Source organism: Pseudorhodoplanes sp. (assembly GCF_035565795.1).
Lineage (GTDB): Bacteria > Pseudomonadota > Alphaproteobacteria > Rhizobiales > Xanthobacteraceae > Pseudorhodoplanes.
In genome coordinates this window covers 1-112232 of the sequence record NZ_DATMRV010000252.1, presented here as the reverse complement: position 1 = coordinate 112232, position 112232 = coordinate 1, and the positions used below count along the sequence as shown (strand labels likewise).

At 62.1% G+C, this 112232-nt stretch carries 108 protein-coding genes, 3 tRNA genes, 1 pseudogene and 1 riboswitch (1 of these 113 running past the window's edge); of the genes and pseudogenes, 59 read left to right on the top strand and 53 right to left on the bottom strand.

Translation table 11 applies throughout. The annotated features are described in order from the left end of the window. Positions 1-859, bottom strand: the 5' portion of a protein-coding gene (locus VNZ93_RS22860; RefSeq protein ID WP_325710848.1) for an SDR family oxidoreductase. Its footprint begins 191 nt before the window's first position; 859 of the gene's 1050 nt are visible here — the first part of the coding sequence; it begins with the start codon at positions 857-859; the stop codon falls past the left edge of the window. Between the two features lie 548 nt (positions 860-1407). On the opposite strand from VNZ93_RS22860, the gene VNZ93_RS22855 reads away from it, so the two are divergent. Together VNZ93_RS22855 and VNZ93_RS22850 are read left to right on the top strand one after the other, a co-directional pair. Next, positions 1408-2379, top strand: a complete 972-nt coding sequence (locus VNZ93_RS22855; RefSeq protein WP_325710845.1) for a tripartite tricarboxylate transporter substrate binding protein — start codon at positions 1408-1410, stop codon at positions 2377-2379. Further along, on the top strand, positions 2367-3053 hold the full coding sequence (locus VNZ93_RS22850; RefSeq protein ID WP_325710842.1) for a hypothetical protein: 687 nt from the start codon (positions 2367-2369) through the stop codon (positions 3051-3053). The genes VNZ93_RS22855 and VNZ93_RS22850 overlap by 13 nt, the downstream gene beginning before the upstream one ends. A 17-nt stretch (positions 3054-3070) precedes the next feature. Here the strand turns inward: VNZ93_RS22850 and VNZ93_RS22845 are convergent, their stop codons facing one another. Next, complete coding sequence (locus VNZ93_RS22845) at positions 3071-4690, bottom strand: sigma-54 interaction domain-containing protein (protein WP_325710839.1); 1620 nt, start codon at positions 4688-4690, stop codon at positions 3071-3073. 225 nt (positions 4691-4915) lie between these two features. On the opposite strand from VNZ93_RS22845, the gene VNZ93_RS22840 reads away from it, so the two are divergent. Genes VNZ93_RS22840 through VNZ93_RS22785 form a run of 12 tightly spaced genes read left to right on the top strand, consistent with a single transcriptional unit; the run spans position 4916 to position 17079 of the window. After that, on the top strand, positions 4916-6181 hold the full coding sequence (locus tag VNZ93_RS22840; protein ID WP_325710836.1) for a CoA transferase: 1266 nt from the start codon (positions 4916-4918) through the stop codon (positions 6179-6181). Between the two features lie 12 nt (positions 6182-6193). Continuing rightward, positions 6194-6973 (top strand): enoyl-CoA hydratase-related protein, encoded by a 780-nt coding sequence (locus VNZ93_RS22835; protein ID WP_325710833.1) that lies wholly within the window; start codon positions 6194-6196, stop codon positions 6971-6973. 2 nt (positions 6974-6975) lie between these two features. Beyond that, positions 6976-8604, top strand: a complete 1629-nt coding sequence (locus tag VNZ93_RS22830; protein ID WP_325710831.1) for a class I adenylate-forming enzyme family protein — start codon at positions 6976-6978, stop codon at positions 8602-8604. Continuing rightward, positions 8604-9371, top strand: coding sequence for an enoyl-CoA hydratase/isomerase family protein (locus tag VNZ93_RS22825; protein WP_325710828.1), 768 nt, complete (start codon positions 8604-8606; stop codon positions 9369-9371). Before VNZ93_RS22830 ends, VNZ93_RS22825 begins: the two co-directional genes overlap by 1 nt. Then, positions 9364-10086: an SDR family oxidoreductase gene (locus tag VNZ93_RS22820; protein ID WP_325710825.1), complete on the top strand. Its 723-nt coding sequence runs from the start codon at positions 9364-9366 to the stop codon at positions 10084-10086. The genes VNZ93_RS22825 and VNZ93_RS22820 overlap by 8 nt, the downstream gene beginning before the upstream one ends. After that, the gene (locus VNZ93_RS22815; RefSeq protein ID WP_325710822.1) at positions 10086-11252 is read left to right on the top strand and encodes an acyl-CoA dehydrogenase family protein; all 1167 of its coding nucleotides are present in this window, start codon (positions 10086-10088) and stop codon (positions 11250-11252) included. Before VNZ93_RS22820 ends, VNZ93_RS22815 begins: the two co-directional genes overlap by 1 nt. After that, positions 11192-12130, top strand: coding sequence for a 3-hydroxyacyl-CoA dehydrogenase family protein (locus VNZ93_RS22810; protein ID WP_325710819.1), 939 nt, complete (start codon positions 11192-11194; stop codon positions 12128-12130). Before VNZ93_RS22815 ends, VNZ93_RS22810 begins: the two co-directional genes overlap by 61 nt. Before the next feature lie 4 nt (positions 12131-12134). After that, positions 12135-12758: a 3-hydroxyacyl-CoA dehydrogenase family protein gene (locus tag VNZ93_RS22805; protein WP_325710816.1), complete on the top strand. Its 624-nt coding sequence runs from the start codon at positions 12135-12137 to the stop codon at positions 12756-12758. Beyond that, positions 12758-13876, top strand: a complete 1119-nt coding sequence (locus tag VNZ93_RS22800) for a CaiB/BaiF CoA-transferase family protein (RefSeq protein WP_325710813.1) — start codon at positions 12758-12760, stop codon at positions 13874-13876. Before VNZ93_RS22805 ends, VNZ93_RS22800 begins: the two co-directional genes overlap by 1 nt. After that, on the top strand, positions 13873-14865 hold the full coding sequence (locus VNZ93_RS22795) for an NADPH:quinone oxidoreductase family protein (RefSeq protein ID WP_325710810.1): 993 nt from the start codon (positions 13873-13875) through the stop codon (positions 14863-14865). Before VNZ93_RS22800 ends, VNZ93_RS22795 begins: the two co-directional genes overlap by 4 nt. Continuing rightward, a complete protein-coding gene (locus tag VNZ93_RS22790) occupies positions 14865-16298 on the top strand; it encodes a 3-hydroxyacyl-CoA dehydrogenase (RefSeq protein WP_325710807.1) in 1434 nt (477 codons plus the stop codon). Before VNZ93_RS22795 ends, VNZ93_RS22790 begins: the two co-directional genes overlap by 1 nt. A 37-nt stretch (positions 16299-16335) precedes the next feature. After that, complete coding sequence (locus tag VNZ93_RS22785; protein WP_325710804.1) at positions 16336-17079, top strand: SDR family NAD(P)-dependent oxidoreductase; 744 nt, start codon at positions 16336-16338, stop codon at positions 17077-17079. A gap of 106 nt (positions 17080-17185) precedes the next feature. Here the strand turns inward: VNZ93_RS22785 and VNZ93_RS22780 are convergent, their stop codons facing one another. After that, positions 17186-18025, bottom strand: a complete 840-nt coding sequence (locus VNZ93_RS22780) for an amidohydrolase family protein (RefSeq protein WP_325710801.1) — start codon at positions 18023-18025, stop codon at positions 17186-17188. 552 nt (positions 18026-18577) lie between these two features. Between VNZ93_RS22780 and VNZ93_RS22775 the strand changes: the two genes are divergently transcribed. The 3 genes from VNZ93_RS22775 (at position 18578) to VNZ93_RS22765 (ending at position 21283) form a co-directional block, all read left to right on the top strand. Continuing rightward, a complete protein-coding gene (locus tag VNZ93_RS22775; RefSeq protein ID WP_325710798.1) occupies positions 18578-18916 on the top strand; it encodes a hypothetical protein in 339 nt (112 codons plus the stop codon). Positions 18917-19082: 166 nt separating this feature from the next. After that, positions 19083-20192: an NADH:flavin oxidoreductase/NADH oxidase gene (locus VNZ93_RS22770; protein ID WP_325710796.1), complete on the top strand. Its 1110-nt coding sequence runs from the start codon at positions 19083-19085 to the stop codon at positions 20190-20192. Positions 20193-20326: 134 nt separating this feature from the next. Then, positions 20327-21283, top strand: a complete 957-nt coding sequence (locus tag VNZ93_RS22765) for a tripartite tricarboxylate transporter substrate binding protein (protein ID WP_325710793.1) — start codon at positions 20327-20329, stop codon at positions 21281-21283. Positions 21284-21387: 104 nt separating this feature from the next. Here VNZ93_RS22765 and VNZ93_RS22760 read toward each other — a convergent pair whose 3' ends face one another. Beyond that, positions 21388-22440, bottom strand: coding sequence for a tripartite tricarboxylate transporter substrate binding protein (locus VNZ93_RS22760; protein WP_325710791.1), 1053 nt, complete (start codon positions 22438-22440; stop codon positions 21388-21390). Positions 22441-22518: 78 nt separating this feature from the next. On the opposite strand from VNZ93_RS22760, the gene VNZ93_RS22755 reads away from it, so the two are divergent. After that, positions 22519-23670 (top strand): SDR family oxidoreductase, encoded by a 1152-nt coding sequence (locus tag VNZ93_RS22755; RefSeq protein WP_325710788.1) that lies wholly within the window; start codon positions 22519-22521, stop codon positions 23668-23670. Between the two features lie 138 nt (positions 23671-23808). Here the strand turns inward: VNZ93_RS22755 and VNZ93_RS22750 are convergent, their stop codons facing one another. The 4 genes from VNZ93_RS22750 to VNZ93_RS22735 all read right to left on the bottom strand — a co-directional run bounded on the left by VNZ93_RS22750 (position 23809) and on the right by VNZ93_RS22735 (position 27722). Further along, positions 23809-24432, bottom strand: coding sequence for a glutathione S-transferase family protein (locus VNZ93_RS22750; protein WP_325710784.1), 624 nt, complete (start codon positions 24430-24432; stop codon positions 23809-23811). Between the two features lie 100 nt (positions 24433-24532). Beyond that, positions 24533-25495 (bottom strand): tripartite tricarboxylate transporter substrate binding protein, encoded by a 963-nt coding sequence (locus VNZ93_RS22745; protein ID WP_325710782.1) that lies wholly within the window; start codon positions 25493-25495, stop codon positions 24533-24535. Positions 25496-25551: 56 nt separating this feature from the next. After that, entirely contained in the window at positions 25552-27066 is a 1515-nt protein-coding gene (locus tag VNZ93_RS22740; protein WP_325710780.1) for a tripartite tricarboxylate transporter permease, read from the bottom strand. 11 nt (positions 27067-27077) lie between these two features. Further along, positions 27078-27722 (bottom strand): hypothetical protein, encoded by a 645-nt coding sequence (locus VNZ93_RS22735; RefSeq protein ID WP_325710777.1) that lies wholly within the window; start codon positions 27720-27722, stop codon positions 27078-27080. Positions 27723-28006: 284 nt separating this feature from the next. Here VNZ93_RS22735 and VNZ93_RS22730 point away from each other — a divergent pair, with 284 nt between their 5' ends. From VNZ93_RS22730 to VNZ93_RS22715, 4 genes are all read left to right on the top strand, one after another. Then, positions 28007-28474: a tripartite tricarboxylate transporter TctB family protein gene (locus tag VNZ93_RS22730; protein WP_325710774.1), complete on the top strand. Its 468-nt coding sequence runs from the start codon at positions 28007-28009 to the stop codon at positions 28472-28474. After that, on the top strand, positions 28369-29913 hold the full coding sequence (locus VNZ93_RS22725; protein WP_325710771.1) for an MmgE/PrpD family protein: 1545 nt from the start codon (positions 28369-28371) through the stop codon (positions 29911-29913). Before VNZ93_RS22730 ends, VNZ93_RS22725 begins: the two co-directional genes overlap by 106 nt. Positions 29914-30045: 132 nt before the next feature. After that, positions 30046-31479 carry an FAD-dependent oxidoreductase gene (locus VNZ93_RS22720; protein ID WP_325710768.1) on the top strand — a complete coding sequence of 478 codons (1434 nt, stop codon included), beginning with the start codon at positions 30046-30048 and terminating at the stop codon, positions 31477-31479. A 28-nt stretch (positions 31480-31507) separates the two neighbouring features. After that, positions 31508-31738 (top strand): hypothetical protein, encoded by a 231-nt coding sequence (locus tag VNZ93_RS22715; protein ID WP_325710765.1) that lies wholly within the window; start codon positions 31508-31510, stop codon positions 31736-31738. Positions 31739-31888: 150 nt separating this feature from the next. Here the strand turns inward: VNZ93_RS22715 and VNZ93_RS22710 are convergent, their stop codons facing one another. Beyond that, entirely contained in the window at positions 31889-32557 is a 669-nt protein-coding gene (locus VNZ93_RS22710) for a GntR family transcriptional regulator (protein WP_325710763.1), read from the bottom strand. Positions 32558-32925: 368 nt separating this feature from the next. Between VNZ93_RS22710 and VNZ93_RS22705 the strand changes: the two genes are divergently transcribed. The 8 genes from VNZ93_RS22705 (at position 32926) to VNZ93_RS22670 (ending at position 39665) form a co-directional block, all read left to right on the top strand. Next, positions 32926-33768 (top strand): alpha/beta hydrolase, encoded by an 843-nt coding sequence (locus VNZ93_RS22705; protein ID WP_325710760.1) that lies wholly within the window; start codon positions 32926-32928, stop codon positions 33766-33768. Positions 33769-33909: 141 nt separating this feature from the next. Further along, complete coding sequence (locus tag VNZ93_RS22700; RefSeq protein WP_325710757.1) at positions 33910-34686, top strand: ABC transporter permease; 777 nt, start codon at positions 33910-33912, stop codon at positions 34684-34686. Continuing rightward, on the top strand, positions 34676-35470 hold the full coding sequence (locus VNZ93_RS22695; protein WP_325710753.1) for an ABC transporter permease: 795 nt from the start codon (positions 34676-34678) through the stop codon (positions 35468-35470). The genes VNZ93_RS22700 and VNZ93_RS22695 overlap by 11 nt, the downstream gene beginning before the upstream one ends. A 14-nt stretch (positions 35471-35484) precedes the next feature. Continuing rightward, positions 35485-36261, top strand: coding sequence for an ABC transporter ATP-binding protein (locus VNZ93_RS22690; protein ID WP_325710750.1), 777 nt, complete (start codon positions 35485-35487; stop codon positions 36259-36261). Between the two features lie 123 nt (positions 36262-36384). After that, positions 36385-37242: an ABC transporter substrate-binding protein gene (locus VNZ93_RS22685; RefSeq protein WP_325710747.1), complete on the top strand. Its 858-nt coding sequence runs from the start codon at positions 36385-36387 to the stop codon at positions 37240-37242. A 72-nt stretch (positions 37243-37314) separates the two neighbouring features. After that, entirely contained in the window at positions 37315-38448 is a 1134-nt protein-coding gene (locus VNZ93_RS22680) for an NAD(P)/FAD-dependent oxidoreductase (protein ID WP_325710744.1), read from the top strand. 117 nt (positions 38449-38565) lie between these two features. Then, positions 38566-39162 carry an amino acid synthesis family protein gene (locus tag VNZ93_RS22675; protein WP_325710742.1) on the top strand — a complete coding sequence of 199 codons (597 nt, stop codon included), beginning with the start codon at positions 38566-38568 and terminating at the stop codon, positions 39160-39162. Between the two features lie 47 nt (positions 39163-39209). Next, positions 39210-39665: a YbhB/YbcL family Raf kinase inhibitor-like protein gene (locus VNZ93_RS22670; RefSeq protein WP_325710739.1), complete on the top strand. Its 456-nt coding sequence runs from the start codon at positions 39210-39212 to the stop codon at positions 39663-39665. A 172-nt stretch (positions 39666-39837) separates the two neighbouring features. Here VNZ93_RS22670 and VNZ93_RS22665 read toward each other — a convergent pair whose 3' ends face one another. The 7 genes from VNZ93_RS22665 to VNZ93_RS22635 all read right to left on the bottom strand — a co-directional run bounded on the left by VNZ93_RS22665 (position 39838) and on the right by VNZ93_RS22635 (position 46503). After that, positions 39838-40665, bottom strand: a complete 828-nt coding sequence (locus VNZ93_RS22665) for a sugar phosphate isomerase/epimerase family protein (RefSeq protein ID WP_325710737.1) — start codon at positions 40663-40665, stop codon at positions 39838-39840. A 7-nt stretch (positions 40666-40672) separates the two neighbouring features. After that, a complete protein-coding gene (locus tag VNZ93_RS22660) occupies positions 40673-41686 on the bottom strand; it encodes an amidohydrolase family protein (RefSeq protein WP_325710734.1) in 1014 nt (337 codons plus the stop codon). Then, a complete protein-coding gene (locus VNZ93_RS22655; RefSeq protein ID WP_325710731.1) occupies positions 41683-42771 on the bottom strand; it encodes an oligogalacturonate lyase family protein in 1089 nt (362 codons plus the stop codon). Before VNZ93_RS22655 ends, VNZ93_RS22660 begins: the two co-directional genes overlap by 4 nt. A gap of 14 nt (positions 42772-42785) precedes the next feature. Next, entirely contained in the window at positions 42786-43874 is a 1089-nt protein-coding gene (locus tag VNZ93_RS22650) for an ABC transporter substrate-binding protein (protein WP_325710728.1), read from the bottom strand. Between the two features lie 91 nt (positions 43875-43965). Further along, positions 43966-44820 (bottom strand): ABC transporter permease, encoded by an 855-nt coding sequence (locus VNZ93_RS22645; protein ID WP_325710726.1) that lies wholly within the window; start codon positions 44818-44820, stop codon positions 43966-43968. 2 nt (positions 44821-44822) lie between these two features. Further along, positions 44823-45656, bottom strand: coding sequence for an ABC transporter ATP-binding protein (locus VNZ93_RS22640; RefSeq protein ID WP_325710723.1), 834 nt, complete (start codon positions 45654-45656; stop codon positions 44823-44825). Between the two features lie 34 nt (positions 45657-45690). Next, positions 45691-46503: an IclR family transcriptional regulator gene (locus tag VNZ93_RS22635; RefSeq protein ID WP_325710720.1), complete on the bottom strand. Its 813-nt coding sequence runs from the start codon at positions 46501-46503 to the stop codon at positions 45691-45693. A 130-nt stretch (positions 46504-46633) separates the two neighbouring features. On the opposite strand from VNZ93_RS22635, the gene VNZ93_RS22630 reads away from it, so the two are divergent. Together VNZ93_RS22630 and VNZ93_RS22625 are read left to right on the top strand one after the other, a co-directional pair. Further along, positions 46634-48718: a hydantoinase/oxoprolinase family protein gene (locus VNZ93_RS22630; protein WP_325710717.1), complete on the top strand. Its 2085-nt coding sequence runs from the start codon at positions 46634-46636 to the stop codon at positions 48716-48718. Between the two features lie 3 nt (positions 48719-48721). Continuing rightward, entirely contained in the window at positions 48722-50629 is a 1908-nt protein-coding gene (locus VNZ93_RS22625) for a hydantoinase B/oxoprolinase family protein (RefSeq protein ID WP_325710714.1), read from the top strand. A 27-nt stretch (positions 50630-50656) separates the two neighbouring features. Here VNZ93_RS22625 and VNZ93_RS22620 read toward each other — a convergent pair whose 3' ends face one another. The 10 genes from VNZ93_RS22620 to VNZ93_RS22575 form a co-directional block, all read right to left on the bottom strand. Next, positions 50657-51097, bottom strand: a complete 441-nt coding sequence (locus tag VNZ93_RS22620; protein ID WP_325710711.1) for a hypothetical protein — start codon at positions 51095-51097, stop codon at positions 50657-50659. Positions 51098-51289: 192 nt separating this feature from the next. Then, the gene (locus tag VNZ93_RS22615; RefSeq protein WP_325710709.1) at positions 51290-52156 is read right to left on the bottom strand and encodes an aspartate dehydrogenase; all 867 of its coding nucleotides are present in this window, start codon (positions 52154-52156) and stop codon (positions 51290-51292) included. A gap of 84 nt (positions 52157-52240) precedes the next feature. Further along, on the bottom strand, positions 52241-52642 hold the full coding sequence (gene mnhG, locus VNZ93_RS22610) for a monovalent cation/H(+) antiporter subunit G (protein ID WP_325710706.1): 402 nt from the start codon (positions 52640-52642) through the stop codon (positions 52241-52243). Continuing rightward, entirely contained in the window at positions 52639-52920 is a 282-nt protein-coding gene (locus tag VNZ93_RS22605) for a K+/H+ antiporter subunit F (protein ID WP_325710703.1), read from the bottom strand. Before VNZ93_RS22605 ends, mnhG begins: the two co-directional genes overlap by 4 nt. Beyond that, positions 52917-53405, bottom strand: coding sequence for a Na+/H+ antiporter subunit E (locus VNZ93_RS22600; protein ID WP_325710935.1), 489 nt, complete (start codon positions 53403-53405; stop codon positions 52917-52919). Before VNZ93_RS22600 ends, VNZ93_RS22605 begins: the two co-directional genes overlap by 4 nt. Beyond that, complete coding sequence (locus VNZ93_RS22595) at positions 53405-55015, bottom strand: monovalent cation/H+ antiporter subunit D (RefSeq protein WP_325710701.1); 1611 nt, start codon at positions 55013-55015, stop codon at positions 53405-53407. The genes VNZ93_RS22600 and VNZ93_RS22595 overlap by 1 nt, the downstream gene beginning before the upstream one ends. Continuing rightward, positions 55012-55356 carry a Na+/H+ antiporter subunit C gene (locus VNZ93_RS22590; protein WP_325710699.1) on the bottom strand — a complete coding sequence of 115 codons (345 nt, stop codon included), beginning with the start codon at positions 55354-55356 and terminating at the stop codon, positions 55012-55014. The genes VNZ93_RS22595 and VNZ93_RS22590 overlap by 4 nt, the downstream gene beginning before the upstream one ends. Further along, positions 55356-58286 carry a monovalent cation/H+ antiporter subunit A gene (locus VNZ93_RS22585; protein ID WP_325710696.1) on the bottom strand — a complete coding sequence of 977 codons (2931 nt, stop codon included), beginning with the start codon at positions 58284-58286 and terminating at the stop codon, positions 55356-55358. The genes VNZ93_RS22590 and VNZ93_RS22585 overlap by 1 nt, the downstream gene beginning before the upstream one ends. Before the next feature lie 300 nt (positions 58287-58586). After that, positions 58587-59774 carry an MFS transporter gene (locus VNZ93_RS22580; RefSeq protein WP_325710692.1) on the bottom strand — a complete coding sequence of 396 codons (1188 nt, stop codon included), beginning with the start codon at positions 59772-59774 and terminating at the stop codon, positions 58587-58589. A gap of 125 nt (positions 59775-59899) precedes the next feature. Then, entirely contained in the window at positions 59900-60952 is a 1053-nt protein-coding gene (locus VNZ93_RS22575; RefSeq protein ID WP_325710689.1) for a LacI family DNA-binding transcriptional regulator, read from the bottom strand. A 276-nt stretch (positions 60953-61228) separates the two neighbouring features. Here VNZ93_RS22575 and VNZ93_RS22570 point away from each other — a divergent pair, with 276 nt between their 5' ends. After that, positions 61229-62572, top strand: a complete 1344-nt coding sequence (locus VNZ93_RS22570) for a (Fe-S)-binding protein (protein WP_325710686.1) — start codon at positions 61229-61231, stop codon at positions 62570-62572. Positions 62573-62652: 80 nt separating this feature from the next. On the opposite strand, the gene VNZ93_RS22565 is transcribed toward VNZ93_RS22570, so the two are convergent. Next, positions 62653-63603 carry a D-2-hydroxyacid dehydrogenase family protein gene (locus VNZ93_RS22565; RefSeq protein WP_325710683.1) on the bottom strand — a complete coding sequence of 317 codons (951 nt, stop codon included), beginning with the start codon at positions 63601-63603 and terminating at the stop codon, positions 62653-62655. Positions 63604-64382: 779 nt separating this feature from the next. On the opposite strand from VNZ93_RS22565, the gene ettA reads away from it, so the two are divergent. The 3 genes from ettA (at position 64383) to VNZ93_RS22550 (ending at position 69003) form a co-directional block, all read left to right on the top strand. After that, on the top strand, positions 64383-66035 hold the full coding sequence (gene ettA, locus VNZ93_RS22560; RefSeq protein ID WP_325710680.1) for an energy-dependent translational throttle protein EttA: 1653 nt from the start codon (positions 64383-64385) through the stop codon (positions 66033-66035). Positions 66036-66117: 82 nt separating this feature from the next. Beyond that, positions 66118-67740 (top strand): ABC-F family ATP-binding cassette domain-containing protein, encoded by a 1623-nt coding sequence (locus VNZ93_RS22555; protein ID WP_325710677.1) that lies wholly within the window; start codon positions 66118-66120, stop codon positions 67738-67740. Positions 67741-67860: 120 nt separating this feature from the next. Beyond that, entirely contained in the window at positions 67861-69003 is a 1143-nt protein-coding gene (locus VNZ93_RS22550; RefSeq protein ID WP_325710674.1) for a GGDEF domain-containing protein, read from the top strand. 116 nt (positions 69004-69119) lie between these two features. Here the strand turns inward: VNZ93_RS22550 and VNZ93_RS22545 are convergent. The 3 genes and pseudogenes from VNZ93_RS22545 to mbfA all read right to left on the bottom strand — a co-directional run. Next, positions 69120-69296 (bottom strand): annotated as a pseudogene (locus tag VNZ93_RS22545) (Rdx family protein); the annotation flags it as partial. 166 nt (positions 69297-69462) lie between these two features. Continuing rightward, the gene (locus VNZ93_RS22540; protein WP_325710672.1) at positions 69463-70350 is read right to left on the bottom strand and encodes a metallophosphoesterase; all 888 of its coding nucleotides are present in this window, start codon (positions 70348-70350) and stop codon (positions 69463-69465) included. Further along, positions 70350-71306 (bottom strand): iron exporter MbfA, encoded by a 957-nt coding sequence (mbfA, locus tag VNZ93_RS22535; RefSeq protein WP_325710670.1) that lies wholly within the window; start codon positions 71304-71306, stop codon positions 70350-70352. Before mbfA ends, VNZ93_RS22540 begins: the two co-directional genes overlap by 1 nt. A 140-nt stretch (positions 71307-71446) precedes the next feature. Between mbfA and VNZ93_RS22530 the strand changes: the two genes are divergently transcribed. Further along, complete coding sequence (locus VNZ93_RS22530; protein ID WP_325710667.1) at positions 71447-71929, top strand: NUDIX domain-containing protein; 483 nt, start codon at positions 71447-71449, stop codon at positions 71927-71929. Between the two features lie 100 nt (positions 71930-72029). Here VNZ93_RS22530 and VNZ93_RS22525 read toward each other — a convergent pair whose 3' ends face one another. From VNZ93_RS22525 to VNZ93_RS22515, 3 genes are all read right to left on the bottom strand, one after another. Further along, the gene (locus VNZ93_RS22525; protein ID WP_325710664.1) at positions 72030-72332 is read right to left on the bottom strand and encodes a hypothetical protein; all 303 of its coding nucleotides are present in this window, start codon (positions 72330-72332) and stop codon (positions 72030-72032) included. A 303-nt stretch (positions 72333-72635) separates the two neighbouring features. Continuing rightward, entirely contained in the window at positions 72636-72941 is a 306-nt protein-coding gene (locus VNZ93_RS22520) for a hypothetical protein (RefSeq protein ID WP_325710933.1), read from the bottom strand. 218 nt (positions 72942-73159) lie between these two features. After that, positions 73160-73933 carry a hypothetical protein gene (locus tag VNZ93_RS22515; RefSeq protein WP_325710661.1) on the bottom strand — a complete coding sequence of 258 codons (774 nt, stop codon included), beginning with the start codon at positions 73931-73933 and terminating at the stop codon, positions 73160-73162. Positions 73934-74123: 190 nt separating this feature from the next. On the opposite strand from VNZ93_RS22515, the gene VNZ93_RS22510 reads away from it, so the two are divergent. Continuing rightward, positions 74124-74519 carry a VOC family protein gene (locus VNZ93_RS22510; RefSeq protein ID WP_325710930.1) on the top strand — a complete coding sequence of 132 codons (396 nt, stop codon included), beginning with the start codon at positions 74124-74126 and terminating at the stop codon, positions 74517-74519. 27 nt (positions 74520-74546) lie between these two features. Here the strand turns inward: VNZ93_RS22510 and VNZ93_RS22505 are convergent, their stop codons facing one another. After that, positions 74547-75236 (bottom strand): YoaK family protein, encoded by a 690-nt coding sequence (locus VNZ93_RS22505; protein ID WP_325710658.1) that lies wholly within the window; start codon positions 75234-75236, stop codon positions 74547-74549. 155 nt (positions 75237-75391) lie between these two features. On the opposite strand from VNZ93_RS22505, the gene VNZ93_RS22500 reads away from it, so the two are divergent. Beyond that, positions 75392-75889 (top strand): YbhB/YbcL family Raf kinase inhibitor-like protein, encoded by a 498-nt coding sequence (locus tag VNZ93_RS22500; RefSeq protein WP_325710655.1) that lies wholly within the window; start codon positions 75392-75394, stop codon positions 75887-75889. A gap of 77 nt (positions 75890-75966) precedes the next feature. On the opposite strand, the gene VNZ93_RS22495 is transcribed toward VNZ93_RS22500, so the two are convergent. Both VNZ93_RS22495 and VNZ93_RS22490 read right to left on the bottom strand, forming a co-directional pair. Next, positions 75967-76182 carry a DUF1059 domain-containing protein gene (locus VNZ93_RS22495; protein ID WP_325710652.1) on the bottom strand — a complete coding sequence of 72 codons (216 nt, stop codon included), beginning with the start codon at positions 76180-76182 and terminating at the stop codon, positions 75967-75969. Positions 76183-76318: 136 nt separating this feature from the next. Further along, positions 76319-76801: a cupin domain-containing protein gene (locus VNZ93_RS22490; protein WP_325710649.1), complete on the bottom strand. Its 483-nt coding sequence runs from the start codon at positions 76799-76801 to the stop codon at positions 76319-76321. 216 nt (positions 76802-77017) lie between these two features. Here VNZ93_RS22490 and VNZ93_RS22485 point away from each other — a divergent pair, with 216 nt between their 5' ends. Beyond that, on the top strand, positions 77018-77467 hold the full coding sequence (locus tag VNZ93_RS22485; RefSeq protein ID WP_325710928.1) for a hypothetical protein: 450 nt from the start codon (positions 77018-77020) through the stop codon (positions 77465-77467). A 118-nt stretch (positions 77468-77585) separates the two neighbouring features. Here VNZ93_RS22485 and thiC read toward each other — a convergent pair whose 3' ends face one another. From thiC to VNZ93_RS22465, 4 genes are all read right to left on the bottom strand, one after another. Beyond that, positions 77586-79487 carry a phosphomethylpyrimidine synthase ThiC gene (gene thiC / locus VNZ93_RS22480; RefSeq protein WP_325710646.1) on the bottom strand — a complete coding sequence of 634 codons (1902 nt, stop codon included), beginning with the start codon at positions 79485-79487 and terminating at the stop codon, positions 77586-77588. A 2-nt stretch (positions 79488-79489) separates the two neighbouring features. Beyond that, positions 79490-79903: a hypothetical protein gene (locus VNZ93_RS22475; RefSeq protein ID WP_325710643.1), complete on the bottom strand. Its 414-nt coding sequence runs from the start codon at positions 79901-79903 to the stop codon at positions 79490-79492. After that, positions 79895-79985: riboswitch (TPP riboswitch) on the bottom strand. Its footprint overlaps the gene before it by 9 nt. A 74-nt stretch (positions 79986-80059) precedes the next feature. Beyond that, positions 80060-81703: a DUF4403 family protein gene (locus tag VNZ93_RS22470; RefSeq protein WP_325710640.1), complete on the bottom strand. Its 1644-nt coding sequence runs from the start codon at positions 81701-81703 to the stop codon at positions 80060-80062. Between the two features lie 58 nt (positions 81704-81761). Beyond that, positions 81762-82685, bottom strand: a complete 924-nt coding sequence (locus tag VNZ93_RS22465; protein WP_325710638.1) for a 2-dehydropantoate 2-reductase — start codon at positions 82683-82685, stop codon at positions 81762-81764. A 192-nt stretch (positions 82686-82877) separates the two neighbouring features. On the opposite strand from VNZ93_RS22465, the gene petA reads away from it, so the two are divergent. Continuing rightward, a complete protein-coding gene (gene petA, locus VNZ93_RS22460; protein ID WP_325710636.1) occupies positions 82878-83528 on the top strand; it encodes a ubiquinol-cytochrome c reductase iron-sulfur subunit in 651 nt (216 codons plus the stop codon). Positions 83529-83636: 108 nt separating this feature from the next. On the opposite strand, the gene VNZ93_RS22455 is transcribed toward petA, so the two are convergent. Both VNZ93_RS22455 and tsaA read right to left on the bottom strand, forming a co-directional pair. Beyond that, positions 83637-84452: a L,D-transpeptidase gene (locus tag VNZ93_RS22455; protein WP_325710633.1), complete on the bottom strand. Its 816-nt coding sequence runs from the start codon at positions 84450-84452 to the stop codon at positions 83637-83639. 127 nt (positions 84453-84579) lie between these two features. After that, positions 84580-85149: a tRNA (N6-threonylcarbamoyladenosine(37)-N6)-methyltransferase TrmO gene (tsaA, locus tag VNZ93_RS22450; protein ID WP_325710630.1), complete on the bottom strand. Its 570-nt coding sequence runs from the start codon at positions 85147-85149 to the stop codon at positions 84580-84582. A 196-nt stretch (positions 85150-85345) separates the two neighbouring features. Here tsaA and VNZ93_RS22445 point away from each other — a divergent pair, with 196 nt between their 5' ends. Next, positions 85346-86635 carry a hypothetical protein gene (locus tag VNZ93_RS22445; protein WP_325710627.1) on the top strand — a complete coding sequence of 430 codons (1290 nt, stop codon included), beginning with the start codon at positions 85346-85348 and terminating at the stop codon, positions 86633-86635. A 24-nt stretch (positions 86636-86659) separates the two neighbouring features. Here VNZ93_RS22445 and VNZ93_RS22440 read toward each other — a convergent pair whose 3' ends face one another. Then, positions 86660-87163 carry a hypothetical protein gene (locus tag VNZ93_RS22440; protein WP_325710624.1) on the bottom strand — a complete coding sequence of 168 codons (504 nt, stop codon included), beginning with the start codon at positions 87161-87163 and terminating at the stop codon, positions 86660-86662. Between the two features lie 341 nt (positions 87164-87504). Between VNZ93_RS22440 and metF the strand changes: the two genes are divergently transcribed. From metF to VNZ93_RS22420, 4 genes are all read left to right on the top strand, one after another. Further along, positions 87505-88371, top strand: a complete 867-nt coding sequence (gene metF / locus VNZ93_RS22435) for a methylenetetrahydrofolate reductase [NAD(P)H] (RefSeq protein ID WP_325710622.1) — start codon at positions 87505-87507, stop codon at positions 88369-88371. Continuing rightward, on the top strand, positions 88371-92105 hold the full coding sequence (gene metH / locus VNZ93_RS22430; RefSeq protein WP_325710925.1) for a methionine synthase: 3735 nt from the start codon (positions 88371-88373) through the stop codon (positions 92103-92105). Before metF ends, metH begins: the two co-directional genes overlap by 1 nt. Positions 92106-92234: 129 nt before the next feature. After that, on the top strand, positions 92235-92576 hold the full coding sequence (locus VNZ93_RS22425; RefSeq protein ID WP_325710619.1) for a cupredoxin domain-containing protein: 342 nt from the start codon (positions 92235-92237) through the stop codon (positions 92574-92576). A gap of 15 nt (positions 92577-92591) precedes the next feature. Then, positions 92592-93419, top strand: a complete 828-nt coding sequence (locus VNZ93_RS22420; RefSeq protein WP_325710616.1) for an FTR1 family iron permease — start codon at positions 92592-92594, stop codon at positions 93417-93419. A 53-nt stretch (positions 93420-93472) separates the two neighbouring features. Here the strand turns inward: VNZ93_RS22420 and VNZ93_RS22415 are convergent, their stop codons facing one another. Next, positions 93473-94465, bottom strand: coding sequence for an MBL fold metallo-hydrolase (locus VNZ93_RS22415; protein ID WP_325710613.1), 993 nt, complete (start codon positions 94463-94465; stop codon positions 93473-93475). Positions 94466-94696: 231 nt separating this feature from the next. Here VNZ93_RS22415 and VNZ93_RS22410 point away from each other — a divergent pair, with 231 nt between their 5' ends. Then, positions 94697-95314, top strand: a complete 618-nt coding sequence (locus tag VNZ93_RS22410; RefSeq protein WP_325710611.1) for a DUF1236 domain-containing protein — start codon at positions 94697-94699, stop codon at positions 95312-95314. Positions 95315-95460: 146 nt separating this feature from the next. Next, the gene (locus tag VNZ93_RS22405; protein WP_325710608.1) at positions 95461-97719 is read left to right on the top strand and encodes a fused MFS/spermidine synthase; all 2259 of its coding nucleotides are present in this window, start codon (positions 95461-95463) and stop codon (positions 97717-97719) included. A 6-nt stretch (positions 97720-97725) separates the two neighbouring features. Here VNZ93_RS22405 and VNZ93_RS22400 read toward each other — a convergent pair whose 3' ends face one another. Then, a complete protein-coding gene (locus VNZ93_RS22400; RefSeq protein ID WP_325710605.1) occupies positions 97726-98439 on the bottom strand; it encodes a GntR family transcriptional regulator in 714 nt (237 codons plus the stop codon). A 150-nt stretch (positions 98440-98589) separates the two neighbouring features. Here VNZ93_RS22400 and VNZ93_RS22395 point away from each other — a divergent pair, with 150 nt between their 5' ends. The 7 genes from VNZ93_RS22395 to VNZ93_RS22365 all read left to right on the top strand — a co-directional run bounded on the left by VNZ93_RS22395 (position 98590) and on the right by VNZ93_RS22365 (position 105423). After that, positions 98590-99594, top strand: coding sequence for an ABC transporter substrate-binding protein (locus VNZ93_RS22395; protein ID WP_325710602.1), 1005 nt, complete (start codon positions 98590-98592; stop codon positions 99592-99594). Positions 99595-99613: 19 nt separating this feature from the next. Beyond that, entirely contained in the window at positions 99614-100432 is an 819-nt protein-coding gene (locus VNZ93_RS22390; protein ID WP_325710600.1) for an ABC transporter ATP-binding protein, read from the top strand. Further along, positions 100425-101306, top strand: a complete 882-nt coding sequence (locus VNZ93_RS22385) for an ABC transporter permease (RefSeq protein WP_325710597.1) — start codon at positions 100425-100427, stop codon at positions 101304-101306. Before VNZ93_RS22390 ends, VNZ93_RS22385 begins: the two co-directional genes overlap by 8 nt. Positions 101307-101329: 23 nt before the next feature. Continuing rightward, entirely contained in the window at positions 101330-102406 is a 1077-nt protein-coding gene (locus tag VNZ93_RS22380) for a tartrate dehydrogenase (protein WP_325710594.1), read from the top strand. Positions 102407-102684: 278 nt separating this feature from the next. Then, entirely contained in the window at positions 102685-103827 is a 1143-nt protein-coding gene (locus VNZ93_RS22375; RefSeq protein ID WP_325710591.1) for an MlaE family lipid ABC transporter permease subunit, read from the top strand. Positions 103828-103829: 2 nt separating this feature from the next. Continuing rightward, positions 103830-104606 (top strand): ABC transporter ATP-binding protein, encoded by a 777-nt coding sequence (locus VNZ93_RS22370; protein ID WP_325710588.1) that lies wholly within the window; start codon positions 103830-103832, stop codon positions 104604-104606. A gap of 13 nt (positions 104607-104619) precedes the next feature. After that, complete coding sequence (locus tag VNZ93_RS22365; protein WP_325710585.1) at positions 104620-105423, top strand: MlaD family protein; 804 nt, start codon at positions 104620-104622, stop codon at positions 105421-105423. A 141-nt stretch (positions 105424-105564) separates the two neighbouring features. Here VNZ93_RS22365 and VNZ93_RS22360 read toward each other — a convergent pair whose 3' ends face one another. From VNZ93_RS22360 to acdA, 4 genes are all read right to left on the bottom strand, one after another. Next, on the bottom strand, positions 105565-105762 hold the full coding sequence (locus VNZ93_RS22360; RefSeq protein WP_325710582.1) for a hypothetical protein: 198 nt from the start codon (positions 105760-105762) through the stop codon (positions 105565-105567). 59 nt (positions 105763-105821) lie between these two features. Continuing rightward, positions 105822-105896 (bottom strand) — tRNA-Thr (locus VNZ93_RS22355). 80 nt (positions 105897-105976) lie between these two features. Then, positions 105977-106864 carry a LysR substrate-binding domain-containing protein gene (locus VNZ93_RS22350; RefSeq protein ID WP_325710580.1) on the bottom strand — a complete coding sequence of 296 codons (888 nt, stop codon included), beginning with the start codon at positions 106862-106864 and terminating at the stop codon, positions 105977-105979. Positions 106865-106868: 4 nt separating this feature from the next. Next, the gene (gene acdA / locus VNZ93_RS22345; protein ID WP_325710576.1) at positions 106869-108095 is read right to left on the bottom strand and encodes a 3-sulfinopropanoyl-CoA desulfinase; all 1227 of its coding nucleotides are present in this window, start codon (positions 108093-108095) and stop codon (positions 106869-106871) included. Positions 108096-108279: 184 nt separating this feature from the next. On the opposite strand from acdA, the gene VNZ93_RS22340 reads away from it, so the two are divergent. After that, positions 108280-108750, top strand: a complete 471-nt coding sequence (locus VNZ93_RS22340) for a hypothetical protein (protein ID WP_325710573.1) — start codon at positions 108280-108282, stop codon at positions 108748-108750. A 15-nt stretch (positions 108751-108765) separates the two neighbouring features. On the opposite strand, the gene VNZ93_RS22335 is transcribed toward VNZ93_RS22340, so the two are convergent. The 3 genes from VNZ93_RS22335 to VNZ93_RS22325 all read right to left on the bottom strand — a co-directional run bounded on the left by VNZ93_RS22335 (position 108766) and on the right by VNZ93_RS22325 (position 110177). Then, positions 108766-108978 (bottom strand): hypothetical protein, encoded by a 213-nt coding sequence (locus tag VNZ93_RS22335; RefSeq protein WP_325710571.1) that lies wholly within the window; start codon positions 108976-108978, stop codon positions 108766-108768. Positions 108979-109143: 165 nt separating this feature from the next. Continuing rightward, on the bottom strand, positions 109144-109986 hold the full coding sequence (gene rlmB, locus VNZ93_RS22330) for a 23S rRNA (guanosine(2251)-2'-O)-methyltransferase RlmB (protein WP_325710568.1): 843 nt from the start codon (positions 109984-109986) through the stop codon (positions 109144-109146). A gap of 106 nt (positions 109987-110092) precedes the next feature. Then, positions 110093-110177: transfer RNA gene (locus VNZ93_RS22325), tRNA-Tyr, on the bottom strand. A 209-nt stretch (positions 110178-110386) separates the two neighbouring features. On the opposite strand from VNZ93_RS22325, the gene VNZ93_RS22320 reads away from it, so the two are divergent. Continuing rightward, positions 110387-110460, top strand: a tRNA-Gly gene (locus VNZ93_RS22320). Positions 110461-110506: 46 nt separating this feature from the next. Beyond that, on the top strand, positions 110507-111235 hold the full coding sequence (locus VNZ93_RS22315) for a hypothetical protein (RefSeq protein WP_325710565.1): 729 nt from the start codon (positions 110507-110509) through the stop codon (positions 111233-111235). A gap of 156 nt (positions 111236-111391) precedes the next feature. Here the strand turns inward: VNZ93_RS22315 and VNZ93_RS22310 are convergent, their stop codons facing one another. Then, positions 111392-111952, bottom strand: a complete 561-nt coding sequence (locus VNZ93_RS22310; RefSeq protein WP_325710562.1) for a class I SAM-dependent methyltransferase — start codon at positions 111950-111952, stop codon at positions 111392-111394. Between the two features lie 140 nt (positions 111953-112092). Here VNZ93_RS22310 and VNZ93_RS22305 point away from each other — a divergent pair. Continuing rightward, positions 112093-112232: GTP-binding protein (locus VNZ93_RS22305; protein ID WP_325710922.1), on the top strand; the 140-nt coding region annotated here is incomplete at its 3' end.

The following is a 112232-nucleotide window of genomic DNA, read 5'->3' as shown; positions in this document are numbered from 1 at the left end:
GTTTCCTGACAATAGTGTCCCAGACGGGGCCCTTGTCGGCCATCGCCTCGGCGAGCCGGACAGTACGAACTGGGCCGATATCCATGTTGAAGTAGCGTGCGAAAGCCGGCCAGAGATTTTCCCAGCGGATGTAATTGCCATTGGTGATGTTGAAGGCCTGGTTGGCGCAGCGCGGTTCGTTTGTCATCCAGCGGATAGCATCGACCAGAAAATCCGCCGAAGTGCACTGGTAAAGCGCGTGGTAGTTCTCCGGCGTGCCGGGGAAACACAGCGGCAGTCCCATTTCACGGCAGATCGTTGCGTAGGCAGCGATTACTAGGACGAGGTTGCGCGGCGAATCGGGAACCAGATGGCAGATTCCGTGCGGTCGTGTTGTGGACCACGTCCAGCCGCGCCCGCGTTGCCGCGCTTCAATGTAATCCTGTTGCGCATAGTAGAAATTGTTCACGAGGACGCGAGGATCATCCTCTTTCGCTGGCGTGCGAAATGGGCCGAGATTTGATCCGTACCATTTCGTTCCGTGCACCAGATGAATGTGCTGCAGTCGCGGCGCGATCGGCTCCACCGCTTCCACTAGATTTTGCAACATGGCCAGGTTGGTGTCGACTGGCTCCGGCGTGCCGGTCGCGTGGTCGTAGCGGCCGGAGTACAGAATGTGCGTGGCGTCAGTGAAGCCGCTCAGCTTTGCGCGGCAGTCGGCTGTGTTGGTCAAGTCGACAGGGATGAATTGTACGCCGGGGATGTTCAGCGGCTTGCGCGCGAGCGCGACGACATCCCATCCATCGGCGGCAAGGGATTCGGTCAACCCCCGCCCGATGACGCCGGTGGCGCCGGCGATGATTGCTAGGTTTTTTGACATGACCCTGCTGTTTGTCGGTTTCGCTTTGGTGGAAAATTAGTCCAGCCTTCGAATTCTCTGCGGATAGAGTCGCAGAACGACGCCGGTGTTTCCTTCTTCGGCTCGAAGTGGAGGTGTCCGGTGTTGTGCCGGCCACTGGGCTCGCCACCCCTCGACGCCTACCCTTCGGGCTCCTGCTGTTTCCGTTTTGCTCTTGCATAGCAGGGAGTGTGCCAGTCGCGTGGTGCGTGGTTTGCGTGGCCAGCCAATGCCGCGGAGCAAGTAACCTGCATGTCTCATCGACACATTGTCCGCTGTAAAGACACATATTGCGGCGCATCTGGTGGAGTAGCCTCGCATAGCGAGCACCCTACGCGGAAATTATCCTAGCTACACCTGTGGCATGGAGCTTGCTGGAAACCTTGCTCGATGTGGCTGCATTACGTCACGTCGTGCGATCTGAGGTTATAGCGGGCCCATCTGCCGCCTTGATCGCTTGCTGCAAGGCGATGTGCGACGCATTGGTCGAGATACGCAGGAAGTAACCCAATTCCTTCGGAGGATCGAAAATGAACCGGCACTGCAGTCGAGCCGTCGCGATATTAGGGGCGTGTCTGGCCATCTTGGTCGTGCCACCGGCGGCTGCGCAAAACAAATATCCGAGCCGCGCCATTGATCTCATCGTGCCGTTTGCGCCCGGCGGCTCCACCGGACTGACTGCGCGCGCACTTGCGCAGGCGCTGGAGGAGCGTTGGAAAGTCCCTGTACGCGTCGTCAGCAAGCCGGGTGGAAATACAGTGCCGGCGGTCGAAGAGGTGATGCGCGCCAAGCCGGACGGCTATACGGTACTGGCCGAATCGCCTGCGTCGAGCTCGATGTTGGAGGTTGTTGTCAAGAATCTACCCATGAAAGTAATGGATCGCACCTTCATGGGTCTGCTGGCGCAGACACCGATGATCTTTATCGTATCGCCGGAATCGCCGTTGAAGACACTGCAGGATGTGGTGGCGCGCGCAAGACAGGACTCAAGCACTCTGACCTGGACTTCGCTTGGTGGCGCGGGTGCGCAGGACTACACTTTCAGACAGTTCTTCAAAGCGCTCGATATCGACGTGACTAAGACTCGGTCGGTGGCACTGAAGGGGGGTGCGGAAGCTCCCACCATCGTTGCCAGTGGTCATGTCATGGTCGGCGCCGGCTCGTGGAGCGCGATCTCTCCGCTTGTCGGAAGCGGTAAGCTGCGCGCCATCGCGGTTGCTTCGCCGGAGCGTTTCCCGGCGACACCCGATGTTCCGACGACGGCAGAGGCCGGACTGCCGTCGGTCAAGATCCTGTTCTGGTTCGGTGTTTCGGGTCCGCCAAACCTGCCGCAAGATGTCATAGACGCCTGGGATGATGCGCTGAAGGATATTGCCCAGGACCCGAAATTCCACCAGAGGATCGCGACGCTCGGCATGGTCCCGTATTTTCATCCCGCCGCCGGAGTCGCGAAGATGGTGGAGGCCGAAAAGAAGGTCGTCGAGGATCTGTGGTCGAAGTGACGAATATGAATCAAGATCACGCTGTGCTTCTTGCCTGGACGGATATTCCAGAAGAAGAAGAGGAAGCATTCAACGAATGGTATAACCGCGAGCATGTGCGAGATCGTGTGCTCGCAGTGCCCGGCTTCATCAACGGCCGGCGTTTTGTCGCCGTCAAGGGAGCGCCGAAATATCTGGCGTTCTATGAAACGGAGAACAATGCGGTGTTGCGATCAGACGCCTATGTGAGTCTGATCGCGAACCCTGACGAGCGCAGCCGCCATTTCATCATGCGGTTTCGTAACCCGATCCGCACATTGGCGCGGCTCACGGCTTCGCTGGGGGAGGGCGAGGGCGGTATGCTCGGGGTGCTGGCGCTTGCGCCGGTCGAGGGCGACCCGTCGCGGCTGCGTAGAGCCTTGATCAACGAAATCATGCCGGCGCTGCTGCGATTTCGCGGGGGCATCGCGGTGCGGTTGCTGGAGAGTATTCCTTCGCAGGAGGCCGTATCGACGGCACGCCATGTACGGAAGGGAGATCGGTCGCTCAACTGGGCGCTGTTGATCGAGGCGGACAGGGAGCGGACGCTGGAAGAGGCCGCGGCATTCCTCAATGCGGATACCCTGCGCAATATTGGTGCGCGTATCGAGATGGAGATGGCGACCTTCCGTATGGCTTATCGTGTCTCGCGATAGCAGCGGCGGAACCTCACTCAGGAGACGCCGAGTTTTTTGTAGAGATATGACCGCGAGATGCCGAGCTCTTCGGCGACCTTCTTCTTGTTGCCCTTGTGGCGAGCCAGAGCGTCGCGGATAATGTCGCCTTCGACACGATCAAGTGCGCCTTGCAGGTTACCAACCTGCATCTGCTCGGGCGCGGCGGTCGGCGCCGCCTGCATCAATGCCGGCGATTGGAAATCGGCAATGCGTAGCCGGTTATCACTGCAGAAAATGACTGCTCGTTCCACGACATGGCGCAATTGGCGAATATTGCCTGGCCACTCCTGCCTTGCAAGGTAACCGTAGACGTCGTCGTCGATCTCCGGGATTGCCAACTGGTGACGCGATCCGAACTCCGTGAGGAACTTCTCGATCAGTACCGGAATGTCGTCCAGCCGTTCGCGTAGCGGTGGAACGGTCAGCACGATCGGGCTGATGCGATAATAGAAGTCCAGCCTGAAGTTCTCGTTGGAGACGAGGTTGCGGAGATCGCGGTTGGTCGCTGCGATGAGTCGGAAGTCGACTTCTTGGGTGCCTTCTCCACCAACGCGCTGGATCACGCGATCCTGAAGGACACGCAACAACTTTGCCTGGATGTCGAGCGGCATGTCACCGATCTCGTCGAGAAACAGTGACGAGCCGTGGGCCTGCTCGAATTTTCCGCGGCGGCCTTTCCGGTCGGCGCCGGTGAACGAGCCCGGCTCGTAGCCGAATAATTCGCTCTCGACGAGATTGCTCGGTAGCGCGGCTGAATTAACGATCACCATCTTCTGTTTCTGCCGCGGACTCAGCCGATGGATGGCGTGGGCAACGAGTTCCTTGCCGGTACCGCTCTCGCCAAGGACGAGCACCGAAATGTCGAGCGGAGCGATGCGGACGATGTCCTCTTTCAGACGCTGGATCGCCTTGCTCCTGCCGACGATTGTATCGAGATCGAAGGCTTCGCGTCGAAGCACATGCGCTTCACGACGGTAAAATTCGAGTTCTTTCTCAAGCGCGTTGACGCGCTGGTTGAGTGCCTGGACCTGCTCCGGATTCTTGAACATGACGCGGCCGATGGCTCCGACGAGCTTGCCCTCGCGGAAGATCGGGCTCCGGTTTACGACACGGTCCTGACCGCGCATGCGCTGGACATCGCCGACCTCGGCCTTGCCGGTTCTGGCTACGTGGTCGAGCCGGGTATTCTCGATGACGTCGCGCACCGGACGTCCAATGGCGGCGCCATGGTCGAGACCGAAGAAACCTTCGTGGACCGGTGACAGGAAGGCGACCTTTCCGTCTGCGTCGACGACAGTCATCGCATTGAACGGGTCGGTCAGCAGATGGTGGATGATGTCCCAAGCAAAGTCGACTGCTGCAGCGAATTCGAAAACGGAATCCATCAGACCGTCGACAATCGCGGCAAAATGATAGGTGTTGACCTGCGACCAGAGAAATACGCTTTTTGTTTCGGTCTGGATCGGGACCATGCGCCGGCGGATGGCATCCTCACGCCAGGTCTTGTCTTCAACGAGCGCCACGATACGCGGATCAGTGCCGCGACCGACGGAAAAGACGACCTTGCCGGCGGCATCGACGACGATCAGACCGGCGATATTGCGCGTATCAGTCAAGAGCGTCCTCCAGGTAGCACCGCCGTGAGATTTGTTGTTGCGGTGCGATATTTTTATGTTTCCTTGGCAGACACTCCATCCCGGCCTGTCCGAGCCAAGAACACCGTGCAGGGTTTGTAACGGCACAAATGAATGCGTTCAACGGTTCTGGCGTTGTGGCACGGTCATTGCTTTTCCCGAGGTACCCCCGAGAGGCCGCCATGCGGTACCGATGTAGGAAAGGTTATGGAATCCTCAGCCACTCAGCGTTCGCATGCCGCCGATGCGGAACCGGTTCAACTGCCGCTCACGCGCATCGGCGCCGGCTTCAGCTTCCTCTCGGGAATGCGGGTTCTCGATCTGAGCACCTCGGTCGCAGGGCCCTATGCGACGATGCTGCTCGGCGATATGGGGGCCGACGTCATCAAGATCGAGCGGCCGGGTATCGGCGACGATGCGCGTGCCTGGGGCCCGCCGTTCCTGGACGGAGAGTCGCTCTGGTACGTTGCCGTCAATCGTAACAAGCGGAGTGTCACTCTTGACATCGTCGCACCACGCGGGCGCGAAATCCTCGACGCCCTGATAAAGGCGAGCGATGTGGTCCTGCTGAATCAACCGCTGCGTGTCCAGAAGAAGCTTGGCGTCGACGCCGTTGCCTGCCGCGCCATCCGGCCGGACATCGTTCATGTGTCGATCACTGGTTTCGGGCTACAGGGCATGCGCGCCGATTGGCCTTGCTATGACCTGATCGCCGAAGGCTATTCCGGTATCATGGATATCACCGGTGAAGCGGATGGCCCTGCGCAGAAGATTGGCGCGCCGGCTGCCGACATGTTGGCTGGTCAGGATGCAGCCTTTGCTACGGTGAGTGCTTTGTTTGAGCGTACGCGGACCGGCGCGGGACGGTCTATCGACGTATCGCTCGTAGATAGCATGACGCGTTTTCTGTCCTGTCGTATGGTTCCGTATCTTGGTTCGCAGGAGATGCCGCGCCGTTCGGGCGGGAAAGACAGTGTCATAGCCATTTATCAGGCATTCGAGACGGCCGATCTGCCACTGACGCTAGGTCTTGGTAACGATACGATCTGGAAGCGGTTCTGGAGGGCCCTGGATCGATCGGATATCGGCGATCGTGAATGTTACAACACCAACGTCAAACGGCGCGAACATCGCGTGGAAATCGTGTCGATTATTCAGGACCTGTTGCGTCAGCATCCACGTGATCACTGGCTCGGTCTATTCAGCCGTAACCGTGTTCCGGCCGGCCCGATCTATCGCCTGGACGAGGTTGCGCAGGATAGCGGCTTGCTCCAGCGGGGCCTGTTCTACACGCTGGATGACAATGGTCGGCTGCTGCCGCAGGTGGGTACCGGCTTTCATGTCGACGGTAAGGCTAATGTTCCGCGCAGGGCGCCGCAGCGACTTGGCGCCTCGACCGTCGAGGTTTTGTGCGATTTGGCAAAGCTGGGCGACGGCGATATCGAATCGCTCAGGCGCGACGGCGTGATCTGAAGGAGCTCGGCTGTGACCTACAAAACGATACTCTATGAGGAAGACGGTCCGATCGGGACAATTACGCTCAACCGCCCGGATGATGGCAACATGTTCAATGTGGTCATGTGCCATGAGATTCGTGACTGCATCGAGCAGATCCGCCGCGAGACACGCACGCGCGTTGTCGTCATCACTGGTGCCGGCGATCGGTTCTTCTGTATCGGTGGCCGCAAGGACGGTATGGAAGATAGTACTCTCTATGCAGGTACGCTGCCGACACTGGAGATGTACGATGCCATCGACAAATTGCAGAAGCCGGTGATTGCATCGGTTAATGGATTCGCGGTCGGTGGCGGAAACGTACTGCAGATGGTCTGTGACATGACCATCGCCAAGGAAAGTGCAATGTTTCGACAGGTTGGACCGATGGTCGGTTCGTTCGATGCCGGCTATGGCACCTGGTATCTGGAAGATCTGGTCGGAAAGAAGAAGGCCAAGGAAATCTGGTTCAACAATCCGAAGATCAAGGCGCGTGAAGCGCTGGAACTGGGTTTGATCAATCGCGTGGTGCCGGATGATCGGCTCAGGGAGGAGACCCGCGCCTTCGCGCTTGAGACCGCCGAGCGGGGCTCGTTTGCACTCGCTGCAGTGAAGGCGGCTTTCAATGCCCGCCATGGCGGCGTCACCGGGCTGGCACGTATGGCGCATGACCTGTTGCTACGTGCCTATCTCGAAAGCGAGGAAAGCCACGAAATGGCGGCATCGTTTGGCGAGAAACGGAAGCCGGATTCGTCCAAGTTCGGTAAGTGATCATGCGGCCGTTTTTGACTCTGCATCATCCGGCGGCGGCGTCCCGCTATTACTCCGAGGGGGCGTGGCTGAAGGACACGTTCTATTCGCTTATGTGCGGCCACGCCGAGCAGCGGCCGGATGCGCTAGCGTTGAACGATGGCCGCCATCGCCTTACCTGGCGGCAACTTGCCGATTGGGTCGACGGTGTCGCTGCTGATTTTCATCGGCAGGGCATCCATAGCGGCGACCGGGTTTCGCTCTGGCTTGGCAATCGGGCAGAAGCGGTGGTTGCGTTTCTCGCATGTGCCCGCAACGGCGTCGCCTGCAATCCTTCGCTGCACCGAACCTACACGTCGACGGATATCGTCCAGCTGCTTGACCGCTTACAGGCGAAGGCCCTTCTGACGGAGACTGGCTGGGGCGCGGATACGCCCGCTACCGACACGATGAGTGCGCTGAAAGGCGCATCATCGCTGCTGTGTATCTATACGCCGGAGGATTTTCCGCAGCCTGGTCCGGCGGATCTGCCTCCGGTCGAGGATCCGGACAAAGTCGTCTATCTTGCCTTCACGTCCGGCACGACTGGTCTGCCGAAATGCGTGATGCATTCCGATAACACTCTGCTTGCCAATGCGCGCGATCTGGTGCGCGATTGGCAGCACGGGCCAGATACGAAACTGCTGTCTCTCAGCCCTTTGTCGCATCATATCGCCTGGGTGGCGGTGGCGCAGTGGCTGATTGCCGGCTGCGTGCTGATTACCGACAATCCGCCTGCAGGCAAAAGCCGTCTTGACTGGATCATCGAGACCGGTGCGACCTATGTGATGGGGGTTCCGACCCATGCGATGGATATTCTCGCGGAGCAGCAACGCCGCGGCATCGAAAGGCTCGGGGCAGTAAATCTTTTTTATATGGCGGGTTCACCTATCCCGCCATCGGTATGCGAGGCGTTCGTGCGGCAAGGGATCAAACCGCAGAATATCTATGGCATGACCGAGAACTCATCTCACCAGTACACTCATCCGGCTGATCATAACGAAGTCATCATCTCGACCTGCGGCCGTGGCGGCAAAGCCTATGAAATTCGGCTGTTCGATCCTGCCGATGCCGATCGTGAAGTGCCTGTCGGCACGGTCGGCCAGATTGCCGGTCGCGGGGCCGCGTTGATGCTTGGCTATTTCGCCAATCAGACGGCGACAGAAGGAAGCTTCAATCGCGATGGCTGGTTTCTGTCGGGGGATCTCGGCGTGATCGACGAGATGGGAAATCTGCGGATCGAGGGACGGCTGAAAGACCTCATCATTCGCGGCGGCCACAACATCTATCCCGTGCATATCGAGGCTCTGGCGTTGCGTCACCCGTCGGTAGAGCGCGTTGCCTGCTATCCGATTGCCGACGAGCGGCTCGGTGAGCGAGTGTGCATTGCCGTTATTGGCGACATCGAGGCCTATGATCTGTTGCGTCACCTCGCGGAGCAGGGATTGTCGAAATACGATATGCCGGAGTTTTTTCTGCGAGTTTCGCAATTTCCTCTGACGCCGAGCGGCAAGATTCTCAAACGCGATCTCATCGAGATGACGAAACGTGGCGAACTGGTGCCGACGGCAGTGCGCTGGACCGATCCTGGCTCTCAGGCGAGGACGGGCTGATGCCGGTTAATCTGGAACGTCGCGACGATATTGCGCTTCTGACGCTCGACCGGCAGGATGCGCTGAACGCATTATCCTTCGCGATCATCGACGAAATCGGAGCGGTAATTGATCGCGTCGCCAGCATGAATGTGCGCGCATTGCTGATCACCGGTGCTGGTACAAAGTCATTCTGTGCCGGTGCCGATATTAAGGAACTTCGTAATCGTTCGTTCGCCGCGCAGCGTGCTGGCATCGAGCGCGGGCAGGCGATCTTTGCCAAGCTCGACACATTGCCGGTTGCATCGGTGGCGTTGATAAACGGCTATGCATTTGGCGGCGGCCTGGAACTGGCACTTGCCTGCACGTTCCGGCTGGCGACGCGGAATGCCAAAATGGGATTGCCGGAAATCAAGCTCGGCCTGACGCCCGGTTACGGCGGTACGCAGCGACTGCCGCGCGTCGTCGGTGAAGCCCGGGCGTTGGAGATGATCCTCACGGGCAGGACTGTCGACGCCGAAGAGGCAGAACGTATAGGCCTCGTCAATCGTCTTATCGACGGCGATCCCGTGGAGGCGGGGATCGTCTTCACACGCGAATTCACCGGTTACGGCTTGCCGGCATTAAATTTTGCCCGCGCCGCCGTACAGCGCGCACTCGATGTGCCGCTCGTCGAAGGCCTGAAAATCGAGGCCGATCTCGGCACGCTCGCCTACCGCACCGGTGATGCTGAGGAAGGGATGGCAGCCTTCAGCGAAAAGCGGAAGCCGGAGTTTCGCGATGGCTGAACAGACGGCGGCTGCGGGAACGATTGTCGTCACTGGTGCTAGCCGCGGCATCGGCGCGGTGATCGCAGCCGATCTCCGGCATCGAGGATTCTCCGTCGCGGCGCTCTCGCGAAGCGGCGAGGCCGCATCGGGCACCGGCTATCGTTGCGACGTAACAGACGAAGCGTCTCTGAAGGATGTCATCGCGCGTGTCGCCAGGGATGGACGCATTGTCGGCTTGGTGAACAATGCGGGTGCGCACCGCGCTACGCCAAGTGCCGATCTCAGTGTTCGTGAGCTTGAGGAGACGATGCGCCTGAACTTCACGGCGGCGATGGTGGCTAGCCGCGAGGCTTATCCGTATCTGAAGCAGGCAGGCGGTGGCACCATCGTCAATATCGGCTCGTTCTTCGACAAACTCGGCGTAGCCGAGAATATCGCTTATTGCGCGTCGAAGGCAGCCGTCGGCGCGCTAAGCCGCTGCCTCGCGGTCGAATGGGCGAAGGACAGCATCAGGGTGCTGAACGTGGCACCCGGATATATCGAAACCGACCTGAATCGCGATTTTCTTGCAAAAGACAAAGTAAAAACCTGGTTAGGCCGCCGCGTGCCTGTTGGTCGTGCTGGCGCGGCCGAGGAGGTGGCGCGCTTTGTTGGTACGCTCTTCTCGGACAACATAATGTTTCTTACCGGCGAGACGATCTATCTCGACGGCGGTCAAGGCATAAATCACTGATGAAGATTTTCGAGAGGCTGCAGCGCCAACGGCGGTGGACGGAAGAGGAACAACTTGTTCTCGATCAGTTCCGGCGTCTGTGCGCGGAGACGATCGACCCGAATGCGGAACGCTATGATCGTAGCGGCGAGTTTCCGTGGGAGAACATCAAGGCGCTGAATGCGCTGGGTGCTAATATGATGTTCGTGCCGGAAGCCTACGGCGGTGCACCGGTGCCGTTTCGTCTTTATCTTGAGGTGGTGAAGACCATTTCGGCATCTTGTGCGTCGACTGGCATCATCTATGCGACGACGTTCCATGGGATGAAGCCATTGATCGATATGGGTAACGACGAGCAACGCGCTCGTTTCCTGCCCCGCATTGCCGAGGGCGCGCTCGGTGCGCTGGCGATCACCGAGCCGAATGCCGGCTCGGACGCGACTGGCATGCGGACGACCTTCACGCCGGACGGCGATGACATCATCGTGCAGGGCGGCAAGACCTTCATCACCAGTGGTGACGTCGCCGACCTGATGCTGTTGTTCGGAAAGTGGTCGGAGATCGATGACCCCAAGAAGTCGATCTCGGTGCTGGTGTTCGAGAAGGGAACACCGGGCTTCGAGGTCATTCGCCTTGAGCAGAAGATGGGGCATCGGGCCTCGTCGACGGCGTCGATCGCTTTCAACGGCTGCCGTGTGCCGCGCACCAATCTTATCGGGAATCCTGGCGACGGCCTGCGGATCCTGCTTGCATCGCTGAACAGGTCCCGCCCTAGCGTCGCCGCGCATGCGCTCGGTATCGCCGGCGCCGCTTTCGGGGACATGGTTGCCTACATGAATGACCGCGTGCAGTCGGGACGGCGTATCGCGGAGTTTCAAGGCAATCAGTTCATGCTGGCCGACCTCGCAACCGATCTGGCAATGGCGGAGTCCTGGCTTGATTATGTCGCGTCGCTAATCGAGGCAGGCGAAAGGGACTTCGGGCTTGAGGCATCGATGGCGAAGATGCGGGCTTCCGATCTTGCGATGCGGATTTCGACCGAAGCTGTACAGATGCATGGCGGCTACGGCTATTGCAGCGACTATCGTGTTGAGCGCCTAATGCGCGATGCGAAGATCACCCAGATATGGGAGGGAACCAACCAGATCCATCGCCAGCTTATCGGACGGAGCTTTGTGAAGAAATGAGCGCAGCGATCAGAACAGTCGGTATCTGCGGCGCAGGTGGGACCATGGGTGCCGGTATCGCCATCGTCGCGGCGCGAGCCGGTTTCGATGTCATTTGCTACGACGCCGTCGATGCATCGTTGCTCAGGGCCGCCAAGCAGAGCCAGGCGTTTTTTCAGAAGTCGGTGGAACGCGGAAAGATGTCGGAGGTGGAGCGCGATACGGTGTTGGGTCGTTTCACGTGCACGACCGATATCGGTGCGATGGCTGCCTGCGATCTGGTGATCGAAGCCGTGTTTGAGGAACTCGGCGTCAAGCAGAAGCTGCTCGGCGCCCTCGATAGCGTGTGCTCGGATCATGCGATCTTCGGATCCAATACGTCGACGCTGTCGATCACCGAGATCGCGGCGGGTTGTAAACGGCCGGACCGCGTTGTTGGTATGCATTTTTGCCTGCCGGCGCAATTGATGAAGCTCGTGGAGATGTCACCTGGCCTGCTGACGTCTCACACGACATTCAAGACGGCATGGGACTGGACCGTGCAGTGCGGGCAGATTTCTGTGAAGACCCAGGACAAGCCGGGATTCATTCTCAATGCGCTGCTGGTGCCGTTCAACAATGATGCGATACGCGCCGTGGAAGCCGGTGTCGCTGATGCTGAAAGCATCGATATCGCCGTCAAGGCCGGCCTCGGTTATAAAATGGGGCCGCTCGAACTCATCGATCTGATCGGTCTCGATACGCAGATTCGTCTATCGGAAGCATTCTATCCCGTGACGCTCGATCCGCGCGCCGCATGCCCGCCGCTGCTGCGCCGGATGGTTGCAGCAGGCCTTCTTGGGCGAAAATCGGGACGCGGCTTCTTCAATTATACTGGCAATACCATGTTCGGGGCATGAAGTGATGGCTTATATGATCTTGCAACATGGCGAGAGCCGTTCATTTCCTCCCGATGATCCATTCCTGGCTGCCGCGGCGGTGCAGGCCGACATTGTTTTGCATCTCGGCACGCCGGTTGCCCCGGACCCCGGCAAGGTGGCAGTGGTGGTTGAACTCGGCGTCGAATGTCTGGCCGATCACGCCGAGGACGATAATCCGGTGTATACGAATGTCGTCGGCTTCTCGCGGTTCCGGAACGGTGTCGATTCACCGTCGAAACTTGTCGAACTGGTGCGCATGCGCGTTACCGCGGACAATGCGGTGGCTGCCGCGAAAGCAATGTTTGAGACGGCTGGCTTCACGGTTGTTATCTGCACCGATCAGGCAGGGCGCATTCTCGATCGTCTGTTGCGGCCGAAATACAATGCGGCGCTGCGCTTTCTTGACGAGGGGCTGGCGAGCGCCGCCGATATGGATACGACCTGTAAGCTCGGTCTTGGCTATCCTGATGGGCCGATCGAGCGTCTTGTCCGAGGCGGGTTGGCGCATCACTGTGATGTGACGAGTGCATTGTTCGCGACCTACGGCACCGCTGCTTATGCGCCGCCACGTATGGCGCTCGCAGCCAGACGCCGTGGAGCACGCTGATGCGTCCACTCGAAGGTGTCACTGTTCTTGATTTCTCGACGTTGCTACCCGGGCCGATGGCGACACTGCTTTTGGCGGAAGCGGGAGCCGAGGTCGTCAAGGTCGAGCGTCCCGGCACCGGCGAGGAAATGCGACACTACAGGCCGAGCTGGGGGCGGGACAGTGTCAATTTCGCATTGCTCAATCGCGGGAAGAAAAGCCTTGCACTCGACCTGAAGAACGCGGCCGACCGTTCCGTTCTCGATCCGCTGATCGCACGGGCCGATGTCCTGGTGGAACAGTTCCGACCAGGCGTTATGGCCCGGCTCGGACTCGACTATCAGACGTTGTCCGTCAGCAATCCGCGTCTGGTCTATTGTTCGATCACCGGTTACGGACAGACGGGTCCCAAACGCAACGTTGCGGGACACGATCTCAATTACATCGGCGACGCCGGCTTGCTCGCATTGTCGATGGGCGATCCGGAACGACCGGTGGTTCCGCCGGCGCTGATTGCGGACATTGCCGGTGGCGCCTATCCGGCAGTAATGAACATCATGATGGCATTGGCTCAGCGCCAGCGCACCGGCCGCGGCTGCTATCTCGATATCGCGATGGCGGACAACCTATTTCCCTTTATGTATTGGGCGATGGGTGAAGGTCTGGGGCAAGGGCAATGGCCTGGGAGCGGCACCGGGCTCGTTTGCGGCGGCACGCCCCGATATCGGCTTTATGAGACTGCGGACAGCAAGGCGGTGGCGGCGGCGCCCATCGAGCAAAAGTTCTGGAACGAGTTCTGTGAGCTGATCGGGCTTGATCACGACCTGCGGGATGATACGCGCGATATGCAGGCGACGACGCGACGCATTGTCGACATCATCAGATCGAAGCCTGCCGAGCACTGGCGAGCGTGCTTTTCCGGCCGCGATTGCTGCTGCACGATCGTCGTTTCCCTCAAGGAGGCGATGGACGATCCGCATTTCCGCGCGCGTGGCCTGTTCGACCACATGCTGGAGAACGAATCGGGACTGTGCATGCCGGCACTGCCTGTGCCTATCGCGGCTGCGTTCCGCGGTAGCCCCGATATTCCCGTTGCCGCGCCGCAGCTTGGTGGCCACAACTCAGAGCTAAAGATATGAGAGCGGTCGTCGTCGAGGAGTTCGCCCCGTTCGATGAGGTTTCGGTGGGTGATCTGCCGGATCCCGTACCTGGAAAGGGCGAAGTCGTCATCGATGTGAAGGCGGCGGAGCTGAACTACCCCGACATTCTGGTCATCGCCGGCCAGTATCAGATCAAACCGCAGCGCCCGTTTTCTCCTGGCAAGGCAGCCGCGGGCGTGATCTCGGCCTTGGGTGAAGGCGTCACCGGTTTTTCGATCGGTGACCGGGTGAGCGTGCAGGTTGAATATGGCGCCTATGCCCAGAAGCTCAGGGCGCCGGCCACCAGCGTCTTCCGTATGCCGAGCGAGGTCGGCTTCATCAAGGGGGCTGCGCTTGGCCTCGTTTATCAGACAGCGCATTTCGCATTGGTGGAGCGTGCGCGCATGCAGACGGGCGATGCGGTGCTCGTCCTTGGCGCTTCCGGCGGCATTGGCGTCGCCAGTGTGCAGTTGGCCACGGCGTTCGGCGCATCGACGATCATTGCCGGCGTGCTCGGCGAGGAAAATGCGGCGGTGGCACGCAAATGCGGCGCGGACGTAGTTGTCGACCTCGGTATAGCGGATCTGCGCGATGGTTTGCGAGATGCGGTGCGTGCCGCGACCGGCGGGCGTGGCGCTGATGTGGTGATTGACCCGGTCGGCGGTGCTGCCAACGGGGCGGCGTTGCGGGCGATGGCTTGGCGCGGCCGCATGGTGATCATCGGCTTTGCCGCCGGTGAAATTCCGATAATCAAGGCGAATTATCTGCTGGTGAAGAATATCGAGGTTTCCGGCCTGCAATGGTCGGACTATCGTGACCGTGACCCGGAATGGGTCCGACGAGTACAGGACGAAATTTTTGCGCTACATGTAGCTGGCAAGGTCGATCCGTTTGTTAGTCGGACTTTTCCGCTCTCGGATTTCCGCGAGCCGCTGGCGCTGCTTCGTGACGGCCGGGCGCAGGGCAAACTGATTCTCGAGGTGGCTTGATGCCGCAACTTGCAACGAGCGAAGCCGTGGCCGTTATCGGCGCCGGTACCATGGGCGCCGGTATCGCGCAGGTGGCGGCGCAGGCCGGACATCGTGTGTTTCTGTATGACGTCGCGGCTGGCGCGGCGCGGCGCGCGATTGCGCAACTCGGCGCCGGCCTGGCGAAACGGGTCGCAGCCAAGAAGCTCGATCAGAAAGCTTGCGATGACATCATCGCCCGTCTGCTGCCGGTTGAAACGCTGGCCGAAACGGCTTCCGCAACCCTCTTCGTAGAGGCGGTCGCCGAGGAGATGGGCATCAAGCGTTCCCTCTTTGCGAAGCTGGAGGCATTGGCGCGGCCGGATGCAATCCTCGCCACCAACACCTCGACGCTGTCCGTCACGGCAATGGCCGCCGGCCTGGCGCGGCCGGAGCGCGTTGTCGGCATGCACTTTTTCAATCCGGCGCAGGTCATGCGCCTGGTCGAGGTGATCCGTGGTCTGGCCACCGCACCCGAGGTGGTGGAGACCATCGACGCTACGGCGCAGGCCTGGGGCAAGGTGACGGCGGTTGCGCGATCGACGCCCGGTTTCATCGTCAATCGCGTCGCTCGCCCGTTCTACGGCGAGGCGCTGCGGCTGAGGGAGGAGGGTGTTGCCGATCCGGCCACGCTCGATGCCATCGTTACCGAAGGCGGCGGCTTCCGGATGGGGCCGTTCGCGTTGATGGATTTGATCGGCAACGACATTAATTACCGTTCGACCTGCTCGGTGTTCGAGGCCTATGGCAGCGAGCCGCGATTCCGTCCGTCGCTGCTGCAGGAGGAGATGGTCGAGGCGGGATGGCTTGGCCGCAAGTCCGGCCGTGGTTTCTATTCGTATGCGCCCGGCAGCGCCATGCCTGAATCGCAGACGGAAGCGGCGTCATCCGGTCGTGCCGCTCCGCTGATCTCCGGATGGGAGAAACAACCGGTTACGCTCGGCGGTGTCTCGCTGCTGCCGACCGACGGCCGTCGCGCCGAGGACATCGCGCGCGAGCACGGACATCCGGTGGCGGTGCACGACCTGCGCCTGGATGATGGCACTCCCGGACGCCGCATCGCGGTAGCGCTGTCGCCTATGTCTGCCGGTGAGCGACAAACGGTGATCGCGAGCCTGCAGGCGGCAGGGTCGGTGACGATACTGCCGGACTGGCCGGCCCTGGTGGTGATGCGCATCGTCGCGATGCTGGTCAACGAGGCTTATGAAGCGATGCTGCACGGTATTGCAGATGGCGCCGCCATCGACCGCGCCATGCAAAACGGCGTCAACTATCCGCGCGGACCGGTGGCGTGGGGTGCCGCGATCGGTCTACCCCGCATCGTCGCGGTTCTCGATGCCCTGCATGCACAGACTGGCGATCCGCGCTATCGCGCGGCGATGAATCTGCGCATTGCTGCGCGCAGCGATGGTTGATCCGCCGATCATTTGTGATCGGCCCGGGAGACATGCAATGGAAATTGGCGGCAGGAGTGTGATGATCACCGGCGGGTGCGGCGGTATCGGTCTTGAGATGGGACGGAAATTTGCTGCAGCTGGCAAAGAGGTGCTGTTGGTCGATGCGAAGATCGACGCCGGCATGGCATTGGCGCAGGAGAATCCTGCTATCTCCTGCATTCAATGCGATCTGTCGTCAGCGCAGGACATCGAGCACAAGCTCGCTGGTAAAAGCATCGATATTCTCATTAATAATGTCGGCATCTCGCCGAAGTTCGATGCCGCTGGTCAACGGGTGAAAACCTGGACGATGACTCTTGATCAGTGGAATGCTGTGATGGCGACCAATGTTACGTCGTTCTTCCTGTGCACCCGGCTATGCCTGCCGGGAATGATGGCGCGAAAGTTCGGTCGTATCGTCAACATTGCTTCCTATGCAGCGCGCATCGGCGGGTATCAGGCTGCGGTGCACTACACAACCTCGAAAGCCGCGGTTCTTGGTTTCACCAAGTCGCTGGCGCGCGAAGTCGCGCCTTATGGTATTCTTGTCAATGCCATTAATCCAGGCCGTATCGAAACGCCGATGACGCGCGACGTTCCGAAAGAAGTGAGCGAGGGTCTGATCCCGCAGATTTCGTGCGGTCGTCTTGGTGTGCCGAAGGATATCGCTAACGTCGCGCTATTCCTGTGTTCGGATCTGGCCGACTATATGACCGGAACCGCGATTGAGGTGAACGGCGGTCTTTACGTTGGTCCGTGACGCTGCCTGAGCTAACCGACCGAGCCACTTCAACGGAGTGGCTCGTGCCGGCTGTCATCTCAGTGCGAGGCGTATGCTACACGAACATATTGTGGCCCGAAATATTCTAGGCCAAGCCCAGAAGGTTCATTGCGTTGCGGTAGGCGACCTTCTCCATGGCTTCGGGACGGATCGGCAGTCGTGAGAACCATTCTGCGTAATCCTTGACCGGGCAGAACGGAAACGAACTTGCATAGAGGAAGCGGTCGGCAAGGAAACCGTCGGCCGCTTTCACGAAATCATCCATGCCTGGCATATTCGGCAGATACATATCCGGAGATATATAGAGATTGCTGCGGCGGAACGCGACGTGGAGGATCTCGGTCACCCACGGCCAGTTGCCGTGCGAGGTCACGATCTTCAACGTCGGAAAGTCTGCCAGCACGCGATCGATAAGCGCGGGATGGGTATAGTTGAGATCAGGTCCGGCATTGCCGCCGGTCATGAGGATGACCGGAATTTTACGGTCTTCGCAATGCGCGTAGATGGGATAGAGGCGCCGGTCGTCGGTGAACATCGGCTGCGCATAGGCACCCGGTTCGATATTGATGGCGCGGAATCCGTTCTTGATCGCCTCGTCGATCTGGACAACCGCAATCTTACGGTTGGTAGCGTCGATCGATGCGGCGCCAACAAAGCGGTCCGGATGTTTGGCAACGAACTCCGAGACCTCAGCATTGTCGATCGAGCCCAACGCGCCGGAATTCCGCCCGACGACAAGGGCCTTCTCGATGTTGCCCTGCTTCATTTCCTCGATCATCATCTCGACCGATTGCTTTTCGGCAGCAGGCGATGGTTCGAATTTGAGATTGCGGGTGAAGCCGTTTCGTCTGTCCGGCTGCGCATACATGACCATGCTAAGAAAGCCTTTGTAGGGCGGCCGCACGCGAAAATCGAAAAAGCGCATCGTGTCTCTCTCTCCACTCGACGTCACTATCGGATCAAGGTCGCAACGACGATTATTTGGTTAGTCCATGTAATCATGTAGCAGAATCTTAGATAGCAATGTTTGTGCCAGCGATGCTGGTTCCGTCGGGTCCGGGGGTGACGATATTGCGTTGGCGTCGCTAGACTGCTGATACGACGATCAACGGCTTCGTGAGCAGCGCCATGGTGAGGGGTGTATTCCCCGTTGAATTCTGGACGCTCCTCAACCGATCATTCCTAGGTCAATGTGCTCAAACTTATTCATCAGGCCAGCGGCAGAGGGCGAGGAGTGGTCGTTCTCATTATGTCGCCTGGAGGGACATATGCGTGCGACGAGGACAGGCCGCGCCTGAAATAGAATCGGATCGGCTAGGCGCAGCATCGGAGTTGCGCCCACCTGTCCGGAACAGCCTCTGATCAAGACCCCGATCAAGGCCTTGATCGTGTTGCAGGTGATGTCTGCTTGCCTGAGCTCTTGGTACGGTCCTTGCTATCGAGGACTTTAGCAAAAATGATAACTTCGTGGGACGCCATGCCGGATCAGGTCACGCGATTTTTGTATATCGCGCAGCTTTCTATCCCAAAGGAATTGGAGGAACGCTTTGCCGAGCTTTACGATAGGGAGCACATCCCCTCGTTGATGAAAGTGCCGGGCGTGCATTCTTGTGTTCGTCACAGACTCGTCTGGAGCGATAGCGAGCAGATGCCGGAATACCTCGCGGTCTACGAGGTCGACCATGCTGACGTTCCGAAGTCGGATGCCTGGCAAACGGCATCGAATCACGGTGATTGGGTGACAGAAATCCGGCCACATCTGACGGTTCGTCGGCACGGCGTGTTTGAAAAAATCAGGGAATTCGTCCCGCGGTGAATTGATTAGATAATAATTTTTGACCCAGCCGTACGGTGCTTTTGAATCAGATGCCAGTTCGTGTGAAGCAATGCGCCTGCGCAGGCAGCTTTAGCTCCACTTCTGATTCCATCGGGAGTGAAATGGCTCAAGAGGGAAGCTGAATGCTCTCATATGGAGAATAGCGTTGAGCGAGGATGAAAGACGAATCCTGAAGCGAGATCGGCACCCGCATATCCTCAAGCCAATCAGGTTTCGTGGGGTTGAAGCGAAAAATCGTATCATGCTGTCGCCGATGTGCCAGTATTGTGCGACGGACGGAATGCCGGATGACTGGCATTTGGTCCATTTAGGTTCTCGCGCTGTAGGCGGTGTTGGTATCGTTTTCACCGAAGCCGTTCATACGGAGCCGCGTGGACGCATCACCAAATATTGCCTGGGTTTATGGAACGAGCGGCAGCGTGACGGATTCGCACGCATCGCCGCTTTCGTTAAGGGGCAGGGCGCTGTAGCTGGCATCCAGCTCGGGCATGCTGGTCGAAAAGCGTCGACTATGCGGCCGTGGGAAGGTTCAAAGCCGCTGTCGGCCGAAGATGGTGGATGGTCCGTCATCGGCCCGAGTGCGCTTGCTTTTGCCAAGGGATTCCCGACACCGGCAGTGATGAGCAGGTCGGATATTGATGAATCCGTCGCGGCAATGGCTCGATCGGTGCGATATGCGCGCGAGGCTGGCTTTCAGGTTGTCGAAGTTCATGCGGCGCATGGTTATCTGATGCACCAGTTTCTCTCGCCTCTGAGCAATCGTCGTAGCGATGAGTATGGCGGCTCATTCGAGAATCGAATTCGTCTGCTGATGGAAACCATCGACGCTGTCCGAGCCGAGTGGCCAGATGACTTGCCGCTCTTCGTGCGTATTTCGGTAAGCGATCACGTCGAAGGCGGCTGGGATCTGGAGCAGAGTATTGCATTGTCTCGCCGTTTGAGGGCGCGTGGCGATGTCGATCTGATCGACTGCTCAAGCGGTGGTAACGACCCACGCCAGACGATTGCGATTCATCCGGGCTATCAGGTTCCGTTCTCGGAAATGATACGGCGCGAGTCCGGCATGCCCACGGGTGCGGTGGGCCTGATCAATGGCGCGGATATGGCCGAGCAGATTGTTGCCAACGGGCAGGCAGATCTCGTGGTGCTGGGTCGCTCGTTGATGGCGGAGCCTTATTGGCCATTGAAGGCAGCACGCGCATTGCGCGCCGATATTCAATGGCCGACTCAATATGAACGCTCGAATATCTACTGAAACATCGATGCTTCAGCGGGGAGTTTGTCTACGTCGCAGCCTACCGAAAGGAGAGGGTTTCTGTTCCGACAGGCAGAGAGATCGTGCGCTCATTCAAATTGAACAATACTCATGTCTATCGTGGAGGAATGCTTATGAGGACGACTCTAACGGCAGTCGCGGTCCTGCTGCTCGCGGGAATAGGTAGCGCGACAGCACAGGATGCCTATCCGACAAAAGCGGTCGAGATCATCGTGCCGTTTGCGGCAGGCGGTTCGACCGATCTGGGCGGCCGCGTGCTCGCTCAGAAGCTCGAGGCGAAATGGGGCGTTCCGGTTCGCATCGTCAATAAACCCGGCGGCAATACAGTTCCAGCGGTCAGTGAGCTGATGCGGGCAAAACCTGACGGCTACACTCTGCTGATGGACGGCCCTCCGGCCAGTTCGATGTTGGAAACCGTGGTGAAGGACCTGCCGTTCAAGGTTCTCGACCGAACGTTTCTCGGCGTCACGGCCTATACGCCGATGAAGTTCATCGTGCCGTATGATTCGCCGTTCAAGACCCTCAAGGATGTCGCGGCGGCGGTCAAAAGCGATCCTTCGTCTTTCACCTGGACGTCGCTTGGCGGCGCTGGTGCGCAGGACATGACTTTCCGGCAGTTCTTCCAGGCCATCGGCGTTGAGGCGGGCAAGACGCGCGCAATTCAGCTCAAGGGCGGGTCCGAAGCGATCACGATGACGGCTGGAGGCCATGTGAAGCTGGGGGTCGGTTCGTACAGCTCGATAGCGGCGCCACTAAACGCCAAGCGTATTCGTCTGCTTGCAGTCGCTGCGCCACAGCGCTGGCCAAACTTGCCGGACGTTCCGACCACGGCGGAAGCCGGCTTTCCGTCGGTGGAAGTTCTGTATTGGATCGGCGTATCCGGTCCACCGAACCTGCCGCCGCATATCGCGAAGATCTGGGATGAGGCTCTCAGCGAGATCGACAAGACCGATGCTTATCGCGAGGGTCTCCTGCGGATAGGCCTGTTGCCGCTGCATGAGAATGCCAAGGCCATGGTGGAGCGTGTCAAGCGCGAAGCGGTGGAAACCAAGAAACTGTATGGTGGCTGATAGCTCCACATTTCTTTTGTGGAATTCGTCAGGACCCGCTGTCCGCCGCGATACGGACAGCGGGTTCGCGTACGGGAGGAGGAAAGCAGCGGCGGATTCCGCGGTTAGTTAGCCCAGAGCTTCTTCACGACTTCTCGTTCCTTGAGAACATAGTCTTGCATTTCTGCGGAAGTGCTCGGAAACGCTATGAGGCCGATATGGGTCAGCCCGCTGACCACTTGTGGGTCCTTGCTCACCTCGGCGATCGCCTTTTCCCATTCCTCGACCAGCAGCGGATCCATCTTCGGCGGACCGGAGAAGCCGATCCATTGCAGGATGACGAGGTCTGGATATCCCGCCTCCGCTGTTGTCGGCACGTCGGGGATCGCTGCGAAGCGTCTGGGACCGGCCACTGCCAGCACACGCAGGCGTTTCGCCGAAACCAGTGTCCCGATACTTCCCCAAAAGCCGACGCCGATCCCGACATGACCTCCGGCGGTCATGTTGATCGCCTCGGAGCCGCCGCGTAGCACGACCGCGCGTGTCTTGTGATGATCGACGCCGATCAGGTTGAAAAGCTTCCGAAAGGTGAGGTCCGTTGTGCCTGGTCCTGAAGTCCATGAGAAGCTCGACGGATCGGCTTTGGCAGCCGCGACCGCATCGGCAAGCGTCTTGAACGGCGAATCCTGGGCGACGACCAGCATCAACGGGGTCTGAGCGGCGAGGCCGAGATAGGTTCGATCGTCCACCTTGAACGGAATATTCCTTGCGGTGATCTCAAGCATCGAGCTCGACCCGGGCCCATCCATCAGCACCGAATAGCCAGTCGGCGAGGCGCCCATGATCGAATTCACCGCGGGAACGGTATTTCCGCCAGGGTTATTAACCACCCGCACCGGGTTGTTCCAGCGTCGCTGCAATGCGTCAGCGAAGACGCGCGCGCCAAGGTCCGTAGAACCACCAGCGGTGAACGGAACGATGATTTCGACCACTTTGGACGGATATTTGTTCTGTGCGTCAGCTGACGTGGCCGTGAGAAGACCCAGCATGATGGCGGCGGGGGCAAGCCGGCAGAGTAATCGATAGTCAGATGGTTTCATGTCGTTTCCTTCCGTTGAACGAATCAATGCTGTCGCTCTTGCTGGCGTTGGGTAATTTGCGCGAGGTCGTTGACGCAAGTGTCGTGCCACCGCCGATCGGTATTTGATTGTTGCGGCGATGGACGGACTGCTTCCTGGAGAAACAACTCGTCGTTTGTGCTGGAAGGAAAATTGCAGTCGCTACGATACGGAGTGTGGCATGAGGCTTGCTACGCCGCAGATCGAGTTATGTCGTGTCGAGGGTCATTGATGGAACGGAATCGAGCTCTTGTGCTAGGCGCAACCGGGGTGGTTGGCCGCAACCTGCTGCAGCATCTCATGACGCTTGGCGATTGGGACGTCATCGCGGCTTCCAGGCGAAGGCCGGATATCGAGGGAGCGTATCGCCATCTTCCGGTCGATCTGCTCGACAAGCGGCAGACCCGTGCGGTGCTCGGCGACAAGCTAGACCTCACGCATGTCTTCTATTCCGCCTATGTCGAGCGGCCGACCCATGCGGAGATGGTGGCCCCGAATATGGCGATGCTTGAGAACGTGGTGGAAGCGGTCGAAGCTACGTCACCGCGGTTGCAGCACATCAATCTGATGCATGGCACCAAGTTTTACGGCAATCATCTCGGTCCCTTCCCAACGCCGGCACGGGAAGACGATGCCCGCCACATGCCGCCGAATTTCTACCACAGCCAGCAGGATTGGGTCGTGGAGCGGCAGAAGGGGAAGACGTGGACCTGGTCATCGGCACGCCCGCATGCCGTGTGTGGCTTCGCGACCGGTAATCCGATGAACCTGGTCATGGTTATTGCTGTCTATGCAGCAATTTCCAAAGCGTTGGGTTTGCCGCTGCGTTTCCCCGGAACGGATGCGAGCTATCGCGCGCTCTATCAATGCACGGATAGTGGCCTTCTCGCCAAGGGTCTGCTCTGGATGGCGCAAGATCCGAAATGCGCTAATCAACCGTTCAACATCATAAACGGTGATCTCATCCGGTGGGAGCGAACCTGGCCGCGTTTTGCCGATTACTTCGGGATGAAACTCGGCGATCGTCAGCATATCAATCTTGTCCAGATGATGAAGGACAAGGGGCCTCTGTGGGATCACATGGTCGCAGAATATGGGCTGCAGCCCGTTCCTTACGAACAGATCGTGCTCTGGAATTACGGAGACTACGTCTTTTCGACCGGATACGATGTCATTTCCAGCACGATGAAAGCCAGGACATACGGTTTCACCGAGTTCTGCGATACCGAGGAAATGTTCATCCGTTATTTTGATGAGCTGCAGGCGAACAGAATCATACCGAAATTCTGAGTGCAGGGCGATGCGGGGCCGCATGAATGATTGTGCGGCACGGAGGGGTGATAATACCGATCCAGCCGTGCGGTCGCCGCAGATCAATGCCGGTAATGGTCTTTACATTCGACGATGAATTACCGGCCATTAAACGGGTCAGGCAGGGGGCGTAAATCCCGGCGGTAGGGTTGTCTTGAACGACGGCTTTTCGGTCATGGGGACGAACCAGGCGGCGAGACGCGGTGCCGTCTTGCGCCAGTCCGCCGTATAGCGAAAATCGAGGTATTGGAGCGCGACGCCGAGCACGAGGTCGGCGCTGCTGAGGCGGCCGCCGACAAGTTTGTGGCTGGGGTCGACGAGACGTTCGAAGGTGGTCAGGATTCTGTCAATCCGTTTCGTCTCGCGATCGAGCACGGTTTTCATTTGCGCGACATCCGGTTTGCGCAGTTCGACCGTGCGGGTCGCCGTCGCGTCGATCATGCCGTTCGCCAGCGCTTGCAGACGCAGGACCTGCCAGCGCCATTCGCCGCTGCTGGGGATCAGCCGCTGCGCATCCGGTAGTAAGCTATCCAGATATTCGATGCACAGATTGGATTCGAATAGCGGCGGGCCCTGGTCAAGCACCAATACCGGCACTTTGCCGACCGGAGCAAGGTCAAGAAGCGAGGGCTCAGGATTCCAGGCGTCGACTGTCGTGAACTCGTAGTCGTGGCCGGTTTCTTCAAGATAAACACGGACCTTGCGTACGTAAGGGGATGTGGTGGAGCCGATCAGTCGCATGATCACCTGCGGGAGTGACAATAACGCGTGAGCGCGAAGAGAAACGGACGATCATACAGAAAGAGCCGGACGCTGCATGTGCAGCGGCCGATATTACGATTTACTGCACAAAATAGAGCTTCTGAGTTTCGGCGCGCTCCTTGGCGACACGTGCGGCCATATCCTTGGCGTTGAAGTATGAGGCGAGCAGGCCGGCATGCAGCAGCTTTTCCTGAACGGCCTTGTCGGCTACGACGTCTCGCAGTGCTTCGTCCCAGGTTTTGACGATGTGCGGCGGCAGATTCGGTGGGCCCGAAATGCCGATCCAGTAAAGCACCTCGACGCTCGGAAACCCGGCTTCTGCCGCGGTCGGCACCTCCGTCATGTTCGGCCATCGTTCCGGCGCAGCAGTAGCGACGACACGCAGCTTTTTTGCCGAGAGCGGCGCGGCGATGGCACTGTAGGAGCCGACGCCGAGCTTGACGTGGCCACCGGCGGTCATCGTGACTGCTTCAGAGCCGCCCTTGAGCGCAACCGATCGCGTTTTTTTCACGTCGACATTGGCGGCAGCGAAAAGTTGACGGAACGCCATGTCCTGTGCGCCGGCTCCGCCGAGTGATGTCCAGGTGAAGTCTCCCGGGTTCTTTTGCAGTTCAGTGGCGATATCTCTCAGCGTCTGCAGTGGTGAGTCATAGGGGACGATAAAGTTCATCGGCGTGTAGGCCATGATTGCTACGAAGGTGCGATCTGTCACCTTGAAGGCGAGATTCTTGACGACCGTGTCGAGCATCGAGCTCTGTGGCGGGCCGTCGACCAGCAGGATGCTGCCGTCAGGCCGTGCCGTCATCACATCGTTGACTGCGGGAACGGTATTGCCGCCCGGCTTGTTGACGACCTTGATCGGCACTTTCCAGCGTGCTTCGAGCGCCTGGGCGATGACACGCGCGCCGGAATCGGTCGATGCGCCGGCTGCGAACGGCACGATAAGTTCGACCGGCTTTGTTGGATACTTCTCTTGTGCAGACGTCGGCAGAGTCGTCAATAACCCTACTGCAGCTGCGACGGTCCAGGTAATCGCTTTCACCGTCTTTCTCCTCCAAAATCGGGATTTCCTGACAAGATATTCTGGTATGAGGACGCTCAGGCTTCGTTGGTGCTTTCCCGGATCAGATTGGCAACGGCCCGTGATCGCCGCTTGAGATAAGTGGTGACGATCAGGACCAGTGCTGTGGCGATAACCAGCGCCAATGGGATCGGTCGCTCGATAAAGACCATCGGCGTCCCGGTCATGGCGATGGACTGGCGGAGTGCCTGTTCGAACATCGGCCCGAGCAGGAAACCGAGCACCAGCGTCGAGACCGGCATGGAGAGCCGCCGCATGATGTAACCGATGATGCCGAACAGAACTGCGACCCACACGTCAAATAGGGTATTGCGCGGTGCATATGCGCCGAGCACACAGATGATCAGAACGACGGGCCCCAGGATGCTGTAGGGAATGAGGCAGATACGGGCCCAGAGACCGACCAGAGGCAGGTTGAGCACGATGAGTGCCGTATTGGCGATAAGCATGCTGCCGATCACCGTCCAGATCAGCAGCGGCTGCTGTTCGAAGAGCATCGGACCAGGCGTCACGCCACTGATCAGCAACGTGCCGAGCAGGATTGCCAGTGCGGGGCTGGTTGGAATGCCGAGCGCCAGCAGCGGAATAAAGCCGGCCATCGCCGTGGCATTGTTGGCGGATTCCGGGCTAGCCACGCCCTCGATCATACCGGTGCCGAATTTTTCCGGCGTCTTGGAGATCTGCTTCTCGACGTCATAGGCAAGATAAGCTGTGAGCGCGGGCAGCATGCCGGGCAGCAAGCCAAGCACGAAGCCGATCACCGTGCCACGAATGGCTGCGAACATGCCGCGAACGAGTTGCGCGCCACGTGGGATCATCGACCACCACGATCCCAGCTTTCCGGTGAAGATTTTTGTGATCTTCTCGTCGACGCTGGTGAGAACCTCGGCAATGCCGAATAGGCCGACCAGCACTGGAATGATGTCGAAGCCCTTCATCAGCTCGATGGTGCCGAAATTCAGCCGCTGTGTGCCGGTCAGGGGATCTGTTCCAACAGTTGCGAGCCACATGCCGAAAACACCGAGCGCAAGGCCGCTGAGCAACGATGAGCCGGCAAAACTGATCAGCGCCGTCATGCTGAACAGGACCAGGCCGAAATATTCCGGAGGCCCGAACTGTAACGCCAAGCCGGCAATCTGCGGCCCGATGAGTGCGATCGCCAGCGTGCCGACGATGCCGGCAAGGAACGAGCCGATTGCAGCTATAGCGAGAGCTTGCCCTGCCTGCCCGTTCTTTGTCATGGGGAACCCGTCCTGCGCAGTAACAATGGACGAGACTTCGCCAGGAATGTTCATCAGGATCGCGGTAGTCGATCCGCCATACATCGCGCCGTAATAGATGCCTGCCATGATGATGACCGCACCATCGGTCGGTAGATACAGTGCGACAGGCAGCAGGATTGCCATTGCCGAGGCCGGCCCGAGACCCGGCAGGACGCCGACCAGCGTCCCGAGCAGGCAGCCGATCATGGCGAAGCCGATATTGGCGAACGTCAGCGCGTTGAGGAGGCCGTCAATGATCCCGACATTCATTATACAGGTCCTTAGAGCGCCTTGTGGAAGTCGGATGCGCGATGGAAGTCCGAGATCGGCAGATAGAGTGCTTCCTGCGCGCCCGTGGCGGCGTTGCTTGGGCGCCACGATTGCGGCAGTTCGCTCACCGGCAGCAGGCCGATCATCTCGGTATGTTTGTCCAGGCCGGTGATGGCGAGCCACGCCATGTTCGGATGGATGAAGGCAAATGCTTTTTGCGCCGCCGCGGTCTCTTCTTTACCCATTCCGTCGAAGGAGACGACGTGCAGCGCGCCTTGTGGAGAAACGGAGAAGCTGTCTTCGACAATTTTTGCTCCGTCGAACAGGTCGCGACTCCAGTCGACGATGTAGGGTTTCCATTCGAAGAAGCCCCAATCGGACGTGTATTCTTTTGTCGTGAATGCCTCGGGCGACTCGATGATCCAAAGCGCAAGATAATTGCGGCCGGTGCCGTCAGAGCGTCGGAAGCGCTGGGTGGAGCGAAAATACGGCTTGGACAGCATCTGACCGATCTTTGGGCCGCTGTACCAGTCGTTCCAGAATTGCTCCTTGGCGGGTTCTGAGAAGTTGCAGCGCACAATATAAGCGAACATCGTTGGGATTTCCGTCACTGAGTGGATTGTTCGAGGCAGCGCTTTTTGAACTTGTCGTGGCAAGTCCTATGCCACGGGGAAAATCCGGTGACTTCCGACGGGGTGCGACCGTCAACTGTGCATGGTGACGACATCCCGTTCCGGGGTCCTGTTCGTAACGGAGACAGGTCGTCGTGTCGTGCAAAAAAACATTGGGTATTCTCACCTGATCGAGCACGCTTATCGCGTTGGCACGGCGCTTGCGATGTGTTCGATTGCGTGATTGGAGGGACGATTTATGTGCATCGCAGCATCGTAGACGATGTTGCTGCGGCGCACGGTAAGGTCGTCGCGAAGCCAGAGGGTGTATGATGACGCTTACGCGTATCCAGGGCCTGCTCTTCATCCTGTTGGGTGTCGTGTCGTCCTACGACAGCTGGCGTATCGTCTCGAATGTGCGCCCGACGGGCAATTTCGATGCGGTCGGGCCTGACCGTTATCTTCTCGGTCTCAGCGTCATCATGATCGTGGTTGGTGCGCTTCTGGCTGCGCGTTCGTCCGCCCAGGGTGGCAGCGTCAGCGTTGCCGAACTGTTTCGTTGGCCTCCACCTCATTTCGTCTCGGTTCTGGTGATCGTTACTGCGTTCGTTTGGTTGATGCCATATATCGGTTTCACCTTTTCGTGCCTGCTGTTTTTCCTCACGGTCTATAGGCTGCTCGGCGAGGCTTCGTGGCCGCGCATCGTCGTCCACGCGGTGCTCACAACGGCTTTCATCTATGTCATCTTCATCTATTTCTCCGACATGTCGTTGCCGAAATCGCCGCTTGGCTTCTGATCGTTTGTTCGTATGGGATGTTCCGCTCGATGAATGTCATGGACACGAACAAGATCGACCTGCGGGAGACGCAGATCGAGGGACTGAGCCGCAGTCTGTGCGAACATGTTGCGATGTTGCGGTATGAAGACCTGCCGGTTGATGTCGTCCACAATGTCAAATTGCTCCTGCTCGATACGCTCGGCATCATCGCTGCCGGCCGAACCGCTCCCGGTATCGATATCCTTCACGCGCGTCTGCAGCGGTGGGAAAAGACCGGCACTGCCACCGCGCTGAAGGACAAGCTGCGCCTTTCGCCGCCCAATGCCGCACTTGCCAATGGCGCGGCCGCTCACGCTCTCGATTTCGACGATATCCATGATGAGGCTCGCGTTCACACCTCATGCGTCCTTGTGCCGGCGCTGCTTGCTAGTGCGGAAGATCTTGGCGGCGTCGCCGGCCGTGACTTTATCGTTGCGATGGCGGTCGGCATCGAGGTGAATGCGCGGCTCGGTCTAGCTTGCTTTAACTGTCTCGGTCATGGCTGGCACCCCACCATGGTGATGGGTGTCATGGCAGCCGCGGTCGCGGTGGCGCGGCTTCTGTCATTGGACGTGGACAGGATGCTCGGTGCGCTCGGTTTTGCGCATCATCTGGCATCCGGTTCTGCGCAGAGTATCCTTGATGGCGCGCTGACCAAGCGCATAGGACCGGGCTTCGCCGCGCATGCCGCGGTGATGGCGGCTTTCCTGGCCTCTGACGGGTTGAGTGGCCCGAGTCGCCCCTTGGAAGGGAAAGCCGGCCTGTTCCTTTTGCAGGAGCGCGGCGAAGTGCTTCCCGACCGGCTGCTGCAGGACTTTGGTCGACACTGGGAAACCATGCGCTACGGCTTCAAGGCGTTTCCCTGCTGTCGCTGCTGCCACAGTACCATCGATGTTGGTCTCAGGCTCCATCAGGATGGTATCCGTCCCGAGCAGGTGGAGAGCGTAGAGATTGCGCAACCATCTGTGAATTTTCGCACGGTTGGCCTGCCATATGATGCGAGCCGCGATTCGGTCGTCCATGCGCAGTTCAATGCGGCCTATTGTTTTGCCCGTGCGCTGCAGGATGGCAGGGTCGATCTGCATACCTTCCAGCGGCCCCAGATAACCGATGCATCCATCGCGGCGCTAACCAGACGCATTACGGTGGTGATGGATCCGGCAATGGATCCGATCGCCATGGGGCCGGTACGTATCACGCTGCGATTGCGCGATGGCCGAAACGTGGTGAGGGAGGATTCGGTGCTTCTCGGTGGCCCGGACGCACCGCTGCCGGACAGTGCGCTGATCGAGAAGTTCCGCTCCTGTCTTGCAATCGGCGCCGGCGCCGACGATGCGGTTGCTGACCGGCTGGCGACATTGGTGATGACCCTTGAGGAGCAGAAGGATGTGGCTGAAATTGTCGCTGCATTCCCCTGATAACCGATTCAGGTCGGCAAGGCGCACATATGACATGTCGTCACCTTATCCAACGCCTGTTCGCTTCCTGCAAAGTTTTCCTGAGATGACCCGCCCCCGAGGTATTCGGCACTTGTGAGCTGTAGGCGGGCCATGACGTTAGCACCTCAATCTGTTGCATCTCGAACAGCCACATCGCGTACCGTTGTGGTTGTCGGCGGCGGGCTGGCTGGCCTGTGTGCCGGTGTACGGGCGCAGGAACTCGGCTTGAACGTCCTCCTGCTCGAACAGGGGGATGGCGAGAGCTATCCGTGTAATTCCCGTTATTCCGGGGGGATCGTCCATATCGGCTTTCATGATCCTCACCGTCCCAGTGAGCAACTGATGGACGTTATCCATCGTCTCACAGGCGGCGATGTTGATCCGGATATTGCCGATGCGATCGCCTGCGATGGTCGGCGTCTCCTGCGGTGGCTCCAAGGGCATGGGACACGCTTCATGCGTTTCAACTTCAAGGAAGGCTACAAGTGGAGCATGGCTCCGCCGCGTCGCCGCATTCCTGGCACTGACTGGCAGGGCCGAGGGCCTGACGTGACCTTGCGGCGATTGGCTGCGACCTTTGTCGGCAGTGGTGGTAGTCTTTCACTGCGCACCAGAGCATACGCATTGGTGATGGAGGAAGGGCGCTGCGTCGGTGTCCGGGCCGAGTGCGGTGGACAGGAGAGGGTCTTTCGCAGCGATTTTGTCATCATCGCCGATGGTGGTTTCCAATCCAGCCCCGAGTTGTTCCGCGCCAATATCGGCCCTCACTTTGAGGCCGTGTTTCAGCGCGGTGCGGCGAATGCGCGTGGTGACGGCATCCGCATGGCGCAGCAGGCCGGTGCGGCGCTGACACGCTGCGACCGTTTTTATGGTCATCTGTTGCATCGGGATGCCCTTTCCAACCCGAAATTGTGGCCCTATCCGCAGGCGGATGAACTCGCGGTCGCCGGCATCGTCGTCGACAATCAGGGGCGCCGTCTGTACGACGAGGGCATCGGCGGCATCGGCCTTGCAAACATGCTGGCCTCGCGTGCGGATGTCTCGCCGGTCTTCACCGTGTTCGATGCCAAGGCGTGGGACGGTCCGGGCCGTACCGCGCGCATTCCGGCTAATCCATTGATGGCCAATGCAGGAGCGACGCTGCACCGCGCGGGTACCATTCGTGCCGTGGCCGAGAAAGCCGGCATCGACGCCGACAGACTTGTAGAAACGGTGGTCGACTATAACGCCGCGCTGGTCGACGGCCGCGCCGGCACATTGCACCCGCCGCGGGTGCGGGGCATCGCACCGAAGCCTCTCGACACGCCACCCTATGTCGCCTTTCCGCTGCTTCCCGGCATCACCTATACGATGGGGGGCCTGTCGATCGATGGCCACGGCGCGGTACTCTGTTCCGATCGCGCGCCTATTCCCGGTTTGTTTGCGGCCGGTGCCGTCACCGGAGGACTCGAGGGCGGCAATTTTGCTTATGTCGGCGGGCTGATCAAAGCCGGGGTATTCGGTCTGCGCGCCGCTGAACGAATTGCCGAACAGGCGAACGCGTGAGAGAGCGCAATCCGGTTTGGAGAGAAATATGGATGCGATGAAGGACTATCCGACGCTGGCTCTGATCGTGCGGTATGGGAGGCTTGGTGCGTCGACGTTTGTACTTGTGGCCGCGGCCGTCACGCTGTGGGTTACATTGCCGCTGGGAGTTTTTCCTGCCGTGGTCATTTCCGCGCTGGTTGTATTTGCCGGCGGCATCCTAGCCATGAGTTATGTCGAGATCGTGCGACTGATCACCGAAATGCTGCTGCCACAATAGGCCGTCTGCCGGAAGGGCGTGTTTTTCTTTGGACGATCATGTTCGTCCAGGGGAACGATTCCCGGCTTCGTCATGAAGCCTTTCTCTGCTCGAAGAACTTATCTTTGACGCCACCAATTTTATGGGGCGAAGATTGATAGCCGGGCGCGATTACATTTCCTGGAATGATTTCTTTGCGGCATCCCGCGCATTCGCGACGTGGAGCCTTGCTGCCTCTCTCGCCTTCTCGGGATCTTTCTTCTTGATGGCGGTGAAAATCGCGTTCATTTCCTCATAGCTTTTTCTCGAACGCCCGGTCAGTGACATCGATTTGGCACGCAGAAAGTTAATCCGCGCCAGCAAACTCTCCAGTAACTGCTCGATGATCTGATTGCCGCAGTTGCGCAAGATGATGGCGTAAAATTCGGCGGTCGTTCGAATTCTTTCCCCCGGGTCGTCCATCCTGGTTGCCTTCCGGAAGGCTGCCAGTGCGGCCGACAGCGCCGCCACATCGGGTGCGTCGATGGATACCGCACAGCGTGCCGCCGCCTCGCCCTCCAGGAGAGCCCGGACGTCGTAGATTTCCTCTGCGGATTTCCACGACAGCACCGGAATTTGCGGGCCGCGATTGGGGACGATTTCGATCAGTCGCTCGGCCTGCAGGCTGCGCAGCGCTTCACGCAACGAGGGGCGGCTAACGCCTAAAGAGGCGCACAGGTTTGCTTCGACCAAGCGATCGCCAGGCTGAAACATGCCAGACAGAATCGCATCCTTGAGCTTTTCAACCGTTCCTTGCTGCACGGTCTTGGTGTTGACGCGCAGGTCCAGTTTGGGCGGCATGATCTGATCCGGACTCATGAATGAGAGAGAGGAATTATGCGGACGTAATTGCGCAGCAGGATTGTGACGACGCAGATTTGCGTTGGTTCAATCGCACAGTCTCCGGCGTGAAACCATTGCCATCAGGCGGACCCCCCTGGTGTTTATGTTCGGCTTATGCCGAACGTGGCACCGTCTGGGTATATTTTATTTTTGACAGATTGTCAGGCAATTTGCTTGACTGACATTTGTGGCTGTGTTTCGCTTGAGAGCGAAGGGCAGGCGATGCGGGGGAGCCCGTGCGATCTCGGTATTTTGCGTATTTTGCGCGATGGCCAGCCGATCTTTGGCTGGGGGAGTGCCTGTCTGCGTAGCGGAGTGCAGGATCAATGCTGTCGGATGTTTCATCGCGCTCGCAGGATTCGATCCGCGAGCATCGAATCCGGACCAGTCGCATCGCGCTCAATGCGCGGGAAGTCGGACAAGGGCCGGTGGCGATTTTCATGCACGGGATCACGGCTGTTGGCGCCGTGTGGGACCCGGTTCTCGACAAGGTCAAGGGGGCGTTGCGCGCTGTGGCGATCGATCAGCGCGGTCACGGCCTCAGTGAAAAGCCAGCGTCGGGCTATGCGGCGAAGGATTTTAGCGAGGATGTCCTCGCGTTGATCGAGATGCTCGGCGGCGGCCCGGCCATCCTCGTTGGGCACTCGCTTGGCGCGCGCAACGGCGTCGTTGCCGCGACTCTGCGACCCGATCTTGTCAGGTGTGTGATTGCCATCGATTTCGCGCCTTACATCGAAACTGAGGTGCTCGATACGCTGGCGGTGCGTGTGAACGGCGGTGATCGCGCATTCGCTTCGCAGCAGGAGGTCGAAGACTATCTTCAGAACAGATATCTGAAGTTGCCGCCGGACGCTGTGCGGCGTCGCGCCGAGCACGGCTATCACGCGGTGGGAGGCCACATCCGGCCGCTTGCCGATCCGGGTGCCATGTCGCAGACCGCAGACGGTCTGCGTGACGATCTCGAGCCGGCCTTCAGGGCGGTAACTCGTCCCGTCCTGCTGGTGCGCGGGGCGCAAAGCAAGCTCTTGTCCGCCGAGGCTTTTGCGAAAACGCAGCAATTGCGGCCGGATATGCCGACGCTGGTCGTCGAGGATGCGGATCATTACGTCCCAGAAGAAGCGCCGGATGTCATCGCAAATGCCATCCTGGACTTCGCCCGCAAACATTGAACGCGCCGTGATGCGCCCATGCCCTGGTCAAACCCGGTGAAAGAGGAGGTCGCATGCCTGCCTGTCGCGGCTTTTGCTGTGAGGCGATCAGGCGCCGATCGTGGCCGGGCTTGTCGTCGGTTCGCGGGGGTTCCGCCTGACATGGCTGTGCTGGCCGAAATTCCCACGATTGTGAAGAATATCGGTGGCGTCGTTGTCGCCATCCTGCTGTGGGAAGCGGTCCGGATGTCGGGGTGGGTTGATCCCCGAGATCTTCCCTCGTTCTTCGCTATCGTCCGATCCGCTGTGGACGGCCTCTCAGGCGGCGATCTGTCGTGGGCCGTGCTGGCAACCATCCTGTCGTGGGCGCCCGGGCTCCTGCTTGCCGTCGTGATCGGCATTGCGGCCGGCGTTGCGCTGGCGCTGCTGCCGCGTCTCGAAAGCGCTACGCGGCCGTTGCTCGAATTCCTTCGGCCAATTCCGTCGGTGGCATTGATCCCTGTGGCGCTGCTGACGCTCGGCGTCGGCATGGAAATGCAACTGGTGATGATCGCGTTCGCCAGTGTGTGGCCGATCCTGTTCAGCACCAAGGCAGGCGTCGAAAGTGTTGACCCGCGCTATCGGGAGACCGGCCGGGTTTTCGGTTTGGGGACGGCTTCCCAGATTGTCCGTATCGTATTGCCCAATGCGCTGCCATCAGTCGCAACCGGAACGCGCACCGCCTCGGCAATTGCTCTGGTGCTGGCGATCACGGTGGAAATGCTCACCGGCAGACCAGGTATCGGATTCTATCTTCAGAATGTCCGTCTCAACGGGCTGGTGACCGAGATGTGGGCGGCGATCCTCGTCACCGGCGTCCTCGGTTATCTCGTCAATGCCGCCTTCATGACGCTTGAGCGCCTCACGCTGCCCTGGAGCCCGGAAAATCGTGGTCACTAGCTCCGCGCGCATCGTTTCCCTCGTACTGCAGATCGCGACCATCGCGAGCCTGGTGCTTGTCTGGCAGTGGGCCGCGCTGAGCCATCCGGCGCCGTATCTCCCGCCGCTGGAAGCCATTGCTAGGGGGTACTGGCGCCTGGTGCAGGGCGACCTGTTGTTCGTTGCCGTGCTGCCAAGCCTGTACCGGCTACTGGTCGGATTTCTTGCCGCCGTCGTGCTCGGGGTGATTGCCGGCCTTGCCATCGGCTATCTGCGTGCGCTCGATCCGTGGGTCCGCCCGATTTTGGAATATCTGCGGTTCATTCCGGCGGTAGCGATCCTGCCGGCGGCTTTGCTGTTGCTCGGGCCGACCGATGCGATGCGCATCTTTGTCATCGCCTTTGGATCGATCTTCCCTGTTCTGCTGGCTGCAATCGACGGTGCGCGTCGTGTCGATCCCACGCTGCTTGATGTTGCCCGTGTCAACGGCCTGTCAACTGTGCAGCAGATCGTGCGCGTCGTTATGCCGGCGGCATTACCATCGATATTCGCGGGCATTCGCATCGCACTCGGTCTCGCACTGATCATGATGGTGATCTCGGAGCTGATTGCCGCCGATGATGGCATCGGATTCTATATCCTGCGCAGCCAGCGGCTTTTCCAGACCGCCGGCGTGTACGCGGGCGTTCTCGTCATCGGCACCATTGGCTGGGCGCTCACTGCCGGGCTGCTGGCGTTCGAGAAGCGCGTTCTGGCGTGGCATCGCGGCTGGCGCGGGCTGACAGTCGCAAGCGGGAACGCATGAGGATGGAGGCCGCAGTGAGTGAACCCGTCCTGTTCGTCGACGATATCAGCAAGCGTTATGCGGGGGGCGCTCTACCGGTGCTGGAGGGCGTCTCGTTCAAGCAGAAGCCGGGGGAGTTTCTGGCCATCGTCGGCCCGTCGGGTTGCGGTAAGACGACGATGCTGCGCTGTTGCGCTTCGCTGATGCAGCCCGATAGCGGTTCGGTCTTTCATCAGGGTGAAACGTTTCGCGATCCGCCGTCGTGGCTGTCGATCGTATTCCAGGACTACAATCGCAGCTTGTTCCCCTGGCTTTCCGTTCGCCGCAACGTCGCGTTCGGCCTTCGCGATATGGTCGCCAGCGAGCGTGAACGCCGCGTTGGTGAAGCGTTGCGCGCGGTCAATCTCGAACATGCCGCCGATCTCTATCCCTGGCAATTGTCGGGAGGCATGCAGCAGCGCTGCGCTCTCGCGCGCTCGATCGTTGTCGAGCCGAAGCTGCTGATGCTCGACGAGCCGTTTGCATCGGTCGATGCCCAAACCAGGATCGATCTGCAGGACATGGTGATGGACATCTGCAGGAAGATGTCGCTGTCGACGTTGCTTGTTACGCACGACATCGATGAAGCCGTCTTTATGGCGGATAAGGTTGTCGTTCTTTCGACACGGCCGGCCCGCGTGGTGGAAGAGATCACGATCGATCTGCCACATCCGCGCGATCAGTTGACCACCAAGGAATCGCCGGAGTTTTTGCGGCTGCGCCATCACGTTTTCACGTCGGTGCGACGACAGGCACAGAAGAACGCATCATAACAACAGTACAGGGAGAACGATAGGATGATATCCAGAACCTTGATGGCGGCGATTGCCGTATTGGCGGCCGCGGGAGCTGTGGCCCTGGCTCCCGCCGGTGCGGCGCATGCCCAAGATGCCGGAGTGACCAAGATTCGTGTCGGATACATTCCGATCGGAATTTACTCGTACTTCTGGCGTGCACGCGACGCCGGGTATTTCAAGGACGAGAAACTGGATGTGGAACTGGTGCCGATGGCTGGCGGTGGGCAAATCATTCCCGCGCTTCAGTCGGGCGCGCTTCAGTTCGGCATCTCCGATGCGCTTGGCGTTCTGAATGCGCGCAACGGCGGGATCCCGGCGACTTATGTGTCGTTCAATTTCTCGCAGGCCTCGAGCGATCCGGTCCACGCTGTGCTGACGGTGGATCCCGCGATCAAGACTGCTGCCGATCTCAAGGGTAAATCGGTCGCGACCAATCTCAGCTATAATACCGACTGGACCATGATGCGGGCGTGGCTTCGCAAACAGAATGTCGATCTGAAATCGATCACGTTCCGTGAAATCCCGTTTCCGGACATGCTGCCTGCTCTGCGTAACAACACGGTGGCGGCAGTCGGTGCGACCGAGCCGTTCATCACGCTGGGCAAGGAGCAGGGCGCACGCGTGCTGGGCTATTATTTCACCGATGTCCAATCGCCCGTAGTGTTGTCGGGTATTGTCGGACTGCTGCCTTATGTCGAGAGCAACAAGGATGTCGTAAGGCGGTTCGTCCGCGCCATCAATCGTGCCCTCGACGACTACTCTGATCCTGCGATCGTTCGCAAGACCATCGCTGCGAACACCAAGATCCCGCCGGCTGTCGTCGAGAAAATGGGATTGGGTAAATGGCAGGCGAACGTGCCGCCGGAGCAGATCCAGTTCTGGGTCGATGCGGCCAAGAAGGAAGGCATCGTCAGTTCGACGGCCGACCTCAAGTCTCTTGTTTGGCAGGATAAGTAAATTGAAGCGCGGGGTCTGCGCTGCCGGCGCAGGCCCCGGCTTCTCCCCGATACATTATGCATGGTGACTGGTATGGCTAACATCAATAAGCACAACGGCAAGACGCAGCATGCTGAAATCGCGGGTGCCGGCTTTGCTGGACTGACCGCGGCGGTCGCGCTCCGGCAGCGCGGCTGGAGTGTGCGTTTGCACGAGAAGGGACCGGAATTACGGGCGTTCGGCGCCGGGATCTATCTCTGGCACAACGGCCTGCGGGTCCTCGAAGGCATCGGAGCGCTCGAGGACGTGCTGAACGGTTCGCATACCCCGCCGGTCTACGAGACCTGGATGCATAACAAAAGCGTATCGAGAGAGACTTTTAACGGTCTGCCATGGCGTATCATGACACGCCAGCACTTGCACAATGCCATCGCCAACAAGGCGTTGGCTGAAGGCGTGGAGATTGTCGTCAATTCGGAAGTGGTGGCCGCAGATCCGTCGGGCAGGATCACGCTTGCGTCGGGCGAGGTTCGCGAGGCCGATCTGGTGATCGGTGCCGATGGTGTCGGCTCCAAGGTTCGCGATTCGATCGGCTTCGCGCAAGACCGCTGGATCTCCAAGGACGGATTGATTCGCCTGCTGGTGCCGCGCAAGAAAAAGGAGCTCGGCCACGGCGAGTGGGACAACACCATCGACATGTGGAATTTCTGGCCGCGCGTACAGCGGATTCTCTATTCGCCGTGCAATGACGATGAGCTTTACCTTGGCTTCATGGCGCCGGCGGACGATCCAAACGGATCTCGGGTGCCGCTCAAGCTCGAATCCTGGGTCGACATGTTTCCCTTTCTGGAGCCAGTTCTGGTCGAAGCCGCGAAACATCAGACTGCGCGCTACGACCGTTATGAAACGACCAAGCTCGACACGTGGACGCGCGGCAGAGTCGCTATCATCGGTGACGCGGCACATGCGATGTGCCCGGCGATCGCGCAGGGCGCGGGGTGCGCCATGGTCAACGCTTATAGCCTCGCGCGGGAGCTTGAGGAGATTCCGGATGTCGAGGACGGCATTCGGGCATGGGAAAAACGGATGCGGCCGTTGACCGACCGCTGTCAGGAAATTACCGGCGAATACGCGGCCAATCGCTCGCTATCGCTCGGCAATCAGTTCACCGCGCGCGCCCTGGAAACAGCGCGCTACGACCCCACCAGGCGCGTGTTTTCCTGGTGAGAGGGAACCGCGCCTGCGAGATCCGAACGACACGACAATCCGACTTGTTTCGAACCGACGACGGATTCTGCCTGTCGGGTCATCGCTGGAAATGACGACCTTGTTTTGGAGAGACGCATGAGTGACGAAGCAGACTTGTCGAAAGCCTACGATGTGCGGAGCTGGCACAGCGTCATTCAGGAAATCGCTCATGAGGGCGGTGCGCATGGGCCGGCGCTGATCAAAGCGGCGGTTGCAGTCGTTATCCGTAACCCGTTTTCCGGACGGCACGTCGCCGATCTGTCTCCTCTGACCAAGCCGAGCGCTGCGCTCGGCGCCGCGATGGGCCGTCGCGCCCGGGCGTTGCTTGGAGGGCGCGACGTCCAGAGCTACGGCAAGGGTGGAATTGCCGGCGTCAACGGCGAGCAGGAACATGTGGTGGCGTGCGTCACGACGGTCTTCGGCGACGCGTTGCGCGAGGCGGTTGGCGGCGGGGAAGCTTGGATTTCGTCGGCCACCAAGACAGCGTCGGCAGGATCGACTCTCGATATTCCGTTGGCGCACAAGGACGAGCTCTACATCCGCTCGCACTATGACGCGATTTCGATCGCGGTGCCGGATGCCCCGCGCCCCGACGAGTTGCTGATCTGCGTTGCTGTAGCTTCCGGTGGTCGCGTCCACGCGCGCGTCGGCGGCAAGACCCTCGAAGAGTTCTTGGCTGAAACGCGCGCCTGACGCTCCCCGCGATCTTTCGTTCCTCGACTTTCAATCGGAGACCTCGAATGCCGCTGAATATCAAAGATCTCAAGATCGAGAGCCTCGATTTCGATCCGCTCGGCCGGATGAAGGACCAGCATGCCGGCGACAAGGGGAATGTCATTCCCCGTCTGAGGGTCAGCGGCGTACCGAAAGAAGCCGTCGAGCTTGCGGTGATCTGTCATGATCCTGACGCGCCGCTGCCGCGCGGCTTTACCCATTGGACGCTCTATGCCGTTCCGCCGACTGCAACCGATCTGACGGATGCGCAAAGCAAGTTCCGCGTAGGACCGAACGGTGCGGGACAGCCAGGCTATTACGGTCCGCAGCCGCCTGCCGGCCACGGTCTGCACCATTATTATTTCTGGGTTTATGCGCTCAACACCCGCGTGGAGGGCACGCCGACGCGCGAGCAATTCCTCGAGCGGTACAAGGATAACATCATCGAGCAGAACCGCGTCGTCGGTCTCTATCAGAACTAGCGGTGGCGATGATCCGGGATATCGCGAGTTGCTGTTGATCCGCCCATGGTCGGAAACGTGCCGGTCATGGGTGCTGCAGGCCCTCGTAAAAGGGGGGAGTCAGGCTCCGATCTGACTTGGGGATGAATGGCGCAAAATGCGGCTGTCGAAGGCAGGCAGATCGATGACGCACCTATGGTGTCATGCAGCTGCGGAGATGCCGGATCGATTGCTGTGCACAGGTGATCGGATCCGGATCGTAAACAAACGGCTCGACACCGATGGTCGCGTCATAGCCCAGCGATGCAAGCGTTTTGAGGATCGCTGCGAAGTCGATCGCGCCGCTGCCGGGGCCGCCGCCATCCACCTCGTTGGCGTGCATGTGGACCACATGCCCTGTCGGCAGATAACGCTCCAGCAGTATCGGGATACTGTCCTGCTCGCTTCCCGCCGCGTGCGAACAGTCCAGCATCGTACGAAGCGAAGGAGCCCCGATGGCGTCGACGATTGTGGCGGCGTCCGCGATCGAGGTAATGAAATTGGTTCGATCCGGTGCCAGCGCCTCGATGCAGTAGATCACGCCGGCGTCCGCCGCTGCGACGGCCATGGCTTCGAAATAGGCGAGAGCCCGCGTGCGATCCTCCTTTTCGGAGCCGTCGCGCAGCCGGCGCTGTTGCCCGGAGCCATGTACGAGGTAGCGGCCGCCGAGCTCCGCACAGAGCGCAACCAGGCGTTTGCCGACCTCCATCGTCCGCTCGATCACCTCAGGGGCTTCCGATGTGATCGAGAGGCCGGAGGGCGCCTGCAGCAGCATATGCAGCCCGCTCATCCCCAGGCCGGCGTCGTTGAGTGCGCGTCTGATATTTGATGTGTCGCTGGCACTCAACCGGTGTGGTGATGCGCCAAGCGTGAACGGTGCAAGCTCAAGCGCGTCATAGCCTATTGTCGCCGCGACTGCGCACTGCTCCTCGAACGGCAGGTGACGCAGGACCTCGTTACACAGCGCGATACGCATGCTCATGGCGGGGTCATGGTGCGCGCGCCGCGAAGGCCAGAAGATTGTCGCGGTCGATCTTTGTGCGGACGGTGGCTGGCAGCGCCAGTTCGTCGAGCGCGCGCAGCGTCTCGCGGACGAGAATGGCGCCGCCCTCTGCATCGTAGGGAAAGTCGGTGCCGAACATCACCTGGTCGTTGCCGAAGAAGTCGAGGCCGCAGCGGGTTGCCGCGGCGCTGCCTGACAGCGCGGTGTCGCCATAGAACAGCTTGAAGTAGTCGGAGGGCGCCCGCTTGAGCGGTGGTGGCAGCAGATGCGCGTCGCTGTCGGGGGTCCGGGTGCCCATCTGCTTGCCCCAGCCCTGCGCGATCCGGCCGGCGAAGAAGGGGATCATCGCGCCGAGATGATGGGTGACGATCCGCAGCCGCGGGTGGCGGTCGAACAGGCCGGAGAACACCAGCCGCGCCATCGCTGCGCTGCTCTCATAGGGCCATCCGAAAGCCCACCAGATCTCGAACTTCGACAGCGTCTCTGTCGGGTAATCCGGAACGGTCGGTGCCCTCGCCGGGTGGAGCCAGATCGACATGCCGTATTCCGCGACGGTATCGAAGATCGGGGCAAAGCGCGGCTCATCGAGCGGTGTGCCACGCACGCTGGTGATGATCTGCACGCCGGCGCTGCCCATCTCGGCGAGCCGGTGAATTTCCTTGACCGCGGCATCGGGGTCGAGCAGCGACAGCGCCCCGCACCAGCCGGCGAAGCGATCCGGATGCGCGGCAACGAGCTCGACGAGTTCGTCGTTCATCAGCCGGGCGAGATCGGTCGCGGCGTCGCCGTCTGCAAGGTCCTCGATCGGCGGCAGTGACGGCGTGAGAAACTGTCGGTAGCCGGAGAATTGATCCATTATCCGGAACCGCTCATCGAGATCGAACAGGCTGCGCAGCGTCAGCCAGCGCTTCAGCCGGCCGGAAGCGGAGCCAAGCGTTTCGAGCCTGGCGAAATAGCGCCGGGGCAGGATGTGCGTCCAGGCATCGATATATTCGGTCATGAAGCGTCCAGCATGACTTCGTAGACCTGCGCGTGGCCGGTCCGATCGGAGGTGAAGACGATCCGCGAATTGTCTGGCGCAAAGCGCGGATGAGGGTGGGTATGCTGCGCGGCGTCGACCGTCACCGGGCCGTCGTTGTAGGGGAACGGATGTGCCCAGTGCGCGCCTTGCGAACTGGCCTGCGACAGGCAAATCAGCTCGGCGGGGGCATCGCCTGTCACGCTGAAGCGATGCAGGCCCCGGTCGGGGAAATTCGTGTCGCAGATGAAGGACGTGCCGGCCGGGTCGCAGGCCGCGTGCCACGCCGGAAAATCCGTGATGCGGCGCACCGCCCCGGTGTCGAGCGAGATCGCACTCATGCCGTGCGGCCAGTCGACGAAGGCCACTTCGCGGCGGCCGGGGATGAAGCTTTCATGCGTCACCCACTGCATCCTGTCCTTGCGTTCGTAGATGCGGCGCGTCACCCCGGCGCGGTTCGTGATCCAGACGCGGTCGGTCAGCGGGCCGGCATAGAGAATGATGTCGTCATCGTCGGGGCAGAATTGCGGATGGCCGATGGTATCGCGCTCCAGAAAGATGCGCGACTTGGCGTTCTGCGTATCGATCAGGACAAAGCGGGAGACTGCGCCGACCTTGACCGGCACTGCCCACCAGCGTCCGTTGGCGGATAGTGCTGTGGTGCCCATTGCCGCGCCGACCATACCCTTCTCGCGCATCTCGACATCGCCGAACTCTGCGAGCTGTTCTTCCTGCAGGGTATCGAGATCGGTGCGCCAGGCGCCGGTTCCAGCGGTGTAATAGATATAGTGCCCCTCGAGTGACGGAATGATCGACCAGTCGGCAAGATCTGGACGATCGGTCACCTGCACGAGCGAGCCGTCGGCGCGATCCTCGAAATAGATCTGCGGCTTGCCGGTCCGGAAGGACACGAACAGCAGCCGCCGCATCGCCGTGTCGTAGGCGGCGACAAAGAAGAACGGATGATGGTGGATCGACGGGTGCGACGTGACCTGCCGCACTCGCCGCCCGGTCCGCTCGTCACGAAACTCCCGGCTTTCCGCCGGGAGTCGCTGTCCGATGCTCATCGACGATGTATCCGTTAGATCTTGTAGGCCTTGGCTGCGTCGATGACAGCCTTCCTGTCGAAATTGTTGATCTCGTCGATCAGTTCGTTGGTATAGAGCGGCTTGAAGTCCTTGATGTCGAGCCGCAGGAATTCAGCCTCGCGGTGCAACTCGTCCTCGCTGATTTGGCCGAGCTTCATGTTCGGATAGGGCGGGCGGAACAACTGCATGCGGCGCAGCACTGGTGTCAGCACCGCCTTGATCGCATCGGCTTGCGAGGCGCCGCGTGGCGCCAGTTCCGGATAGGCTTCGAGCAAGACCTTGGCTCCGGCCTGCGGATTGGCGAGGATGAATTCGGACGCTTTGGCGCCGGAGCGCCCGAAGCCGACGGCGATCTTGCGGTTCTTTTCCAGATAATCGCGACGGGCATTGACGAAGAAGCCGCCGATCATCGGGATTTTCTCGGGGCGTGGCAGCATCCGGGTCTTGATGCCGGCGGATTCGATTTGCCCGAAACCGGTGTCGAAATAGGCGAGCGCGTCGATAGCGCCGCGTTGCAGGGCGACACCGGCGGTCACGCCTTCGCCGACCGCCAGCCACTGCACATCCTTGTCGGGATCGATGCCGAGTGTCGCGACCGCGGCGCGAGAAACCGGATAATCGGTCGTGCCAAGTCCCGACACGCCGATTTTCTTGCCGCGCAAGTCGCCATACGACTTGATCGGCGAGTCCGGCAGAACGGCGATATCCCACTTATAGGGATAGGTGTATTCGTAGAAGCTGACGATCGGTGGCAGTTGCTTCTTGGCGTAAAGCGGCAGCGCGAAGCTGTAGGCGCCGACGCCGAACTGGAAATCGCCCTTGTCGAGGCCGGCCTGTACATTGGCGATCGCGCCGGTCGGTATTGGCTCGATGCTGAAGCCTTCCTGCTTATTGTAGCCGAGCGCTTCGCCGATCACCATGTTGATAGTGGTCGCATTCATCGACTTTGTGCCCATGCCGAAGCGCAGCTTCTCGCCGGTTTGCGCGTGCGCGAAGCGCGGCCGGGTCGTGGCAATCGTGGCGGCAACGGCGCCGAGCGTGGCCATGACCTGGCGACGGCTCAATCTCGAAATGTCCTTCATGTGAAACCTCCCTGTTGAATGGCTTGCGACAAAATTCCTGCCGTTTGTTCTTATCGTTGATCTGCATGCGCTCCGTATGATCCGCGCCGCCTCACTTGTGACGGTCGGACCAGTGAACCACGCGGTGTTCGGTGAAACGGATCAGCAGATGCAGCGCGATGCCGACTACCCCGAGGATCACCAGCGATGCGAAGACCCCGGCAATATCGGTCACCGCCTGCGCCTGGGTGATGACCACACCGATGCCTTCTTGGGCGCCGAGAAATTCCGCGACGATAGTGCCGAGCAATGCGTAGACGACACCCATGTCGAGGCCGGCAAAAATATAGGGCGCTGCCGTCGGCAGCTTCACTCGCAGATAGGTTTGCAGGCGCGATGCCGATAGCGCCTTCATCAGGTCGAGGCGCTCCGGTTCGGTCGAGCGGATACCGGCAAAGCTGTTGACCAGCATCGGGAAGAAGGTCAGCAGCGCCGCCATCACCACTTTGGAGCCGTTGCCGAAGCCGCACCAGACGATGATCAGCGGTGCGATGGCGATCTTCGGCAGGCTTTGCAGCGCAAAGGCGTAGGGCATCAGCACGATCTCGACCGGCCGGAATTCCGCCATGAAGGAGCCGAGCAGCAAGCCGAGCGATGCGCCGATGAGGAAGCCGATCGCCGCATGGCTGAGCGTATTCCACAACGGGAGATAGAAGCCGACGCGGCTGTCGATCGGCACTGCGAGCCCCGACCACAGCGCATTGAAGACATTCTCCGGCGAGGGGAGGATGTACGGCGGGACCTGCAGGATTTCGACCGCGGCTTTCCAGATGAGCAGCAGGCCGATCACGCCGGCGATGGTCAGCGCGATATTGTTGATACGATCTCGCCGGCGCTTTTCCGCAAGGCGCTTCGTGGTCTGTTCGGCAAACGAATGGGGAGCGGAGACGTTGACGGTGCTGCTCATGGTCAGGCATCCAGCATGCGGCGGATTTCGCGCGCCAGTCGGATATATTCCGGATCGGCGATGGTCTCGGCGTGGTTGCGCGGTCGTGGCAGGTTGATCCGCAGATTTTCCAGCACCCGGCCTGGCCGCCCTGACATGACGATGACGCGATCGCCGAGGAAGATCGCCTCGCCGATGCTGTGGGTGATCAGCAGGACTGTCTTCTTGCTGGCAAGCCAGATCCGCTGTAGCTCGACATTCATCCGCTCGCGGGTGAGTGCATCGAGCGCGCCGAACGGCTCGTCCATCAGCAGAACCTTCGGATCGCGCGCCAGGCCGCGGACGATAGCCGCGCGCTGCTGCATGCCGCCGGAGAGTTCGTAGGGATACTTGTTCTCGAAGCCCTTGAGGCCGGCGACCTCCAGAAGGACCTGCACGGCGTCTCTGCGGCTCTTGTCATAGCCGCTGCCAACCTGCAGCGGCAGAACGACGTTCTGCCAGACCGTCATCCACGGCAGCAGCGTGGCGTTCTGGAAAACGACGCCGACGGCGTTGGACGGGCCGGTGATCGGTTGACTCCCGAGCGTCATCTCGCCGGCATCCGCCTTGTCGAGGCCCGCGATCAGCCGGAGCATCGTGCTCTTGCCACAGCCAGAAGGGCCGACGATCGAGACGAATTCGCCATCCGCCATCGACAGGTCCATGCCATCCAGCGCGACGACCGGGTCACCGGATATCGTCGAATAGACTTTCACCAGCCCGCGCGCGCGAATGAGCGGAGCGTCGGACGGCGTCGGCGCTGCGCGCCCCGCTTGCACCGCGGGCGACGCGAGATCGATAGTGGCCGACAGACTCATTGCCTCTCCCTGTGTTTCCTCACGATGTGCCGGTTTATCTGGCATTCGATTGTTGCAGCGTCTGGCCGGCGGCACTCAGCGCGCGGCTGAAATCCCGGGCGACCTGCTGGAGCGGCGCCAGCGCTCCGTCGACAAACTGATCGAGCGGCATCCGCATGCTCGGCGCCGCGACGCTGAGCGAGCCAAGCGCGGAACCGCTGCTGTCGAGTGCGGGGACGGCAAGGATGCGCAGCCCCTTGGCGATGTCGCCGTCGGAGACAGCGTAGCCGCGCTTGCGGACCTGTTCGATCTTGCGTTCGATCTGGGCGATGGAAACCTGCATCTCGGGCGTAAGCTTCACGCGGTTGCTTGCTTGCAGCAGGGCGCGAACCTGGTCGCGCGGCATATGCGCCATGATGGCATGGCCGATCGCCGAATAGTAGGCGGGTATGCGCGTGCCCACGCGGACATTGACGCCAAGCCGGATGAGGCCAGCCTGCACCCGCTCGATATAGACGACTTCCGTGTTTTCCAGGATGCCGAAACTGGCCGCTTCGTTCACTGCGCCGACCAGCGAGCGCAGCAGCGGACGCACGATATCGCGCAGGTCCATGCGTGCGATGGCATTGAAGCCAAGCTCGAGCGGCTTCAGCGTCAGCCGGAATTTGCGCGTGTCGGGGATCTTGGCGACATAGCCGAGCATCACCAGCGTATTGAGAAAGCGGAATGCCGTGGCGTTGTCGACGCCGGCGCGGCGCGCCACTTCACTCAGCAGCAGTTCGGGCTGTTCGGCCGTAAATGCCGACAGAACACGCAAGCCCTTGGCAAGCGACTGCACCAGGTTCTTGGCATTCGGTTCGTCGGACATCGGATCTCGGGCACGTTCGTTTAGTTCGGATAACGAACTAAAATTCGTGTAATTGACGTTAGGGAGACAGTGAGCCAGAGTCAACGCTGCGCCGCATCGGCGCATTCACTTCAGACATGCAGAGGCGCGCGTGGAAGGCTCACAGTTCGATACTCACCAGATCCGGCTGTCTGCGGATGTCGGTGGGACGTTTACCGATGTTGCAGCATTCAACGAGAAGACCGGAGAACTCCGGCTCGGGAAAACCCTGACGACCCACAAGCGGCTGGTTGAGGGAATAGAAAATGGCGTGATCAAAGCCGCCTCGTCATTCCGCGATGCACGGCTGTTTCTTCATGGTACGACGGTCGCGATCAATACGATACTGGAACGCACCGGCGCGCCGTGCGCGCTGCTGACGACGCAGGGGTTTCGCGACATCTACGAGATCGGTCGCGTCAACCGGCCGGAATCGTACAATCTGTTCTTCAACAAGCACGAGCCGCTGATCCGCCGCGAGCATCGCTACGAGATTCGCCAGCGCATGGATGCGCAGGGAACGGTGCTGATCCCGCTCGATGATGACGAAGTTCGCGCGATGGCGGCGAACGCCGTCGCTGCGGGCGTGCAAGCGATTGCGATCCTGTTCCTGCACTCCTATGCCAATCCGTCGCACGAGCAGCGCGCCAAGGCGATTATCGAGGAGGCCTATCCGCAGCTCTTCGTTACCGCGTCGCACGAACTGTCGCAGGAATATCGCGAGTACGAGCGCACCTCGACTGCGGCGGCCAACGCCTATGTCGGCCCGCGCGTGCGGCACTATCTCGGCGAGATGGATGCGCATATCGCCGATGAGGGCTTCGACGGCACGTTTCTGGTGGTGCAATCGAGCGGCGGCCTTTTCGATCTCGATGATGCCCGCTCGTCCTGCATCCGGATGCTGGAATCGGGGCCGGCCGCCGGCGTGATTGGTACGCGTGCCTTGTGCGAAAGCCTGGGTCTGTCGAATGCCATCGCCTTCGACATGGGCGGCACCACCGCCAAGGCCGGCGTCATCCACGAGGGGCAGGTGCTGATGACCGGCGGTGCGCTGGTCGGCGGCTATGCGACCGGGCTGCCGGTGCAGATCCCGATGATCGACATTCAGGAGGTCGGCACCGGTGGCGGCAGTATCGCGCGCGTCGAGGAAGGGGCGCTGCGCGTCGGGCCGGAGAGTGCGGGGTCCTCGCCGGGGCCGGTCTGCTACGGGCTCGGCGGACAGGAACCCACGATCACCGACGCCAATCTGGTGCTGGGACGCCTTGGCGCCGACCGCTTTCTCGGCGGCGAGATGCCGCTCGATCTCGACGAGGCGCAACAGGCGATTGCGACGCGCATTGCGACGCCGCTCGGCATCGATCCGGCCGCCGCGGCAGATGGCATCCTGCGTATCGCCGCGACCAAGATGGCGCATGTGGTGCGCTGGGTGACGACGGAACGCGGGCTCGACGCTGGCGAATTCGCGCTCGTTGCCTATGGCGGTGCCGGGCCGCTGCATGCGACCATGGTGGCGCGCGAATTGCGCAGCCGCACCGTCATCATTCCGCGGGCGCCGGGGCATTTCTCCGCCTACGGCATGCTGGTCGCCGATCTGCGGCGCGATTTCGTCAACACCTGGTTCACGCCGCTCGACGATGCGCCGTTCGAGCGGATGGAAGAATTCTATGCCGACATGGAGGAGCGGGGCCGCGAGACGATCTCGCGCGGCCATGCCCGTCTCGAAGGCATCGTGGTCGAGCGTGCCGCCGACATGCGCTATGTCGGCCAGGAACACGCGGTGACTGTCGAACTGCCGGCCGAACTGTTTGCCGGCCAGGATCGCGACGGCATCAAGCAGCGTTTCGATGCCGTCCATCAGGTTCGCTATGGTTTTTCCTCGGCGACGGAGAAGGCGGAGATCGTCAGCCTGCGCTGCGCGGTGATCGGGCTGATGCGCAAGCCCTCGCTCGATCATATTGCCGCCGGCGGGCCGCAGCCCGACGCCGCCGCCTATCGTGGCGACCGTCCCGCCTGCTTTGACGCCGCAGCCGGATATGTACAGACGCCGACTTACGATCGCGCCGGGCTGAAGGCTGGCAACCGGATCGAAGGTCCCGCGCTAATCGAGGAACATGCGTCGACGACCGTCGTCCTTCCCGGTGATGTCGTCACCGTGGACCCGTCCGGCAATCTCGTGATCGAAATTTTCAGGAGCTGAGCGATGGATATCGCAGCCAAGCAGCCGGCGGTTCTCGGCAAGGTCGATCCGGTCATCACCGAAATCATCCGCAATGGTCTCATCGCCGCGACGGAGGAGATGAAGACCAATCTGATGCGTACCGCCTACAACATGATCATCTACGAGGCGCTGGATTTCACCGTCGGTCTGTTCGATGCACAGGGTAATACGGTGTCGATCGGCCTCGGCCTGCCGATGTTCATCCGCGGCATGAGCGAGACAGTCAAGGCCAAGATCGATCATTTCGACGGCGATCTGCAACCGGGCGATATCCTGCTCACCAACGATGCCTATATCACCGGCAGCCATCTCAATCACATGACCTTCACGGTGCCGGTATTCGATAACGGCAAGGTCGTCGGCTACTCGTGCTGCATGGCGCACTGGCCGGATATCGGCGGTACGCTCGATGGTTCGACCACCGATATCTATTCGGAAGGCCTGCAGATGCCGATCGTGAAGATCTATCGGCAGGGCGTTCCGAACGAGGAACTGATTTCGATCATCCGCTCCAATGTGCGCCTGCCGGATCGTGCGATGGGCGATTTCCGCGCCCAGATTGCGGCGGTCAAGACGGGCGAAAAGCGGTTCCTCGAACTGATCCGCAAATACGGGCACGACGCGGTCATCGGCGGCATCGAGGCGATCATGGATCAGAGCGAGGCGGTGACGCGCGCGCGGGTTCGCGAGATCCCCGACGGCGAATATGTCGCGCAGTCGTTCATGGACGATGACGGCATCAGCGTCGGCAAGCATGTGCCGATCAATGTGCGGGTCGTCGTCAGGGGCGACCAGATGACGATCGACCTGACGGAGGTCTCGAAGCAGGTCGGCGGATTCTACAATTCGGGGATCACGGCGGGGCAATCATGCTGCCAGGTGGCGTTCAAGTGCCTGACCTCGGCGCTCGATCTGCCGATCAACGATGGGCAGTTTCGGGCGCTGAATATCGTGCTGCCGCCGGGCCGCGTCGTCAGCGCCCAGAAGCCCGCCGCGATGCGGATGTGGATGACCTATCCGATGACCATCATCGATACGATCTTCAAGGCGCTCGAGCCGGCCATTCCGGAGAAAGTGGCGGCGGGCCATCATGCCGATCTGGTGGTGGCGCGTGTCAACGGCCGCAGGCCGCGGGATAATTCCTTCTATATCTACAGCGGCGGCCTGATCGGCGGCGGCTGGGGCGCCAAGCACAACAGCGATGGCAATAGCGGCGTCATCGCCATCAATGATGGCGACACGCACAACGGGCCCTCCGAACAGGTGGAGGCGAAGTTCCCGTTGATCGTCGAGCGCTATGCGCTGCGTCCGGATTCCGGCGGGGCGGGAAAATATCGCGGCGGTCTCGGCGTTGAGCAGGTGATCCAGGCGCGTCACGACATCCGGTTTTCCTCGCAGATGGATCGGGTCAAGTGCAAACCGTGGGGATTGCAGGGCGGCTTGTCCGGTTTTGGAAACTCGGTTGCTGTGCATCGATTCAACCAGCCTGAGGAACAGCACTTTCCGAACGGCAAGGCCTTCAATCAGGTCATCAAGCCGGGGGACGCCTATATCCTGCGCTCGGGTGGCGGCGGCGGTTTCGGCTCGCCGCTGGAGCGCGATCTCGATGCGCTGCAGCGCGACGTCAACGGTGGCTATGTCTCGAAAGAGGCTGCCGAGAAATATTACGGCGCAGCATTCGAGCCGGATTCGCTGGTCATCGATCGGGCTGCAACCGGCATGCGCCGGGCAGAAATGACAGCGCAGGGGCTACCCGTGGATGAGCCGATCGCGCAGACCATCGCGCCGCCTCCAGGGCATGCCCATGATCATGATCATCGGCATGAGCACCAGCACCTGACGCCGGAGGAGCGCGCGGTTCTCGCCATGTCGCACCGCTGCTGCTCGTGAGGCGGTGGGGCTGCCGAGGCAGATGCTTTACCAGGTGATGTAGAACATCCCCTTGGCCAGGAAGACGATCAGCACGACGTGGCAGAACACGCTGAGATGGATGATCTTGAAATGGCGTGATTTCAGCTTGCCGGTACCGCTGAGCGTCATCGCAGTAATAAAGTGAGCCAGGACGCTGAGTGCCAGGACGATCTTGATCCACAGCAGGGTAGCGAAGCTGCTGGCGAAAGGATGCGCCAGCGTTTCGCGATATTGCCAGGCCATGCTGATGCCGGCGAGATAAAGCACCAGAATGACGAATGGCATCAGTCGCCGGGCGCGCCGGGCGATGGCCAGCTCGACCGTTCGCATGGTTTCGCGACCGACCGGTTTGCGAATGCCTTCGAGGATCAGGACTTCGAAGAACACGGTACCGACGAACATGATCGCTGCGAACAGATGCAGCGTGACCAGAGCGAAATGATCCATGGACATGACCCTGCGTATCGGCGATGTGCCCGGTACGAGCGTTGACCGTCTCGCACGGGAAACGTGCCTGGACAAGAGCAGTTCGGGTTCTGATGTGGATCAGAACGAATCCGCTCTAGCGCCGGCCGCTGGGCAGGGCAATCCGTCCTTCGTCCCGAGTTAGCTGGCATGCGGTTCTTGCCGTGATCGACGTCAGGAGCCGACGCGTAGCGGCGCATGCAGTTTCTTCAGGGTCGAGATGACGCTGAGCGCCGTGATCCGGCCGGTTTTCGGGTTCTCGCTCGGGATATTCTCGATGGTCATATCGAGCCTGGCGGAATCGGCATCGACGACGATCCGGTGCGTGTTGCGGGTAACACCTGGGTCGGCCCAGATTTCCAGCGTCGTTAGGTCCGGTCCGACGCCGGCCAGCGATAGCGCCACGGCGACGTTCAGATTGGCCGGGAAACCGATCGCTGCTTCGCGCGCGCTGCCGACGAAGACGCGCTTCGCCTCTGTCAGCCCGGCGATTTCGATCTTGTTCTCGACGAGGTAGGGCGCGCCCAGCAGCCCGGCGATCGGCTTGCGGGTCTGCATGGTCACCGAATGGATTGTGCCCTGCGCCGCTGCGCCGACGGCGTCGAGGCCGAGCAGCGCGCCTGTCGGCACGATGATCTGTCCGCCGCTGGCGCGGGCGACGTCGACCAGGTCGAAATGCGACAGCAAGGCGCCGACGCTGAGCACGATGGCCCGCTTGCCGGCGGAAACCGTCGGTCGGACGATACTGTCGAAGATCGCCGCCGGCGCGCATTCGATGACGATATCTGCAGCTTCATGCAGACGGCCGACCGGCATGAACATCGCGTCGCAGCCTAGACCGTCGAGGATGCGGCGGCATTTTGCCTCGTCACGGGAGGCGACCGCGGAAATGATGCTGTTCGGCACGTCGCCGTGGGCAACGGCCCGGACGACCGCGGCTCCGATGGCGCCCATGCCGGCGACCGCTATCCGGGTCGGCTCGCCGCGCAGTGGATGGGCGTCGCCTGCTGGCGATGCGTGCGGATGAGGCTGCCCCGACATACCGATCTCCGTTTTACCGATAGTCTGCGGTATAGGAGGGGTGCGGCTATATGCAAGACGCCAAAAGAATATACCGCCGAACCGTCAGGACGGCTCTGACGCGCGGCCGTGCCGATTCTCCGGAGCGTCCTGGACCTTGCCTTGCGCATCCAGGATATCGTGGGCTTCTTTGGCTTTCTGGTCGCGGGAGAAGGCGGCGCGCACCAGCAGCATCAGAGTGACCGGCGTCGTCACCGTCATGAAGACGGCGATCAGCACTTCGTGGATGACAAGTCGCGTCTGTAGCGTCGTGAACCAGATCATCGAGGCGATGAGGACCAGGCCTGCGCCCAATGTACTGCCCAGCGTCGGCGCATGGACGCGCTTGTAGAAATTGTCCAGCCGCAACAGGCCGAGCGTGCCGGTGATCGTCAGACCGGCACCGACGAGCAGCAGTGCGGCCGTCGTCAGCGCAACCCAGGCCGGAATGTCGGCGGCGACGGTCATTCGATCACCTCGCCGCGCATCAGGAATTTTGCGAAGGCCGCGGTACCGACGAAGCCGAGCACGGCGATCAGCAGCGCCACGTCGAAATATATCACGCTGCCGGTGCGGATGCCGAAGGTCAGCATCAGCAGCATGCCGCTGACATACAGCGCGTCGAGCGCCAGCACCCGATCTTGGGCACGCGGGCCGATCAGGATCCGCACGGTCGCGCAGGCCATCGCGAGGGCCAGCAGAATCTGCGAAATGATGATCGACCAGCCGAGGATCGCCATGCTCATTCGAAAATCTCCAGCAGCAGACTTTCGTACCGGTTCTTGATCGATGCGATCCAGGCGTCTTCGTCGATCAGGTCGAGTACATGGATCATCAACTGGCCGCTGTCCGGATCGACATGCACCCAGATCGTGCCGGGCGTGGCGGTGATGATGCAGGCAAGTACTGCCATGCCGTTGGTGTTGCGCAGGGCCAGCGGAATGGTGACGAAGCCGGAGGTGAGGCGCTTCTGCTTCGGCAGCAGGATGATCCGGGCAACGGCGATATTGGAGCGGACGATATCGACGAAGACCCGCCAGCCCAGTCGCAGGATGGCGGCCGGACGCCGCACCGCCGTCCGCGGCACTTCCAGCGTTTTCAGGGTGAAAGGCGCGATGACCGCCAGAACGAAGCCAAGGGCGATCTGGCCGGCCTCAAGCGACTGGTTGAGCAGCAGCCAGAGCGCGAGCAGGCTGAGCGACATGCGCGGATAGGGAAGCAGGCGCGCCATCATCGCTGTTCTCCCGTCGGCAGACGCGGGGTCGAGACGACGTTGCGCACGTAATCCTGCGGTACGTGCAGACTCTGCGCGGTGTCACGCATGAAACGCATCACCGGCCCGGCCTGCACCGTCAGTATGATGCACAACGCCAGCAGCACGACGATCGGCGCCATCTCGATGACGCGCACCCGCGGAATGGTGTTGTCGAGCGGCAGCCAGAAAGTGCGGATGCCGGCACGCGCCATGGCCACGACGCCGGCCAGGCCGGAGATCAGCAGCAACGCGATCAGCGCCCAGGAGGATGCCACGGTGAAGCCGTCGACCTCCGGTCCCGGAATCTGGAACAACGCTGCCAGCAGCACGAATTTGGCGACGAAGCCGGAAAGGGGCGGTTGTCCGGAAAGCAGCAGCGCGCAGCAGATGAAGCCGATGCCGAGCACCGCCATGGTGACCGGGATCACCACGCCGACCTCTTCCTCGGGCTCGTCGAGGTCCTCGCCATAGGCTTCCATCGTCACGGCCAGCACGTCGGCGCCCGGCGCGCGGCCGCGTTCGATGAGCTCGATGAGCAGGAAGAAGGCGGCGATAGCCAGCGTCGAATTGACCAGATAGTACAGCGCCGCCTCGGTGACGCCGACATCGCCGAGACCGATCGCCGCCAGCATCGTGCCGGACGAGATCAGCACGTTGAAACTCGCCAGCCGCGCCAGATCCTGCGATGCGAGCACGCCGATCGAGCCGAACACGATGGTCATCATGCCGCCGACCATCAACCATGGGTCGCCGAACTGAGCCAGGGCACCTGCATGTTCGCCGAAGGCAAGCAGCGACAGGCGCAGCACGATATAGATGCCGACCTTGCTCATGATGACGAAGAAGGCGGCAACCGGCGCCGCGGCCACCGAATAGGTATTGGGCAGCCAGAAACTCAACGGCCACATGCCGGCCTTGACGAGGAACGCCACGCCAAGGATGGCCGCGCCGGCCTCCAGCAGCGCCCGGTCGCCGGCGGCGACAGCGGGGACGCGGATCGCCAGATCGGCCATGTTGAGCGTGCCGGTGACGCCGTAGATCAGGCTGACGCCGATCAGGAACAGCAGCGAGGCGGCGAGGTTCACGGCGATGTAATGCAGCCCGGCGCCGACGCGGGCGCGATTCGAGGCGTGCAGCACGAGCCCGTAAGAGGCGGCGAGTAGCACCTCGAAGAATACGAACAGATTGAACACGTCGCCGGTGAGGAAGGCGCCGTTCAGTCCCATCAGCAGAAACTGGAACAGCGAGTGGAAGTGCGCGCCGGCACTGTGCCAGCGCGCCAGCGAGAAGGTCAGCGTGGCGAAGGCGAGGATGCCGGTCAGCACCAGCATCAGCGCCGATAACCGGTCCGCCACCAGCACGATGCCGAACGGCGCCTGCCAGTTGCCGAGCAGCGTCACGGTCACCGGTCCGTCGGCTGTCACGCGCAGCAGCACGATCGCCAGCGCCAGCACCGTCGCCGTCGCTGCGAGATTGATCGCGCCCTTGAGAACGTGCCGGCGGTCACCGAGGAACAGGAAGATCGCCCCCCCGATCAGCGGGATGATGATCGGCGCGACGATCAGGAGCATGTGGCTGCCGCTCATGGCATCGGCTCCCGGCCGTCGACGTGGTCGGTCCGCGTCAGGCCGCGTGACGCCAGCAGCACCACCAGAAACAGTGCCGTGGTGGCGAAGCCGATCACGATGGCGGTAAGGATCAGCGCTTGCGGCAGCGGATCGGCGTAATTACTCAGATCGCCGGTGCCGCCAGGATCGAGCACCGGCGGTTCGCCGACCATCAACCGGCCCATGCTGAAGATGAACAGGTTGACGGCATAGGAGAGCAGCGACAGACCGATGATCACCTGGAATGTGCGCGGCCGCAGCAGCAGCCATACGCCGGAGGCGGTGAGCACGCCGATGCTGAGCGCCAGGACGGTTTCCATCAGCGGCTCCCGGTGCCGACTGCTGGCGTTGTCGCCGGCGCCGTTGGCGTGCGCGGCGTCCGGTGGCTGCGCAGCGACTGGTGCGCCAGTGCGATGAGGATCAGCACGGTGGCGCCCACCACCATGGCGAAGACGCCGAGATCGAAGAGAATGACGCTCGACAGATGCAACGGGCCGATCAGCGGCAACGGCACGTCAATGGCGCGCGCGGTGAGGAACGGATAGCCGGCGGCGAGCGCTCCGATGCCGGTAAAGGCGGCGGCGAACAGGCCGAAGCCCATCCAGCGCAGCGGCAGCACGCGCAGCCGCGGTTCGACCCAGCGCGCGCCGCTCGCCATGTACTGGACGATGATGGCGAGCGCCATGGTCAGACCGGCGACGAAGCCGCCGCCCGGCAGATTATGGCCGCGCAGGAACAGGAAAACCGCGATCACCACGATGACCGGGAACAGCAGCTTCATGATCACGGCCGGCACCAGCATCTCTTCGGTGAAATGCGCTTCTTTCTGCCCGGCGGGGACGGAGCCGTCGGCGCTGCGCTGCTGTTCGGGAATGTCGACGCTGTCCGCCGCCGGACGGAAACGGCGCAGCAGCGCATAGACCGTGAGCGCGACGATGCCGACGACGGTGATCTCCCCGAAAGTATCGAAGCTGCGGAAGTCGACGAGGATGACATTGACGACGTTGGTGCCGCCACCCTCGCTATAGGCATGCTGCAGAAAATACCGTGCGATGCTGTCGGGGAGCGGCCGCGTCATCATCGCGAAGGCGAGTGCCGCCATGCCGGCGCCGGCGACGATCGCCAGGGCGAGGTCGCGCAGTCGCCGCAGCCGTGCCGCGATCGGGTTGGCCTCGGGGATTTCCTCGTTGCGCTTCGGCAGCCAGCGCAAGCCGAGAAGGATGAGGATCGTGGTGACGATCTCGACCAGCAACTGCGTCAGAGCGAGATCGGGCGCGGAAAGCCAGACGAAGGTGATGCAGGTGGCGAAGCCGGCGCCGCCCAGCATGACCAGCGCCGCGAGCCGGTGGTATTTGGCCTGGTAGGCGGCGCCGACGGCGCAGGTCAGGCCGGCTGCCCAGACCAGCGCGAAGGCCGGATCGACAGGCAACTGGGCCCGTGATCCGAACTGGAAACCGTGCAACGCGAACGGCACCACGGCGGCCATGAGCGCGATGCAGACGATCAGCAGCAGTTGCGGCTGCAGGCGACGGGTGCCGAGCAGTTCCTCCAGCCAGCGCGCCCAGCGCCAGGAGAGGACGACGACCGCCCGCTCGAAGATGCGCTTGTTCTTCAGCCGGCGCAGCAGCGGCGCCCCTTCCTCGCCCTTTGCCAGATAAGGCTGCAGGACGAAATACAGCGCCACGCCGCCGACGAAAGCGACGGTGCTCATCAGCAGCGGAAACGTAAAGCCATGCCAGACGGCGAGGCTGTAAGACGGCGTTGCCTCGCCGAGTACGGCGTGGACGGCAAGCCCGAGGAACGGGCCGATCGTATAGCCGGGAACGATGCCGACGACGAGGCACGCCAGCACCAGCAATTCGACGGGAAAGCGCATCCAGTGCGGCGGCTCGTGCGGAATGCGCGGCAGTTCGGTCGGCGGCGGCCCGAAGAACACGTCGCGGATGAAGCGCAGCGAATAGGCGACGCTGAACATGCTTGCGATGGTGACGATATAGGGCAGCGCATCGTCGATCAGCGAGCCGTCGTGGTTTTCGATGGTCTCGGCGAAGAACATCTCCTTGGAGAGAAAGCCGTTGAGCAGCGGCACGCCGGCCATTGCGGCGGCGGCGACCATTGCCAGTGTGCCGGTGACCGGCATGTATCGATAAAGCCCACTCAGCTTGCGGATATCCCGCGTGCCGGTTTCGTGGTCGATAATGCCGGCGGCCATGAACAACGACGCCTTGAAGGTGGCGTGGTTGGCGATGTGGAAGATCGCTGCGACGATGCCGAGCGGCCGGTCAAGGCCGATCAGCAGCGTGATCAGCCCGAGGTGGCTGATGGTCGAATAGGCGAGCAGACCTTTGAGGTCCTGCTGGAAGATCGCCAGATAGGCGCCGATGATGAAGGTCGCGAGACCGGCGCTGCCGACGATCCACAGCCAGTAATCGGTGCCGCCGAGCGCCGGCCACAGCCGCGCCAGCAGGAATACGCCGGCTTTCACCATGGTTGCCGAGTGCAGATAGGCTGACACCGGCGTCGGCGCGGCCATCGCGCGCGGCAGCCAGAAATGGAAGGGGAACTGCGCGCTTTTAGTCAGAGCCCCGAGCAATACCAGCACCAGCGCGGTGAGGTAGAGCGGATGCGCGCGGATGATGTCGCCCGACGCCAGAACCTTGTCGAGATCGAAACTCTCGACGATGGCGCCGATGATCAACACGCCGCCGAACAGGCAGAGCCCGCCGGCCGCCGTCACCGTCAGCGCGACGCGCGCGCCGTCACGGGCGCTGGCATTGTGGTGCCAGTAGCCGATCAACAGGAACGAGAACAGGCTGGTCAGTTCCCAGAACAGCACGAGCTGGATCAGGTTGCCCGACAGCACCACGCCGAGCATCGCGCCCATGAACGCCAGCAGGAACGAAAAGAAGCGCGGCACCGGGTCGTCCGACGACATGTAATATCGCGCATAGAGAACGACGAGGAACCCGAAGGCGGAAATCAGTCCCGCGAACATCCAGGCAAAGCCGTCCATCCGGAACGACAGCGTCAAGCCATATTCGGGAATCCAGGCGATTTCGCTGCGGATAACATCGCCGGCCGCGACATTCGGGTAGTACCATAGGACGATTGCCAGCGCCGCGATCGACACTGCGCCGGCCAGCCACGCTTCCGCCTTGCGGCCGTTGGGACGAAAAAAGCCGGCGATCAGGCTGCCGGCGAAGGGAAGCACTGTGAGGATGGTCAGAAGGGTGCTGTCCGCAGTCGGCAAAGGCTCGTTCTCAGGCTTGCGGGAGGAAATATCTCCTGCTCAGTATGGCTGCCGACGGCCTTGTCCAGCAAGCATCCATCTGGATGTTCTGCCGCTTTTGCAAACGGCTTTGCGGTCGTCCCGCGCCGGTGCTGGAACCGGGGCTTTATCGCACGGCAGTGATGTCTGGAAAGCCGCTTGGCGGGTGCTCGTGCAGCTTCGACCATGACGGACAATCGGGATCGGCGGCGTCAAGTCAAGCGTCGATCATCATGGAGACCGCGACAAATATGCATCGCGGTAGCGACGGGTTGACGGCTCTCACGCGGCTTGAACGCCGCGCATGATCCGGCGCAGCGCCGCGACGATGATAAGGCCGACAAGGGCGATCGCCAGAAACAGCCAGGTCGCGCCGTTCCAGTCGAAATGCTCGACCCAGGTTGCGAGCATCACCGGTCCGGCGAACTGGCCGATTGCCGCCGCCTGCTGGATCAGCCCCATGGTCAGCGCCAACTGGCCGGTCGTCGGCGCGAGCCGCGGCGCGCTGGCAATCACCGAAGCGGGCAGTAGCGCGGTCACCGCCAGGCCGAGCGCTGCCGCAGCCGCGACGATGATGGTCGGCAGGCCGGGACTGAAGACGCCGAAGCCCGTCAGACCGACGGTGACGAAGACTGCGCCGGCGATGCCCCACAGCGGCGCGCCGAAGCGGAGGATGAAGCCGGCGGCGATATTGCCGGCGCCGTTGGCGAGCACCGCGAGCGCCGAGATCGTGCCGGCCGTGTCGAGCGACAGGCCCATGCGCTCGACCAGCAGGATCGGCAGGAAGGTGCTCAGCGCGTAATACTGGATGGCGTAGAGCGTGAAGGCGCAGGCGAGCAGCGGCGGCCCGCCGGATTTGAGCAGTTCGGCAAGCTCGGTCAGCGGCGGCTTGACGACGGCCCGCCGTGTCGGCTGCGGTGCCGGCCGCAGGACCAGCATCAGCACGACGAGACCCGCAGCCAACGCGGCATTGGTAAGCCACAGGGCCTGCCAGCCGGTGCGCAGGATCGAGGGGCCGACAAACATCATGATTGCCGTGCCGACCGGGATATAGGCGGCCCAGCAGGCGAACACGATGTCCTGATGACGCCCGAGCGACATGTTGCGCAGCAGGGTCGGACCGGAAATCACCAGACAGAGAAAACCGACGCCCTCGACCATGCGGCTGACCAGCAGCAGCGTCGCGCCATGCGCGGCGGCGCCGATGAGATTGCCGATGCCGATCAGCGCGATCGCCGCGATGGTGGCGGCGCGCATCGGAAACCGCGCCACGACCATGCCGGCGCCGAGGCCGCCGAAAGCGCCGAGGATCGCATAGGCGCCGAAAATCCACGATACCGCGACGAGGCTGAGGTCAAGTTGCTCGCGCAAGGCGGGAATGGCGATTGCCACCTTGCCAATCTGCGCCGCACCGACGACGCCGGCGGCGATGACCAGGCACACCTGGGTCCAGTCTGGTTGTTTCTGCATTGCGCGGGCCCGGATTGTCGCGCCTGTGCCTAACATGATTTGCGACATTGAACAGGCCCGGACCCCGTTCGGCTCCGCGGCGCAGCATTGCGTTGCGGCCGGCGAGAATCATACGCGGGCAGATGTCAGGATGCGCTCTCGACCCGGCGCGCAGCGGCAGTCGAATCGCGCACCACCAGTTCGACCGGCAGCACGATATGGTGCGACTGCTGGCCGGTCTCCGGATCCTGCAAGGCGGCGAGGATGAGTTGCGCGGCTTCGAGGCCGAGCTTGTGGTGCTGCGCGCGGATCGTCGTCAGCGGCGGCTGCAGCCGGCCGGCGAGCGGCATGTCGTTGAAACCGGTGACCGAGACGTCGCGCGGACAGATTAGGCCGCGGCGCTGCAGCGCGGCGATGGCGCCGATGGCGAGCTGGTCGTTGGCGCAGACCAGCGCGGTGAACCGCCGCCCCTTCATCAGCAGTTCCTCGGTGCAGCGTTCGCCCTCGTCCTCGCTGAAGGTGCGGGCGAAGGCGACCTGCGTGCCGTCCTCGTTGATTTCGAAGGTCTTGCAGTAGCGCACGAAGGAGCTGTAGCGCATGAAGCCGGTCGACACGTCCTGCGGGCCGGCGATGGTGGCGACGTCACGGTGGCCGAGCGAGGCGAGGTGACCGAGAATGCGGCGGAAGCCTTCGTCCTCGTCATGTGTCACCGACGAGCAGGGAATGTGATCCATCGCGCGGATGATGGTGACGACGGGGCGGTCACCGGCAAGCTGCGAGGCAATCGAATCGCGCCGCTTGGTCGTCGCCAGGATCAGCCCGTCGACGCCGCGTGCGCTGAGGCTTTCCAGCACGTCGGCTTCGCGTTCGACGTCGTTATCGGTGTTGGCGACGATCGAAATGTAGTGATGGCGGTTCAGCCCGTCCTCGATGCCGCGGATGATCGGCGGGAAGATCGGGTCGGTGATATCGGGAATGATGACGCCGATCGCCCGCGTCCTGTTGGTCTTCAGCGAATAGGCTGCCGCGTTCGGACGATAGCCGAGCCGACTGCTGGTCTTGCGGATTCGCTCCGCCAGCTCCGACGACACTTTGTGCTTCGGATTCGGATCGAGCGCCCGCGACACCGTGGACACGTTCACATTGGCGGCTTTGGCGATGTCCTTCAGCGTGACGCGCTGGTCGGTTTTCTTACGCAAGCGTCTGACTCTGGTTCCATTGAACGGCCGGCAATCTATCATGGTTCGGCAGCCGCGATGCATCCTTGGATTGACGCCGTTGCGGAAACGCCGATTGACAAGGATAAGGAGGATAAAGCATTCTGCAAACGTTTGCAGAAGAACTGCACCCGGTAGATCGGCCGATGGCGGAACGAGGAGCCGGGAGCCTCGGCTGGCACCGCCAGGTCGACGCATCGCGGCGCCGGCCTCTGCGAGAAATGTAATGCGGGCGGGCGCAATCAAGGGAGCGGGACGATGACCGAGCAGACCTTTGAAACCGCGCTGGCGGCGCGGACGGAGCAGATGCTCGATGCCTGCACGCTGTGCGGCAAGTGTTACGAGGTGTGTCCGATCGTCGATGCGGCGGGCGCGGTAGACGCGGAGGCTAAGCCCGGCGAGGTGGTTGCCGGCGTGCTCGATCTGGTCCGCCACGGCGAGGGCAGCGATGTAGCCAAGCGCTGGGCGAAGGGCTGCGCGCTGAGCGGCGACTGCATCGACGCCTGCGACTACGGCGTCAATATGCGCTTCCTGCTGGCGATGGCGCGCGTCGCCGTGGCCAAGCATACGAGCCCGCTCGCCGACCTGCGCAAGCGCGGCGTCACCAATTTCCGCACCATGGCGGAAGGCGCCAATGCGCTGCCGCGTCTGCAGCTCTCCGCCGAGGAGCTTACCCGGCTCGGCCAGCGCACCAGGGACCGGCTCGGCCATGGCTCGACGGCGAAGCCCGGCGAGAAGCCGGACTTCGTGTTCTATACCGGCTGCAACGTGCTCAAGACGCCGCATATCGCGCTGCTGGCGCTCGACATCATGGATGAACTCGGCGTCACCTATCAGGTGATGGGCGGCACCACGCATTGCTGCGGCGTCATCCAGTTGCGCACCGGCGACACCGAAATGTCCGGCAATGTCGGCGCCAACACCATCGACAAGCTGTCGGAAGGCAAGGCCGGCGTCTTGTCCTGGTGCCCGAGCTGCCACGTACAGATGACCGAGACGACGCTGCCGGCGCTGGAGCAGATCCGCGGTACGCGGCCGTTCGAGATGACGCCGTTCATGCTGTTCCTCGCCGAGCGGATGGAGGCGCTACGGCCGAAGCTGCGGCAGGCGGTGCCGATGCGCATCGCGCTGCATCGCCACCCCGGCGTCAAGGGCGTGGTGGAAGCAACGGAGCGGCTGCTCAATGCCGTGCCGGGCATCGAGATCGTCGATCTCGACCAGCCGGCAATCGGCCTGATGAGCCATGCGCTCGGCGCGCTGCCCGACTACAAGCGCAAGCTGCAGCGCGAGGAGCTGGAAGCCGCGGAAGCCGCCGGCGTCGATGCGCTGGTCGCGGTCTATCACGTCGATCACCGCGAACTGTGCGCGCATGAGCGCGACTGGCCGTTCCGCATCCTCAACGTGCTGGAGATCATCGGCGCCAGCATGGGCCTGCACGAGGAAGACCATTTCAAGCGGCTGAAGATCATGCAGGACGCCGACGCCATCGTGAACGACTGCAAGGACCTGATCGCCGAGCACGGCCTCAAGCCCGACGTCGCGCACCGCGCGGTGGCAAACGCCATGCTCGCCGAACAGCCGCTGCCACTGCGCGGCGGCTGACAGATCGCGCGTCGTCTTGTGGCAAGACCCGACGTCGGCGGCGCCGACGTCGCGCCATGTCCGTTTCGCTCGAAACCGCGCTAGCTGATCACCCGTATCGGCTTGCCGTCCAGGAAGGCGCGGATGTTCTCGACCGCATCGCGGAAATAGACGCGATAGTTCTGTTCGCTGACATAACCGAGATGCGGCGTCAGCACGACATTGTCGAGCTTGCGATAGGGATGGTCACGCGGCAGCGGCTCGCTCTCGAACACATCGAGGCCGGCGCCGGCGATGCGCTTCGCCTGCAGCGCCTCGAGCAGCGCCGCCTGATCGACGATCGGCGCCCGCGCGGTGTTGACGAGGAGTGCGGTGGGTTTCATCAGCGCCAGATCGGCGCCGCTGACGAGGCCGCGCGAGCGCTCCGACAGCGCGTAATGGATCGTCACGATATCGCTGTTGCGAAACAGCTCGTCCTTGCCGACGGCGGCGACACCGACGGCAGCAGCCTTCTCCGCGGTCAGGTTCTGGCTCCAGGCGATCACCCGCATGCCGAAAGCGCTGGCGACGGCAGCGACGCGCTGGCCGAGTTTGCCGAGGCCGACGATGCCCAGCGTCAGCCCTTCGAGGTCCTGGCCGATCGTGACCTGCCACGGTTCGCCCGCCTTCAGCCGGGCATTCTCGAAGCCGATGCGACGGGTCAGTTCGAGGATCAGGCCGAAGGCGATACCGGTGGTCGGCGTGCCGACGGTGCCGGTGCCGCAGACGATGACGCCATGCTCGGCGGCGGCTTTCACGTCGAAGGAGTTGTTCTTGGCGCCAGTGGTGATCAGCAGTTTCAGGTCGGGCAACGCCTCGATCACCCGGCGGGGGAACGGCGTGCGCTCGCGCATGCCGACGATGATGGCGAAACCTTGCAGCGCTGCGATCGTCTCTGCTTCGCCGGCGAAGGGGCGGTTGAACACCACGGTCTCGACGTCGCCGGCCACCGCCGACCAGTCGGCAAGCGACAAAGCGACATTCTGATAGTCGTCGAGAATTGCGGCGCGCATGATTGAGGCCCCCTCGTGATTCAGCCGGGCGGCACCGAACCGACCGGCCGCGGCGCAGTACCATAGACGGGCTGGGCAGCCGCGTCAGTCCGGCAAAGGGAGGGGGCGTATGCTAGCGCCGGCGGCGGGTGCGATCCGTTCGACCGGCGGGAGCCACATCCTTGGCGCGGGATTTGGGGCCCGGCCCGCGCATATAGTGCTGCTCCGGTCTGTAGGGGTGGGCGAGGCGGCGCCAGATCTGCCGCAAAGCGAACTCGGCCTTTGTCGCCAGCCCCGTCAAGGTCCGTGGCAGATGATCGATGATGGCGGGAGCCGTCCTGATGATCGCACGCATGAAGGTCTTCCCCGGATACGCCCTGCCGCGCCATTGCAGCGCGCGGCAGCTACTCTCTGAACCCTGCCGTCGCCGGGCCGTCCCGTGCCCCGACGTGGTTCACTGCAGAGACCCTAGCGGCGGCGTATTAACGACGTCTTTTCCCGTGCTCCGTCGGCATGTTGCCGCAGCGTTTAAGCGGCTCATTTTGCTGACATGTTGTCGGAAAGCGACAGGTTCCGTGGCGCTGCGCAGGATTGATTGCGGCAGCAACCCGAGGACCGCCGGATGCGCGCCGTCGCGACAGCCGCGCCGTCCCTGCGACGCCGCTCGCTTGCGCTTTGGAACCATGGTGGCTACATCAGCCCCCGATCCCCCGACAGTGCGCACATGGAACCGCGCCGGACGCACCCGCGCCTGACCCTGCGCCCGATTTGGCACGACGCGACGACAGCAAGAGGAAGAGATGAGCCGTCAGTTCATTTACCACATGCGGGGCCTGACCAAGGCCTATCCTGCCGGCAAGAAGGTTCTCGATAACGTCAATCTGTCGTTCTACCCGGATGCCAAGATCGGCGTGCTCGGCGTCAACGGCGCCGGCAAATCGACGCTGCTGCGGATCATGGCCGGTATCGATACCGAATTCACCGGCGACGGCTGGGTCGCGGAAGGCGCGCGCGTCGGCTATCTCGAACAGGAGCCGAAACTCGATCCGGAGAAAACCGTCCGCGAGAACGTCATGGAAGGCGTCGCCGCCAAGAAGGCGCTGCTCGACCGATACAACGAACTCGCCGTCAACTACTCCGACGAGACCGCCGACGAGATGGCGAAGCTGCAGGACGAGATCGAGGCGCAGGGCCTGTGGGATCTCGACTCGCAGGTCGATCTGGCCATGGACGCGCTGCGCTGTCCGCCGGACGATGCCGACGTCACCAAGCTCTCCGGCGGCGAGCGCCGGCGCGTCGCGCTGTGCAAGCTGCTGCTCGACAAGCCGGACCTGTTGCTGCTCGACGAGCCGACCAACCATCTCGATGCCGAGAGCGTGAACTGGCTGGAAGGCCACCTGCGCGACTATCCGGGCGCGATCCTGATCGTCACCCACGACCGCTACTTCCTCGACAACGTCACCGGCTGGATTCTCGAACTCGATCACGGCCGCGGCATTCCCTATGAGGGCAACTATTCCTCCTGGCTGCAGCAGAAGCAGAAGCGGCTGGAACAGGAAGGCCGCGAGGACGAGGCGCGCCGGCGCACACTCGAGCGCGAGCAGGAGTGGATCGCTTCGTCGCCGAAGGCGCGGCAAGCAAAGTCGAAGGCGCGCTATCAGCGCTACGAGGACCTGCTCAAGGTGGCGAACGCCAAGGTCAACACCGTGGCGCAGATCACCATTCCCGTCACCGAGCGGCTTGGCAACAATGTCGTCGACTTCGACGGGCTGACCAAGGGCTTCGGCGACAATCTGCTGATCGACGACCTGACCTTCAAGCTGCCTCCCGGCGGCATTGTCGGCGTCATCGGCCCGAACGGCGCCGGCAAGACCACGCTGTTCAGGATGATCACCGGGCAGGAGCAGCCGGACAAGGGCACGATCAAGATCGGCGAGAGCGTGCAGCTCGGCTATGTCGACCAGTCGCGCGACGCGCTCGACGGCAACAAGACCGTCTGGGAGGAAATCTCCGGCGGCAACGATGTCATCCTCGTCGGCAAGAAGGAAGTGAACTCGCGCGCCTATTGCTCGTCGTTCAACTTCAAGGGCGCCGACCAGCAGAAGAAGGTCGGCTCGCTGTCGGGCGGCGAGCGCAACCGCGTGCATCTGGCCAAGATGCTGCGCTCCGGCGCCAACCTGCTGCTGCTCGACGAGCCGACCAACGATCTCGACGTCGATACGCTGCGCGCGCTGGAAGAGGCGCTGGAGGATTTCGCCGGTTGCGCCGTCATCATCAGCCACGACCGCTGGTTTCTCGACCGCATCGCCACTCACATGCTTGCCTTCGAAGGCGAGAGCCATGTCGAATGGTTCGAAGGCAACTTCCAGGATTACGAGCAGGACAAGATGCGGCGGCTGGGTACGGATTCAACCATCCCGCACCGCATCAAGTACAAGAAGTTCTCGCGCTGACGACGTCCCCTTTCAGCTAACGACACGCACATGCCGGCGCTGATCCGCTCCGGCATGTTGCGCGTTTTCAGATCGACCTGTCATGATCCGCCTCGACAATATCAGCAAGCAGAACGGCCACCAGATCGTCTTCATCGAGGCGTCGGCGGCGTTGCAACGGGGCGAGAAGATCGGTCTCGTCGGCCCCAATGGCGCCGGCAAGACGACGCTGTTCCGCATGATCGCCGGACAGGAGCCGCCGGACGAGGGTCAGGTCTCCGTCGATCGCGGCGTCACAATCGGCTATTTCAGTCAGGACGTCGGCGAAATGGCCGGCCGCAGCGCGGTCGCCGAGGTGATGGACGGCGCCGGACCGGTCAGCGCGGTGGCCGCCGAGCTGAAAGACCTCGAAGCCGCGATGATCGACCCGGATCGTGTCGACGAGATGGAGGCGATCCTCGAACGTTATGGCGAGGTGCAGGCACGCTTCCAGGACCTTGACGGCTATGCGCTCGATGCGCGCGCGCGCGAAGTGCTCTCCGGCCTTGGCTTCAGCCAGGAAATGATGGAAGGCGATGTCGGCGCGCTGTCCGGCGGCTGGAAGATGCGCGTCGCGCTCGCCCGCATCCTGCTGATGCGCCCCGACGCGATGCTGCTCGACGAGCCGTCGAACCATCTCGATCTGGAAAGCCTGATCTGGCTCGAGCAGTTCCTCAACGGCTATGACGGCGCGCTGCTGATGACCTCGCACGACCGCGAGTTCATGAACCGCATCGTCGGCAAGATCGTCGAGATCGACGGCGGTACGCTCACCACCTATTCCGGCGACTATGATTTCTACGAGCAGCAGCGTGCGCTCGCGGAGAAGCAGCAGCAGGCGCAGTTCGAGCGTCAGCAGGCGATGCTGGAAAAGGAAATCCGGTTCATCGAGCGGTTCAAGGCGCGCGCCTCGCATGCGGCGCAGGTGCAGAGCCGCGTCAAGAAGCTGGAGAAGATCGACCGCGTCGAACCGCCGCGCCGCCGGCAGAGCGTGATGTTCGACTTTCCGCCGGCGCCGCGCTCAGGCGAGGATGTCGCGACGCTCAAGGGCGTGCGCAAGACCTATGGCAGCCGCCGCATCTATGACGGCCTCGACTTCCAGGTGCGCCGGCGCGAGCGCTGGTGCGTGCTCGGCATCAACGGCGCCGGCAAATCGACGTTACTCAAGCTCGTCACCGGTGCGACCGCCCCCGACGACGGCGCTGTCGCGCTCGGCGCCAGCGTCAGGCTGGGCTATTTCGCCCAGCACGCCATGGATCTGCTCGACGGTGAGCGCACCGTGTTCGAGGAGCTTGAATACGCTTTTCCACAGGCGGGCCAGGGCTCGCTGCGCACGCTTGCCGGCTGTTTCGGTTTTTCCGGCGACGACGTGGAGAAGCGTTGTCGCGTGCTCTCCGGCGGTGAGAAGGCGCGGCTCGTCATGGCGAAGATGCTCTACGATCCGCCGAATTTCCTGGTGCTCGACGAGCCGACCAACCACCTCGACATGGCGACCAAGGAAATGCTCGTCGCAGCGCTCGCCGACTACGAGGGCACGATGCTGTTCGTGTCGCACGACCGGCGATTTCTCGCGGCATTGTCGAACCGCGTGCTGGAGCTGACGCCGGATGGCGTGCACGCTTATGGCGGCGGCTACACCGAGTACGTTGCCCGTACCGGCCAGGAAGCGCCCGGACTGCGGCACTGAGCCGCCCTCGTCACCGCGGTTGGCGACATCTTTACGCAAGCGCGTAAAGCAATGTTAGCGAAACCCCGTTAGCGTCCGGAAACGATCCGGGGGTGGGTCACGACACCACAGATATCCGCAATGGGGATGAGCATTTTCGCGCTGTTCGCGGCGAACGCGGTCGTTCTGGCCGTGATCGCGGTGGCGTTCTATGCCGCCTGGCTCGGCCAGCGGGACGAGCGCCACTGGATTTCGTGGATCGTCGCCAATCTGGTGCTCGCGGTTTCGATGGTGTTCTTCATCCTGCTGCCGGAGGATCGCGGCGGCCTGCAGATTGTCGCCGCCAACGCACTGATGGTGCTGGGGGTCGGTTTCCGCTGGTGCGCCGCGCGGCAATTCGGGCGGCGGCCGGCCGCGGTCGCCATCGTCGTCGCGCCGGCGTTGTTCACCGCAAGCCTTTACATCATGCCAGAGATGCTCAGCCACTGGCAGCGCTTCGCCATCATCAACGGTGTGATGATGATCATTTCGGCGGCGACCTGCTACGAATTCTTCCGCGACCGCCAGGACCGGCTGCTGTCGCGTTATGGTCTCGTCGCCGCCTATGGCCTGCTTGCCGGCGGCTTCGCCGCGCGGGTGGTGCAGGGGCTGATGCTCAACAGCGCCATCACCAATTTCCTGCCCGAAGATCCGATGTTGCTGGCCGGTGTGTTCGGCGCGCTGTTCCATACGACGGCGAGCGGTGCCTTCGCGCTCTCCATCGCCTATGAGCGCAGCGCCATCGATCTGCGCGAGGCGGCGCTGCGCGATCCATTGACCGGCCTCTACAATCGCCGCGCTTTCGAGAACCAGTTGAAGAAGTATCTCGAAGGGCAAGCGGCGTTCGCCGTCGTCATTCTCGATATCGATCACTTCAAGGTCGTCAACGACCGCTATGGACATGCCGCGGGCGATGCGGCGCTGTGCGCCTGCGCCAGGACGATCATCCGGACGTTGCGCGCGTCGGATTTCGTCGCCCGCATCGGCGGCGAGGAATTTGCCGCCATCCTGCCGCGCACTTCGGCTGCCAGCGCGCTGGAGGTGATCGAGCGCGTACGCAGCACCATCGCGGCGCAGGACATCGTCAGCCACGAGGCTCGCTTCCGGGTGACGCTGAGCGGCGGCGTCGCCCACAGCATGTCGGGGCCAAGCGATATGGATGCGCTGATGAAGGCGGCCGATGCCGGGCTCTATCGCGCCAAGAAGGCGGGACGCAACCGCATCGAACAGGCCGCTGCCGCCTGACGGCGCGGGTCAAACCCGAATTCCCGAGTGACGCGCTTCGTCACGCCAAAAACACTGCCTCCCCTCGGGTCGGGCGAGGGCGTGATTTGCCCGGAAACGGACCGGAGACGACCCCTTCAGGAGCGGGAGGACGCCAGCGCGTCGATCTCCGCATCGGTGGGAAAGCGGCCGAGCGCCTGCTTGGAGAATTTCAGCACGCCGTCGACGGTGATCTCGAACACGCCGCCCGAGGAGCGGACGAGTTCGACATCGGCACCGGCACGTTCGCGCAATCGGGCCCCCGCACGGAGGGCTCTCGGTTCGTAGCCTCAACTGCCGCAATAACGGATGGCGACTTTCATGGACTGGCCTGTGGTGCGTGCGGCAAAGACGTAAGAGCGGAGGCGGTGATTGCAAGGGCCGCGTCTATGCCGCGCAACGCCCGGTAATACCCGCCGATCGATGCCCGGGCACCGGCGCTCACTCCGCCAATACGTCGATGCGGCCGATCTCGTCGACAGCGCCGTCGGCGCCGATGCCGCGCGAAATCGCGTGGCAGGTCCAGGCGCCGGGAGCACCGCCGATGCGATAGAGATTGTAGGCGGCGGGCATCCAGGTGCCCCCCGGCGCGGCGGAAGCCGAGGGGACGCCCATTGCCGGTACCGTGCCGTCCGGCCCTTTCAGGCGTACGAGGGAATGGATGTGATCGTGCCCGTGCAGCACCAGTTCGGCGCCGGCTTCCGCGATCACCCGCAGGAAGACCGAGGCGTCGAGCAGCCGCTTGCTGTTGCCGGCGTCGCTGACCGGCGGATGATGGATCAGCACGACGCGGAACGCGCCACGCTGCTTCTGCTCGATGAGGTGGTGCCGCAGCCGCGCCAGTTGTTCGCCGCCGATCCAGCCGGTCGCCAGAAACGGCGCCGTCGGCACGCCGCTGGTGACGCCGATAATGGCGAGCGGGCCGCGGCGGCGGACATAGGGCAAGGCGAAGCCCGGCTCGTCGCTGTCCATGAAATGACGCCAGGCCGGCAGCATGCGTGCGGCTTCCGGAACGTAGATATCGTGATTGCCGGGCACCAGGCTCACCCTGTCCGGGCTGCCGAGCATGTTGAGCCAGGCGCGGCCGCGGACAAATTCCTCGCGCAGCCCGAGATTGATGACGTCGCCGGTCATCGCCACATGGTCGGGTTCCGCCGCGCGCAGATCCGCGACGATCGCTTCCAGCACCGCCGGGTCGTGGATGAAGCGTCGCTTGCGCTGCCAGTTGAGATAGCCGGTGATGCGCTTGCTGGCGAGGTCGAGCCATCCGGGCTGCGGCAGCGGTGCGAGATGCGCATCCGACAGATGCGCCAGAACGAAAGAACCCATTACGAACTGCCGATCACAATTCCTGCAAGAAACACAAGCACACCGCCGACGACGATCTGGAACGCCGCACGGAGCAGTGGCGTATCCATGTAACGGTAGCGGATATACGAGATTGCGGCGAGTTCAAGCACCACGACCAGCACCGCCATGGTTGTCGCAGTCCAGAAGTCCGGAATGAGGTAGGGCAGCGTGTGGCCGAGCCCGCCCGCCGCCGTCATCACCCCGCAGATGGTGCCGCGAATCCACGGCGTCCCGCGCCCGGTCAGCGAGCCGTCGTCCGACAGCGCCTCGGCAAAGCCCATCGAGATGCCGGCGCCGACCGATGCGGCGAGCCCGACCAGGAAGGTTTCCCAGGTATTGTGGGTGGCAAAGGCGGCGGCGAACAACGGTGCCAGCGTCGACACCGAGCCGTCCATCAGCCCGGCAAGGCCCGGTTGCACATACTGCAGCACGAAGATGCGCCGCGCGGTGTCGGCTTCCTTGCTGCGGGCGTCGGAAGCGAGGATGCTGCGGTCGAGCTGGCGTGCCAGATGCTCGTGGTCGAGTTCGGCTTCCGCCAGTTCGATCAGCAATTGCCGGGTCGAGGCGTCGCGTGTCTGTTCGGCCGCCTTGCGGTAGAACCGGCCGGCTTCGTATTCCATCGTCTCGGCATATTTGCGCGTGTCTTCCGGCGCCAGTTCCGGAGCGAGCCAGAGCGGGTGCTTGGCGGTGAAACCCCTGACGTCCTGTCGGCGGACCAGCGGCAGATAGTCACCGAATTTCTCCCGGTAGAGATCGAACAGCCGCGTGCGGTGGGTGACCTCCTCGGCCGCCATGTCGCGGAACATGGCCGCGGTGGCCGGGAAGGTCGCGCGAAGCCGCTCCGCGAAGCCCAGATAGATCCGGCTGTCCTCCTCCTCGTTGGAGATGGCAAGCGCCAGAATTTCCTGCTCGGTCAAGTCGGAGAAGGCCTTCATGTGGGGCTCCGGGGCTGCGGCCAGCAGGCTACGTATATTAGAATATTTCTAATCTACAAGGGGGCGGTAGGCCGAATCGGCGGGGCCGTGCGACAAGGCGGCATGCTTCCAGGTCCCGTATCCGCTCCGATGGTCCTTCGATGTCGCTGAACGCCCTGCGTCGCGCCCTCGAGCCGGCCATCCGCCGGGTCATGCATTTGTACTGGCGGCTGTCGCGGCCGATGACACTCGGCGCGCGGGCCGCGGTCTTCGATGCGCAGGGGCACGTCTTTCTGATCCGCCACAGCTACGTTGATGGCTGGCACCTGCCAGGCGGCGGTGTCGAGGCGGGGGAGAGTATGGTCGGGGCACTGGCCCGCGAACTGATGGAGGAAGGCCATATCGCGCTGACGGCGCCGCCGGCGCTGCACGGCATCTTCTTCAATGGCCACGTGTCGCGTCGCGATCACGTGGCGTTGTATGTCGTGCGCGATTTCGAGCAGGTTTCGCCGCCGGTGCCCAACCGTGAGATCGTCGCCCACGGCTTCTTTGCGCTCGATGCGCTGCCTCCGGATACCACGCGCGCGACACGGGCGCGGCTTGCGGAAATCCTCTCTGGCGCGCCAGCGGCGGAGCGCTGGTAGCGGGCGCTGCATCCCTCTGCCGTCAAACCCGCAGTCTCGCTCCGCCACCTGGGCGGGCCATCACCCCGGGCGCGCGCGGCGCCCGGCGAAGGCCGTGCCGTCAGTCGCAGACCTCGACGCGGCGGGTGCGATAGCCGTAGCCGTCCCAATAGCGATGGCGCTCGATGCGGCAGACGGGCTCTTCGACCACATAAGCGGGGCCGCGATAGTAGGGGGGCGGCGGGGGCGCCGGCTCGTAATAGGTCGGGCCGCTATTGGCGATGGCGCTGCCGATGATCGCGCCGGCCGCGAGGCCGCCGATCACACCGGCGCCGACGGCGCAGCCGCGGCAGCGCGCATCCGCCGACGTCGTCATCGCGGCGGCGAGCAGCGCGGTGGCGGCAAGCGTGGCGAGGGTTTTCATGATGATGATCCCCAAGGTTTGGCCAATCATGCGATTGGGCCGTTAAGCGTTGATTAAGGGCAGGTGGAGCGATGGCGGACGCCGAAGCCGTTTGTCGTCACCGAAGTTTACAAAAAAGCGACCGCGAACAAAAGCCGCGTGAATTTGGCGTAATTACGATTGCGGTATCCCGGCGTCAGTTTGTGCAGAACCAAAAACCGGGCCTCCCAAGGGCACCGGGTTTAGCCCAAGGGACGCGACAGCAGGGACCCGACGGCGGAGCGTACTCCGCCGTCACGATGTGTTGCCGTCATTCAGAGTCTGTCAGTAGCAGACGCGCACGCGGCGCCAGTGCCAGTAGCCATAAGGGTCGACGACCCGCTGCCGGCGCCAGTAGCAGTCGCCGCCGTAATAGGCCGGGCCGGGACCGTAGGCGTAATAGCCGGGGCGGGGTCCATAATAGTAGCCGCCGCTATTGGCGAGTGCGCCGCCGATGATCGCGCCGGCGGCCAGTCCGCCGATGACGCCGGCGGCGACGCGACCACCGCGCGCTTCCGCTGTCTGGGGCGCAGCCACGGCCGCGATCGTCAGCGTCGCGGCGGCGGCCAGAACCGTCAGAGTCTTGGTCATCATGGCATCACCTCTCGATTATTCCGAACTCGCTGCGAACGGTCGATGACGAACGACAGGAGATCAACGCGATCGCATCTTGACAGGTTCCGGCTTTCGACATGAACCGGGGGTGAACCCGCTGAGCAGAAAAGGTTTTTCTGGATGAATTCGCGGAAAGGTGATCCGCGGGAGGCTGGATTTTCAGCAATAACAAACCGAAATGGCCTTTCGATGCACTACGTCTGTACCTCCCGTATGCCTCGCCAGCCGCCTCCTCCGGAATGTCGGGAGGTTACGGCGATCAGCGCGACCATCGCGGCTGCGATGATCGCTGACGAAATGATCCGGCCGAGGTGCAGCCCGCCATCGGCGACGGGTTTGGTGAGCCAATCGCCGACGGTGGCGCCGAGCGGGCGCGTGAGAATGAAGGCGAGCCAGAACAATAATGTGTGCGACAGCGTGGTGAAGAAATACGCCGCCGCCAGCGTCGTCAGCGCGGCGGCGAATACCAGCGCGGCTCCGTCGTAACCAAGGCCTGAATCGTCGGCGAAGAAATCGCCGAGCGCAGTGCCGAGCGTATTGGAGAACAGGATCGTCGCCCAATAGAACAGTTCGGCCTTCGGCGTCGCGATGTGATCGACTGATACGGAGCCGAGCGAAAGGCGCCATGCCGCCAGCGTCGCCAGCAGCAATGCGAGCAGGATCAGCGAGCCGCCGACATAGCCGATGCCGAGCGAACGATCGGCGAAGTCGGCCATGGTCGTGCCGGCGGTGGTGGTTGCAACGATCACCGCCCAATATAGAAATGGGCGAAAGGTCCTGACGGATACCTGCGCGCTGACCGTGATGACGAAGACCGTGAAGAAAATCGCCGTGCTGGCGGCATAGCCGAGATTCATCGTCATCGAGAGTGCGTCGCCGCCGGTTTCACCAAGCGTTGTCGCCAGGATCTTGATGATCCAGAAGAGGACGGTGACTTGCGCGACCTTGTTGGCATGGATCTCGGTCATGCGGACGCTCCTCGGAGACAAGGATATTCCGATGGCTGTTCTGACGCGGATTTCGTGACCGAACCATGGCCGGGGCGACGTCATGGCTTTGCCGGGACATTCTCCAATGGTGGAGACCGGCCAACAAACAGTTGATTTGCAAGATATGTGCGAGGACACTCGCGCGCCCGGACCTTACGGAGAAGTGATGATGCCGCAACTTACATTCGATCATGTCCATCTGCGCAGCCCCGACCCGGAGGCGACCGCGACGTGGTTCGAGACCATGCTCGGCGCGCAGGTGATCCGCAGCGTGCAGCAGAACGCGACGCGCATCGACCTGAAGATCGGCGGACAGAACATCTTCATCGCTCCGGTGGGGCCGGACGACAGAGTCAATCCGCCGCCGGTTACGCCGGTGCAGGGGCTCGACCATATCGGCTTCTTCGTGCGCGACCTCGACGACGTGATCGCGTTGCTGAAAGCGAAAGGCGTGGTGTTCACCACCGAGCCGCACAATCCGCGCCCGGGCATCCGCGTCTGCTTCGTCCGCGGACCGCAGGGCATCTCGATCGAACTGCTGGAGCGCGACGCGAAGTACCAGTGAGTCGCGGTACGATCGTCCGATCCCGCGTCAGGCCGGCACCGCCTCGGTGCGGATGATCGTCGACAGGATGCCGACGATCACCGGCAGCAGCAGGCACCAGAAACCGACGAGCCAGTAGAGCACAGCGGCGACGGCACAGCCGGCGGCGAAGTAGACGATGCTGAGCGACAGCCGGCCGAAGCGCGAGCGGATCTGCGCGCTGTGCGCGGCATCGCTCCCCATCAGCAGATCGACGGCATCGAGGGTCGCCTGCGTCGTGCTGCCGGTCATCAGCGTCGTCGGCGGCAGCGTCGAGAGATGGACGCGCTGTACGGCGTTCTGCACGGCCATGGCGGCGATGCCGGCAAAGCCCGTCAGCAGCGCGGCCGGGCTGTCGGGGTCGGGAAACGGGCCGTAGCCGACGGCGAGCGCGAAGAAGGCGACGAGCAGCGCCACCTTGCCGATGAGCAGGACGCGCAGCGCAGGCAGGTCACGGGCGCGCAACGCCGCTCCGGCGACGCGCGCCAGCGCGATCACCAGGATGAATTCCGGCAGCGCCAGGATCTTGCCGATGATCCCATGAGTCCCCAGCACCAGCGCCGCGCCGAGCGTGACGAAGTTGCCGGTGACATGCGCGGTGAACAGGCCGGCGAGGCCGAGAAATCCGGCGGTGTCGACGAAGCCGCCGTTGAAGGACAACAGTGCGGCGACGGCGGCGGAGCCTTGGGGTTTGTGCATGCGCCCGAGTGTGCGGCTTCGCCGCGCGTCGTGCAATTGCCTGTTGCCCGGCGGCCTCGTCTGCGGAAAAGCGCGGCGGATGGTCAGGGCAGTTGCGCGCCGCCGTTGCCGCAGTAGGTTAGGGCGCAATCCGCGACACGGAAGGGAGAGGGCAGATGGCATTCACGGTGACCAGCGACAGCTTCAAGGACGGCGACTATCTCAAGCAGGATCACGTCCTGTCGGCGGATTTCGGTTTCGGCTGCGCCGGCGGCAATCGCTCGCCGCACCTGAAATGGTCGGGCGCGCCGGCCGGCACCAGGAGCTTCGCCGTCACCTGCTACGACCCCGACGCGCCGACCGGCTCGGGGTTCTGGCACTGGGTGGTGGTCAATATTCCGCCGGAGGTGACCGAACTGCCGCTCGATGCCGGCAATCCGGCGTCCGGCAAGCTGCCGCAAGGTGCGCTGCAGACGCGCACCGATTACGGCAATGCCGCCTATGGCGGACCCTGCCCGCCAGAGGGCGACCATCCGCACCGCTATCTGTTCACGGTGTTTGCGGTCGGCGAGACGCTCGACGTCGTCGCCGATACGTCGGCGGCGGTGATCGGCTTCAACCTGCATTTCAAGACGCTGGCCAAGGTCGCGATCATGGGCCTCTACAAGCGCTGACAACGGCTTGCACAGCGGCTTGCGCGGCGCGGCCCGTCGGCCGCGTCGCGTCTGCGATGTCGGGAGAACATCGCGCGTTATGCGGCGCGCGAAGGTGCGTCGAGCGGCGGCGTGCCGTCATGCATCGCCCCGCGGATCATCTGGCGCAATTCGGGGCTGTCGGTGTGGCCGTGCACGGCGACGGCATGCTGCACGGCGGCTTCCAGCAGTTCGGTTTCGCTGTCGGCGGCGATCGCCACGGTGCAGTTGTTGTCGCTGCGGACGGCACGGCAGTCGATAAATTTCCGTTGCATCTTGTCCTCCTTGTTCAGGTGAACGGCGAGCTTCGGATATCCCCCGGACGAGGCCGCCCCGGCGGCTCATCTTAAATCCGCCGGCGTGGACCGAACAACAATATTGACGCGTGGAGCGGAGGGAACTGTACCTCCGTCATTTCGCCGGGATCACGTCCCTGGTGCCCTTGGCGCCCATATAGACACCGATCAGCCGCATCGGCGCCGTGCCGGTGTTGACGCCGAAATGCGGCACCGCCATCGCCTCCATCAGCGTATCGCCGGTCCTGAAGGTGCGCTTGCCATGCCGGCCATAGTCGACGGTCAGCTCGCCTTCGAGGATATAGGCAAACAGCGGCGCGCCGTGCTTGTGCAGGACGGTGCGCCCGCCGGGCGCCAGCGTGACGATGGCGGCGGTGATGTGTGCCGGGCCGGTGCGTGGATATGCGATGGTTTCGCCGACGATAGTCTTGCCGGTGGAAAGCAGCGGCACCGCCGGATAGTCCTTCGGCGGCGGCGCCTGGGTGGCGCTATCGCGGGCCTGCGCGGCGGTGAAGGTCGAGACGGTCACGGCAGCAAGAATTGCAGCAAGCGGCGCGGCGAGACGGCGGTGACGACCGTGGCGATGGTGACCTGACATGGATGCTTCCCCCTGCGGATTGTCGTTGGGCAGCGCCGTTCTTAGCCCGATTCGTGGTGGTGCCGGCGCGGCGAGGGAACCAGATGCGGCCTTTCGGATTGGTAAGGTTGCATGAGAGCAGTGGGGGGATACAGCAACACGTGGCCCGTCCGGGACACGCGATCTTAATGCGCGCGCCTGGAATTGGCGGCAGCACCCAGGAGCAGGAGATTGATGATGCGATTTGTATCGAAACTGACGATGGCGCTTGTCGGCGCGTTGGCGCTGTTCGGCGTGGGCTTTGCGACGGTGACGCCGGCCGATGCGGCGAGCGGCACCATCCACTTCTCCATCGTCAAAGGCGGCTTCTTCGTCGGTGCGGAAGGCGGCAACGGCGTCCTGGAATTCCGTGGCCGGCGCTATCCGCTGTCGATCGGCGGCATCAGCGGCGGCCTCGTCTTCGGCGCCTCGCAGACCAACTTCTCCGGTCGCGTCACCAATATTCGCCGGGCCTCCGACGTTGCGGGGACCTATGGCGCGGCGGGCGCCGGCGCGGCGGTGGGCGCGGGCGTGCGCGTCATCACCCTGCGCAACGAGAAGGGCGCCATCCTGCGCCTGCAGGGTCAGCAGGTTGGGCTGATGGCCAATCTCGATCTGAGCGGGCTGGTGATCTCGATGCGGCGATAACGGCGCCGCGCATACCGGTTTGATGGATTTCGCAACGGGAAAGGGCCGGGGGTAGACCCGGCCCTTTCCTTTGTCGTTCGTTTGAAGTGCTGGAGAAGCGAGCGTCGGAACGCGCGCATCAAAACGCCTTGTTGCTCTCCTTCACCATGGCGGCATCGACATAGACCTCGCCGCCCAGCTCATTGAACTTCTGCGACATCGCCGCCATGCCCTCCTGCTTCACGGCATCGGGCGAGGTCGCGCGCAGCGCCGGGTCGTTGAGCGTCGCCGCGTAGTCGCGCACGTCCTGCGTGATCTTCATCGAGCAGAACTTCGGTCCGCACATCGAGCAGAAATGCGCGACCTTGTGTGCTTCCTTCGGCAGCGTCTCGTCGTGATAGCTGCGGGCGGTATCGGGATCGAGGCCGAGATTGAACTGGTCCTCCCAGCGGAAGTCGAAGCGCGCCCGCGACAATGCATCGTCGCGCAGTTGCGCCGCCGGGTGGCCCTTGGCGAGGTCGGCCGCATGGGCGGCGATCTTGTAGGTGATGACGCCTTCCTTGACGTCGTCGCGGTTCGGCAGGCCGAGATGCTCCTTCGGCGTGACGTAGCAGAGCATGGCGCAGCCGAACCAGCCGATCATGGCCGCGCCGATGCCGGAGGTGATGTGGTCGTAGCCTGGCGCGATGTCGGTGGTGAGCGGCCCGAGCGTATAGAACGGCGCCTCGCCGCACTCCTTGAGCTGCTTGTCCATGTTGATCTTGATCTTGTGCATCGGCACGTGGCCGGGGCCCTCGATCATCACCTGGCAGCCCTTCTTCCAGGCGATCTGCGTCAGCTCGCCGAGCGTCTCCAGTTCGGCAAACTGCGCGCGGTCGTTGGCGTCGGCGATCGAGCCGGGCCGCAGGCCGTCCCCGAGCGAGAACGACACGTCGTACTTACGCATGATGTCGCAGATTTCGTCGAAGCGTTCGTAGAGGAACGATTCCTTGTGCCGCGACAGGCACCACTTCGCCATGATCGAGCCGCCGCGCGAAACGATGCCGGTGACGCGATTGGCGGTCAGCGGCACATAAGCGAGCCGCACGCCGGCGTGGATGGTGAAATAGTCGACGCCCTGTTCGCACTGTTCGATCAGCGTATCCTTGTAGCACTCCCAGTCGAGCTTGACGGGGTCGCCGTTGACCTTCTCCAGCGCCTGATAGATCGGCACGGTGCCGATCGGCACCGGCGCGTTGCGGATGATCCATTCGCGCGTCGTGTGGATGTTGCGGCCGGTGGAGAGGTCCATCACGGTGTCCGCGCCCCAGCGGATCGACCACACCATCTTCTCGACTTCCTCTTCCACGGAAGAGGTGACGGCGGAGTTGCCGATATTGGCGTTGATCTTGACGAGGAAGTTGCGGCCGATCGCCATGGGTTCGAGCTCGGCGTGGTTGATATTCGCCGGGATGATGGCGCGGCCGCGGGCCACCTCATCGCGCACGAATTCCGGCGTAATGAAGGGAGGGATCGCCGCGCCGAAACTCTCGCCGTCGGCGAGCGCCGCCTGCGCGCGCTCCAGCATCTGCTTGCGGCCGAGATTCTCGCGCTCGGCGACGTAGATCATTTCCTTGGTGACGACGCCGGCACGCGCCCATTCGAACTGGGTCACCGGCTGTCCATCGAGCGCGCGCAGCGGCTTGTGCACGGTCGGGAACGAGCGTGCCAGATGCGTGTCGCCGACATTGCCGTTGTCTTCCGGCTTGATCTCGCGGCCGACATATTCCTCGACGCCGCCGCGCTCCTTCACCCACCGGGTGCGGTGCCGCTTGAGGCCCTTGTCGACGTCGATCGCAACGTCGTTGTCGGTATAGACGCCCGAAGTGTCGTAGACGCGCACCGGCTCCTCGTTGGCGGAGGGCGCCAGCGCGATCTCGCGCAGCGGCACGCGCAGGTCCGGCGCCGCTGCGGGCGTCACATAAACCTTGCGCGAACCCTGGACCGGCCCGGTGGTGACCTTCGGCGTGACGAGGGCGGAGGGGGTAACGGGCTTGTTCATGATCAGTCTCCTTGTGCGGGGTCGGGGTCGTACGCCGCATAACCCTTGAACGTGATGAAGCCGCCGACGGCGAGAAAGAGAACGCCGCAAACAACATGAAAGTATGCGTAAGCGAACACGGCGCCGCCGAGATAGGCGACATAGGGCGGTGCGATGACCCGGAACACGCCGATGCAGGTCAGTATCAGGCCGATCACCGTGATGATGACGCGCCAGTCGCGCGTCCAGACATTATGCGTGTTGAGGATCGCGAGGCCGGTGACCATCGCCAGAATGCCGGAGAAATAGACGAACAGCGAATAAGAGACGATCTGTTGCGTGATCTCGCGGTATGCGCCTGGATTGGTGACGAGGCCCAGTCCGATGACCGTCATCACCGGCCCCATCAGTCTGGCGATATGAAATGAGGAATGCATGCGTCCTGTCCCTTCGCCGGCATGACCCGGATCAGGTTCTAAGGGTTTCTCTCAGCCCGCACGGGCACCCCTCGGAACGCGGCTAATGTAGGCGGTTGCGCCCCCTTGTCAACGCAGGCGCAACGTGCCGGCGCGGCGATGCTGTGCGGCTGCCGCCTAAAGCGCCGGCAGCTTGTTGACGGCGACGCGCACGGTTCCGGTCGCTTCCGCGACGACGCGCAGCGTCTTGGAATCGAACTCGATGCCGGTCATGCGCAAGTCGTTGACCGCGGCGTCGACGCGCACCCCGTCGGTGCTCTGGCGGAACTCGGCCAGCGTTTCGCCGATCTTGGTGCGGGCGTCGGCGGCGAAGGGCTTCAGGTCGATGACCGCATGTTCGGCCAGTGCATCCTGCACATAGGGGATGGCGGCGCGCGCCGCGGCGCCGAGCAGGCCGAAAGCCGCCTCCGATTCGACGGTCAGCGAGATGTCGGTCAACCGCAGCGTCTGGTTGCCGGCGTCGAGGACCGGCTTGCCGAGCACATGCACCGTCGCGTCGGCGCCGAAGCCGAACCAGCTCTTGCGTTCCGTCGCCTTGACCAGCATTGCGATCAGCAGCCGGTCGCCGGTGGCGTTGATCGTCGCCTTGCGGATCTCGACCTGATAGGGCGTCGTCTTGTCGTCGGGGAAGGTGCGCCCCTTGAACTGCGGCTCCAGGATCTTGTTGATCTCGGTGAACGGAATGTCGATCGGCACGCCGATGGCGACGCGCCCGGCATCGAGCTTCTGCACGATCTCGAGTTGCGTGGGGAACGGGCAATTCGGCTTGGTCGCCGTCGGCACGATGCGGGTTTCCGCCTGGATGCCGATGGTCAGGGTGACGTTCGTCGGATCGATCTTCGGCTGCGCCGCCGAGGCGCGCGTCGGCTTCATTTCAAGATAGAGGTTCGGCAATCCGGTCTTGCCGCCGCCGAGCGGGATCGAGCGGCAGGCTTTCGCCCATTCGCGCCGCGCCGTCTGCTCGATGGTCGGGTCGGCGCGCAGCCGATTCTGCAACGCGTCCATCTGCTCGTTGACCAGACGATCGAGCATCGGCTTCACCTCGTTGCCGACATTGAGCTTGATGCCGCCGACCTGCAGGCCGCCGTCGGCGATCGACACGCTGCCGGTCAGGTTCGGCTCGATGCGCCAGTTCGGCGCGAAGGTCGGCCGCGAGGTGACGGAGACCTGGCCCTTCACCTCCGCCTTCTGGTCGAGCACGCGGCCGGCAAGATTGCCGACCTGCTGGCCGAGCGCCTGGTTGAGCAGCCCGCCGAGTTGCCCCGTGAGGTTGCCAGCCTGAGTGGCGAGCTGGCCGGTCACCTTGATGCTGCCGGCGATTGTGGCGCCGATGGTCAGGCCCTCGGTGCGGCCGGTGACGGTCAGCGGCCCGCGCGCGGCGGTCAGCCCGATATCGGCTTTCGACAGCAGGCTGGAGATCGGATTGTTGCTGGTGCCGCTGAAGTCGCGCGGCGCGGCGGCATCGAGCGTTGTGCGGATGGCGCTGTTCGCCACCACGATCGGCGCGACGACCGACGACAGCCTCGTCATCGGCTTGAGCGGCGGCAGTTCGACGAGCTTCGGCTTCAGGCCGGCATTGTTCGGCCAGATCGCATCGAGCGCCCACAGCGCGCCGTAGAACGACACGATCAGCAAAGCGCCGGCGCCGATGACCAGCCGCAGCCAGCGCAAGCGGCGGAACGGGCGGACCAGGATGATATAGCCGACGCGCCCGACGGTGCGCAGGCTCTCGACCAGAGCGGAGGGGATGCGAATCGCCATGCCGGGATGTTACGGGCGTAAAGTGGCCAATTCCAGCAGGCAGAGCCGGATTGTCGCTTCAGTTCCGGCCGTTCCGGAAATGCTTCAGCGCCGCATAGATCACGTCATTGACCGGGGTCGGCACGTTGAGCGCCTTGCCGAGTTGCGACACGCGCCCCGCCAGCCAGTCGAGTTCGAGGCGGTTGCCGCGATCGAGGTCGTTGGCCATCGACGCCTTCATCGACGCCGGCGTGTGCTTGTCGGCGAAGACCATGCGTTCGTCGATGTAGCTCTCGTCGAGAGCGACGCCGCTCGCCCGGCCGACGGCCAGCGTCTCGCGCATGATGTTGCGGAACAGGTTGCGCGTGTCCGGGTCGGCGAGGATCGGCCCCATCGTCATGCGCGTAAGGCTGGTCGCGCCCGAGGTCGCCGACAGGAAAATGAACTTGTGCCAGCGGTCGCGCTGGATGTTGTCGGATTGCGTGATGTTGATGCCGGCGGCTTTTGCCGCCGCGACGAAGGCCGCGAGCTGCGGGTCCGGCCTGCCGTCGATCGTGCCGCAGACGATCGACTGGAACTGGCTGGTCTGCTTGATGACGCCCGGCCGCTCGATCACCGACACCACATAGGTGACGCCGGGAATGGTGTGCTCGGCGCCGAGGATCGGCGCGATGCGCTCATAGCTGTCGACGCCGTTCTGCAGCGTGACGATGCGCGTCGCGGGTCCGACCAGCGGGCGCGCCTGCTCGGCGGTCGCCTCCGTGTCCCACAGCTTCACCGTGAACAGCACGATGTCGACCGGGCCGACGGCGGCCGGATCGTCGGTGACGTGCGGCTGCGGCAGGTGCAGGTTGCCGTGGACGCTGTCGATGCTGAGGCCGCTCTTGCGCATGGCGTCGAGCTGTGCGCCGCGCGCGATGAAGAAGACCTCGTGCCCGGCTGCCGCCAGGCGCGCGCCGAAATAGCCGCCGACCGCGCCTGCGGCCATGACTGCGATACGCATTGCACCCCCGCTCGTTCATTGCTGGCCCGGTTATAGAACCGCCGGCGGCGAAAATGAAATCGGTACCGGCGGCATGTATTAAATCTTGGCAAGGCGCCGCGACAATGCGGAAGCCTGCCGCCGTCCACCTTATATGAGCGGCAGAGGCGACATGCCGGCTTGCGAAGATCGGCCGGTTTACGGAGATCGCCGATGACCAGACCGCTTGTCGAAATTCCGTTCGTCGAGCCGCAGACGACGCGCCGCGACTTTCTTTACGTCGCCACCGCGGCGGTCGCGGCGTTCGGCGCGGTCGCCACCCTGGTGCCGCTGGTCGACCAGATGAACCCCGATGCCGGAACGCTGGCGGCCGGCGCGCCGATCGATATCGATCTCAGCAAGATCGAGCCCGGCCAGCAGGTGGTGTTCCGCTGGCGCGAGCGGCCGGTCTTCGTCACTCATCGAACGCCGGATATTCTGCGCAACTTGCAGAATCCGCAGCTGATCAGCGAGCTTGCCGATCCGCAGTCCGACGAACTGCAGCAGCCGCCTTACGCACGCAACTGGCACCGTTCGGTGAAGCCGGAGTTCGGCTTCGTCATCGGCATCTGCACGCATCTGGGATGCATTCCGATGTTCTATCCGCTGCCGAATGCGTCGTCGCCGGCGCAGGGCTGGCTCGGCGGCTATTTCTGCCCCTGTCACGGATCGAAATACGATCTCGCCGGCCGCGTCTTCAGCGGCGTGCCGGCGCCGTACAATCTGCCGGTGCCGCCGCATCATTACGTCAACGACACGCTGGTCCGCGTCGGCGAAAACCCGGCGGGCGTGTCGTTCGATTTCGGTTCGATCCGCCAGATCTGACGATCGGTCCTGATCGTCCTCTCTGTTCGTCGGATTTATTCGTCGGCACTCACACTGGCGCCGGCGCACGACGGGTGCGCCGGCTGGCGGGTGGACTCGTGAGCCCGGCTAGTAGAGCCCGGCCGGCCGGATCGTCGTCCACGCGGCTTCGGAGCGGCGCTGCGGCTGCGGCGCATAGGACGAGACGCGCTCGTTCTGTGATGCGGCCGCTGCCGGCGCGGGCCGGCGTTGCGCGTTTCGCGTCTGCGGCAGCACCACGACCTTCGCGCCGACGGCGGCACGGTTGTAGAGATCGATCACGTCCGTATTGGTCAGGCGGATGCAGCCGCTCGACACCTGTCTTCCGATGGTGCTCGGATCGTTGGTGCCGTGGATGCGATACAAAGTGCCGCCGATATACAGGGCGCGCGCGCCGAGCGGGTTGCCGGGACCCCCGGAGGTCATGCGCGGCAGATAGGGCTGCCGCGCGATCATCTCCGCCGGCGGATACCAGTCCGGCCATTCGGCCTTGCGGGTGACCGATCGGACGCCCGACCAGGTGAAGCCCTCACGGCCGACGCCGATGCCGTAACGGATCGCGCGGCCGTCGCCGAGCACGTAATAGAGATAAGTGTGCGGCGTATCGATGACGATGGTGCCGCGCGGCTCGCGCGTGTCGTAGCGCACGATCTGCCGCTGCAGGCGCGCAGGAAGCTGTGCGTCCTCGTCGCCGGCGACGGCTGAAGCGTCGAAGTCCTGTGCATCGAAGTTTTGCGTATTGAAGTCAGGCTCGTCGAAGCCGGGCTCGCTGAAGGCCGGCGCGTTGAACGCGACGGCGCGCGCCTGGGGCGCCCGTGACAGCGACTGCGCGGTGGCAAGCGAGCCGGATGCCAGCAGCGCCGCGCCCGCCAGCGACATGGCGAGAGAAAGGGTGCGAATACGCATGGTGACCCTCGGAACTGGTCTCGAACACTCTGTCGAGACAAGCCCCGATCGGGTTCGCCGGTTCCGCTCACAACTTCGCGACTGCCCGCGCGCGGGCGGTTCCGTTCGTGCCGGTTGTCAGCGGCTGCTATTCCGGTTTTTCGTCAGACGCCTCGACCGGCAGGCGCTTCTCGCCCTTCGGCTCGTTGCGCCAGCCGACGGTCGCGTCCGGCACGCTGTCGACCGAGGCGAAATAGGGCTTGATGTCGATCAGCGGCGTGCCGTCGAGACAATCGACCCCGATCACGGCGAGTCTGTTGTCATCGATGCGCAGCAGGCGGGCGACGCTCATCGCGATCGGGTTGGGGCGGGCGGGCGAGCGCAGTGCGAAGGTGCCGCGCTGCACGCCGTAATGGCCGGGCACCTGCAGCACGATGTCGCGGCGCGAGTGGTCCATCCAGTACAACAGGATGACGTGCGAGCAGGTCGCGACATCCTTCAGCGCGGCGGCCCAGCGCGGATCAACCTCGACGGTACAGACTGCGTCGGATTCGCGCGCGTTCTTCGGGCACTGCTTGCGCTCGGTCCAGGGCGTGCGGATGCGGCCGATGAAATAGACCGACGCGTCGTAAGTCTCGGGCAGCGGCACGGTGACCTCGCCCTCCCAGAGTCCGAACTCGTTCTTCCTGTTGCCGCCGGTCTTGTCCGTCGTCGTCATCGCTGCACCGTGCCTCGCGTCATGTCTGCTTCGTGCCTGCTTCGTGCCTGCTCGTGCCCGCCCCGGGATCTTAGCGGTTTGTTAACCATAACAGGCCAAGAACTGGCCTATGCAGACCGGGGGATTTCGATCGCCCGCTCTGGCAGTGATTGTATGTCTTCTGGCCCCGATGCCGGAAGACAGTCGGGCAGACGATGTGGCTCTGGGTTCGATCCGCTTGCGGGGCGGATACGATGCGAATCCTCAGCTTCTGCCGGGCGGCAAGCCCAGCGCCTTCACCGGCGTCGACGCCGCTTTTGCGCTCGGCCGCTCCAGCGATTCCATCAAGACCGGACTGACCGGCGAAATCCAGCGCGCCGACTATGCCGCCCGCGAGATCGACCCGTCGGAACGGATGCGTGTCGTGCTGGAGGCGGAGAGCGAGGCATTCGCCGGCTGGGCGCTGAAATCGCGCACCGGCGTCGAGAGCATCCGCAGTTACAATCTGCGCTCCTTCGAGGCGGAGCAGGAGGTGCGCGCGCAATGGATCGGCGGCGCGGTGCGCCCCTTCGTCAGCGCGGCGGCGCGCTATGCGACGCTCAACGAGACCAATGCGATCCTCACCGACTTCCTGCCTGACGATCTGCGTTTCACGCGGGTGACGCTGATCCCCGGCATAACCGCGCTCACCCCGCTCGGCGAATTCGGCGCCTCGATCAATCTGTCGGCAATCCGCTATTCGCCGACGCTCGATCTGTTCGGCTATCGCCGCGACAACGAACGCGTCGAGCCGTTCCTGTTCTATCGCTGGACGGACGACCTCGTCTCGGTGTCGGCTGCGGTGTCGCACGTCAACGGCGTCTGGCACGACGTGGATTTTACCGATCTGCGCGCGACATTGTTCGATCTGTCGCTGTCGATGCGCAGCAAGGACCATCCCTGGCGGCTGGAACTGTCGGGGCGCCGTGCCGTCGGCGAAACCAGTTTTCCGATCTCGCCGGTCACCGTCACCGAGACCTATGCCGGCAAGCTCACCTATGCGGCGACGGATGCGTGGTCGCTCGGCCTGGTGGCGCGCTGGCTGCGTACCGGTTACCCGGACTCGCCGTTCAGTTCCCGCACCGTCGCCTACGGTGTGACCGGCAGCTATCGCATCGATGACGACTGGTCGCTCGGCGCCGAGATCGTGCGCGTCAATGCTTCGGCGCTCGACGGCATGTCGGTCGACAGCGCCGTCGGCTCGCTGTCGCTCTCCCGCCGTTTCGATCTCACGGGCGCCGTCTCGGGCAAGACGGCCAATCTAGTAACGACGGCTGAGCCGGTAACGACGGACGATCCGGCAATGAAAAGGACGGCTGCGACGCCGTCCCATGCCCAAACCGAACGCTCGGCGAGGAGCGCGATGCCCGCGCCAGTTTCGACCCAAATCTCGAACCAGGTGTCGAACCAAGTCTCAAATCAGGTTCCGGACTCGGTCCCGAACCCAGTCGCGACCGGAGTATATTGATTCCGGCTCGCTGCAGGCCGCCGCCTACCAGCCGCCGTGGCCGAAGCTGCCGAAACCGCCGCGGCTGCTGCCGTAGCTGGTTTTCTGGTTATAGCCGCTGCGATTGCCGTAGCTGACTTTCGGGCTGTAGCCGCTGCGGTTGCCGTAACCGGCATTGTGACCGTAGCGGCTGCCGCGATTGCCGTAGCCGACATTCTGGCCATAGCCGCCGCGGTTGCCGAAACCGCTGTTACGGCTGTAGCTGTCGCGGTGACCGGCATTGCCGCCGCTCAGCACTCCGAGCAGGCCGTTCTTCCCGGTGCGGATGTTGGCGCCGGCACTGACGCCGATGCCATTGCTGCCGTGGCCGCCAGAGCCGGCATGCCCTCCCAGCAGCGTGCCGAGCAGACCGCTCTTGCCGGTCGACAGACCGAGCCCAAGTCCGATGCCGATGCCGTTTTTCCCGCCGCCCTTGCCGGCAGCGAGCGCCGGCATGGCGGTGAGCGAGGCGGCGGCGACGGTGGCGATGAGCAGAGTTTTCATAGTCATGAGGTCACGTCTCCCTTGCTGAGCCGGGCCTGAAATGTCCGGCGTCGGGATCGTGCGTTCGGTTGTCTGTCGGATCAATTGCAACTTATAAGTGTCATTAAGGGTTAGGGCTAACGCACGCGGCAGGGCGCGCCGCGCCTCACCAGCCCCGGTCCGCGTCTCTGCCCACCGGGCGCTTGCCGGTGTGGCGCCGGAACCGGCTTTGCCGAAAATACCGCACGGATAGCATCTGGCCGTCGCCGGTTTGCATCGTCGGGTGAATTCGGGTATCCCACTATTTATCAGAAATATTTTGATGTGGGCATTTGCCCACCTTCATGGTTGGCGCAAGGGCCCGGTGAATGCACGTTTCCTTTGAGTTTTTTCCGTCCAAGACCGCGGAGATGGAGCAATCGCTGTGGGAGGCGATCGCCCGCCTCGCGCCGCTGGCGCCGAACTTCGTCTCGGTGACCTATGGCGCCGGCGGCTCCACGCGGGAGCGCACCCATGCGACCGTCCGGCGGATCGTCAACGACACCGACCTCAAGCCGGCGGCGCATCTGACCTGCGTCGGCGCCAGCCGCGAAGATGTCGACGCGGTGGTGCGCGACTATCACGCCGCCGGAGTCCGCCATATCGTGGCGCTGCGCGGCGATCCGCCCGACGGCATCGGCGCCGCCTATGCGCCGCATCCCGGCGGCTATCGGGGCACCGCCGATCTGGTGCGCGGCATCCGCAGCATCGCCGACTTTGAAGTGTCCGTCTCCGCCTATCCGGAGAAGCATCCGGAAAGTCCGAGCGTCGATGCCGACATCGACATGCTGAAGGCCAAGGTCGATGCCGGCGCGACGCGCGCCATCACCCAGTTCTTCTTCGAGAACGATCTGTACTTCCGCTATCTCGATCGCGTGCGGGCGCGCGGCATCGATATCCCGATCGTGCCGGGCATCCTGCCGGTGCAGAACTTCAAGGCCGCCACGACCTTTGCCCGGCGCGCCGGGGCCTCGGTGCCGGCCTGGCTGGCGAAGCGCTTCGACGGGCTCGACGACGATCCGGCGACCCGCAAGCTGATCGCCGCAACGGTCGCTGCCGAGCAGGTGCTCGATCTCGTCAAGCGCGGCGTCGACGATTTCCATTTCTACACGATGAACCGCGCCGACCTCGTCTACGCGATCTGCCATCTGCTCGGCTTGCGCGCGCCGGCCGCCGCGAAGGCAAAGGCGGCATGATGAAACGCAAGTTCTCGACAACCGAAACCGCCCTGCGCGCCGCCGCCGCCGAACGCATCCTGGTGCTCGACGGTGCCATGGGTACGATGATCCAGGAGCTCAAATTCAACGAGCAGGATTTCCGCGGCGCGCGTTTCGACGCCTGGAACCGCGACGTGCGCGGCAACAACGATTTGCTGAACATCAGTCGGCCGGATTCGATCCGCGATATCCATCTCGCCTATTTCCGCGCCGGCGCCGACATCGTCTGCACCAATACGTTCTCCTCGACGTCGATCGCCCAGGCCGATTACGGCCTGCAGGACATCGCCTACGAACTCAACGTCGAAGGCGCGAAACTGGTGCGCGCCGCCGCCGCGCAGGCGGAGAAGGAAGACGGTCGCCGCCGCTTCGTCGCCGGCGCCATCGGCCCGACCAACCGCACCGCCTCGATCTCGCCGGACGTGTCCAATCCCGGCTATCGCGCGGTGACCTTCGACGATCTGCGCGCCGCCTATGGCGAGCAGATCAAGGGTCTGCTCGACGGCGGCGCCGATCTGCTGCTGCTCGAAACCATCTTCGACACGCTCAACGCCAAGGCGGCGCTCTACGCGATCTCCGAAATCTGCGAGGCGCGCGGCGTCGACGTGCCGGTGATGATCTCCGGCACGATCACCGACATGTCCGGCCGCCTGCTCTCGGGCCAGACGCCGGAAGCCTTCTGGCATTCGGTGCGTCACGCCGCGCCGGTCTCGGTCGGCCTCAACTGCGCGCTCGGCGCCAAGGAGATGCGCGCCCACATCCAGTCGCTCGGCAAGGTCGCCGACACGCTGGTCTGCGCCTATCCGAATGCCGGCCTGCCGAACGAGTTCGGGCTCTATGACGAGAGCCCCGAGGCGATGGCCGACCTGCTCGGCGAATTCGCCGCCGCCGGCCTTGTCAATATCGTCGGCGGCTGCTGCGGCACCACGCCGGCGCATATCGCGGCCATTGCCAGGGCCGTGAAGGATCACAAGCCGCGCGCGATCCCGACGATCGCGCCGCGGCTGCGGCTCTCCGGCCTCGAACCGTTTATCCTGACGCCGGAAATTCCGTTCGTGAATGTCGGCGAACGCACCAACGTCACCGGCTCGGCGAAATTCCGCAAGCTGATCACCGCCGACGATTTTCCCGCGGCGCTCGCCATCGCGCGCGATCAGGTCGAGAACGGCGCGCAGGTCATCGACGTCAACATGGACGAAGGCCTGCTCGACTCCGAAAAGGCGATGGTGAATTTCCTCAACCTCATCGCGTCGGAGCCGGATATCGCCAAGGTGCCGATCATGATCGACTCCTCGAAGTGGTCGATCATCGAAGCCGGCCTGAAGTGCGTGCAGGGCAAGAGCATCGTCAACTCGATCTCGATGAAAGAGGGCGAGGAGGTTTTCAGGCATCACGCCCGGCTGGTGCGTGCCTATGGCGCGGCGGTTGTCGTGATGGCCTTCGACGAGCAGGGCCAGGCCGATACGTTCGAGCGCAAGACGCAGATTTGCGCGCGGGCCTACAAGATTCTCACCGAGGAAGTCGGCTTCCCGCCCGAAGACATCATCTTCGACCCGAACATCTTCGCGGTCGCGACGGGCATTGAGGAACATTCCAATTACGGCGTCACCTTCATCGAGGCGGCGAGATGGATCCGCGAGAATCTGCCGCATGTTCACATCTCGGGCGGCGTCTCGAACCTCTCGTTTTCGTTCCGCGGCAACGAGGCCGTGCGCGAGGCGATGCATGCGGTCTTTCTCTATCATGCGATCAAGGCCGGCATGGACATGGGCATCGTCAACGCGGGTCAGCTCGCGGTCTATGACGATCTCAAACCGGAGCTGCGCGAAGCCTGCGAGGATGTCGTGCTCAACCGGCGCCCGGACGCGACCGAGCGGCTGCTCTCGCTTGCCGAGCAATACAAGGGCGGCGGCAAGGAGAAGAAGGAAGCCGATCTTTCGTGGCGCGAAGGAACGGTGGAGGAGCGCATTTCGCACGCGCTGGTGAACGGCATCACGCAGTTCATCGAACAGGATACCGAAGAAGCGCGGCAGAAGGCCGAGCGTCCGCTCCATGTCATCGAGGGCCCGCTGATGGCCGGCATGAATATCGTCGGCGATCTCTTCGGCTCAGGCAAGATGTTCCTGCCGCAGGTGGTGAAGTCGGCGCGCGTCATGAAGCAGGCGGTGGCTTACCTGCTGCCGTTCATGGAAAAAGAAAAAGAAGAGAAGGGCTACGCCGACGAGCCGCCGCCGGGCAAGATTTTGCTCGCGACGGTCAAGGGCGACGTCCATGACATCGGCAAGAACATCGTCGGCGTCGTGCTGCAGTGTAACAATTATCAGGTCATCGATCTCGGCGTGATGGTGCCGGTGCAGAAGATTCTGGAAACGGCACGCAAGGAGAAGGTCGATATCATCGGCCTTTCGGGCCTGATCACGCCGTCGCTCGACGAGATGTGCAACGTCGCGGCCGAAATGGAACGCGAAGGCTTCGACCTGCCGCTCCTGATCGGCGGGGCGACGACAAGCCGCGTGCATACCGCGGTCAAGGTCGCGCCGAATTACGTGCGCGGGCAGGCGGTCTATGTCACCGACGCGAGCCGCGCGGTCGGCGTCGTCTCGACGCTGCTCAACCCTGAGCAGCGCAAGCAATATATGTCCGAGACCCGTGCCGAATACGAGAAACTCGCGGATGCCCATGCACGCGCCGAGGACAACAAGGCGCGCGCGCCGATCGCACAGGCGCGCGAGAACGGGCTCAAGCTCGATTTCTCGAACTACACGCCGCCAAAGCCGAAATTCCTCGGCACGCGCTATTTCAAGAAATACGACCTCGCGGAATTGACGCGCACGATCGACTGGACGCCGTTCTTCCAGTCGTGGGAGCTGAAGGGCGCATTCCCGCGCATCCTTGAAGACGAAAAGTACGGCGCCGCGGCGCGCGGGCTTTATGAAGACGCGCAGAAGATGCTCGAGCGCATGGTGAAGGAAAACTGGGTCGAGGCGCGCGCGGCAATCGGTTTCTGGCCGGCCAATGCCGACGGCGACGATGTCGTGCTGTTCAAGGACGATACGCGCAAGGAAAAGATCGCGACGCTGCATACGCTGCGCCAGCAGATGGCGCGCACGGGCGGCGGGCGAGCCAATCTTGCGCTCGCGGATTACGTCGCGCCGCTCTCAACCGGCGTGCCGGATTATGTCGGCGCCTTCGTCGTCACCGCCGGCATCGGCGAGGTCGAGAGATCGCAAGCGCTCAAGGGCCAGAACAATGATTATGATGCGATCCTGATGAAGGCGCTCTCCGATCGTCTCGCGGAGTCGTTTGCCGAGCGGATGCACCAGCGCGTGCGCACCGAGTTTTGGGGTTATGCGCCGGACGAGAAGCTGACGAACGACGAGCTGATCGAGGAGAAGTATCGCGGCATCCGGCCGGCGCCGGGGTATCCGGCGCAACCGGATCACACCGAGAAGGGCATACTGTTCAAGCTTCTCGATGCGCAAAAGCAGATCGGCGTCGAGATCACCGAAAGCTTCGCGATGTGGCCGGGCGCCTCGGTGTCGGGCTTCTACTATTCGCATCCCGAAAGCGCTTACTTCGGCGTTGGGCGTATCGACCGCGATCAGGTCGAGGACTATGCGAGGCGCAAGGGCATGACGGTGAAGGAAATCGAGAAGTGGCTCGCGCCTTCGCTCTCGTACAATCCGGCGCGTCTCGCGCGCGAAGTGGCATAGTCCGTTGTCGATTAGATGAATTCTAATCTTCAATCGCGAACATTTGTCTTTCGAATTTTCTGCTATTTATCCGATAACGGCATGACACCGAGTGGTGTATGCCGCTGCGGATAGATTGGGACTCATGACATGAAAACGAAACTGTTTCTCTCAGCGATCGCTTTTGCCGCCATCTTCGGGGCAATTCTCGCGCAGCCGGCGGCGGCGCAGGACGCGACGATCAACATTGTGGTCAAGAACAAGAAGTTTGATCCGTCGACCATCAACGTTCCGGCGGACAAGCTTTTCAAGCTGGTGGTGAAGAACGCGGACGCAGTCGCGATGGAGATCGAGAGCCGCAACCCGCGTTTCGAGAAGATCATCGCACCCGGCGCTACGGCGACGATCAATATGAAGCCGCTCAAGGCGGGCACCTATTCCTTCTACGACGACTTCAACAAGTCGAATAAAGGCGAAATCGTCGCGAAGTAGCTGATCGAGCGTAACATGCTTGCCGCTCTTATCGTCGTCTTTCGCGAAGTCATCGAGGCCGGAATCATTGTCGGCATCGTGATGGCGGCGACTGCATCGGTGCCGGGGCGCGGACGGTGGATCGCCGGAGGCATCTTCGCCGGTTTTATCGGCGCGTGCCTCGTGGCGCTTTTCATACAAGGCATTACCGAAGCTTTTGCCGGCATGGGGCAGGAGCTTTTCAACGCCGCCGTTCTCGGTACCGCCGTGGTGATGCTGACCTGGCACAATGTGTGGATGTCCTCCCACGGCCGCGAGCTTGCCACGGAAGCAAGATCGCTCGGGCAATCGGTGGCAAGCGGCTCGCGAACGCTGCTCGCTCTTTCGATCGTATGCGGAGTAGCGGTGCTACGCGAGGGCTCGGAGGTGGTGCTGTTCCTGTACGGCATCCTCGCCTCCGGCGGCGATTCATTTGCGAGCGTGTTCGGCGGCGGAATCGCCGGCCTTCTGCTCGGCGCGGCTATAAGTGCGCTTACCTATCTGGGCCTGTTGCGAATTCCCGGCCGCTATCTGTTCGCTGCAACGAGCGGAATGATCGCGCTGCTGGCTGCGGGTCTTGCCTCGCAAACGGTTGCCTTCCTGCAGCAGGCCGATGTGCTCACAGCGTTGAGCAACGCGTTGTGGGACTCGTCGTGGCTGTTGTCCGATTCCGGAATGTTAGGCCGGGTGCTGCACACGCTCATTGGCTACAATGATCATCCCAGCGGAATGCAGGTCATCGTTTATCTTGCGGTGCTTGCGCTCACATTTGTGCTGATGAAAGCCGTGGCGCCCGCGCGGGTGCTCGCGAGTTCATCAAGATAAAGGCCGCTCGCGAGAGCGGCCTTTATTGAGCCTGCGGAAAATCAAACCGATTTTCAGATTACCGGATTCCACGGCATCGGCACGAGGCGATAGCCGTCGCCGGCTTTCTCGAGATGGCCAAGGCCGGGGAAGGGGTAGTGGAAGCCCTGCACGGGCAGCTTCTCCGCGACGATCATGTCGTAGGTCTTGCGGCGCGTGGCCTCCGCCAAGTCGCCATCCTGGTCGTAGCCGGCGTGCCAGCCGGGATTGCTGACGAACAGGAATGGCACGTTCGTGACATCCGACTGGATGAACACCTTGCCGTTGCCGGAGGCGAGCACATACGAAGTGTGGCCCGGCGTATGGCCCGGCGTGCCGATCGCGGTGAGGCCGGGGATCACTTCCTTGTTCCATTCGTAAGGCGTGACCTTGCGATTGAGAGCATCGAAGATCGCGCGGTTCGATTTGAACAGACCCTGCATGCGGCCTTCGGGCGCGCGGCTCATTTCGCCGTCGTCGGTCCAGTATTTCCATTCGACGGCCGGCACCATGACTTCGGCGTTCGGATAGGCGAGCTTTTTCTCCGCGTTCAGCAAGCCGTTCACGTGGTCGCCGTGGAAATGCGAGATGATGACGATATCGATGTTCGCGGGATCGATGCCGGCGGCTTTCAGGTTGGCGGTAACTTGCCCGGTCGTTGCGTTCGGCTTCTTCGCCGCTTCCTCGCCGTAGCCGGTGTCGATCAGCACCAGCTTCGAGCCGGTGTTGATGACGATCGGCGTGAAGGGAACGGTGATCTTCGCCGGATCGAGGTGATGCTTCGCAAGCTCGGCCGCGACCTGGTCCTTGCTCGCGTTGACGACGAATTTGTCCGGCAGCGGAAAAGTGCCCGCGCCGTCGGTGACGACGGTGACTTCATAGTCGCCGACCTTGTAGCGATACCAGCCCGGATTCTGTTTGCCCTGCAAAGGCAGCGCGGCGCGTGCAGGCTTGGCGCCCGGCAGCATGGCGGCGGTGGCGCCGGCGGCTGCGCCGGCCAGCATCATGCGACGGTTGATCCCGGTCATTGTCGTTCTCCCGAAATGGCGTTGATGATTGGCGTAAAGTGGGTTTCAGAAACCTGAGACGATCATAGCCGCGCGCCGCATTTTTCGACAGGGGGCGGCGCTTGCCGGACGGCGCGGAAGCTGAAGCCGTTACCGTCATCTCGAAATCCTGCCGTTCAAATCTGCGTGTGGAACCGGCACAAGCCTAAAACGTTTCTTCCCTGGACTGGTAGGAATGAGAAGGATGTATTGATGAAACTGAACAAGCCACTGCTTGCCGCCGCGGTGTTCGGCGCGTCATTGCTGCTCGTTGCCGTGCCGTCGGCTTCGGATGCTGCGCCACAGCACAAGTCTTCCGGCTCGCACGCCAGAGGCGGCGGGTCGCGAGCGCATTCAGCGCCGCGTGCACACCGCTCGGCTCCGCGCGCTCACCGTGCGCCGCGCGCTCATCAGCGAGTACGGCATCACCGAGCGAATACGCAGCGCGGCCATCGCGCACATGATCGCGGCAGCGTGACCCGCAACCGGGCTCGCCAGGGTAATCGTCAGATCGAGCGCCGTAACTGGCGCAACCACCAGACCAAAGCGCGCGAGCGGCAGCACCGCCGGGCGCACTTCAACGATCGTCAGCGCACGCGGATCCGGAGCTATTATCGCGGACACCGCCACCACTTCCATCGTGTCGCGCGGGTAAGCTGGCCGATCGTCATCGGAAGTTTCGTGCCGCGTGACTACACCGTTTATGACATCCCCAGCGATTTCTACGGCTACGTGCCGGGCTATGAAGGCTATAAGTATGTCGTGGTCGGCGACCAGCTCATCATCATCGATCCCGACACCTGGGAGATCGTAGCGATTATCCCCCTGTAACAAGCCAGTGAACGAAGGAGAGGGCGGCACTTGCCGCCTTTTCTCCTGTTGGTGCGGCATCGGCGGCGTTTTGTTTCCGGCGGGTTGGTGGCATGATTGTTCGCGCCTGATCCTGCCTTCCGCCCTCACACCACGGCGAAACAAGAATGGATTCCGTACCGGCGAAGCGTCACACCGCCAAGGCGGCAGGGGTTGCCGCGCCCAACGGACTGCTGCTCGCCGCTTTCATTGCGGCGATTTTTGTCAGCGCGTCACTTCTGTTCGCCGTGCAACCGCTGTTTACCAAGCTCGTGCTGCCGCGCTTCGGCGGCTCGCCTTCGGTCTGGTCGGTGGCGATGGTGTTTTTCCAGGCGGTGCTGCTCGCGGGCTATGCTTATGCGCATTTGCTGACGCGTTATCTTCCGCTGCGCTACGCGATCGCCGTTCATCTCGCGGTGATGCTGGCCGCGGTGGCCGCGCTGCCGCTGTCGATTGCCGAAGGCTGGGGCAGGCCGCCGGCACACGGCGAGGCGTTTTATCTCATCGGCTTGTTCTCGGTTTCGGTGGGCCTGCCGTTCTTCGCGCTCGCGGCGAACTCGCCGCTTCTGCAGGCATGGTTCGCGCGCTCGCATCATCCGGCGGCGAGCGATCCTTATTTTTTATATGCGGCGAGCAACGTCGGAAGTTTCCTCGCGCTGCTCGGCTATCCGTTGCTGGCCGAGCCGTTCACGCAGCTATACGAGCAACGGCTTTACTGGTCCGGCGGCTTTTATGTGCTGATCGGCCTGATCACGATTTGCGGCGCGCTGGTATGGAGCAACGGGCAGCCGCAGGCCGCTGCTGGCAAACAGCGTGACGACAGCACGCCGCCAACGATACGCGATGCGCTGACATGGACAGCACTCGCCGCGGTGCCGTCGGCTTTCCTGATCGCGGTGACGTCGCACATTTCAACCGATGTCGGCTCCACGCCGCTGCTGTGGGTCATTCCGCTTGCTCTTTATCTGGCGACCTATGTGATCGTCTTCCAGCGGCGCCCGCTTATTCCGCATCGGCTTGCGCTGGCTGCGCAGCCGGTCGTGATCGCGCTTCTGACCGGCGTTTATCTCAAGGGGCAGACGGATTCGATCTTCACGACGATCGCGATCAATATCGTGGCCTTCGCCATCACCGCGCTTGTTTGCCACGGCGAGCTCGCGCGGCGCCGCCCGGCGGCGCGTTATCTGACTGCGTTTTATCTCTGGATGTCGTTCGGCGGCATGGCCGGGGGCATCTTCGCGGGGCTGCTTGCGCCTTACATCTTTAACTGGATCGCCGAATATCCGCTCCTGATCGTCGCGGGGCTATTGTGCCGGCCCGGCCTTTTCGACGGCGACACCGCGCGCGGCCGCCTGATCTGGTTCATTGCGGCCACGCTGTTCGCCATCGCGATAACAAGCTATTTGCGCTCGGATAATGCGCCGGACTCGACGGCGCTGCTCGCCATTTTCGCCACGATCATGCTTGTCGCGGTCATTTTGCTGCGCGACCCGCTGAAGTTTGCCGCGGTCATCGGCTTTGCGTTGCTGTGTTCGGTCATGATGGAATCCGGAGCAGGGCAGACGGTCCGTAATTTCTTCGGCGTTCACAAGATCTATCAATCGGCGAGCGGCTATTATCGTGTTCTGTTGCACGGCACGACGATTCATGGCGCGGAGGCCATCAGCGAGACGGTGCAAATGCCGGGCGCAAGGCCGGTGCCGCTGACCTACTATCACGCCAATTCCGGCATGGCGAAAACGATCGAGGCGGCGCGTCAGAAAAAGACCGGGCCGCTTAACATGGCCGTGGTCGGCCTCGGCACCGGGACGCTTGCCTGTTACGCGCGGCCGAATGACCGGCTGACATTTTATGAGATCGACCAGAGCATCATCGATGTCGCAACCAATCCGAAGTTTTTCTCGTTTCAACCGATTTGCGCGCCGCAGGCCAGGATCGTGCTGGGCGATGCGCGGCTGACGATCGGCGATGCGCCGGATGGCGGCTACGACATCATCATCGTCGATGCCTTTTCCTCCGACGCGATCCCGATTCATCTGCTGACGCAGGAGGCGATGGCGGCCTATCTCGCGAAGCTCGCGCCGCGCGGCATGATCGTGCTGCATATCTCGAACCGCTATCTCGAATTGGCCTCGATTGTCGCGGGCATCGCGGACGCCAACGGCTTGCGCACGCGCATCAATTCGCAGCTCGACGAGAAGGAAGACAATTCGCGCTATCTCTACACTTCGACCGTGACGGCAAGCGCGCGCGACGAAGAAGATTTCGGGGCGCTACAGGAGCCCGATAGCGGATGGGAACCGCTCGAGCCGGATCCGGATCAGCGGGTGTGGACCGACGATTATTCCAATGTCGTCGGCGCGATGATCCGGCACTCGCGGGAGTAGCGGGCCCTAAGCGTTCGGCGTCGAGAATTTCTGAAGCAGCGGAATCATGATCTCGCTGGCGCGGCGCCTGTGCGCGCCGGCTGTTTTTGCCGCGGCCGCGGGATCGCCCTTGCGGATCGCTTCGATGATGGCACGGTGCTCCGGCGCGGATTTTACCGGCAATGGCCGCAGCCGCAGCGTGAGCAAACGGGCGCGATGCGTCTGGTCGCGAATGGTCGAGGCCATGCGGGAGAGGCGGCCATTGCCGCATTCGCCGGTCAGGATTTCATGAAAGCGGTCGTCGGCGGCAGCCCATTTATCGAGGTCGTTTTTCTTGATCGCGCTCTCCATCGCTTTCGTTTCGGTCTCGAGACGCGCGATGATCCTGTTCACATCAGGAGAAGAAGAGCGCGCCGCGAGAACTTCGGCGGCCATGCTCTCGAGCGCGATCGTCAGCTCGTAGGTTTCGCGAATGTCGCGATGAGATATCGCGCGCACGAGGATGCCGCGGCGCGGAAGAACTTCAACCAGCCCTTCTTCCTGCAGGCGGATCGCGGCCTCGTGGACCGGCGTGCGGCTCATGCCGAGTTGATTTGCGACTTCATTTTCGGCGGCGAAGTGACCGGGCGGATAGATATTTTCGCGGATCGCCGACTTCAACGCGGCATAGGCGTTTTCGACCCGCGAGCCGGAATGGGCGGGGCGTGCATTCTTGCGTTTTCTCAAAACAGCGGACGGCACAGGTTCGCTCTGGCTCTTTCATGAGCCGCATGTCTTTCCCGGTTGACAGGCGGCGGATTGAGTGACGATACTTGCGTGCAAGCTTGCATGCAAGATTTCATAAAAAGCCGGCGCGGATCAACCGCGCACCGAAATCAGGGAGCAAAACCGATGTTCAATACGCGAATTTTTCTGATCGCCTGTACGCTCGCGGCCATGCTTTCGCCCGCCGCGGCGGAAACCAATCACATTCGTGCTTCCAAGCAATATGGCCTGAGCTATCTGCCGCTGATGATCATGGAAGATCAGAAGCTCGTCGAGAAACACGCGGCGGCAGCCGGCCTCACCGATATGAAAGTTTCCTGGGTTACGCTCGGCGGCCCGAGCGCGATGAACGATGCGCTGCTTTCAGGCGGCATTGATTTCGGGGCAGGCGGCGTGCCCAGCCTTTCGACGTTGTGGGCGAAGACGCGCAATACGCCGCTCGCCATTCACGGCGTTGCGGCGCTCAACGACATGCCGGTCGATCTCGTTTCGTCCAATCCGAACGTGAAAAAGCTTTCGGATCTGTCGGAAAAGGACAAGATCGCCGTCACCTCGGTGAAAATCTCGACGCAGGCGCTTCTGTTGCAGATCGCCTGCGCCAAGGAATTCGGCGAAGCGAATTACGAGAAATACGACTCGCTCACCGTGTCGATGCCGCATCCCGAGGCGATGACGGCCCTGATGTCCGGCAGCGCCGGCATCAATGCGCATTTCTCGTCGCCGCCGTTCCAGTACACCGAGCGTACCGACCCGAAGATTCATACGGTGCTGAATAACTACGAGATTCTCGGCGGGCCGGCGACGTTCAACGTCGTGTGGGCGACGAGCAAGTTCCGCAACGAGAATCCGAAAGCCTACAAGGCGTTCTTCGACGCGCTAAAGGAGTCGATGGACATCATCAACAAGGACAAGAAGAAAGCGGCCGAGGACTACAAGCGCATCACCAAGACCAAGGAGACGGTCGAGTTCCTGCTGCAAATTCTGAACGATCCGCTGGTGAAGAACACCGTCGAGCCGCACAAGACGCTGCCGATCGCGCAATTCCTCGCCAAGGTGAAGCGCATCCCGGCCGCGCCTGAAAAGTGGCAGGACATGTGGTTCCCCGAACTGCACGGCATGAACGGCAGCTGATCGAGGTCAGGAAAGTCCGATGGTGTTGCAGAACCAGACATCGGGCGCGGGATATACCGCGCCCGATCCGCATCTTTCCGTCGAAGGCGTGACGCTCCAGTACAAGACCAAGGAGCATCTCGTCACCGCGTGTTACCGGGTCGATTTCAACGTGCTGAAATCCGATCGCTTCGTGCTGCTCGGACCTTCGGGTTGCGGCAAATCGACGATCCTGAAGGCGATCGGCGGATACATGAAGCCGGTCGAAGGGCGCATCACGCTGAAGGGGAAGGAGATCGGCAAACCCGGTCCCGACCGCATGATGGTGTTTCAGGAGTTCGACCAGCTCCTGCCGTGGAAGACGGTGAAAGAAAACGTAACCTTCGCACTCACATCGAGCGGGCGGCTCAAAGGCAAGGCTGCCGACGAGCGCGCGATGCAGTACATCGAGAAGGTCAATCTCGGCAATTTCGCCGATACATATCCTCACATGCTCTCGGGCGGCATGAAGGCGCGCGTCGCGATCGCGCGCGGCATGGCGATGGAGCCGGATATTCTGCTGATGGACGAGCCGTTCGCCGCGCTCGACGCGCTGACACGCCGCAAGATGCAGGACGAATTGTTGCAGCTATGGGAGGGGACGAAGTTCACGATCCTGTTCGTGACGCATTCCATTCCCGAAGCGGTGAAGATCGGCAGCCGCATTCTTTTGTTGTCGCCGCATCCCGGCGAGGTGAAAGCCGAGCTGAATTCGACCGGCTCCGACGAGCCGGACCCGAAAACCGGGGTCGCGCTTTCCGAGCGCATTCACAAGCTGCTGTTCGCCGACGAAGTCGAAGAGGAGGCGGTCCATGTCTGAGCAATCGGCTGACCTTTCCCTGACACGGCCGGAATTCATCCGTGAAACCGGCATTTCAAAATCCTATGGCGTTGTCGAAAAGCCGCTGTCGCTGATCGAGCGCATTTACGACCTCAACTGGGTCCGCAAATGTTTCATCCTGCTGGCGCTCGCGGCGGCGTGGCAGATCTATGCAATGCATCTCAACAACGTGCTGTTGTTTCCGACATTGACGCAGACATTCAGCGCGCTCGTCGAGGGCATTCAATCGGGCGGCCTGCTGAAGCGCGCCTGGTTCTCGCTGAGCCTCCTGTTGCAGGGCTATGCGATCGGGCTGTTGCTCGCCGCGATTCTGACCGGCATCGCTATCGGCACGCAAGTCGGGCAAGATTTTCTGGAAACGCTGACCTCGATGTTCAACCCGCTGCCCTCGATCGCGCTCTTGCCGCTTTCGCTGCTGTGGTTTGGCCTCGGCAATGCGAGCCTCATCTTCGTGCTGATCCATGCGGTGCTGTGGGCGGTCGCGCTCAACACGCATTCGGGATTCAAATCGGTCTCGACGACGATGCGAATGGTCGGGCGCAATTACGGGCTCTCCGGCATTTCCTACATCACGAAAATTCTCATCCCGGCGGCGTTCCCGAGCATCCTGACCGGTCTCAAGATCGGCTGGGCCTTCGCCTGGCGCACCTTGATCGCGGCCGAGCTTGTGTTCGGCGTGTCGTCCGGCTCCGGCGGCCTTGGCTGGTACATCTACGAGAACAAGAACCAGCTTGAAATTCCCGGCGTGTTCGCCGGGCTTCTCTCGGTGATCCTCATCGGCTTTCTCGTCGAGAACCTGATCTTCCGTGTGATCGAAGCGCGCACCGTGAAGAAGTGGGGCATGCAGAACTAACCTCTCAATCGAAAGACAAGACAATGAAGACCTACAAAATCGCAGCCATTCCGGGCGACGGCATCGGCAAGGAAGTGATCGCGGCCGGTATCGAAGTGCTGAACGCGCTTGCCAAGCGCGAAGGCAAATTCGCCTTCAAGTTCGACCACTTCGATTGGGGTTCGGATTATTACAAAAAGCATGGCGTGATGATGCCGGAAGGCGGTCGCGAGCAGATCAAGAATCACGACGCCATTTTCTTCGGCGCTGTCGGCGCGCCGGATGTGCCGGATCACATCACGCTTTGGGGGCTGCGGCTCGCGATCTGCCAGCCGTTCGATCAATATGCCAATGTGCGCCCGACGCGCATTCTGCCGGGCATCGTCAGCCCGCTGCGCGCCGTCACCGGGCCGGAGCTCGACTGGGTGATCGTGCGCGAGAATTCGGAAGGCGAATATGCCGGCGTCGGCGGGCGCGTGCATCGCGGCCTGCCGGAAGAAACGGCGACCGACGTTGCGGTTTTCACCCGCACCGGCGTCGCGCGCATCATTCGCTTCGCATTCGAGCTTGCGCGGTCGCGGCCGCGCAAACAGCTCACCATCGTCACGAAGTCGAACGCGCAGCGTCACGGCATGGTGATGTGGGACGACATCGCGCTTGAAGTCGCGCAGGAATTCCCTGACGTAAAATGGGACAAGATGTTGGTGGATGCGATGACGATGCGCATGACGCTTCGTCCCGAGACGCTCGACACCATCGTTGCCACCAATCTGCATGCCGACGTTCTGTCGGATCTTGCGGCGGCGCTTGCGGGCTCGCTCGGCATCGCGCCGACGGCGAACATCAATCCCGAGCGCAAATTTCCGTCGATGTTCGAACCGATCCACGGTTCGGCCTTCGACATCACCGGGAAGGGGATTGCGAACCCGACCGGCACTTTCTGGACCGCGACAATGATGCTCGATCATCTCGGCGAGAAGGAAGCGGGCGCGCGCCTGATGAAGGCGGTCGAGCGGGTGACCGCCGATAAAAGCCTGCATACGCCCGATCTCGGCGGTAAGGCGACGACGCGGCAGGTGACCGATGCGGTCATCAAGTCGATCGAGGGAGGCAACGAATAACGCGGGTTTCCCGCGTTATTCGCTAAGCCCCTGCGGCCGTTAACTTTTCATTAACCTAATAAGGTAAATCGCGTTTCGAATTCTTAGCGATTTGTTAAGCATATCCGCGAGGCCAAAGGTTTGACGGGTGGCGGATACCCGGAGCCGCGCTCGGCAGTTATCTGCCGGACGCACGATGCCGTTCCGAAAATTTTCCGCTCGTTCGATCGTCATGGTCTCGTGTGACGGCACGTGCCGCACAGCAAGTTCTGTCTTCGCCTCGGTGAGGGAGCGGCTTCGTGACGGCGGGAACTTTGACGTTGCTGAGCGGCGAGTCGGGCCGCGATCATCTCGCTTTCGCCGCCGCCGGCGTGTGGACGGCCGAGAATGCGGCGGCGCTTGAATCGCTGATCGATGCAGCCACGCGGCCGAACCTGCCGGCGCGAACGGTCGCGCTCGACACCGAAAAGATCGAGCGGCTCGATTCATTCGGCGCGTGGCTGATCGAACGCGCGTTGCGCACGTGGAACGGGCAGGGGCTCGAAGCGAAGCTCATCGGCCTCAACGAGAATTTCCAGAGCCTGTTCGACAAGGTGCAGGCCGGCACACAACAACTGTCGGCGCCGCCGAAGAAACCCAACTCGATCATCGCGACACTCGAGAGCGTCGGCCGCACGATGTCGGCGGTGTTCGACGATCTCGTGCTGCTCGCGCAGATGGTCGGCTCGGTAATCGTCGCGTTCTTCCGCGTGCTGCGGCATCCGTCGCGCTTTCGTTTCACCTCGATGGTCAATCACATCGAGCGGGTCGGCTGGCATGCGCTGCCGATCATCCTGCTGATCACGCTTTTGATCGGCGCGATCCTGGCGCAGCAGGGCATTTTCCATTTCCGCAAGTTCGGCGCCGACATTTATGTCGTCGATATGGTGGGCGTTCTTGTGCTGCGCGAACTCGCGGTGCTGATCGTCTGCATCATGGTCGCGGGCCGCTCGGGGAGCTCCTATACCGCCGAGATCGGCGCGATGAAGATGCGCGAGGAGATCGACGCGTTGCGCACCATGGGCTTCGACCCGATCGAGGTGCTGATCCTGCCGCGCATCCTCGCGATCGTGATCGCGGTTCCGATCCTGACCTTGTTCGGCGCGCTTGCCGCGCTTTACGGCGGCGGGCTGGTGGCGTGGCTCTATGGCGGCATCGCGCCGGAAGTATTCATGTCGCGATTGCGCGAAGCGATCTCGATCGAATCCTTCAAGGTCGGCATGTGGAAGGCGCCGTTCATGGCGCTCGTCATCGGCATTGTCGCCTGCGTCGAAGGCCTGCAGGTCAAGGGCAGCGCCGAGTCGCTCGGCGAGCGCACGACGAACTCTGTCGTGAAGGCGATCTTCCTCGTCATCGTGCTCGACGGCCTGTTTGCCATGTTCTTCGCGTCGATCGGATTGTGACGATGGCAAAAGCTTCCGAGCCGGTCATTCAGGTCAAGGATGTGGTGGTCGAGTTGAACTCGAACCGTATCCTCGACGGCATCACGCTCGACGTGTATCGCGGTGAAATCCTCGGTTTCGTCGGTGCTTCGGGCGCGGGCAAATCGGTGCTGACGCGCACGATCGTTGGCCTGCTGCCGAAGCAGGCGGGCAAAATCGAGGTATTCGGAACGAACCTCGACGGCCTCGACGAAGACGAGCGGCGCAATATCGAGCGGCGCTGGGGCATTCTCTTCCAGCAGGGTGCGCTGTTTTCCTCGCTCACGGTCGGGCAGAACGTCGAATTCCCGATGCTGGAATATCTCGATCTTTCGCCGCGGCTGATGACCGAAATGGCGATCACCAAGCTCGAGATGGTGGGCCTGAAACCCGATGTCTACCGCAAGTACCCTTCGGAGCTTTCGGGCGGCATGATCAAGCGCGTCGCGCTTGCCCGCGCGCTCGCCCTGGACCCCGAAATCCTGTTTCTTGACGAGCCGACCTCCGGCCTCGACCCGATCAGCGCCCATGAATTCGACCAGTTGATCCTGACCCTGCAACGGGCGTCGCAAATGGCGATTTTCATGGTGACGCATGACCTCGACAGCCTCTACGCGACCTGCGACCGTATTGCGGTTCTGCTCAACGGCAAGATCGGCGTCGTCGGCAATATCGACGTGATGCTGGCGTCGGAGGAGCCCTGGCTCAAATCATATTTCCATGGCGCGCGGGCGCGCGTTGGCCAGCAAGGCAAGCAATAGGCGGAGAATAACGATGGAACGCAAAGCGCATTACGTCCTGATCGGATTGTTCACCTTCGCTGCGATCGCCGCTGCGTTCGGCTTCGTGTTCTGGATCCACCACACATCGGACAAGAAGACCGGCGTGGCGTATCGCGTGATCTTCGACGGCGCCGTCTCGGGTCTGCGGGTCGGAAGCTCGGTGCTGTTCAACGGCATCCGTGTCGGCGAAGTGACGGCGCTCAAGCTCGATCCTGATGCGCCGTCACAGGTGACGGCGCTGATCATCGTCAACAAGGCAACTCCCATTCGCTCAGATACCTATGTCGGCCTCGAGTTCACCGGCCTGACCGGCATCGCCGCCGTATCGCTGAAGGGCATTTCGACCACGGCGCCGCTGCTCGAAAAGGAGGAGGGCGAGCCGCCGAGCCTGCGCGCCGATATCGGCGCGAGCCAGGACGCGATGCAGGCCGCGCGCGACGTGCTGGCGCGGGCCGATGCCGTCATCACCGCCAATCAGGAAGACTTGCGCAAGGCGATCCAGAACCTCGCGAAGTTCAGCGACACGCTGGCGAAGAATTCCGAAAACCTGGATTCGATCATCGCCAACACCAAGGATGCGACGGCTTCAGCAAAGGATTTCATGGCATCCGGCAAGGATCTGATGGTGTCGGGCAAGGAGATGGTGGAAAACGTCGACAAGCGCACGGCGGAGATGAGCGGGCACTTCAATACGCTGATGAAGACCTCGACCGCGCAGGTGCAGGTCATCGGCAAGTCGATTTCGGAGCTTGCGAAGAACCCGTCGCGGATCCTGTTCGGCGGAGGCGGGCGTTAATCTCGCGCTATCCGCGCTAGCTCCCGCAATCGCCAGAGGACGCTCGATATCTCCTGCCTGACCCCGGTCTTGCGCCGGGATTGTTCCGCGCGGCGATGTTCGAAGAACGGTTCGGCAACGGAGCCAGGAGAAAAAGCGGGCTTACTTTTTTTGCCGGGGCGCCCGTATTTCAGCCGCGTATTTATCGGCGATGTCCTCGTACAGCTCTTTCAACTGATTGAGCGGGATCATCACCGATATCCGCGAGCCGGCAGGTCTGACGAAGCTGAGTTCGGCAAGATCCTTGTCGTCGTGAACGGTCAGATGGATATATTCTGCCCTCTCGGAAAGGGGTGGCAACCTCGTAATCATTCCGTATTCTAGGCTCAAACGATACGAGTTGCTAGAGAAGCGAAAACTGGTGCCGGATGAGGGGATTGAACCCCCGACCTTCGGTTTACAAAACCGCTGCTCTACCGCTGAGCTAATCCGGCAATTTTATGCGGCCGCAAATAATCAGATTTTCCGGCTCGCGTACAGACATGAAGTTTAGCGCGCCGCTTTCAACGGCGCGTTAATGAGCGGATTTTCCCTTGATCTCGTCGAGAAAAGCGCGCGCCGCCTTGCTGAGATAGCGCTCGCGATGACGCAGCACGGTGAAGGCGCGCTCGGGCAGTTGCAGCGGAATCGCTTTCAGCTTGCCGAGCGCGATGCCGCGAGCGGCGACGAGTTCGGAAATTGCAGTGGCGCCAGCTCCCGCTTCGACCGCCATGCGGACGGCCTCGTTGGACGGAAGCTCGAGAACGACGTTGAGCTGACCGATTGAGAGTTTCCAGCGCTTCAGCGCCTCCTCGAATTCGGATCGCGTTCCCGAGCCCGGTTCGCGCAGCACCCAATCGAGGTTCGGCAAGTCGGACGCGCTGATCCGCCGTTTCGACGCAAGGTGTTTGGGGTCTGCCACGATGATGAGGCGATCGCGCGCAATCGCCTGCTGCATCAGATTTTCGGCTTCGATCCGCCCTTCGACGAAGCCGATATCGGCGGCGCCGTGCTGCACCGCTTCGGCGACTTGTGTGCTGTTGCCGGCGGCAAGCTCGATCTTCACGCCGGGGTGAACCTTGCGGAAACGGACGATGTGCAGCGGCAGCCAGTAGCTCGCAATCGTTTGGCTCGCATGGATCGCAAGCGTGCCGCGCTCGAGGCCGCTCAGCTCGGCAAGCGCGACTTCCGCCGCGCGGGTGCGGGCGAGAATGGCGCGCGCTTCGTCGAGAAAGAGGCGGCCGGCGTCGGTCAGCTCGATGCCGCGGCCGACGCGGCTGAAAAGCTTTACCGTGTGACGCGATTCAAGCGCGGAGACGGCGGCGCTGACCGCCGATTGCGTGAGATTGAGCTTTTGCGCGGCATGGGTGACATGCTCGCACTCGGCGACCGCGACAAAAATCCGAAGCTGTTCGAGCGTCATGCGTTCATTCCGCGGCGGGTTGCTTCCTGTTGGCGATGTCGAGATAGCCTTCGCGTGTTTGCGGCAGTTTCCAGCCGAGCACCTTGGAAGCAACGAGCGTGCGCAATACCTGCGCCGTGCCGCCGCCGATGGTGAACATGCGCACGTCGCGCGCCATGCGCTCGACCGGGAAATTGTTGGAATAACCGCGCGCGCCGTAAAACTGCAGCGCGTCGTTGACGATCTTGATCGCAGCTTCCGCGGCGTAGATTTTGGCTTGCGCCGCGAGTTCCGGATCGGGGAAGGGGCTGCCGTTCGCGCCTTTCGAGCGCGCAGCGGTATAGAGCATCAGCCGCGAGGCGGTAAGCGCCACCTGCATGTCGGCCAGCATCCATTGCAGGCCCTGAAATTCCGCGATCGGCCTTCCGAACTGTTCGCGCGTCTTGATCCATTCGAGTGCGTAGTCGAACGCGCCGCCGGCAACGCCAAGCGCCACAGTGCCGGCGCCGACACGCTGCGAATTATATGCGTTCATCAGGTCGGCGAAGCCGCGTTTGATGCCCGATGGCGGCGTCAGCATCATATCGGCGGAGACTTCGAGGTTCTCGAAAGCAAGCTCGCCTTCGGGCATGCCGCGCAACCCCATGGTCGGCTCGCGCCGGACGAATTTCAGCCCCTTGTCCTTTTCGCGCACAGCAAGGAAGCCGCCGATGCCGAGCGGGCGGTTCTGCTCGTCGAAGACTTTCGCGAAGATGAGGTGCAGCTTCGAGACGCCCGCGCCGGTGATCCAGTGCTTGCGGCCATTGATGATGTATTTGCCGCCGCGTTTGTCGGCGCGCGTCTGCATGTGCATGGCGTCGCTGCCGGCGTCAGGCTCGGTGATGCAGATGGCGGGCTTGTCGCCGCCGAGCACGAGTTCGGCCGCGAGGCGCTTTTGCGCTTCGCTGCCGTAATGCATCACGCTCGAGATCGCGCCCATATTGGTTTCGACGGCGATACGCGAGGCGACGGTACAGGCCTTGCCGAGTTCCTCGATCACCAGCACAGCGTCGAGGAAAGAGGCGCCCTGGCCGCCGTATTCGCGCGGGATCGTCATGCCGAGAAAGCCCTCGGCCTTCATTGCCTCGACGACATCCCACGGATATTCGCCGCTGCGGTCGATTTCGATGCCGCGCTTCCTCGCGACATCGTTGGCGAATTTGCGGGCGCGCGCCTGAAGGGCGAGTTCTGAGGGTGAGAGGCCAAGATCCATCGGTAATGCCTTACGCTGGAAAGCGGAAATCCGCCCCGGAATTGCTCTTTATTGGATAACAGAGCCGCCCCCTGACAGCCAGCAAGCGAAAAAAGCGGACTTTAAGCGGCCAGGCCGGATTTTCGGCGGTAACTCTCTTTGAGGAATTGCATGGGATGATCGCGGCTCGCGAAAGGGGCTTTCCGTGAATCGTGTGATCGCATTGGCGGTTGTAATGCTGGGCATTGTTGCGATGAGCGTTATGGCTCCGAGCGGGCCGGTGCGCGCGGATAATGAGCCGCTCCTGTGGCCGGACGGAACGATTACCTATCGCGATTGGGGGATGTACCGGCCGGGCCTGCCCGTTCTGATCGAGCGCCCGTATCGCTACGGCGGCGGCATCGTCAGCAAGAACGAGGGCGCTTCGTATTTTCCCGGAAGTTATTCGAACAACGCGCCAGCGCCTGCGCGCGATCCGGATTTCTACCCGAGCAATCAGCGCGATCCGAATGCCTATCGCGCGAAGCCGCAGATCCGTCCGGTCGCGCCGGAGCCTTACTATCGCTCGTGGGGAACGGGATCGGATTCTGCGCCGGCACCGGCGACAGACCCGGCGCCGGAGGGACCGTCGGTGATCGTCGCGCCGGAGGTCGACGTCAATCGCCGCCGGCGCTGATCGATTCGAGATTCGTCAGACGAACGGGTTGTTGTCGGCGACGCTGATCAGCCAGATCGCGGCCTTGAGGAGACCGACACGGTGCACGGCCGGTGTGCGAATCCACTTTTTCGTCAGGAGCAGCTTTGCCTTGCGATAAAGCGGGTTGAGCCGTTTGCCATCGAGGGGAATGTTCTGGAGGTGCTCGATCAACTCGGAACGCTGTTGCTCAATTTCATTGCGTCGCATAGGGCCAGCTCTCTCACGCTTGGCTTTCGAATGTGGGGCGCAGGTTATCGCGGTACTTTTTCAATGCAATACTTTTGTCGATCACAAATCAATTATTTCATATATGGCAGGCATTGGTGGAATCGGCGCTGACGATGATACCATGGACGTTGCAAATGAACGGCGTCAGGGCCGCGCCGCTCGTCGCGCAATATAGAGTGCCAGCGCGGCTGCATTTGAAACATTGAGGCTCTTGATCTCGCCCGGCATGTCGAGGCGCGCGAGAAGGTCGCAGGTTTCGCGCGTGAGCTGGCGCAGACCCTTGCCCTCGGCGCCCATAATGAGCGCGAGCGGCGCTTTCAACTTGGCGTCGGAAAGATCCGTTTCACCCTCTTCGGCGAGCCCCACGAGCTGAAAGCCGCGGCCGCGAAGTTCCAGAAGCGCGCGCGCAAGATTTTGCACAAGCACCAGCGGCACGTGTTCGAGGCCGCCGGAGGCGCTTTTGGCGAGCACACCGGTTGCCTCGGGGCTATGGCGTGCGGTGGTGACGATCGCATCGACCGCAAAAGCGGCCGCGCTGCGGACAATGGCGCCGAAATTATGCGGATCGGTGATCTGGTCGAGCACCAGCACAAGGCCGTTCGCGGGAATGTCAGCGATGTCCGGAACGGGCAGGGGCTCGGCTTCGATAAGGACGCCCTGGTGAACGGCATCGGGAGAAAGCTCGCGGTCGATGGCCTCAGGCCGGACGACTTCGGGCGTCACCTTCAGCTTGATGCCGAATTCCTGCAGGCGCTTTTCGCCGTTTTGGGTGACGAGGATGCGGAGGATGCGGCGCTTGGGATTACGCAACGCCGCTTCGACGGCGTGCCAGCCGTAGATAATGGCGGGGCCGTCGCGGTCGCGCGGGGTGCTGCGGGCAGGGCCGCGCTTGAAAGGGCGTTTGCCGCCGCGCTCCCAGGGCTTTTTGTCCCCGGCTTTTCTGTCCCAGGGTTTTCTGCCGCCGCCGTGATTTTTTTGAGTCCGCATAAGGGCTTCTAACCGTTCGCTCGCGCGATTGGAAATTCAGGCCATGATTCAGGTTAGCGGCAAGAATCGCCTGACGCAGAATCGATTTTTCGGGCGGTAGGAGGGATGGTGGGGGAGGTAGGACTCGAACCTACGAAGGCATAGCCAGCGGATTTACAGTCCGCCCCCTTTGCCGCTCGGGACACTCCCCCGGAAACTCTCCGGCCGTGGGCAGATGATAAACGCAAGAACCGCTGAAAAGGCTCGGAAATTTCGCGCCGGTTTATGCGGAGCGGCTCACTTTATGTCAACCCGGCTGCCGAAAAAGCCTGGCTGAAAACCCGGCTCGATAACCGGCTTGATAGCCGACCCGATAACGACTTGGCGAACAGCCCGGCTACCCCTAAAAGACCGGCAAATCGCGGGTGTAGCTCAATGGTAGAGCAACAGCCTTCCAAGCTGAAGACGAGGGTTCGATTCCCTTCACCCGCTCCAGAAATTCATTACTGCGATAAATGGCAGAAGCTGGAGCGCTTGTGTTTTGACACAAAGTTTCGATCTGGCAGTTTTCTGGAGAGGCGAAGATATCAGTATTCCGGAATGTCTGGTGCGTTCGGCGCGCCGGGTTTTCGGGCCTGAACTCGATATCTATCAGCTTACGGACGATACGACTCCGGCAATACCGATGGTGACTCGATGCGATCGGAGCCATCTGGATCGTCATATTATGGTTGCGCGGCTCGAGGCTTGCGCCCGCCTGAAGCTAAAGCGTCCGACACTGTTTCTGGATGCGGACATGCTTATCCTTGAAAAATTTGAGCTTCCCGCCGTGCCGGCCGACGAAGTGCTGGTAACGAAACGGCAGCAGGATTTTCCCATTAATGCAGACTATCCGGAGTACTATCCTGAATTCGCGGGCAAAATGATCTCGGAAGTGATGCCTTTTGTTTTCTCGTTCGTCGCAACCGGCAACGATGAGTTTTTTCAATCTCTATTATCGAATTTGCGTTCGCTCCCGGAGAGATTTCATCGCTGGTACGGCGATCAGGTTTCCCTGAAGCAGGAATATGAAAAGCAGAAATTCAAGTTCGGGATATTGCCCGAGGAAAAATTTAATTTTCCAGTGCGGCGCGGTCTGCGAGCCGGGGAAGTGATCGAGCTGATCGAGAAAATCGGCGTCAAAATTCTTCACTTCAAGGGGCCCGACTCGAAGCACGGGCAGTCGGAAACAGCGGATGTTCTTTCACAAATCCGCCTTGAGCGGAATTAGGCGCCCCTCGTTATTGGGGAAGGATCTGTATTGTTCGAACCGGCACCAACAGTGCCGTGGTTGAAATGTCGCCCAGGTTGTTTTCGCGCAGCAAGTTCTTCTCGCATGGGTAAATGACGGCATGTCCGGGAAAAATTTGGTTTTCCCTGAACAGCATTAAATTTGCGACCCCTTTCTCGACCCCTCGAAGTCATCAAGGGCGATGACCGCATTTTCATGAACCAGACTGCGGATGTGCTGGATGTCCTCGCGTTGAACTCGCCCGTCCAGATGGACAAAATCAAATTGATGGGAGTCGCCGGATTCCGAAATTTGTTTCAGCATCGCCGTGCTCGAAGTTTTCTTGTACTGCACGATCTTGCTGCGTGTTGTCGCCGGCAAGTCGATGTCATTGCTGACGTCGCAGGTATGGATTTCGCACATTTCGCCGCGGTCATCTGCACCCATCGCGAGCGAGAGGGTCGATTTGCCGATGAACGTGCCGATCTCCAGAATTCTGGAGGGTCTGAAATAAAAGGCAGCCGAATATAACAGCCAGGCCGATGAGGATGAGATCGAGCCTGTGTTGTAATCCGCCTTCTTGCGAAGCTCGTCCAGAGCGTCAATTTTTCTGAAAAATTCAGCCTGAGCGTAATGCGCTTTAAAAGCGGTCGCGCTCAATATCTGTTGCCACGCGATCTCGCTCAACTGCCTGAAGGATATCTTGACGTTCTCCATTGCGAGACCCGTGTTGTCTGCCGCTATTTATCGCCGTTGGATATTACCTATTCCACCGCGATATCCCGATAAAAAAACTGGTGCATGTGCATTAAAAGCACTGTATTTACCCCGAAAATTTCAACCAGAGGGCATGGTGCATGGCCAAGGAAAAATTTGAGCGCAAGAAGCCGCACTGCAACGTTGGAACGATCGGGCACGTTGACCACGGCAAGACGTCATTGACGGCTGCGATCACGAAGGTGCTGGCGGAGACGGGCGGTGCGACGTTCACGGCCTA

Bases quoted from the DNA above. Each gene is read 5' to 3' on its own strand.
- VNZ93_RS22855 (WP_325710845.1), top strand. From the start codon at position 1,408: ATGAACCGGCACTGCAGTCGAGCCGTCGCGATATTAGGGGCGTGTCTG.
- VNZ93_RS22840 (WP_325710836.1), top strand. From the start codon at position 4,916: ATGGAATCCTCAGCCACTCAGCGTTCGCATGCCGCCGATGCGGAACCG.
- VNZ93_RS22830 (WP_325710831.1), top strand. From the start codon at position 6,976: ATGCGGCCGTTTTTGACTCTGCATCATCCGGCGGCGGCGTCCCGCTAT.
- VNZ93_RS22825 (WP_325710828.1), top strand. From the start codon at position 8,604: ATGCCGGTTAATCTGGAACGTCGCGACGATATTGCGCTTCTGACGCTC.
- VNZ93_RS22820 (WP_325710825.1), top strand. From the start codon at position 9,364: ATGGCTGAACAGACGGCGGCTGCGGGAACGATTGTCGTCACTGGTGCT.
- VNZ93_RS22815 (WP_325710822.1), top strand. From the start codon at position 10,086: ATGAAGATTTTCGAGAGGCTGCAGCGCCAACGGCGGTGGACGGAAGAG.
- VNZ93_RS22810 (WP_325710819.1), top strand. From the start codon at position 11,192: ATGGGAGGGAACCAACCAGATCCATCGCCAGCTTATCGGACGGAGCTT.
- VNZ93_RS22805 (WP_325710816.1), top strand. From the start codon at position 12,135: ATGGCTTATATGATCTTGCAACATGGCGAGAGCCGTTCATTTCCTCCC.
- VNZ93_RS22800 (WP_325710813.1), top strand. From the start codon at position 12,758: ATGCGTCCACTCGAAGGTGTCACTGTTCTTGATTTCTCGACGTTGCTA.
- VNZ93_RS22795 (WP_325710810.1), top strand. From the start codon at position 13,873: ATGAGAGCGGTCGTCGTCGAGGAGTTCGCCCCGTTCGATGAGGTTTCG.
- VNZ93_RS22790 (WP_325710807.1), top strand. From the start codon at position 14,865: ATGCCGCAACTTGCAACGAGCGAAGCCGTGGCCGTTATCGGCGCCGGT.
- VNZ93_RS22785 (WP_325710804.1), top strand. From the start codon at position 16,336: ATGGAAATTGGCGGCAGGAGTGTGATGATCACCGGCGGGTGCGGCGGT.
- VNZ93_RS22780 (WP_325710801.1), bottom strand. From the start codon at position 18,025: ATGCGCTTTTTCGATTTTCGCGTGCGGCCGCCCTACAAAGGCTTTCTT.
- VNZ93_RS22775 (WP_325710798.1), top strand. From the start codon at position 18,578: ATGCCGGATCAGGTCACGCGATTTTTGTATATCGCGCAGCTTTCTATC.
- VNZ93_RS22765 (WP_325710793.1), top strand. From the start codon at position 20,327: ATGAGGACGACTCTAACGGCAGTCGCGGTCCTGCTGCTCGCGGGAATA.
- VNZ93_RS22750 (WP_325710784.1), bottom strand. From the start codon at position 24,432: ATGCGACTGATCGGCTCCACCACATCCCCTTACGTACGCAAGGTCCGT.
- VNZ93_RS22740 (WP_325710780.1), bottom strand. From the start codon at position 27,066: ATGAATGTCGGGATCATTGACGGCCTCCTCAACGCGCTGACGTTCGCC.
- VNZ93_RS22730 (WP_325710774.1), top strand. From the start codon at position 28,007: ATGATGACGCTTACGCGTATCCAGGGCCTGCTCTTCATCCTGTTGGGT.
- VNZ93_RS22720 (WP_325710768.1), top strand. From the start codon at position 30,046: ATGACGTTAGCACCTCAATCTGTTGCATCTCGAACAGCCACATCGCGT.
- VNZ93_RS22715 (WP_325710765.1), top strand. From the start codon at position 31,508: ATGGATGCGATGAAGGACTATCCGACGCTGGCTCTGATCGTGCGGTAT.
- VNZ93_RS22710 (WP_325710763.1), bottom strand. From the start codon at position 32,557: ATGCCGCCCAAACTGGACCTGCGCGTCAACACCAAGACCGTGCAGCAA.
- VNZ93_RS22705 (WP_325710760.1), top strand. From the start codon at position 32,926: ATGCTGTCGGATGTTTCATCGCGCTCGCAGGATTCGATCCGCGAGCAT.
- VNZ93_RS22700 (WP_325710757.1), top strand. From the start codon at position 33,910: ATGGCTGTGCTGGCCGAAATTCCCACGATTGTGAAGAATATCGGTGGC.
- VNZ93_RS22680 (WP_325710744.1), top strand. From the start codon at position 37,315: ATGGCTAACATCAATAAGCACAACGGCAAGACGCAGCATGCTGAAATC.
- VNZ93_RS22675 (WP_325710742.1), top strand. From the start codon at position 38,566: ATGAGTGACGAAGCAGACTTGTCGAAAGCCTACGATGTGCGGAGCTGG.
- VNZ93_RS22670 (WP_325710739.1), top strand. From the start codon at position 39,210: ATGCCGCTGAATATCAAAGATCTCAAGATCGAGAGCCTCGATTTCGAT.
- VNZ93_RS22665 (WP_325710737.1), bottom strand. From the start codon at position 40,665: ATGAGCATGCGTATCGCGCTGTGTAACGAGGTCCTGCGTCACCTGCCG.
- VNZ93_RS22660 (WP_325710734.1), bottom strand. From the start codon at position 41,686: ATGACCGAATATATCGATGCCTGGACGCACATCCTGCCCCGGCGCTAT.
- VNZ93_RS22655 (WP_325710731.1), bottom strand. From the start codon at position 42,771: ATGAGCATCGGACAGCGACTCCCGGCGGAAAGCCGGGAGTTTCGTGAC.
- VNZ93_RS22650 (WP_325710728.1), bottom strand. From the start codon at position 43,874: ATGAAGGACATTTCGAGATTGAGCCGTCGCCAGGTCATGGCCACGCTC.
- VNZ93_RS22645 (WP_325710726.1), bottom strand. From the start codon at position 44,820: ATGAGCAGCACCGTCAACGTCTCCGCTCCCCATTCGTTTGCCGAACAG.
- VNZ93_RS22640 (WP_325710723.1), bottom strand. From the start codon at position 45,656: ATGAGTCTGTCGGCCACTATCGATCTCGCGTCGCCCGCGGTGCAAGCG.
- VNZ93_RS22635 (WP_325710720.1), bottom strand. From the start codon at position 46,503: ATGTCCGACGAACCGAATGCCAAGAACCTGGTGCAGTCGCTTGCCAAG.
- VNZ93_RS22625 (WP_325710714.1), top strand. From the start codon at position 48,722: ATGGATATCGCAGCCAAGCAGCCGGCGGTTCTCGGCAAGGTCGATCCG.
- VNZ93_RS22620 (WP_325710711.1), bottom strand. From the start codon at position 51,097: ATGGATCATTTCGCTCTGGTCACGCTGCATCTGTTCGCAGCGATCATG.
- VNZ93_RS22615 (WP_325710709.1), bottom strand. From the start codon at position 52,156: ATGTCGGGGCAGCCTCATCCGCACGCATCGCCAGCAGGCGACGCCCAT.
- mnhG (WP_325710706.1), bottom strand. From the start codon at position 52,642: ATGACCGTCGCCGCCGACATTCCGGCCTGGGTTGCGCTGACGACGGCC.
- VNZ93_RS22605 (WP_325710703.1), bottom strand. From the start codon at position 52,920: ATGAGCATGGCGATCCTCGGCTGGTCGATCATCATTTCGCAGATTCTG.
- VNZ93_RS22600 (WP_325710935.1), bottom strand. From the start codon at position 53,405: ATGGCGCGCCTGCTTCCCTATCCGCGCATGTCGCTCAGCCTGCTCGCG.
- VNZ93_RS22595 (WP_325710701.1), bottom strand. From the start codon at position 55,015: ATGAGCGGCAGCCACATGCTCCTGATCGTCGCGCCGATCATCATCCCG.
- VNZ93_RS22590 (WP_325710699.1), bottom strand. From the start codon at position 55,356: ATGGAAACCGTCCTGGCGCTCAGCATCGGCGTGCTCACCGCCTCCGGC.
- VNZ93_RS22580 (WP_325710692.1), bottom strand. From the start codon at position 59,774: ATGCAGAAACAACCAGACTGGACCCAGGTGTGCCTGGTCATCGCCGCC.
- VNZ93_RS22570 (WP_325710686.1), top strand. From the start codon at position 61,229: ATGACCGAGCAGACCTTTGAAACCGCGCTGGCGGCGCGGACGGAGCAG.
- VNZ93_RS22565 (WP_325710683.1), bottom strand. From the start codon at position 63,603: ATGCGCGCCGCAATTCTCGACGACTATCAGAATGTCGCTTTGTCGCTT.
- ettA (WP_325710680.1), top strand. From the start codon at position 64,383: ATGAGCCGTCAGTTCATTTACCACATGCGGGGCCTGACCAAGGCCTAT.
- VNZ93_RS22555 (WP_325710677.1), top strand. From the start codon at position 66,118: ATGATCCGCCTCGACAATATCAGCAAGCAGAACGGCCACCAGATCGTC.
- VNZ93_RS22550 (WP_325710674.1), top strand. From the start codon at position 67,861: ATGGGGATGAGCATTTTCGCGCTGTTCGCGGCGAACGCGGTCGTTCTG.
- VNZ93_RS22540 (WP_325710672.1), bottom strand. From the start codon at position 70,350: ATGGGTTCTTTCGTTCTGGCGCATCTGTCGGATGCGCATCTCGCACCG.
- mbfA (WP_325710670.1), bottom strand. From the start codon at position 71,306: ATGAAGGCCTTCTCCGACTTGACCGAGCAGGAAATTCTGGCGCTTGCC.
- VNZ93_RS22530 (WP_325710667.1), top strand. From the start codon at position 71,447: ATGTCGCTGAACGCCCTGCGTCGCGCCCTCGAGCCGGCCATCCGCCGG.
- VNZ93_RS22525 (WP_325710664.1), bottom strand. From the start codon at position 72,332: ATGAAAACCCTCGCCACGCTTGCCGCCACCGCGCTGCTCGCCGCCGCG.
- VNZ93_RS22520 (WP_325710933.1), bottom strand. From the start codon at position 72,941: ATGACCAAGACTCTGACGGTTCTGGCCGCCGCCGCGACGCTGACGATC.
- VNZ93_RS22515 (WP_325710661.1), bottom strand. From the start codon at position 73,933: ATGACCGAGATCCATGCCAACAAGGTCGCGCAAGTCACCGTCCTCTTC.
- VNZ93_RS22510 (WP_325710930.1), top strand. From the start codon at position 74,124: ATGCCGCAACTTACATTCGATCATGTCCATCTGCGCAGCCCCGACCCG.
- VNZ93_RS22505 (WP_325710658.1), bottom strand. From the start codon at position 75,236: ATGCACAAACCCCAAGGCTCCGCCGCCGTCGCCGCACTGTTGTCCTTC.
- VNZ93_RS22500 (WP_325710655.1), top strand. From the start codon at position 75,392: ATGGCATTCACGGTGACCAGCGACAGCTTCAAGGACGGCGACTATCTC.
- VNZ93_RS22495 (WP_325710652.1), bottom strand. From the start codon at position 76,182: ATGCAACGGAAATTTATCGACTGCCGTGCCGTCCGCAGCGACAACAAC.
- VNZ93_RS22490 (WP_325710649.1), bottom strand. From the start codon at position 76,801: ATGTCAGGTCACCATCGCCACGGTCGTCACCGCCGTCTCGCCGCGCCG.
- VNZ93_RS22485 (WP_325710928.1), top strand. From the start codon at position 77,018: ATGCGATTTGTATCGAAACTGACGATGGCGCTTGTCGGCGCGTTGGCG.
- thiC (WP_325710646.1), bottom strand. From the start codon at position 79,487: ATGAACAAGCCCGTTACCCCCTCCGCCCTCGTCACGCCGAAGGTCACC.
- VNZ93_RS22475 (WP_325710643.1), bottom strand. From the start codon at position 79,903: ATGCATTCCTCATTTCATATCGCCAGACTGATGGGGCCGGTGATGACG.
- VNZ93_RS22470 (WP_325710640.1), bottom strand. From the start codon at position 81,703: ATGGCGATTCGCATCCCCTCCGCTCTGGTCGAGAGCCTGCGCACCGTC.
- VNZ93_RS22465 (WP_325710638.1), bottom strand. From the start codon at position 82,685: ATGCGTATCGCAGTCATGGCCGCAGGCGCGGTCGGCGGCTATTTCGGC.
- petA (WP_325710636.1), top strand. From the start codon at position 82,878: ATGACCAGACCGCTTGTCGAAATTCCGTTCGTCGAGCCGCAGACGACG.
- VNZ93_RS22455 (WP_325710633.1), bottom strand. From the start codon at position 84,452: ATGCGTATTCGCACCCTTTCTCTCGCCATGTCGCTGGCGGGCGCGGCG.
- tsaA (WP_325710630.1), bottom strand. From the start codon at position 85,149: ATGACGACGACGGACAAGACCGGCGGCAACAGGAAGAACGAGTTCGGA.
- VNZ93_RS22440 (WP_325710624.1), bottom strand. From the start codon at position 87,163: ATGACTATGAAAACTCTGCTCATCGCCACCGTCGCCGCCGCCTCGCTC.
- metF (WP_325710622.1), top strand. From the start codon at position 87,505: ATGCACGTTTCCTTTGAGTTTTTTCCGTCCAAGACCGCGGAGATGGAG.
- metH (WP_325710925.1), top strand. From the start codon at position 88,371: ATGAAACGCAAGTTCTCGACAACCGAAACCGCCCTGCGCGCCGCCGCC.
- VNZ93_RS22425 (WP_325710619.1), top strand. From the start codon at position 92,235: ATGAAAACGAAACTGTTTCTCTCAGCGATCGCTTTTGCCGCCATCTTC.
- VNZ93_RS22420 (WP_325710616.1), top strand. From the start codon at position 92,592: ATGCTTGCCGCTCTTATCGTCGTCTTTCGCGAAGTCATCGAGGCCGGA.
- VNZ93_RS22415 (WP_325710613.1), bottom strand. From the start codon at position 94,465: ATGACCGGGATCAACCGTCGCATGATGCTGGCCGGCGCAGCCGCCGGC.
- VNZ93_RS22410 (WP_325710611.1), top strand. From the start codon at position 94,697: ATGAAACTGAACAAGCCACTGCTTGCCGCCGCGGTGTTCGGCGCGTCA.
- VNZ93_RS22405 (WP_325710608.1), top strand. From the start codon at position 95,461: ATGGATTCCGTACCGGCGAAGCGTCACACCGCCAAGGCGGCAGGGGTT.
- VNZ93_RS22395 (WP_325710602.1), top strand. From the start codon at position 98,590: ATGTTCAATACGCGAATTTTTCTGATCGCCTGTACGCTCGCGGCCATG.
- VNZ93_RS22390 (WP_325710600.1), top strand. From the start codon at position 99,614: ATGGTGTTGCAGAACCAGACATCGGGCGCGGGATATACCGCGCCCGAT.
- VNZ93_RS22385 (WP_325710597.1), top strand. From the start codon at position 100,425: ATGTCTGAGCAATCGGCTGACCTTTCCCTGACACGGCCGGAATTCATC.
- VNZ93_RS22380 (WP_325710594.1), top strand. From the start codon at position 101,330: ATGAAGACCTACAAAATCGCAGCCATTCCGGGCGACGGCATCGGCAAG.
- VNZ93_RS22370 (WP_325710588.1), top strand. From the start codon at position 103,830: ATGGCAAAAGCTTCCGAGCCGGTCATTCAGGTCAAGGATGTGGTGGTC.
- VNZ93_RS22365 (WP_325710585.1), top strand. From the start codon at position 104,620: ATGGAACGCAAAGCGCATTACGTCCTGATCGGATTGTTCACCTTCGCT.
- VNZ93_RS22350 (WP_325710580.1), bottom strand. From the start codon at position 106,864: ATGACGCTCGAACAGCTTCGGATTTTTGTCGCGGTCGCCGAGTGCGAG.
- acdA (WP_325710576.1), bottom strand. From the start codon at position 108,095: ATGGATCTTGGCCTCTCACCCTCAGAACTCGCCCTTCAGGCGCGCGCC.
- VNZ93_RS22335 (WP_325710571.1), bottom strand. From the start codon at position 108,978: ATGCGACGCAATGAAATTGAGCAACAGCGTTCCGAGTTGATCGAGCAC.
- rlmB (WP_325710568.1), bottom strand. From the start codon at position 109,986: ATGCGGACTCAAAAAAATCACGGCGGCGGCAGAAAACCCTGGGACAGA.
- VNZ93_RS22310 (WP_325710562.1), bottom strand. From the start codon at position 111,952: ATGGAGAACGTCAAGATATCCTTCAGGCAGTTGAGCGAGATCGCGTGG.